The sequence below is a fragment of the Pseudomonas sp. FG43 genome (genome assembly GCF_057809175.1).
The window spans coordinates 1-114,468 of the sequence record NZ_JBMDJL010000012.1 but is presented as its reverse complement, the minus strand read 5'-3'; the positions used below and the strand labels follow the sequence as shown (position 1 = coordinate 114,468).

The window sequence follows — 114,468 nt, the reverse complement described above, 5'->3', positions numbered from 1 at the left end:
CTGGGCATCGCCCAGGATCAGTTCGCTTTCTTCAAGAAAGGTCAGGGTGGGATAAATCACGCCGGGGCTTGGGCTGTAGGCGCCATCGAACATGCCTTCGATCTGGCGGATCAGGTCATAACCATGGCAAGGCTGTTCGGCAATCAGGGCCAGCAGCAACAGCTTCAAGTCGCCCGGAGCGAATACCCGGGGGCCACGTCCGCCGCGTTCACGGCCGGGGCGTTTTTCAAAACCGTCGCGGCCATCGCCATATTCGCGCAGCAGTGGACGGTCATCGGGGCGGTGAGGGTCATCACGCATTGTCTTCATCTCTCGTTACGATTTAGATATACCTTAAGATATATCTTTAAGTCTTCGCAAAGAGATACAGACGAATGGTCTTACAGCCGTGTAGAGGGCGTGCTGCACATGGCCTGTCCACCATTTTCCAGATAGGGCGTGAGGATGGGAGCCATGCCCTTGAGTACCTGCACCGGTAGGGCCGAAGTAAATCTGAAGCCTTCGGCGGCGCGTCCGGGGACAAAGGCGGTCAGGGTGCCGAAGTGGTTTTCACCGATGTAGAACACAAAGGTTGCCGTGCGATTGATGGCCCTCGAACTGATAACCCGTCCACCCGCGCCAATGCTTTCGATGCGGTTGTCGCCTGTACCGGTCTTGCCGCCCATGGCCAGGATGCTGCCATCCTGCAATTTGAAAGTGCCTTGCACACGCTTGGCCGTACCGCCATCCACCACTTGCGACAGCGCTTCACGCATGGCTGCCGCGACCTCCGAAGGCAGAACGCGCTTGCCCAGTTCAGGGTTACTGGCCAGCACGGTTTCATAAGGTGTGCCGGCAGCAAAGTGCAGGCTGTCGATGCGCAGGGCGGGCAGGCGAATACCATCGTTCTGGATGATGCCGATCAACTCGGCCAGCGCCGCAGGCCGGTCGCCCGAGCTGCCTATGGCGGTTGCCAGTGAAGGCACCAGATGATCGAACGGGTAACCCACACGCTGCCAGCGTTGCTCGATATCCAGGAACGCCTCGACTTCCATCATCGTACGGATGCGGCTGTCCCGAGCACTCTTGTGTCGGCTCTTGAACAGCCAGCCATAGACTTCCTGGCGCTCATGACGGCTGGCTGCAACCGCATCCTTGAACTGGGCGTCGGGGTATTTCAACAGGTAACCGAGCAGCCACAGATCCAGAGGATGGACACGCGCGATATAACCCTGATCCGGCAAGTCGTAGGCGCCAGGCCCATAGTTTTTGTAAAGCTCTGTCAGGCGCTTTTCGGTGAGTTTCGGGCCGGTTCCGGTTTCGACCAGATGGGCGCGGACGAAGGCCTTGAACGTATCCTGATCGGCACCCGGCAACAGGTAGCGATGCACTGCCGCCAAACGGACAGCAGTGGGATTGATGCCATCGAGAAAGGTGTCCAGCCGTTCCTGGGTGGATTTGTCCTTGTAGCGCTTCCAGAACTTGAGCAGAAAAACCGTGCCTTCTCGGTCGGCAAACTGGCTCAGGTATTCCTGACGGCGCGGGTTGTCATCATCCTTGAGCAGCGCAGCGCTGTTGTTTGGAGCCTGATAAGTGCTGTAGCGCACCAGATCACGCATCAGTCGAATGAAGGGCAGGTTGATCGACTCGCGCAGGGACTCGCGCAACGTCGGAATCCGCTCATTGTCTTCGCGACGGAAATTGTTGAAGCGATGCAGGCCGCCACCGGTAAAAAAGCTTTCGCCAGGGCTGGCCGAATATTGTCGATCCAGGGCCGCAGAGAGCATTTTCGCCAGGTCCCGGTCCTTGTTCTGTATCAGGTAATCCAGAGCCCAGCGGGTCAGCCGGTCAGGCTCTTCGACCGGGGTCTTTCTCAACTCTGTAACACTCATGTCGGCGTAGCGTGCGTGCAGCTCGGCGATGATTTCCAGATAAGTGGTCAGCACCCGCATCTTGGCAGTGGAGCCCAGCTCCAGCTTGCTGCCTTCGTTGATGTCGAACGGCTGGTCGGTGCTGTCGGTTTGCACTCGTACCCGCGAACCGTCCGGGCCGCGCTCGAACAGGGTGAAGCTATAACGCACCTGAGCCGTGCTTGCCGGGGACAAGAGCCGTTCGCCGAACAGGCCGATTTTCTCGGCGAAGGCCGGGTTCGCCAGATCGCGCAGGTATTGGCTGACGCTGTTTTGCAGCTCGCCCTGCAACGTGCTGGTGGCCGACAGATCAAGCCGGTCCAGATCGTAGAGCGGGCGATTGAGCAGGTTGGACAGCCGGCTGCGGGCAACACTGATGCCCTTGTTGGTTTCAATGGGCTGAATTGTCGGTTGCTGTACCCAGTCCCGGTAAGTGACTGCGCTGGCCAGTGCTGCATTGGCCAGTGGTTGATCGATGACCTGTGCCTGTGCAAGCAAGCGAATATGGCTGTCAGTGAGATCCGCCAGTTCCAGTCGGCCTTTGGTCAGGTAATAGGACGGACGACGCTGGGCAATCACCAGCGATAACACCTCGCGCAGCGCCAGACCTTTTTCGGTCAGGCTTTTTGCGTCTTTCGGGTCTGAGGCGAGTACCTGGTTGGTCCTTGCAAAGTCGGCACCGAACCAGACTCGCAAGCCCTCAGCCATGCCATGAACTTCGCCATGCCCGGGCACCGCGGAAAGTGGCACGCTGTTCAGGTAGTCACGCACCACATGCTGACGCGCCTGCAAGGTCTGCTCGCCGGGCAGATAGGCCCGGACACTGGCAGAAATCATCTGACGTAGTTTCTCTGAACCCGATTGCGTCAATCCGTCCGGAGAGTGGCGATATTTCTCCAGTTGTGTCGCCAGGGTACTGCCGCCCGCTGACTGGCCTGGGATCGCAAATATCTTGGCCACCTGAGACAGTGCCGCCTTGGCGAAGCGCGGCCAGTCCACGGCCGGGTTGGCCAGTGGTTGCTGTTCATCCAGCAGATCTCGGTTCTCGATAAACAAAAGACTGTTCACCACCAAGGGCGGGATGGAGGCAAAGTCGGCGTAGAGTTGCTGCGGATAGCGAAACTCATAAAGCGGTTCACTGCGGCAGTCGGTGATCGACAGGCCCGCCTGGATTTTCTCCTCGTAAGGCACGAAAAAGCCGTGTTGGCTGTAGCGCAACAGCTCGGGTGAAAAGCGTGTCTGCCGGGTAATCAGGTAATCGCGTTTGAGCAGGCGCGACAGGAATTCATCCATCGACGAATAGCCCAGGCGTTTATCGAAAGGCCCCTCACCGGGATAAACCACTGCATCGCTCGGGCCGGGTTCGAGCGAATAGCTCAAGCTGGCGGCAAAGCGGCTGAACTCCTTTGCCTGAAGCCTTGAACTGCGGCTTTCGACGGCAATGGCTGCTCCCAATGCAATGCCGCCCATCGTCACCACGACCCAGAACACCCTCCACCCGTAACGCTTGCGGCGGGGTGGAGTGGACATGGGAGGGTCATCCTGACGCTCAGCAGAAATCACACCTTGCCTGGTATCGGAATGCCGTAATACGCCCATGATCGATTGGCCCGGTCACCCTGTTAGTCGCACTTGTCTCAAGCTTAGACGCTGGCCGGAGCTGCGGGAAAAATTGTCTTGTGACGTGGGATATTTCAGGCGGGCAGGGGCGTTGAGGCTACCAGGCGACTTCATTGTGCTGGTATTTATTAACAAGAGATATTGCCTGGAAAAACGTAAGGGGTTTCTGAAATTAAAACATGTAGGACATTTCCTTTTATTTTATTCGGGATTGAACCCGATAGGGCTTGGTGATTATGTCCGGCTTGTCAGTGGCAAGGGTGCCCTGCATAAAATCAATAATAAGGAAGTTATCATGAACAAGAGCAGGAACTGGTTTTACCCGGCGTTCTTATCCGGGGTTTTATGGGCGTTTTCATGTCACTCTTTGGCGCAGACGGAGGGAACTGTCGAACCTCCCGCTTCGACTGCCGGACAGGAGCAACAGGTACAAGACATCGAAGGCGAAGCCTTTACTGTATTGAGCGACCGCATTCATCAGATCGAGCAGACATTACAGAGCGACACTTCGGTGGACCGTTATAGTTTTACAGCCATTCGCGGGCAGGATGTATTACTCGCAACGCCGGGGCTCAGTGTATTGAATCGCGTATGGAAGGTTGAATATCAGGTCGATGGTGGAGAGTGGACGCTCAAGAAATACAACGGGCCTGAGGCTTTTCGTAGCCTGACACCGGGAGCGCGGATCAATATTCGGGTGCTGGCTTCTGACGGCGCCAGATTTGATAAAGCGGGTTACCGCATCGTGTTCGGCTCGTACCCCCATATGCGCTATGACCTTCATGATGAAGAGGGTTTTCTGAAAATACCCTATGGCTTGACCGATCCTCCTTTTCTGGCCACCCAGGCTTTTACGAAAGCATTGCTTGAGGGGACATTTACCGATAGCAAGGCTTATCCGTTGGAGGGTGGGGTGATGGGTTTCAGGTTGGAGCCTCATCACGGGTATAAGGAAATTGAGGAAGAGTTTACGTCTGACGCATCAGGGAAGATCTCAAAATTCATAGAGATTAGCCCTTGTGAGGGCGGAAAGTATGCAGATAATTTTGTACATAAACACAATGGCAGGAATACATGGAGCACTCTCTATAAGGATGGAAAGTACAGTGCGCGGAATTTGCTTTTGGGGAGTCTGGAAGATAAGCCACATGTGTACGCTTTTGGACATATCTGCAAGCGAACGCTGGTTAATTGGTCCAGAAACTAAGAAATAGTGTTTGACGTGTAGGGGGCTGCCTGATTGGGCAGCCCCCTTCGTTAGTCAAGCCTTGATATCGATCAGTGGAGATTCCCGCTTCTCTGCATTTTGTTCAATCTGCCGTATCCACTCTTCGCTCAGGTCATTTTTTCTGACGGCCACGATTTTTCCGTAATCAATGGTGTCTTGAAAATTCATGAGATTAATATTGTATTTTCCCCCAAATGTTTCTGTGTCGTGATCCACCAGAATCATCATGCTTTTAGCATGGAGTTGAACGCTTTCCTTGAAGTCTTCGATGTTGTTGAGTGTGTCTGTAAGCCACTTTATCTCATCCTCACTCAGGCTGTTTTCATACGAGATAACTTTTATTTGTGCGTCATCGCCAAGGGTATAGCTAAAGCCTTTTTTCGCTAGTTCCGGTTTCAACTCGATGAGTTCTTTTCTGAAATGATCGTAATAACACTGTTGAAGAGAAAGGTATGAGGCGGAACGCATTTCTTCAAAACCCAAAAATATTTCTTTGGTCATGGGAGTCCCGACTTCGTCAGGGTCTCCAGAGCCACTGTAGTAAAATTTGTTCTTCCATGGCTCTTCCTCCCGAGTATAAAACTCTTTCGCTCGTGCCTCCCTGGCACTTAGGGTGGGCTCTGCTTCTGGAACAGTCATTTTTGCGGGTATTGAAGTGCTGGCCTGAACAGAAGGTAGTTGAGGTTTTACTGCATTTGATACAACGCTGCTGATATTCATGTTTTGCTCCTTTATGGGTTGATTCCCTATCAGTAGCGGCCGCTGAAAGTAAAACTTGGCCTGATAACGTTGTGGGAAAGTTCCGAGAGGAGGCTTGTGTGAGACGCTGCTCTCAAATCTATTGCAGAGGGCTGATTGGTTTTGAGTTTTATATTTTGTAGGGATTTTCTTTTTTCATGTTGTCCAGGGTTGATCTTCATGATCCCTGATGATTATGTCCGGTTTGTCAGCGGCAAGAGAGCCCTGCATAAATAATGGAATATTGAGAGAGCTATCATGCATAAGAATAAAAGGTTTTTTTATCGTTTCCTGGTGTCTGGCGCTTTAGTGATGACATGCCAGTCCTTTGCGCACACTAAAGAGATCGCCGAGTCTCCCGGTTTACCAGCAGGGCAAGAACCGCAAGTGCAGGAAGTTTCAGGACAGGCCTCAACCTTTTTGGGTGACCGCCTTAACCAGGTCAATCAGACATTGCAAAGTGCAACATCGGTGCATCGCTATCGTTTTATATCGTTGCGCGGTCAGGATGTACTGTTGGCGACGCCTGGCTATGATGCATCGAGCGCTATGTGGAAGGTCGAGTATCAGGTCGATAATGGCGAATGGAAACTCAAGACGCCTACGGGGCCGCAAGCCATTCGAGACTTGAAACCAGGCTCGCGGGTCAATGTTCGAGTGAGGGCTGCTGAGGGGGCCAGCTTTGGGAAGGCTGACTACCGCATGGTTGTGGGGTCGTATCCCCATATGCAGTATGAGCTTCATGATGAGGGTGGTTTCCTGAAAATTCCTTATGGATTGACCAGGCCTTCCTTCCTCGCCACTCAGGCTTATACCAAGGTATTGCTTGAGGCCACCTTTACCGATAGCAAGGCTTACCCATTGGCGGGAGGGGTAATGGATTTCAGGCTGGAGCCTCATGAAGGTTATGCAGAGATCAATAAAGTGCTCACCTCTGACAGCCGTGGGCAGATCTCAATGTTTCTTGAGTTTGGACGTTGTGAAGGCGGGGATCTGGCAGGGGATTTTGTTCACAGGAGTACGGGTAACAATATATGGAGCACCCGTTATAAAGTCGGGAAATACAGCGCACATAATGTACTTCTTGAAAGCCTGGACGATAAGCAGCAGGCATACACTTTCGGGCATATCTGCAAGCGTTCGCTGGTTAACAGGTCTGGTAGTTAAACGACAGGAAAGTTTCGCTGCCTGATGGCTCAGGCAGCGAACAGTCTGTTTCAGACCTGGATATCGACCAGAAGCTTTTCGTTGTCCTCTCGCTTGGGTGCAAAGCGTTCAATCTGGTAGATGATGGTGTTCATGAAGTTGCCGATGGTATTGCGGCTGAATATCTGGCCATAATCAATGACCTTGCTGTAGGCCTCCAGATTGAGCCTGTGCTCGTTGCCGAACTTCTCGGTGTAGTGATCCGTCAATGTCATGACGCTTTTGGCATGGGTGAACAGATTCTTTTTGAGCCCACTGCGGTCATTGAGACTTTCCGTCAGGTAGCTGAGTTCGGCCGGTGTCAGCACGCCATCGGGGTCGGTCACTTTTATCTGCTGGTCCAGGCCGAGCGTGAAGCCGAAGTGTTTCTTTGACAGCGCCGTATTCAGAAAGGAGAGTTGCTGCTTGAAGTCGTGAAAATTGTCGAACATGGCATGTATGGACGTGTTGAAGGTCTTTAACTCTTTATCAAGATAGTTTTTTCTCATGTCTTCAGTGGTTTTGTCGGACAAATTTTTATAAGGCTCTAAAATCTCACCTTTTGATGTCTTGGGTAGCCAAGGCGATTCTTCCGATCGATAAAACGCTTCATTGGCATCATGCCCCCTCTTGATGGCTGCTGGCGGTGTGCTTGATATTTTGTCAGTAGAAACAGCTCTTGAGGCAGGCTCAATTGCTGGGGGTTGCCAGTTTTGCAAGGCAGGGGAAGGCGAATTGATGTTCATGGCACAGTCTCATGGTTTATACAGTCGACTGTTTAGCGGCGGAGTTTGAGGAAACTTGTCCTGATAAGTGTGTAGGAATAGTCCCAGAGACAAGTGCATTAAGGCGGCTTGTAAGAAGTTTCTCTTTTTTATAGTCGTTAAGTCCGTTTTGCAGGAGGCTTTTGTTGATGAAGCAGAGCATCATTGATCCACGGAACCTCGCAAATAAACGAGCTAGCAAAAGTCCATATTTGCCAGCCCGTTTACATTAAAACCTGCCTCAAGCCGTGACTACCCTCTGCGGGCTCCCCAGCCGCTTGTTCAGTTCCAACCCGTTGGCCATCAATACCATCAAACCCAGTCCGACCAGCGCGGTGGTGACTTGCATCGGCCAGGTATCGCCTGCCAGGGCGTTGGCCATATCCGCCAGTGGTGCAAGCAATACGCCCAGGCAGAAGACTTCAAGGGAGTAGCGCCCCATACGGCAGGTCTGTTGCGCGGGCCAGTTATCGAGCCAGGTGTGGCGGGTCGGCAGCAATTTGGCGACCACATAGACCAGAGCCAGGAAGTGTACGAGGCGGGCAGGTTCCAGGTCGGTCTTGCTGATGGGGTACAGGGCTTCCAGGCCCATGGTCGAGACCAGAGCCCCATGCAGTTCGGGCCACTTTTCGCTGAAGGTCAGTGCGCCGGCGATCAAGACATAGACGGTCGCCAGCAGAAACAACGGCTGCTGGTACAACGGACGATGCTCCGCGATGACCGGTTGCGTCGTCCGCAACGCACAGGCACCGCCCAGTACGAACAGCAGTTGCCAGGCCACCGGGTTGAAATACCAGAGCCCGCCGCCTTCGTAGGCGCGCAGGTTCCAGCCAAACAGCGGCACCATCATGTACAGCGCGATGGACAGGCCGACCGCCACTTCAACCTTGCGCAGCATCAAGGGCAGGATCAGCGGCAGAGCCAGTAGCAGCAGGATGTAGAGCGGTAACGGGTCGGTCAGGTTGGGCTTGAAGCGCAGCAACAGTTCGTCGGCCAGGGCTTGCTGTGGATTGCCGACAAAGTATTCGAGGCCCATCTGCTGGACCATATCGCGGGTTTCAACGTGGTTGTTGGCCACGAAGACAATGCCCATCAACAGGGTCAGCAGGAAAATGTGTACCACATACAAGACCCAGGTACGACGCAGGATGCGCACGCAGGCCACCATCATGCCGTCGCGCTGGGCAATGCGTCCGTAGGCCAGAATTGCAGCGTAGCCAGCCAGAAAGACAAATATCTCTGCTGCATCGCTGAAGCCGAAATTGCGCACGGTCAGTTGTGCCAATGGGTTGTCCGGCACGTGATCCCAGAAAATGAAGATCAGCGCCAAACCTCGAAAGAAGTCGATTCGATAATCGCGTCCGTTAGTCATAACGGTGGGCTCTTGAAAGTTTGTCGATTGAATAAGGATCAACCGCAGTGGGTTGAGGTTCCGCACCGCCAGTCAGTAGTGGGTCGGCGGCGCGGCAGGGTGGCGTTAATCGACGAGAAATGCAAAAGCCGGGCTATTACAGAATGTCTCCATACGGTCGGCTCAGGTGAGTTCAGCGGGCTCAAAGCTGTCCGAGCGTGCCATTTGCCACATGCGTGAATAGAAGCTGTCGTCCTGTATCCCGTTCAGCAACTGGCCGGGTTGCAAGAACACATGGGTCTGCGAGAACAGTTTGATTTCCGTTGCCGACATACGGCGCACCAGATGCCTGGCTTCCAGTTGTGAAGGCTGATCAAGCCCGGCCGCCGCAAGCATTTCGGCCAGAGCCTTGAGGGTGTTGCGGTGGAAGTTGAAGACTCGTTGAGCCTTGTCCGGTACCACCAGTGCGCGTTGCCGCAAGGTGTCCTGGGTCGCTACGCCGGTCGGGCATTTGTTGGTGTGACAACTTTGTGACTGGATACAACCGATGGCGAACATGAAGCCGCGTGCCGAGTTGGCCCAGTCGGCGCCGATGGCCAGTACGCTGGCGATGTCGAAGGCGCTGACAATCTTGCCGCTGGCACCCAGTTTGATCTTGTCCCGCAGGTTCAGGCCCACCAGAGTGTTGTGTACGAACAGCAGGCCTTCACGCATCGGTGAGCCGATATGGTCTGTGAACTCGACCGGCGCGGCCCCGGTGCCACCCTCGGCCCCGTCGATGACGATGAAGTCGGGGTAGATGCCGGTTTCAAGCATGGCCTTGGCGATCCCCATGAACTCCCACGGATGACCCAGGCAGAACTTGAAGCCCACCGGCTTGCCGCCAGACAGCTCGCGCAGTTGAGCGATGAACTGCATCAATTCATAAGGTGTCGAGAAAGCACTGTGCCGAGAGGGTGAGATGCAGTCCTCGCCCATCGGGATGCCGCGGGTATCGGCGATTTCCTGAGTGACCTTGTGTTTGGGCAGGATTCCGCCATGGCCCGGCTTGGCGCCCTGGCTCATCTTGATTTCAATCATGCGCACTTGCGGGTCACGGGCTTGTGCGGCGAAGCGCTCTGGATCGAAGCGACCATCTGCACCGCGACAGCCGAAGTAACCGCTGCCCAGCTCCCAGGTCAGATCACCGCCATGTTCCCGGTGATACGGGCTGATGCTGCCTTCGCCGGTGTCATGGGCGAAATTGCCCAGCTTGGCCCCCTGATTCAATGCCCGAATGGCATTGGCACTGAGCGAGCCAAAACTCATCGCCGAGATATTGAAGATCGAGGCCGAGTACGGCTGGGTGCATTGTGGGCCACCGATCAGCACGCGAAACGAGTTTGGATCGCTCAATGGCGCCGGGCGCATGGAGTGGCCGATGAACTCGAAGCCGGTTTCATAGACATCGATCAGCGTGCCGAACGGCCTGTCGGCTGTTTCGTTCTTGGCCCGTGAATACACCAGCGAGCGCTGGGCGCGGGAAAAGGGCAGGGCGTCGCTGTCGGATTCCAGCAGGTATTGGCGAATCTCCGGGCGGATGGCTTCCACGGCATACCGGATATTGCCCAGGATCGGGTAGTTGCGACGGACCGAATGCGGGGATTGCAGCAAGTCGATGATACCGACCACGCTCAATACCGCAGTCAGCAGGGTAAATGGCCAAAGCCACTCGTGATGCCAGAACGGCAGGCTGAACAGGGTGAACAGCACGCAACCAACGAAGACTGCATAACGACTGAGTAGCGATAGGCTCATATGACATCCTTGGGCTAATGACGACACGCCCTGTCTTTTTGCCGCATCGGGCCGCAGGGCTGCATAAACATCGATTGCTGGCTAACGAGCCGTTGCATGAGAAATGTAGCAGGCGAGTGATAAATGAATAAGGGCGAAGACCGCAATGTTGCCGTTCTTCGCCCTTGATCGAGGAGGTTGTCAGTTGGCAGGGTTGGTCGGCTGGTACTGAAAGGTCGGGCCTGTGAAGGTTTTCGGGGCCGGTATGCCGGACATCATTGCCTTGGCCTGGCCCTTGAGCGACATCATCAGGCCTAGTGCCGTATTCATCTGGTTCTGGCTCGAATCGCCGTTGAACAAGGCATGCAACGACTGGAGCAGGCTGGTGTAGGTGTAGTTGAAATTGTCGTTGGCAAAGGATTGCACCGTGCCCGGTGTATAAGGGCCGGGGTCGGTGGCGACGGGATAGACACCTGTGGTGTCCAGGGTTATCGGAGCCCCTGCATAGGCATACTTGTCCTCCGGCGTCGGGCCTCCATCGGGGGTTGGAATCAGTAGCTTCCCTTTCTGGATCTGCATGAAGCGATAGTAATGCGCATAGCCTTTGCCCACGACTTCGAGCGGTGAAAGCGAAGTGCCTTCGCCCTGATCGATGATGCTCTGGAGGGCTTGCCTGGCCGTGGCGACATTGCTGACCACAACCGACTCCCACATCAGGTCAGGTCCGACCTGATTGGGTGACGGATTGAGAAATACACCGTCGCCGAGCTGTTCTATGGCTTCGATGATGGCGGTATAGAACTGCCCGATGGTGAGGTCTTTTTGTGCGGCAAGCAGTTTGAAATCGAGGGCATGTTCAGGCTCTTCGATCTGCAGGAAGGTCTGCAGTTGTGTCATCGAGAAGGGAGCCAGATGCACGGTCAGGTCCGATTGCACGCCACCAGGCAGTGGGCCCGGGTAGTTGGGGATAAAACCTGGTGAGTCGATGACTGGTGAGCCGCCGAGGGCGTTCATCACATTGCTCGCCAGTGTCATGTGCAGCATTTCCTCTATGACCACCGAGGAAATGATGGCGGCGATTTCCGGATTCTTGCTGGCATCGATCGAATAGAGCGCATAGAGATAAAGCGGAATCGTCGAGTGCTCCAGCTCGACTGCCTGTTGAAGCGCGTCAAGCACCGCTTGCACTGTTACGGTCGGGCCTTGGAGGCCTGCGATGGTCGAAAGTTGAAGACGGATCATGGGCATTACCCCCTTTGGGATTGGTTGATCAGACGGCGAGCAACCGCTGCCGCTTTGCCACCTCGGGCGGCGTTTGCCAAGGCGGCCTCTTCCTGGGGCGTGTAAGAAGTCGCTTCACTGGTCTGGAGCGCTGCTTTTGGCGCCGTCCTGGTGCCTGGTAGGGGATTCTTGAGCCAGGCAAGAATGGCCTGGCGTTTGGCGGGAGACAGGTCCCGGGTCACCGGCATCGAGTTGGCGTCGTGAATATCCAGGCTGAACGCGAGGGTCAGCAATCCTGCGGTTTTCACCACAGAGTCGAAATCCGCCATGTTCAGGAAGCGCAGCATTACCGGGTAGAGATTGGCGTATTGCTGGAAGATCGGCTGGATATCATCCCAGGTGGGTGATGCAGGAATGCTGTAACCGCTCCAGAGTAGAAAACTGATGAAGTCCCACTGGTTGACGGGGCCGGCATTCATGCCCACTTCAGTGAATACCGGACGGATGCCATAGACCTGGCCATCGATTGAGGAACTGCTGTTTTTGAAACTGCGAGGTATTCCCGGATCGTTTGTGCTGAGTGACAAAACGGCTTTTCCGCTGGCGTCGGTTACTGCTGTTGCGGCGAAGTTCAGGGCGTTTTCTGGCGTCGCCACCGGCGGGGAAGCCATGACATAAGGAGGGGAGTCGGGTGTTGGTTGCAACTGCGAGGAGTCAAGAATGAATGACACCGAAATCCCTGGCAACGGCTGTCCATACTGCGTTGCGTAGACAGGAATATCGACTTTTTCGTCCGGGCTCAGGCGATAGACAAACTTGTCGGCACGTATGAACGCTGCATTGGTCCATTCATTGATGATGATGCCTTGGCTGCCCGACAGGAGTAGCACATTGGTCTGGGCAACCTGAAGCTGTTGCGCTGACAGCGGCAGTACTACGATGCCTGCCGTCTTTGCATACCAGTCGGGATTGCCGGAGTAGCCATCACCTCCCTGAGAGGCAATGGTTCCGAGAGGAATGATAGAGCACCTCGGACCTGTGGGTGTAAGGCTCGGCTCATAAGCTCCGAGCTGCAGATCTCCGAGATCGTTCAGGCCTGCGCCCGGAGCCGTTGTGGAGATGGCATTACCCAGATCGAGGTAAATGCAACTTGCTTCTGTATCGATGGCTGCTGCAAAGAAGTTGATACCGCCAATGGGAGTGAAGAAGTTTCCCTGAGGTGAAACCGCTGCCATGAAGTGGCGGCCAAGCACCAGATGTCGAGGCTCCTCTGCCAGGTAAGGCCCTATGGTGCCTACGATTCGACCGCACATGAAGTTCGGCGATGTATTGTCCATGTTCAGGCCGTCAACATTGAACTTGATTGACAACTGTCCTGTAGCTTGGGCGGCTTGTTTCAACTGGCTCAGAAATGCAGAGTGAGAAACATCGCCCCATTGCAGATTGTGCAATACCGATTGATACATCGCGCCTGCACCGATGTCTCCTGAACCCGAACCGGTTGCGCGATCCCATATGTCGATGAAGGCAGCAGGCAGGAATTGCCCGCTAAAAAGTGTGTCGCCATTGAGGTCCGCTATCCGCACCTCCAGGCCCCATATTTCCGATACCAGTTGTTGTTCGGGGTCGAGGTCGACCATCTTGGCCGGCACCCGGCCATTGGAATCGGCAATGATGTAACGCAGTACGGGATCTGACGGAGTCACTGCACCCGCCGGGGTCCAGGCTGAGTTGATGGTGCAGCCCAGCAAACGGAATGCCGCGTCACCTTGTGGATTGAACCACCCGTTAGGTGGCTTCATGTGCGGGCCTTCCAGTTTTTGATAGCTGGATTTGAACGCATCATTGTCATAGTGGCCGGCGTCATTATTGACCGTCGACACATTGGCCTGGAATTTCCCGGAAAAGTGAAGCCTGAGGGAGTTCAGATAACTCACGTCGAATACCTCCGTGTTGCGTCCATGTTGTGAAAGGTTGTGTCCGTGCTGCGTCCTGCTAAAAAGCGTATTCAGGTGTTGAAGGGTTCGATAAGGCCGACCGGATTGCCTTCCGGGTCCTTGAACATCGCGAAGCGGTAGCCATCGATTGCTGTAGGCGGCATCAGCGCCGATCCGCCTGCCGCCAATGCTGTTTCAAGCACCGGCTCCAGGGTGTCCACCAGCAGATAGAAGTTGTGTCCGGGCTCGAAGCCGGGAATGGAAGGATCGGCCTGGCCGATGCCACCCAGTAGCGGCGGAGTACCGGCCGGGAAGTGGATATAGGAGAAGCCGCCAGTCCCGGTCTGATACTGCCAGCCGAACACTTGCTGATAGAACGCCCTGGTCGTTGCGGAGTCCTTCGCGATGATTTCAAACATCACGGCCGGATGCCGGTTGCCGAGCTCTTCTGTCTCTTGAAGGTTGCGCCCGGAAAAACCGGCCAGTGTGTCGAGAAATTGCACTGTGGTGTATGGTTTGCCGTTAGCCGACACGAAGCAGTGGCCGTATTGCGCCACAAAGTTTGTGAAGAGCGGCCCGTTCACATGGGCGAGAAACGCATCGGGGCTTGCATAGGTCTCGAAGAACAACACCAGCAATGGATCAGGTGGCGGCAGCGATTGAAGCCGGGCATCGGCACCGAAAGGTGTGTTTACCAGATAGGTGAGCGTACCGGGTTCGTTGTTTTGTACATCGCGGGCAAGTTGTATCAGTGCCTGGCGTGCTTCTATTTCCTGGCCTGGCTGAATGAACCACTGCGACGTCAGGCTGATGGGCATGTTTCCTCCTTGAATATAGATAGGTAGAGCGCAGGCACAGCAATGCAGAGAGCATCACTCTCTTTATCTGTTGCGGGTAATTGAACAGTGTGTTGAAGGTTGACTTGCCCTGTAACAGTGCATGTCCGGCTCGCTGTACGGCACCTGTGCAGTGTGAGCGATCATGAATTGTCAAAAACACTCGTCAGGATAAAGGCAAAATGCCAACCAACTGTGCTGCCTATGAAAATGAGCCCGAGTCCACGGAGCGTGAAGGCAGTTTCAACATAGATGACTTCATGTTTAATTCCATGGGGATAATGAAAAATATATTTATCGGAAAAGGCTTTCCAATATAGAAATCATTATTTGCAACTTATGGAATGTTTCTCATTTTCAACGGGGCTTGTCATTCAGTCTTTCACGTTTCATGACGCACTTCGTTGTGGGTCTGCTTTTCTCTGTTCAACGGCATGATAAACATCAAGTTGTGGATTGAAACTTCAACTCTCCAGTATCCACGGTTTGATATGCCGAAGCCGTTCGGCCATGGCATAGATATCGTCACGTCCCTCCAGGCTGGTCCAGCGCAGATGCTGGATCAAGGCCTGCTCTTTCGGATTGAGTGCGACGAAGCCCAGTTCATCGGCCTTGCGCATGAACGTATCGCGTGGCTCGGTCGGGGTACTGGCGGCAATCACTTCCTGCAAGGCGTTTTGCAGCATCGAGACATAACCCACCAGCATCGAAGGGTTGCAGAGCACATCGGTCTTGTTGACATAACCATCGAGCAGACGCAGTGAGTCACGGGCTTCTATCAGTCGCTCGTAAGCGGATTGAGGAAGGTCATAGTGGGTGATATCAGGCATGAGAAATCCTACCGACTTGTTATTTCATCCGCAGTCCAGGGCCAATCGCTGGACGGACCCATACGGCTGTGAGTAGTAGGCGCTGGCGTGTTGTCCTGGCTACCAGTAAGCCGGGAGCCCCGTCCCGGGCCGCTGATTTGGCAGAGGCGGGGCGAACCATAGCTTCAAGCGCCAGCCCGATCAAGTTCAGGGCGGGAGCAGCAAACAGCATTGATTATCATTAATGTGAAGTATTATGTTATGGTATAACAATGCTCAAGCAACTCATCCGGAGGCCCCCATGAAACCTGATATCCATCCTGCTTACCGCACAGTGCTGTTCCACGACACGGCTGCCGACGTGTATTTCCTGATCGGCTCCACAGTCGATACCGATCGCACGCAACAGCATACGGACGGCAATACCTACCCTTACGTGGCGCTCGACGTGTCCAGTGCTTCGCACCCGATGTACACCGGCCAGCAACGCAAGACCACCACCGAAGGCCGTATCGCGGGCTTCAACAAGCGCTTCGCAACCTTCGGTTCCGGCAGCAAGGCAGGCACTCCCGCTGCTTGATCCGGCACCCGACTCCCCGATTCAAGGCGATCTGTGCAGGATTGCTCCGGACCGGGGATTTTTTTTGCCTGCTTTTCGGACATGCGACCACTGAGCCTCTGGACTAATGCCGGGCATTGCTTTTATCTTCGCGGCCTGAAAAACAGGAGTACCCGCGTTGAAAAAATCAGTCGCCATCGTTTTCGGTGGGCAATCCAGCGAGCATGAGGTTTCGTTGCAGTCAGCACGCAACGTGATCAATGCGATCGATCGCGAAAGCTACGAGCTGACCTTGATCGGTATCGACAAGCTGGGCCGTTGGCTGCGGTTCGATGAAAGCGATTACCTGCTCAATGCGAGCGACCCAGCAAAGATCAGGCTGAGCACTTCAGGCAAGCTGTTGGCCCTGTTGCCCGGCAGCACAGGCGGACAGTTCGTCGAAGTCGGGTCGGTCGAGCCGCTCAAGCGTATCGATGTCGTGTTCCCGCTGATTCACGGTGCCTACGGCGAAGATGGCTCCCTGCAAGGCCTGTTGCGCCTGCTGGCGATTCCGTTTGTAGGGCCGGATGTGTTGGGCTCTGCGGCCTGCATGGATAAAGACGTGACCAAGCGCCTGCTGCGCGATGCCGACATCAGCGTGGCACCGTTCGTGGTGCTGATGCGTGGCCAGACAGCTCAGTTCAGCGACGTGGCCGGGCAACTGGGGCTGCCGATGTTCGTCAAACCGGCGAGCCAGGGCTCTTCGGTGGGCGTCAGCAAGGTGACCGACGAAGCCGGGTTCGAAGCGGCCCTGGCGCTGGCCTTCGAGTTCGACCACAAGGTTCTGATCGAACAGGGCATTGTCGGCCGGGAAGTGGAATGTGCGGTGCTGGGCAACCGTGAGCCGCAGGTCAGTGTATGTGGCGAAGTCATCGCCAATGACGAGTTCTACGCCTACGACACCAAGTACCTCAACGGTGATCAGGCGCGTATCGCCATCCCCGCCGAACTTGCGCCAGAACTCAGCGAACAGGTGCGCGAAGTTGCATTGCAGGCCTATCGGGTTCTGGGCTGTGCCGGGCTGGCGCGTGTCGACTTCTTCGTCACCGAAGCGCGGGAGATCATCATCAACGAGATCAACACGATCCCCGGTTTCACCTCCATCAGCATGTACCCCAAGCTCTGGCAGGCCACTGGCTTGTCCTACGCCGGTCTGATTGATCGCTTGATCGTACTGGCACTGGAGCGCGATGATGAGGCTCGCTTGCTGAAGACGGACATCTTTGCATGAAGATCATCAATATTGCCGCAGCCTTGTTGATTGCCCCGGATGGCCAGACCTTGTTGGTACGCAAGCGCGGTACCGAGGCGTTCATGCAGCCGGGCGGCAAGATTGAAGCGCACGAGCCAGCGGTAAATGCGCTGGTTCGGGAGCTGGAAGAAGAACTGGGCCTGGTGATTGACCCGCAACAGGCCATTTTCCTTGGTGAATTCAGCGCTCCGGCGGCCAACGAGCCGGGCTTTGAAGTGCATTGCCAGTTGTTCGGGGTACGCACCGATGCCCAGGTCGTACCGGCGGCCGAGATCGAGGAAATCATCTGGATTGGGCCAGAGCAACACCCGGAACTGGTGCTGGCTCCTTTGACCCGCGACTTGATCCTGCCGCTGTATCGCGAGATGCGCGAAGAAACCTGATCACGGAGCGAATTCATTCGCGAAGGGCTTCTTCGCGAATGAATTCGCTCCTGCTGGGTTCAACGCACCGCACTCACTCCATCCAGCGTCGAGAACGACGTGTCCTTCGCCGTCAGCAGGAAATCCCGCATGTAAGGCGCGTCGAGCATATCGGCGCGAATACCTGCATAAAGCGTCGCGAACAACCCTTTTTCCCCCAGACGCTTGGCCTTTACGTAGCCACGCGAGCTGTATTCGTGCAGTGCCCAATGGGGCATGCCGCACACGCCGCGTCCGCTGGCCACCAGTTGCATCATCATGACCGTCAGTTCGGAAGTGCGGACCTGCGCAGGTTCAATGTCGGCTGGCTCCAGGAAGCGCGTGAAAATATCCAGTCGATCCCGCTCCACCGGATAAGTGATCAGCGTTTCAGTGACCAGATCCTCTGGCACGATGTAGGGCTTGTTCGCCAGTGCATGCTGGTTGGCCACGGCGAGCATTGCTTCGTAAGTGAACAGCGGCACATAGGTGATGCCGGGAATATCCAGCGGGTCTGAAGTGACCACCAGATCCAGATCACCGCGAGCCAGTGCCGGCAACGGAGCGAACGAAAAACCCGAAGACAGATCCAGTTCGACCTCCGGCCAGGAGTCACGGAACTGGTCGATGGTCGGCATCAGCCACTGAAAGCAGCTATGGCATTCGATAGCCATATGCAGACGCCCGGCCGTACCGCCCGCCAGTCGCGCAATGTCGCGCTCGGCACTGCGCAATTGGGGTAGCAATGAATCGGCCAGTTGCAACAGGCGCAGCCCCGCGCTGGTAAAGCGCACCGGTTTGGTCTTGCGCACGAACAACTGCATGCCCATGCGTTCCTCCAGTTCCTTGAACTGGTGGGAGAGGGCAGACTGGGTTAGGTGCAGGCGCTCGGCCGCTTCCACAAGGCTGTCGGCCTCGCGCAAGGCGTGCAGGGTTTTGAGGTGGCGTATTTCAAGCACCTTCAGCGCTCCATGAATAAAATTTGTGACCAGCGAGAAAACGATGAGTTTGTCTCATGATTATCTGGCTGTCGACAATAGCGCCATCTTTTATGGCGAACGCAGCATGGCTTTGGCACGCAGCCTTGGATTTGCGCGCATCCCCGACGATCGCCGGTAAGGGATTTTCAGCGGCCATTTTGCCGTTGATCCCGATTCATCAAACTGTCACGCAACTGTGGCAGCGCGCTTTGAAAAACATCATCAGACTTATTGCCTACTGGGGATCTGTTTTTTGGTGTTTTTCATGCGGGTTTTACTCTTTCTGGCCGCGCTCTTGTGCGGCTTGCCGTCTTTTGCGGCCTCTCGATGCGATGTCAGTGCTCCTGTACAGATTGCCGAACTCAAGGAAGTTCGTATTGCCTATCAAAGTATCGGCAATGAATCCGACCCTGCCTTGCTGCTGGTCATGGGCCTTGGCGGGCAACTGATTCACTGGCCTGACGAAGTGGTGGTTGCCCTTTGTCAGCAAGGCTATCGGGTGATTCGCTACGACAACCGCGATGTCGGCCTGTCGACCTGGGTCCAGCCTCCTGCGGATGCCAACCTCACTTATGAAGTGCTGCGCTATAAGCTGGGCTTGCCGGTGTCTGCGGTCTATTCCCTGACCGATATGGCCGATGATGCGCTGGGCTTGATGGATGCGCTGCACGTTGAACAGTTTCATGTGCTGGGGGCGAGCATGGGCGGCATGATTGCTCAGCATCTTGCCGACCTTGCCCCGCAACGAATCGAAAGCCTGACCCTGATCATGACCAGTTCCGGCGCTCAGGGCCTGCCGATGCCCAATGCTGCCTTGATGCAATTGCTGGCCCGTCGTGGCGCGCCCAATCGCGAGATTGCCATCGAGCAGCAGGCGGATCTGCTGGCCGCCCTGGGCAGCCCGCAGATCAAGGACGACCGGGAAATGCTTCTGCAACAGGCCGCAGCCTCTTATGACCGGGCCTTCAACCCCGAAGGCGTAAAACGTCAGATTACCGCGATTCTGGCCGAGCCCAGCCGTGTCGAACTGCTCAACCGCTTGCGTCTTCCGGTGCTGGTGGTCCATGGAACGGCCGATCCACTGCTGCCGGTCATGCATGGCGTGCATGTCGCTGCGCATATCCAGGGCAGTCAGTTACGCCTGATTCCCGGCCTGGCGCATCGCTTTCAGGAAGCGTTCAAGGCGCCGTTGCTGGCGGCAGTGTTGCCTTATCTCAAGGCGCAGCATGAAGACGGACGGCATGTGGCGCAGTTGTAAGCCAGACGTGTATCGTGACTGTTTTCTGCCAAGTGCGAGCGTCACGATGACCACTCCCCTGAAAATCGATTTCGTTTCCGACGTTTCCTGCCCGTGGTGCGCCATTGGCTTGCGTGCCCTGGAGCAGGCCCTTGAGGCGCTGGGTGATGAAGTGCAGGCGCAGCTTCATTTCCAGCCCTTCGAGCTGAACCCGAACATGGTTGCCGAAGGCCAGGACATCAAGGAACACCTGGCCGAGAAATACGGCTCCACGCCTGAGCAGATGAACGACATCCACGAGAACATCCGGGCGCGTGGCGCAGAGCTGGGGTTTGTCTTTACCCAGGGCGAGCGGCGCATCTACAACACGTTCGATGCCCATCGCCTGCTGCACTGGGCTGAACTGGAAGGCAAGCAACCGGCGTTGAAGCAAGCCCTGTTTACCGCCTATTTCACCGATCTCGCAGACCCGTCCAGCCACCAGACTCTGGCCACTGTGGCGCAAAAAGTGGGACTGGACCGCCTGCGTGCCGAGGCCATTCTTGCTTCTGGCGAATATGCCGCCGAAGTACGTGAGGCTGAACAACTCTGGACCTCACGCGGCGTCAGTTCGGTGCCGACCATCGTGTTCAACGACGAATACGCCGTGTCTGGCGGCCAGCCTGTCGATGTGTTTGTCGGCGCGATCCGGCAGATCATCAACAAGAGCGTGTAAGAACTGCGCTGGTGGCATCGTTTGTAGGACCGGCTTCAGCCGGGAAGAGGCCTGTGCAGGCGCTTCATCTTCATCGGCCTAAATACCGCCTTCCCGGATAAATCCGGTCCTACGGATTGTGAGCAGCGCCCCCGACACAGACCGCTTGCCGAGTTACAACTTGAAGGTATCGACAACACTCCTGAGCCGTCCGGCCTCAAAGTCCAGCTCACCGCAGGCTTTGAGGGTTGCATTCAGGTTGTCGGTGGCCTGGTGGTTCAACTGGCTGATCGCATGCACATCACGGGTCAGTTGATCGACGGCAGTGGTCTGTTCCTCGGTCGCCGCGGCGACTGTCAGGCACACGTCATCGATCTCGCTGATGCGTGACACGACGCTCAGCAGGCTTGCGCCAGCCTCGGTTGCCACCCTTACGCTCTGGCTGCCCATTTCATGGCTGAGGGACATGGTCTCGGCAGCCTGTGTGGCACCGTCCTGCAGCGCCTGGATCACTGCGCGGATTTCTTCGGTCGCATTCTGGGTGTGATGGGCCAGGCTTCGGACCTCGTCCGCCACCACCGCGAACCCTCGGCCTGCCTCACCCGCTCTGGCCGCTTCAATGGCTGCGTTCAAGGCCAGCAGGTTGGTCTTGCCGGATATCGTCGAAATGACTTCCAGCACCTTGCCGATATTGGCGCTTTTGGCGTTGAGGTCTTCGATCTGGGTGCGTGTCGTTTCGATGTTCTGTTGCAACTGACTCATCGTATCGACGGTTTTTTCCACCAGCGTGCTGGTCCAGTCGATCTGTGTCCTGGCGCTGGATGCACCTCTTGAGGCTGCCGAGGCACTTGAGGCTATTTCCTGTGCTGCCGCTCCCAGTTCTTCGATAGCTGCTGCAACGGTGGTGGTGTAGCCCGACTGGTGCTCCGACTTTTCCACCGAAGAGTTGGACGCCGACAGGACTCGGCGGGTGGCTTCGTTCAAGGCCTGTGTCGTGGATGAAACTTCGGTGATGGAGGCATGAATCCGGTCGCCGAATCGATTGAAGCTCTCGGCCAGGTGTCCGAACTCATCGTGGGAGACAATCGACAAGCGCCTTGTCAGGTCGCCATCGCCCTGGGCAATGTCTTCCATCGCATGGTTGATCAGGTGCAGGGGTTTCATCAGCACGCGCATCAGCAATCCGAGCAGCAGCAAGGTAATCAGGCCGGCAACGATTGTGGCGATGATTGCTGAGTTACGGAACGCCGAGATACTGGCCAGGGCCGCCTGCTTATCCAGCACGATGCCGATGTACCAGTCCTGCGAGGGCAGGCCTTTGACGGGGGTGAACAGGGTAAGTTTCGGGCCATCCACCGACGCAGCTTCGACCAGTCTGTCGCTCAGCGTCAGCGTCTCTGCGGGAAACAGGTCGGCCAGGGTCTTGCCGATAAGCGCCTTGTCCGGGTGAACCAGTATCTTGCCGGCCTTGCTCACCAGCAAGGCGTAACCGCCACCATCGAACACTTGGCTATTGATGGTCCGGGAAATGGTCTCGATGTTCAGGCTGGCACCCAGAACCCCCATGACGTGTCCGTTGGAGCGAATGGCGACCGCCTGAGTGATGATCCGGTAATCGATGCCAGCGCCGACGTAGGGTTCTGTCATCGCTGTGCCCTGATCGATGGCATCCTTGTACCACTGCCGTTCCCGGCTGTCGTATCCGGCAGGCATCTGTCGCGGTGGATAGATGTGGAAGCCGCCGTCACGGGTGCCGACATAGCCGGCAATGAACTGCTCCATCAGCACCTGGCCCTGCAACTTGCCGAGTATGTTTTCAGGCGAGGGCGCCTGGCCGATGGATTCGGCAACGTTCTTGATCAGAATCATCCGCCCGTCCAGCCAGCTCTGAATGTCATGGGCCATCGAGACCGAGAGTGCGCGGGTGCTTTGTTCGATTCTCTGTAGGTTGTCGTCACGCAAGCGAACGTCATTCAGCGCGGAAAACGCGCAAAACACTGTCATGATCACCAGCGCGGCGATCAGTAATATCTTCTGGTTGAACCTGAGATGTCTCATCACTGTTTCTCTGCGTACTGGATCGGTTGCACAACAGCCCGTCGGTTTTTGATTAACATTTAAAGCATCCCTGCTATCGATAACTTCCGGGCGAACGGGGCCGCACGTGTAGAGAACTACATGTGAAGTTTTCCGGTAAGTAACGTGGTTCTATATTTGAAAGCCTTTGAAGCGTGTCGGGTTTACCACAGGGCCACTGTGTAACTCAGAATCAGTCGGGTTTCATCCAGGTCATTGCCAAAGTTCGAGCGCACTGTGGCATTCCTGAGTTTGATACCGACATTCTTCAATGTGCCGCTCTGGATGACATAACCGATATCGGTATTGCGTTCCCACTCTTTACCCGTGTTATTGCCCGATACACGGACATTGTCACCGCTGACATACCGGCTCATGAAGGTCAGGCCGGGAATACCCAGTGCGGCGAAGTTGTAGTCATAGCGCAACTGCCACGAACGTTCTTCGATGTTGGCGAAGTCGTTGATCTGTACGAAGTTGACCAGGTAAGGGTCGGTATTGGCGATGTATGGAAACGGATCATCGCCGCTCATGCGCTGGTAAGCGGCACTGAACACGTTGGAGCCCAGGGTGTAGGAGACCATGCCGTTCGCGGCGCGGTTGTCGAGGTTGCGAAAGTTACCGTCCTCGGTGCTTTTCGAGTAGCGCAGGTCAAACTTCAGCGACTGCTGTGCAGCCAGTGGAATCTCGTAGACCACGCCACCAAAGAACTGCCGGTAGACGTTTTCCAGATTGCCGTAATACAGGCTGGTGCTGAGGGTCTTGCTGAAGTTGTAGGTGCCGCCGGCGAAGTTGAATTCATCACTGACGCCACCGATGCGGTTACCGGTGAAATCCTGATAGTTGGAGGAGCTGTTGAACTTGATCTGCTCCAGCTGGCCGCCTTGCAAGATCAGCTTGTCGATATCCTTTGAGGTCAGCATCGCGCCCTCGAAGGTCGATGGCAGCAGGCGGGTGTCATTGCTCGACACCACCGGGCTGCGGAAGGCAAGAGAGCCGACCTTGAGCACGGCCTCGGACACCTTCGCCTTGGCTGTCAGTTCCAGTTTGGAGTATTCGCTCTGTGAGCCGCGGCCGTTTCTTGAACTGAGGTCGGCTGGCAGCAAACCCGTGCCACCGGAGCCATCGCCGCCATCGAGCTTGAAGCCTGCCATGCCGAGGGCATCGATCCCCAGACCCACTGTTCCGGCGGTATAACCCGACTCGAACCTGAGCATTGCGCCCTGCGCCCATTCCTGTGCCGAGTCGCGCCGGGCAGTGGGTGGGCCGTTGCGAAAGTCACGGTTGAAGTAGAAGTTGCGCAGATCGACACTGGCCTTGCTATCGGCAATAAAGTCTGCCGAAGCGCTCATTGGAATAACCAGCGCGCAAGTACTGACAAGTGCAAAAGTCTTATTGATCGACATTTTCGTTATGCTCCGAGTTATGGCAGATTCAATCGGTACGGTTTGTTTTTATAAGGAGTGCAACGTTGCCTGGAACATTTCCTGTGGGCAGCACGCAGCAACCGGGGGAATACCCGGTTGTGCGTAACTTGCCAGCAGAAAAACTATTGAATCAGAGTGTTGTTTCTATACGCCCAATTCTGGACTTGGCTTCAAAGTAACTACCGGGCTGTTGGGTGATCTGCAATTGACCGGCACACGGCGCCAGAATCGAAGTTTCCATCTTCATCGCTTCCATCACCGCGATAACTTGCCCGGCCTGTACGGATTCGCCATCGGCGACGACCCAGGTATGCAGATTGCCTGCGACCGGAGTAACGACCGCTTGTGGGTCCTGTGCTTCGGCAGCCGCGACACTTTCTGTGCCGGGTGCTGCCGCGTTCAGGCTGACGCTACGCAGAAGTGCTGCTGGCAGGCCCAGTTCGTGACGCTTGCCGTCGATCTCGACGAAGGTGCGCAGCACGCCAGAGTCGGCCGGTGCGGCACTGCGCGGAGCGATGGTCACTTTTTCGGCGAAATCAGTCTCGATCCAGCGGGTATGCACAGCGAAAGTATCGGTGGCGGTGAAGTCGTCATGGTCCATCACGGCACGATGGAACGGCAGCACCGTCGCCACACCGTCCACGTTGAACTCGGCCAGGGCACGGCGGGCACGGCGAATGGCCTGCTCACGGGTGGCACCTGTGACGATCAGCTTGGCGATCATCGAGTCGAAGTTCGGTGACACTCGCGAGCCCTCGATCACGCCGGTGTCCAGCCTCACACCCGGACCGGACGGCGCCTGGAACCGTTCGATGAGACCGGGCGTCGGCAGGAAACCATTGCCAGCGTCTTCGGCGTTGATGCGGAATTCAAAGCTGTGACCGCGAGGCGTCGGCGTGCCCTCGAACGACAGCGGCAGGCCTTCGGCAACCCGTAACTGCTCGATGACCAGGTCGATACCGCTGGTTTCTTCGGTAACCGGATGCTCCACCTGCAAGCGGGTGTTGACCTCAAGGAACGACAAGGTGCCATCCGCGCTGAGCAGGAACTCCACCGTGCCTGCGCCGACATAACCGGCCTCGGCACAGATGTCCCGTGCCGAATCGTGAATACGCTGGCGCAAGGCATCGTCGAGATAAGGTGCCGGCGCTTCTTCGATCAGTTTCTGATTGCGGCGCTGCAGCGAGCAGTCGCGAGTCCCTGCCACCACGACCCGGCCATGGCGATCAGCAATGATCTGCGCCTCGATATGCCGAGGGCGATCCAGGAAGCGCTCGACAAAGCATTCGCCACGACCGAATGCCGTGACGGCTTCACGTACTGCCGACTCGTACAGCTCACTGACTTCTTCAAGCTTCCAGGCCACTTTCAGGCCACGACCGCCACCGCCGAACGCGGCCTTGATGGCAATCGGCAAACCATGTTGCTCGGCAAAGGCGACCACTTCGCTGGCGTCGTTCACCGGGTCTTCGGTACCGGCTACCAGTGGTGCGCCGACCTTCAAGGCGATTTTTCGGGCCTGGACCTTGTCGCCCAGGGCATCGATGGTGCTCGGGTCCGGGCCGATCCAGGTCAGGCCTGCATCGATCACTGCGCGGGCGAAGTCGGCACGTTCCGAAAGAAAGCCATAACCGGGGTGAACGGCGTCGGCACCGGCGCGAGCCGCGACCGCCAGCAGTTTCTCGATGTTCAGGTAGCTATCGGCAGGTCGCTCGCCGTTCAACGCATAGGCTTCGTCGGCCTGGCGCACATGCAACGCATCGATATCGGCATCGGCATACACCGCCACCGAAGCAATGCCATAGTCGCGGCAGGCACGGGCGATACGGACGGCAATCTCACCACGGTTGGCAATCAGAACCTTTTTCATTGCTTGTTTGTCTCGTCTGAAAGGGCAGGACGCACGGGCTCAAAGGCGCCCAGCGGTTTGAAGCGGATACGGGAATTGACCGGAATCTGACCGGCCAGGTCCAGGTGATAAGGCGCAACCACGCCGATAACCGGGTAGCCACCGGTCAGCGGGTGATCGGCCAGGAACAGCACCGGCTGGCCACTGGGCGGTACCTGAATGGCGCCGACGGTGGTGCCTTCGCTGGGCAACTCACCTTCGATGACACGTTCCAGTGCCTGATCGCCCGCCAGGCGAATGCCGATACGGTTCGACTGCGGCGTCACCTGCCAGGTCTGTTCAGCCAGCAAGGCCTGAGCTTCTGGCGTGAACCAGTCACTGCGCGGCCCCATGACCACATCCAGGGTGATGATCTGATCGGCGCGAGGCATGTCGAATGCCTGTTGCTCGGTCACCGATACCGCAGCCCCGCCCACTTTCTGCTGGAAGCCAAGACGGTCACCGGTCGCCAGCGGCGCAGGACCGACCTGAGCCAGGGTGTCGGTGGACAGGCTGCCCAGCACCGGCTCACGGGTGAAGCCGCCACGAATCGCCAGATAGTTGCGCAGCCCGGCAGTGGGTGCGTCGATGCTGACCCGATCACCGTCCTGCAAGGCGAAAGGCGTGTAGAGCGCCGGGCGCAGCAACTGGCCTTCAGCGGTACGCACTTCTATCGCGGCGGTGGCTCCTGTAATGGCGACCACGGACGGACCATGACTGATAAAGCTCAGGCCGCCCATGAGGATTTCCAGGCAGGCGCTTGCCGGATCGTTACCCACTGCACGGTTGGCGGCGCGCAACGATCCCCGGTCCATGGCGCCCGAGGCCGACACGCCTTGCCCGGCGCGGCCAGGACGGCCGAGATCCTGAAACAGGGTTTGCAGGCCGGGCGAAACGATTTCCAGAGCGCTCCCGGTGACGGGAGACGCTGCCGGACGGCTCGGCACAGACACCGAAACATTCTGGACGGGCAGGGGACCGGCATCGCGAAAACGCACGCGATAACCCGGTTGCAGCAATGCCGGTTCATCACGTTCCAGATCCCACATTTTCGACTCGGTCACGCCGATGATCTGCCAGCCGCCAGGGCTGGCCTGTGGATAGATCCCGCTGAAGCCGCCAGCCAGAGCCACGGCACCTGCTGGAATACGGGTGCGCGGCGTACTGCGACGCGGCACCACGAATTCGGCACCGCCGCTGAGGTAGGCAAAGCCCGGAGCAAAGCCGCAGAAGGCTACGTTGTAATCGCTGCCGGTATGGCGCCGGATCACTTCCTCGACACTGATATCCAGTTCACGGGCGACATCGGCCAGGTCTTCGCCGTTGTAATGCACGGCGATTTCGACCAGTTTGCCAGCTTCGCGAACCGAGCCGTGGACGTTGCGCGAAGCGATTCGCGCAGCCAGCGTCTCACGGCTGATGGCGCCGGGCCGAAAGTGTACGAGCACCGTACGTGCGGCAGGAATGATTTCCTGCACGCCGACGATAGGCTCCTGCTGTAGCGAGTCGAACAGGGCAAGTGTCTCGTCCAGATTCGCCAATTCAACCAGGAGCGCGTCCAGGCTGACCGGATAGAAACGCATGATCCACCTCAGGTAAATGTGCGGATGGTGACGCCTGCTTCAAGCAGGCTGTTTTTCAGGTTGCGGGCGATGGCGACCGCGTCCTGGTTGTCGCCGTGTACACAGATCGAATCTGCCTGCAGATTGATCAGGCTGCCGTTCTCGGTCTCGATGACGCCATCGCGTACCAGACGCAACATGCGCTGGGCGATCAGTTCGGGATCGTGCAGCACGGCACCCGGCTTCGAGCGTGACACCAGCGTGCCCTCGGCGGTATAGGCACGGTCGGCGAAGGCCTCGGCCACGCAGGACAAGCCGGCCTCCGTGGCCCAGCCGATCAGTGGCGAGTTGGCCAGGCACACCAGCTTCAACTGGGGATCGATGCGCAGCAATGCCTGGATGACCGCCGTCGCCTGACGCTGATTGCCGGCAATGGTGTTGTACAGCGCGCCATGGGGTTTGACGTAACTCACCCGAGTGCCGACGCTGCGGGCCAGGCCTTGCAGCGCGCCGATCTGATAGATCACATCGGCAGTCAACTGGTCGGAGGGGACGTCCATGTTGCGCCGCCCGAAGCCCACCAGGTCCGGGTAGGACACATGGGCTCCGATGGCAACGCCACGAGCGGCGGCAGCCTCCAGGGTCCGCAGAATCCCGGCCGGGTCACCGGCGTGAAAGCCGCAGGCGACGTTGGCGCTGCTGACGATTTCGAGAACCGCCTCATCGTCACCCATGCTCCATGCGCCGAAGCTTTCGCCCAGGTCGCTGTTCAGGTCAATTGCACGCATCTAAATTATCTCCTTTGAAATCAGGCCGCGCCGATGAACGCAAAGATGGCACCTGCCGACTTGTAGGCCATGAACCAGGACAGCAGACAGGTCAGCACGCCAAGCACCAGCAACCAGCGAGGGTAGTGATAGCCGTCCATCAGGTCGGAACGGCGCCAGCCCACGTACATGAAAATGCTCAGGCCCAGCGGCAGAATCAGGCCGTTGAAACCACCCGCGAATATCAGCAAGGCTGCTGGTGGTTTGCCCAACACCATATACACCGACAGCGTTATGACAATGAAACCGACGGTGGCCAGGTTGCGCACACGCTCGGTGATTCGTTTCGAGAACACGGTGGTGAAGGACATTGTCGTATAAGACGCACCAATCACACTGCTGATACCCGCGGCCCACAACACCAGACCGAACATCATCATGCCGATATCGCCTGCAGCAGCATGGAATGCCTGGGCAGCAGGGTTTGCGCCTTTGCCCGACACGTCGATCACGACACCGCTGGCGACGACGCCGAGGATAGCCAGAAACAGGATGTAACGGGCAACACCGGTGACCAGAATGCCAGTCAGTGCAGCCTTGGATACCGCTTCGATATTTTCCACACCCACAGTGCCGCGATCGAGCAGACGGTGAGCACCGGCATAAGTGATGTAACCCCCGACTGTGCCGCCGACGATGGTCGTGATGGAGGCGAAGTCGATCAGATCGGGCAATACCGTTTGACGCAGGGCTTCACCCAGCGGCGGATGGGTCGCAAAGGCGGCGAAAAGGATCAGGCCCACTTTCAGTAGCCCCAGCACGATCATGATGCGGTCCATGGCGACGCCCGCCCGATGGGACGAGAAGATCCCGATGGCGAGCAGCGCGCTCAACAAGCCTCCCCACTTGGGATCAAGGCCCGTCAAGGCGTTCAACCCAAGGCCCGCACCGGCAATGTTACCCAGCATGAACACCAGGCCGCCGCATATCACCAGTACCGACAGCAGATACCCGCTCCCTGGAATGGCCGCGTTGGCCAGATCGGCTGCGCGCATTTTGGTCAGTGTCACGATTCGCCAGACATTCAACTGAACGACAAAGTCGATCAGGATCGAGGCCAGGATGCCGAAGGCAAACGCAGCGCCCAGAGTTGCGGTGAACGTAGCCGTCTGGGTCAGGAAGCCTGGCCCGATAGCTGACGTGGCCATCATGAAAATGGCGGCGATCAAAGATGCGCGCCGCGCTTTTGTAAACTCTTTGGTGGTCTGTGTCACGGCATGATTCCTACAGTGAGTGGTACCTTGCTTGAGCAATGAGCGTGCCAAGCTTCATTCAATAGCTCTGCGATGTAGGTATATTAAGGATATATTGTTGAACAATCATATCTTCTTGAGTGAGCGATTTGCACCATATTGTTACCCTTTCACTCAAGTACGCTACTTAATGAAGCACGCGGCACGCTTATGCCTTGCCACGCACTAAGCTCTCAGGGAACATCTGCCGGTTTTTCTCATTCTGGATTTCTCATGAACGACGCTTCTCCCTCCCTTCCTCGCACGTTGGGAGAAACCATTACCCAGGAAATCCGCCGAATGCTGGTTGAAGGCGAGCTGGTGCCCGGCCAACGCCTGTCCGAAGCAGCACTGGCCGAGAGCTTGCAGATTTCCCGTAATACCTTGAGAGAAGCGTTCAGGGTCCTGACCCGCGAAGGATTGCTCAAGCACGAACCCAATCGTGGAGTGACCGTTGCAGAGCCCGATATGGCGTCGATCATCGACATCTATCGCGTGCGCCGTTTTATCGAATGCAAGGCCATCGCCCAGGGTTTTCCACTGCACCCCGGAGCATTGAAAATGCGTGAAGCGGTCGAGGCCGGGATGCGTGCCAGGGAAGCCAAGGACTGGGTGGCGGTCGGTACTGCCAACATGGTCTTCCACAGGGCCATTGTCGAGCTGGCCGACAGCCCGCGGCTGGTGGTGTTCTACGGACAGATATCGGCGGAACTGCGACTGGCCTTCGGCCTGCTCGACGATCCCGAATTCCTGCACTTGCCTTATCTGGACATGAACGCTGCGATCCTGCGCTGCGTCGAGGAGGGGCGTGTAGAAGACGCGACGGCAATGCTCGAAACCTATCTGGTGCAATCGGAGCGCACCGTTCTGGCAGCCTACGAGCGCAGCATGAAGCGGTAGGATTCATCCGGGAAGCGCTATGGCTGACGATGAAGATGCGGTTAGTGTGCAGGTTTCTTCCCGAATGAATTCGGTCCTACGGATTTGTGCGGGGCATCACCCGTGAAACCGCACCCATAACGTTACCAGCACGCTGGCGGCGACCAGCCAGGCCAGTGCGGCCATTGCCAGCGATACTTCCAGCCGCCAGCGGTCCACCATCAGGTACAGGGCCGCCAGGTAAACGAAGTAGGGAATGATCGACCACATGCCGAACAGAATGGTGGTTTTCAGGTCATCCAGCGAGCGGCCCTTGCCGACGATGTAGTGGGCAATCAGCGCAAAGGTCGGGAACAGCGGCACCAGGCCTGCAATGTAATAATTGCGGGTCTTGGCCAGTGCAGCCAGGATCACGACAACAGCTGCGCCCAGAAGGGCCTTGAGTAGCAGATCCACTATTTCTTCCCGTACGGTTTCAGGCTTGCAGCCCGTATTTCTTGACCTTGTCGAACAGCGTGGTCTTGGCCATGCTCAGTTCCTGACTGGCCTGGCTGAGGTTGCCGCCGCTGCGTTGCAGGGCTTCGCGCAGCAGGCTGCGCTCGAAGGCTTCCACCGCTTCGGCAAAACCCAGGCTCTGGCTTTCGGCGTGGTCGGATTTCTTGAACACCGGCAACCCCAGCGCGTAACGCTCGGCCACGTTACGCAGCTCGCGAACGTTACCCGGCCAGTCGTGGCTCATCAAGGCAGACGCCGTTTGCCGGTCCAGTTGTGGCGGTTCGCGGTCGAAGCGCAGTGAAGACAACTGCAGGAAATGCTCGAACAGTTGCAGGATGTCTTCGCGCCGTTCGCGCAGGGGCGGTAGCTCCAGGGTCACGACATTGAGACGGTAATACAGGTCGCTACGGAACTGGTTGGCCTTGCTCAGCTCATTGAGATCGGATTTGGTCGCCGCGATGACCCGGCAATCCACCTCGACGTTCTGGTTGGAGCCCAGCCGTTCCAGGGTCCGCTCCTGCAAGACCCGCAACAGCTTGATCTGCAGATTGATCGGCATGCTTTCCACTTCATCGAGGAACAGCGTGCCGTTGTGTGCGTGTTCGATCTTGCCGATCCGGCGCTTGCCCGCACCCGTGAAGGCATTGGCCTCATGACCGAAGATTTCCGACTCGAACAGGCTCTCTGCCAGCCCGCCGCAGTTCAAGGCTACGAACTGATTCTTGGTGCGACGACTGAAGTCATGCAGGCAACGAGCGACCAGTTCCTTGCCGGTGCCGGTCTCTCCTTCGATCAGCACATTGGCCGAGGTGTCGGCAATGTTGGCGATCAAGGCCCGCAGGTTCTGCATGGCCGGCGAGCGGCCGATGATCTTGCCTTCCAGCGAGTTGCGTTCGGCCAGTTGCTTGCGCAGTGCCCAGACTTCCCGGGCCAGCCCACGCTGCTCCAGAGCGCGACGGGCGACATCCACCAGCCGCTCCGGCGAGAATGGTTTTTCCATGAAGTCATAGGCGCCGTCGCGCATGGCATTGACCGCCATGGAGATATCGCCATGGCCGGTAATCAGCACCACGGGCAGGCTGCTGTCGCGGGCCTTGAGACGGGTCAGCAATTCCAGTCCGTCGATACCCGGCAGGCGGATGTCACTGATGACGATTCCGGCAAAGTTGTCGCCGATGCGCTCCAGTGCCTCTTCGGCACTGGATACGCCTTCGCTGGTAATGTCTTCCAGCGCCAGCGCCTGTTGGCAGCCGAGCAGTACATGCGGATCGTCTTCGACGATGAGTACAGTCAGGTCGGTGTTCATTTTAGGATTACTCATGGTGAACGCTCAGGTCCTTTGAGGTGTTCGCGAATACCCACATCTGTAGGAGCGAATTCATTCGCGAAAGGCGCTATGAAGGTCGAAAGGCATATGGAAGACCTCATGAATCCGCCTCCACGTCCTTGACCAGCGGCAGCCACAACACGAAGGTTGTGCCGCCTGCCGGATACTCGGCACTCAGACTGCCACCTGCTGCTGCCGCGAGGCTGGCGGAAAGGGTCAGGCCCAGGCCCAGGCCCTGTTCACCGGGTTTGGTGGTGAAAAACGGTTCGAACAGATGCTTGCGGGCTTCGTCGTCGATGCCATGGCCGTTGTCGCGTACGAGCAAGCGATAGCGATCCTCGACCACTTCACCTGCAAGCCACAATTCGGGTTGTGGTTGGGCATGCATCGCATCCAGGGCATTACCGATCAGGTTGACCAGAATCTGCTCCAGTCGCGTCTGATCTATTCGCAGTTCGGCATCGATGAAGTCCTGATGCAGGTTCAGGCCAAAGTTTTCAAGACGGACGCTCAATAACTGCAAGGCTGCGTCCACCGCCTTGCTCAACTGCGCCTGGCCCTGATCGTTGCCGCGCCGGGCAAAGGCCCGCAGGCTGGCGGTTATGCGCCCCATGCGGTCCACCAGATCGTTGATGGTGCGCAGGTTGGTGCTGGCGGTATCCAGAGCACCGCGTTCGAGGAAGCGAACGGTATTGCCGGACAAGGTGCGCAAGGCTGCCAGCGGCTGGTTCAGTTCATGGGCGATGCTGGTGGACATCTGACCGATGGCGGCAAGCTTGCCGGCCTGAACCAATTCATCCTGGGCCTTGCGCAGCGTGTCCTCGGCCTGTCGGCGCTCACGGATCTGCGCCTTGAGGCGTTCGTTGCTGGCGCGCAAGTGTTCGGTTCGTTCTGCGATCTTGCGTTCCAGTTCGTCGTTGGCGGCCTGCAGGGCCTCACGGGCCGCAAGCCGGGTGGAAATCACCTTGCGTCGCTCGTTCCAGGCAATCAGCAAAAAGGCCACCAGCGCACAGGCCACTGCGACCAGCATGCCCTGGCTGGCGGCTTCGCGGCGCAGGTCTTCGAGCGGGGTAAGCAGAGTCAGGTGCCAGGGCGTATCGCTCAGTTGCCGGGTCTGGGCCAGATAGCTGACTTGCGTGTGCTCCTTATCAACACTGACATTGGCGGGGAAGGTGAGCTTTTCAACACCTTCGGCCAGGGTTTCGCGTTCCAGTGGCACCAGTTCGTTCAGCGGCCACCAGTAATATTGCAGACTGCGCGCCAGACGTTCCTTGATGGTCGGGTTCAGTGGGCGCACCGACTTCAGACGTCGGGCCGGGTCGCTGGACAGGATGATGATGCCGTTTTCATCGCTGACAAAGGCCTCCATACGCGCCCGCTGCCAGCGTTCTTCCAACGCTTCCAGTCGAACCTTGATGACGGCGACGCCAATGATCCGGCCTCTTTCCTCCAGCCCGTGGGCCAGGTAATAACCGGATTCGCCCACGGTGGTGCCGATGCCGTAGAAGCGGCCGGGCAAGCCACGCACGGCATCCTGAAAATAGGCGCGGAACGACAGGTCTTCACCCTGATAGCTGTCAGCATCACGCCAGTTGCTGGTCGCCAGCACTCGTCCGGTGGTGTCCATGACGTAAATGGCACGGCTGCGACTGCGGCGGTTGAGGCCTTCAAGGTAACTGTTGACCTTGCCTTGCAGGTCGGGCGTCGGGTTTCTCAGCAGTTGTGAAACGCTGGACTCAAGCTCCAGGACGCTGGGCAGGTAGGTGTACTTGTTGATTTCACTTTCGACCGTACGGGCATGTAACTCCAGCTGGCGTTCGCCATTTTCGCTGAGGTTCTTGATGCCGTGGGTCTCGCTGAATAAATAAGCGATGTAGCCCAGGCCGATCATCAGCATGAGGATCAGCGGAGGCAGAAACAGTTGGCGTATCAGACGGGGTTTCACGGCGAGTGATGGCGGCGCAGCGCTATAGATATGAGGGTCGCATTTCATCACAGTCGTCCTGAGCCGAACAGCTACCCGTGCCCCGAGAAACGGAGCATGGGTAGCGAACGGTATTCCTTAGTGCTGGAGGATCTTGGCGAGGAATTGCTGAGCACGTTCGGAACGTGCGCTGACATCACCGAAAAACTCTTCCTTGGCGCAGTCTTCGACGATCTGCCCCTTGTCCATGAAGATCACGCGATTGGCCACTTTACGGGCGAAGCCCATTTCGTGGGTTACGCACATCATGGTCATGCCTTCGTGGGCCAGTTGAACCATCACGTCGAGCACTTCGTTGACCATTTCCGGGTCGAGGGCGGAGGTCGGTTCGTCGAACAGCATGACCACCGGGTCCATCGCCAGGGCGCGGGCAATCGCCACACGCTGCTGCTGACCACCGGAAAGCTGGCCCGGATGCTTGTGGGCGTGGGCGGAAAGGCCGACGCGATCCAGCAGCTTGAGACCTTTCTCGGTGGCTTCGGCCTTGCTGCGGCCCAGCACCTTGATCTGCGCGATGGTCAGGTTTTCCACGATGCTCAGGTGCGGGAACAGCTCGAAATGCTGGAACACCATGCCGACCCGCGAGCGGAGTTTCGGCAGGTCGGTTTTTGGATCGGAGATCGACGTGCCATCGACCACGATGTCGCCTTTCTGGAAAGGCTCCAGAGCGTTCACGCATTTGATCAGGGTCGATTTGCCGGAACCGGACGGACCGCAGACCACGACCACTTCACCCTTGCTGACCTCGGTGCTGCAATCGGTCAGTACCTGGAAGTCCCCATACCACTTGTTGACGTTCTTGATGGAAATCATATGGCAAACCTTTTTTGCAGACGCTTCACCAGCAACGAGGCGGCAAAGCTGATCGTGAAATACACCACACCGGCGATGATCAGGAACTCATTGGCGCGGCCGATAATGTCGCCACTGGCGCGCGAGGCATTGAGGAAATCCACCAGACCGACCGTGTAAACCAGAGACGTGTCCTGGAACAGAATGATGCTCTGTTGCAGCAACAGCGGAGTCATCTTGCGAAACGCCTGAGGCAGGATGATCAGGCGCATCATTTGCCCGTAGGTCATGCCCAGGGCCTTGGCGGCACCCATCTGACCCTTGGAGATGGACTGCACACCGGCACGCACGATTTCGCAGAAGTACGCGGCCTCGAACATCATGAACGCCACGACGCAAGAGGTGAATGCACCGATCGGCGTGTCTTCACCGGTGATCCAGCGCAGCACGAACGGCACCGCCAGGTAGAACCAGGTGATGACCAGCAGCAGCGGGATCGAACGGAAGTAGTTCACGTACGCACCGGCCACATTGGCCAGCAGCTTGTTCGATGACAGGCGCATCAAGGCCAGGATGGTACCGATGACGAGACCGCCGACGATGCCCAGGGCCATCAGTTGCAGGGTCATGACCATGCCGTTCCACAGGCCCGGAATGGCTGGAATGATTCCACTGAAGTCCATTATTTACCCCCCAGGGAAATCAGGCCCGGCACTGCGACTTTCTTCTCGATCAGACGCATCAGCAACATCAGGCTCATGTTCAGGGTGAAGTAGATCAGTGTCGCCAGAGTGAACGCTTCAAACAGGTTCGCGGAGAACTCGGCGGTCTGCTTGGTTTGTGCCAGCAGTTCCATCAGACCGATCAGCGACGCCACCGACGAGTTCTTGAACACGTTCAGGAATTCGGAGGTAAGTGGCGGAATGATGATCCGGTAAGCCTGTGGCAGCAGCACGTTCCAGTAGATCTGCGGCAGTTTGAAACCCATGGCGCGGGCCGCGGACTCCTGGCCTTTTGGCAGGGCCTCGATACCGGTACGCACTTGTTCACAAACCCGTGCAGCGGTGAACAGACCCAGGCAGACCACGACGCTCAGGAATGCTGAAGTAGTCGGGTTGAGGTCTTGCTTGTACCACTCCTGCAGGTTTTCAGGCAGCAGGTCGGGCACCAGGAAGTACCATATGAACAGCTGCACCAGCAGTGGCACATTACGGAAGATTTCCACGTAGATCGTGGCGATGCCAGCCACCAGACGGCTTGGCACAGTACGCATGACACCGAGTATGGAACCCAGTATCAAGGCGATGATCCAGGCGGCAACGGCAATGGCGATGGTCCAGCCCAGACCGGAAATGAACCAGTCCAGATAGGTTTCGCTGCCGACACCGGTGGACTTGAAGAATACGCCCCAGTCCCAGTTGTAATTCATCAGGGTCTCCCCCTCTTGTTGTCGAAATGCACGCACCCGTCTCGCATGAATCCGTTCGAGCCCTTATGCACACCAGACCCGCCTTCAGACTCCGTCCTGGCGTTTATTGTCTGGGTACAGTGAGTGATGAGCGGTTTTCCGAACGGGCCGCAGCCTGTTCGGAAAACCGTGAGTTCACGGTGTGTCGGTTACTCAGGCTTTCTTGGCTTCAGCAGCTTTGTCGTTCGGTTCGGCGATCAGCTTTTTCAGCTCCTCGCTCATCGGGAACTGCAGGTTCAGGCCTTTTGGCGGGATTGGCGACTGGAACCACTTGTTGTAGATGGTGTTGATTTCACCGGATTTGTAAGTGGCAACGATGGCGTCATCGACAGCTTTCTTGAACGGCGCGTCGCCTTTGCGAACCATGCAGCCGTAGATTTCATAGGATTGCGCGGTGCCCGTCACAGCCCAGTCGGTCGGCTTCTTGGCCTTGGCCATTTCGCCTGCCAGCAGTGCGTCGTCCATCATGAAAGCGACGGCACGGCCCGACTCCAGCATCTGGAAGGATTCACCGTGGTCCTTGGCGGAGATCACGTTCATGCCCATCTGCTTGTCAGCATTCATCGCTTTGAGGATGCGCTCGGACGTGGTGCCAGCGGTGGTCACGACGTTCTTGCCTTTCAGGTCGTCGAAGTCCTTGTAGGACGAGTCAACCTTGGACAGCAGGCGAGTACCGATCTCGAAGATGCCGACCGAGAAGTCCACTTGCTGCTGGCGCTCTACGTTGTTGGTGGTGGAGCCGCATTCCACGTCAACGGTGCCGTTCTGTACCAGCGGGATACGGGTCTGGGACGTGACCAGGTTGTACTTGACCTTCAGGTCCGGAATGTCGAGTTCTTTCTTGATCGCTTCAACGATTTTCAGCTGGATATCGTGGGAGTAGCCAACCGGGATGCCGGAAGCATCGGCAATGTAGGAAAACGGGATGGAGGCGTCACGGTGACCGAGGGTGATGGTGCCCGATTCTTTGATCTTCTTCAGTGTGCCGGTCAATTCTGCTGCGAAAACTGGAGTGCTGATCAGAGTGGCGGCGATTGCTGCGCCCAACAGTTGGGGAACGATACGCATCGATGAATCCTCGAATTCGTTTTTATTAAGAGGGCTGCCAGTAGCAGGCCCGATTTCTCAGTGAATGCTTCAACGGCGTCCGAGCCAGACACACGCGACAGTCGAAGCTATCGACAAAAAGTGTAGAGCATGAGTCGTGCCAAGGATCTTTCGTGTATCCAAATATTTGATTTTATTAGGTTTAATTGTATTTTTTGTTGCGCGGTCGAGCTGCGGGCGTCCGGGTTTCCGAACTGAGGGTGATGGCCTGTTCGGAAAACCGAATAGGACGGATGGACGTGTCAAAGCGCAGCAGAAATGAAAAACCGTTGCAGCGATGCAACGGTTTCAGGGGACGCAGACATTAACGTCTGCCGGAGCAGGAATCAGCGGCTGCTATCGGCTGTTTTCAGTGTGTTGCCCGCGGGTACAACGGCGACCTCGGAGCGGGGTGTGCCGTCCGGGACCCAGTTGTAATTGACGGGCAGGGCGCGGTAAACCCAATTGCTGATGGCGTCGCCTGACGGAGCCTTGCCGTTGTAGGGGCTGACATACTCCCAGACGATTTCTCCCTCGCGGGTTACCTGAAAGAAGCGACCGTTCATGCCTTCATCGATCAGGGTATTGCCATTGGGCAAGCGGCGGGCGCTGCTGATGAACGAGCTATAGAACGCCCAGCCAGGCTGTCTTGAGTTGGCGGCAGTGTATTGCCAGACCACTTGCCGGGTAATCGGATCGATTTCCAGAACGCGGGAGCCGCTGTTCAGCCCCAGAGGTGCCGAGGGGTAACCCGCACTGCCCTGATTATCGAAGACCAGCACGTTGCCTGCGCCGGGTAATCCGGCGGCGATGATGTGCGCGTCATGCTGACCGACAAACTGATCGACGGGGCGTGGCACTTGCAGTGCTGTCTTGCGATCGATGGCGGGCAGGTTGGGGCCAAGATGCCAGACAACCTTGCCGCTGGCCTTGTCGATGATTGCGATGAAGTTGGCGTTACGCGAATCCACCACCAGATTGTCCGGGTGGAAACGCTTATCGCCAGCGTCGAACCATTTGTTGGGGCCGACGACGCTCAGGTTGTTGATGTGCAGATAGTCAGGGTTGTCGGTGGCATGCACCAGCTTCAGTTGTTCGGCGGTAAAACCGAACTCTTTCAGATGCTCGCTCGCCAGCCATTGCCATTTCACTTCGCCAGCAGGCGAGACTTCATAGATGACGTCATCGATCACTTGCGGCACCTTGAAGCCTGCGACCTTGTGTACTTTGTTGGCCAGCACCAGCGTATTGCCATTGCTCAACCTGCGTTGGTCATGATGCTGTTGAGCGGCCCCGCCCGGTGCCTTGTCGCCCCATTGCCAGACGACCTGACCGTTCCAGTCCAGTTCGCCGATGCTTTGATTGCTCAGGCCATTGCCTGCCGCACCGAGCTTGCCCGGATCTTTCTCCGAGAGTTGCAGCAGCACGCGCCCACGTTCGCCACCGACCAGTTGCGGGTCGATGATTGCGGAGGGAAAGCCCTTGTGGGGCCAGCGTTTTACCTCATTGCCATTCATGTCGATCAAGTGGGTCTGCTTGTCGGCACCTGAAAAGACCACATACTGGTTGTACGCCTTGGCGGGATCGTAAAGGGTCACGCCCGTTAGGTAGACACTCGGGGCCGCCTGGACCGTGAGCGCGAATGCGGACACAGCCCCTGCCAGCCAGGCAGCTTTTGAAAAAGTCATGGTTTTACTCCAGTCAGTCCGGCCAGTCAGAAGTCGTAACGAGCAGTCATGCCCAGCGTGCGCGGTGTACCCAGCAAGCCGCCGTAGCCGCCGTTGGGTTCACTCCACAAGGTCGTGTAATAGGTCTTGTCGAAAGCGTTCTTCAGCCACAGCGAGACGTCCCACTGACCTTGGCCGAGATCTCCGCGCAAGCCGGTGCTGAGGTTGACGACGGCGTAGCTCGGGATCTGCGCGTAATCGGAGTCTTCAACAGTGCCCACGGCCTTGGAGCGGAATGCATAGCTGGCCGTGACGTACTCTTGCAGACCGTTATCCAGATCCCACTTGTACTCGCCATTGACGTTGGCGATGTATTTGGAGGCTCCGACCACCTGATGGCCGCTCAGGTCGCACGAAGCGGGCGCGCCGGCCTGCAGGCTGACTTCGGGTGGGCAAGGCGCATCTTTATAAGAGGTGTAACGCACGTCGTTGTAAGAGCCATTGACGTTCAGCGTCAGCCCGCGAATCGGCAGAATGGTGCTTTCCAGTTCCAGACCGCGAGAGCGCACGGTGCCGGCGTTGGTCAGGTATTGCACGCGGTTGGCGTTGTCATAGGCGTTGGTCTGGTAGCCGTTGACCTGGGTCCAGAACAGGTTGGCGTTGAGTTGCAGGCGACGATCCCAGAGCGTGCTTTTCAGGCCCAGCTCTGCGTTGTTGGCGCGCTCGGTGCCGATCAGCAGCGAGTCTGCACCGGCTGTTGGGGCCGTACCGACCGCCAGGTTGACCCCGCCGGATTTCTCACCGTGGGAGAGCGTGGCGTAGCCCAGCAGATCGTCGGTGAAGTGGTAACTCAGGTTGAGCATGCCCGAAGGGCTGGCGGTGTACTGGTTCAGGTCGCCCGACTCGTAGGCACCTGTGCGGGCATTGCGTGCGGTGAGGGCCGCGCCGGTAACAGTGGCACCGCCTTGCGGAGCATCGCGTTGCACCCAGGCATTCTTCTCTTCATAAGTGCCGCGAACACCGGCAGTGAAATCCAGTTTCGGCGTGAGGTGCCAGGTGCCCTGGGCGAAGAGGGCAAAGCTGTTGGTTTCGATATGGCCTTTGCCCAGGCTGTTGACGTCGGCCAGTGCGCCGGTGGCGGTGCCGTTCCATATATCGGCTTGCGGGCCATAGTTGGTGAACGACTTGTTATCCAGATCGGAGCCGAAGTAGTACGCACCGACTACGTAATCGAAAAAGCCGCCGCCAGGGGACGCCAGGCGAAATTCCTGGGACCACTGTTTATCTTCCACCGATACGCCGCCGTTGTAGGAGGCCGATGCATTGAGGCCGTCATCGTTGCGCGGCGTGAAATTCCACCAGCGATAGGAACTCACGGAGGTCAGGGTGAAATCGTTGGCCAGCTTCCAGTTGGCTTCCAGCGAGGTGCCCCCTTGATGCACGGTCACGCGCTGGTCGCTGTTGAGGTTGACCTTGCGGTGCGAGCCATCCACCAGCGTGGCACCCGCTGCGGCAGCGCGGCTTTCGTAGCGGTTGACGCCGTTGATGGTCGGTCCAGTGCTGAACAGCGCACGGGTTCCGGCGCTGGAGCTTTCCTCGTTGTAGTCGGCAATCCAGCGCAGGCTGAAGTCTTCGTTGGGCTTGAACAGCAGTTGTCCACGGAAGCCTTCGCGTGAGCCGCCACCGAGTTTGTTACCGTCGAAGACGTTATCCAGATCGCCGTCGCTGCGGCTGCGATAAGCGGAGAAGCGACCGGCCAACTGATCGTTGAGCGGGCCGGAAATCGTGCCCTTGGTCTGGAAGTAGCCACTCTCGCCAATGGACGTTTCGATGCTGCGTTCCGGGGTAAAACCGGGCGCACGGGTATTGATGTTCAGGACCCCGGCCGTGGTGTTCTTGCCGAACAGCGTCCCTTGCGGGCCGCGCAGCACTTCCAGTTGCTCGATGTCCATGAGGTCGAACACCGCCATGCCGGGCCGCCCGAGATAAACGTTGTCGATGTACAAGCCAACGCTGCCTTCCAGCCCGTCGCTGGCCGGGTTATTGCCAAGCCCGCGGATCGACACGCTCGACTGCCGGGCATGCATGTAGGCCACGTTCAGGCTCGGCACCAGTTGTTGCAGGTCCTGGATCTGATAGATCCGCTGGCTTTCCAGCGAGGCACCGTCCAGCACGCTGATCGGAGTGGGCACGTTCTGCGAACTTTCCTCGCGGCGGCGGGTGGTGACGGTTACGGTCTTGAGCCGTGTGTCATCCGCGGTAGCACCGCTGTCGGATCTGGCAGCGCTTGTTGTCGACGGGGTTTCAGCCGCGTGGGCAAGCGAAAAGCCTGCGCAGCCCGCCAGCAACAGGGCGAGCGGCAAACGCTTGAGTCGTCCGGCGGCGATTGGGGTGGCGGATTGTTGATCATTCATGTCGCGGCTCCTGTGATGCAATGCCAAGGTCGGTTATTCCTCTTGCACTACTAATATTCTTTTTAGTTATTTTAATATGTATTTATAAGGTTTTACTGAATAAGAGATTGCCTTTATAAGGAGTGCTACCGAGGCAGAGCAAATGCATTTGCCCGATACTTTTTATGTGAAAAATGCATATCGACCTTCGCCAACTCCGTCACCTGATTGCTCTGGCCGAGCATCGAAGCTTTGTCGCCGCTGCTGTGGCGGTGAACCTGTCGCAATCCGCTTTCAGTCGCAGCATCCAGGCGCTGGAGCACAGCGTCGGCTGCCAGTTGATTGATCGGGTCAGCAAGGACCTGACGCCGACCCAGCAAGGGCAGGTGGTGCTTGAGCACGCGCGGCGTCTGGTCAGTGGTGCCAGGCAACTGACCAGCGAGATCAGCCAGTTCAATGCGCTGGAAGCGGGCGAACTGCGTTTCGGTTGTGGGCCGGCGCCAGCGTCAGGTCTAGTGCCCCGTGCGATAGGCAGCTTCATCAGCCGCCTGCCCAAGGCACGGGTTCATTTTCAGGTGGACGACTGGCAGAGCCTGGGCAAGCGTTTGCTCAATGAAGAGTTCGAGTTCTTCGTGGCCGATACCCGGCAATTCGAGGCAGACCCTTCCTATGTCACGCACAAGCTGCGGCCGCGCAAATGGCATTTCTGCTGTCGCGCCGGGCATCCGCTGGCGCAGCGCGAGACGATTACCGCCAGCGAATTGCTGAGCTTCCCGCTGGCCGCGACCCTGCGGCCACCGAACCTGCGCAAGGTGATGGCCGACCTGAGCGGCCAACCGGACTTCGCGCCTAACGTCGAGTGCGAGAACACGTTCAGCCTGCTCGCCGTGGTGATGAGTTCTAACGCAATCGGTATCAGTGGCTCTTACAGCGATGCGCTGTACTACGCCCGGCAGGAGCTGGTGCGTTTGCGTATCGAAGGTCTGGATGACCAATGTGAAGAGTTGTTCACGCGCTATGGCATCGTCAGCCGGGCCGGTTATCGATTGTCGCCTCTGGCGCAGGAGATGATCGAAGAGATCAAGAAGGTCGATCAGGCAGAGGACGCGGCCCACGAATCGTTGCTGACCAATCTGGCGGTGTGATGCCGCCTTGGTATGCAGGCCTTGCATATGAACTATTCAACAAATGCACTTGCTGAATACCCGCCCGGATCGCGAAATAACCGCTATTAGCCTGCACATCAACGGACCGACCCCATGAGCAAATCCATACGACAACTTTTCAAGCCCCTGCTGGGAATGCTTCTCGCCGGCCTTATCGGCAATGCCCAGGCCAGCGATGAGGCAGTGACCATCCGCATCGGCTCACCGGATCAAGGCGCCGGGAGTTTGCCATTCGTGCAAGGTGTGGTGGGGCTTGCGCACATCCATCAGCAGCTTGAGCAGGAATTTGCAGCGTCCGGGGTGAAGGTGCAGTGGCATTTCTTCAAGGGGGCAGGGCCTGCGGTCAACGAAGCTTTTGCCAACCAGCAACTGGACTTCGCCTGGCTGGGCGATCTGGCTGCAATCATCGGTCGCTCCAGCGGTTTGCAGACTCGCCTGCTGCTGGGCGCACGTGGCGCCAACATGTATCTGGCGGTGACGCCGCAATCGGGTATTACCCGGCTGACCGACCTCAAGGGCAAGCGCGTGGCGGCCTATCGTGGCACGGCAGACCAGCTTTCATTTGCCAAGGCACTGGAAAGCGAGGGCCTGAAAGAGCGCGACCTGCAAATCATCAGCCTCGACTGGGCCGCCGCCCGCGCGGCACTGGCCAGCGGGCAGATCGATGCGACCTGGTCGGGCATGGGTGTCCTGGGGCTTGAGAGCAAGGGCATTCTGTTTCCGGTGAGCACCAAGCAGCTTTCCCGTCAGTCCACCACTCAGGCTGGGCTTGTCGGCAGCCAGGCCTTTATCGACAAGCATCCGGAATTGACCCAGCGCCTGATCAATGTGCTGGTCAAGAACGCCGTGTGGCTGAGTGATGTGCAGAACCTGCCGGCCTATAGCGCGTTGATGGGGGAAAGAAGTTCAACGCCAGCGGCCTTGTTCGAGCGGGAATTGAAAGGCGATGACCTGAAATTCCGCAACTCGCCGCGGCTGGACCCGTTCCTGAAAACCACCCTGCAAAACAGCGTCGAACAGGCCAAGACCCTTGGCCTGATCCGTCGCACTTTCGCGGTGGATGAATGGGCCGAGCCACGTTTCGTCGACAGTGCCCTGCAACAACAGAAACTGACAGATTTCTGGCCGGTATTCGATGCCGCTGGCAATGCACTCTGACCTGACAGGTAATCTCCCATGACTGCAATCAAGAACGTGCTGTACATCATGTGCGACCAACTGCGCCGTGATTATCTGTCGTGCTATGGCCACCCGCATCTGCACACCCCGAATATTGACCGTCTGGCACAAGCTGGCGTGCGCTTCGCCCGGGCTTACACCCAAGGCACCATTTGTGGACCTTCGCGAATGTCGGCCTACACGGGCCGTTACGTCAGCAGCCATCAGGTGGCCTGGAACTCCGTGCCCTTGCCTCTGGATGAACTCACCATCGGCGACTACCTGCGCCCGGCCGGGATTCGCACGGCGCTGGTGGGCAAGACCCACGCCACGCCCAATCTGGACGCCCAGCAACGCCTGGCTCTGGAACCTGACAGCGAGCAGGCCGAGAACCTCAACGAAGTAGGGTTTGAAGCTTTTTTCCGCCACGACGGCATCTACCCGGACGATCCGGTTTTTGCCGACAAGCGTGAAAGTGCGCCTTACACCCATTACCTGCGCAATCTGGGCTTTGATGGGGTCAATCCCTGGCATGACTGGGCCAACGCCGCTGAAGGCGAAAATGGCGAAATCCTCAGTGGCTGGAAAATGCGCCATTCGCACTTGCCGGCCCGTATCGAAGAGCAGCATTCGGAAACCGTTTACACCACTGACCGCGCCATCGACTTCATGGCGGAGCAGGGCGAGCAACCCTGGTGCCTGCATCTTTCATACATCAAGCCGCACTGGCCTTACATCGCCCCGGCGCCTTATCACGCGCTGTACGGCAAAGAGCATGTGATTGCGCCGATACGCGCCGAAGCGGGCAAGGAGAGCGACCACCCGGTTTACGCAGCATTTCGTGAGCACCAGGAAAGCCGCAATTTTTCCCGTGAAGAAGTGCGCCTGAATGTCATCCCGACCTACATGGGGTTGGTGAAGCAGGTGGACGATCAGCTCGGGCGGCTGTTCGATGTGATGCAGAGCAATGGGCGTTGGGACGACACGCTGATCGTCTTCACCAGCGACCATGGTGACTTTCTCGGCGATCACTATCTGGGCGAGAAAGAGTTTCTGCTTGAACCCGCCGTGGGCGTGCCGCTGATCGTGCGTGATCCGCGTCCGGCAGCCGACGTGACCCGTGGCAGCGTCGATGAGCGACTGGTGGAAACCATCGATGCCTTGCCGACCTTTCTGGAAGCCCTGGGCTTGCCCGGTGCCGGGCATCGTCTTGAAGGCCGGTCGCTGATTCCGCTGCTGCATGGCCAGCAACCGCAATGGCGCCAGTTCGCTATTTCCGAATACGACTATGCGTTCCAGGCACCTGCCCGTGAGCGTTTGGGACAACCTATTGATCGTTGCCGGATGTACATGGTGCGCAGCGAGCGCTTCAAGTACCTGGCCTATGACGGTTTCCGCGCTCAGTTGTTCGATCTGGAAAACGATCCTCAGGAACTGAACGATCTGGGTGCCGATCCGGCGTTCGCCCAGGTGCGCGAGCAACACCAGAGCTACCTGTTCGACTGGTTGCGGGGCTTGAAACGGCGCACGACGATCAGTAACGAGGAAATCGATCAGCGTGGGCAACGATTCCGTTATGGCGAGCTGGAAGATGACGCGATGGTGCAGATCGGCGTCTGGTGAAACATCGCGGGCGTGAGAGCGCCCGCGAACGTTTCAGGTCAGGCACCTTTGATGGTGACGCTTTTTTGCCCGGCGACACCCACCGGGACTTCGCCCTGCAAGGTCACGCGACGCACGATACGTTCCTGCTGGCCGTAGTCGTCCACGGCATAGTGCTGGGTGGAGCGGTTGTCCCAGATGGCAACATCTCCTGCCGTCCAGCGCCAGCGCACGGTGTTTTCCAGGCGAGTGACATGGCTCTGCAACAGACCGAAGAGATGGGCCGAGTCGCTTGCCGAATAGCCCTTGATGCGTTTGACGAAATGGCCGAGCAGCAGGCTTCTTTCACCACTCACTGGATGCACTCGCACCACCGGATGCTCGGTTTCATAGACGGTGGAAGCAAAGACCTTGCGGTAGTTATCAAGCTTTTCCGAGGTCACGCCGGGCCGGATGCCCGCGTAGTCATATTCGTTGCTGTGCAAGGCCCAGAGTTTGTCGGCCAGTTCGCGTATCTCCGGCGAAAGATCGTTATAGGCCGCAGCAGTATTGGCCCACACGGTATCGCCACCGGAAGCCGGTGCGATGACCGAGCGCAGGATCGAGGCCTTGGGGTAAGCGTCCACAAAAGTGACATCCGTGTGCCAGGAGTTGGCGCGCTGGCCATCGGCACCACTCAATTGCATCAGGTAGCGGGTCCCGTCACGCACCGGAACCGTCGGGTGAGCAATGGGTTCACCCAGCAGCTTGGCAAAGGCTTCCTGACTCTGATCGTCCAGGTGAGTCTGGCCGCGAAAGAACAGCACTTTGTATTGCACCAGTGCGGCCTGGATGGCGTCCACGGTGGCGGCATCCAGATCAGCGCTCAAGGCGACGCCATTGATCTGTGCGCCGATACGGCCTGCAATCGGTTGAATATCCAGCGTCAGGGGGGTGGGTTGGGTAGCAAGTGCTGCCTGGCTCATGGCAAATCCTCTTTATCTATGGTTAGAACCAAAAGGTCTATCCGGTATTTATTTTGTTCGTTGACGGCATAAGAGCTTGCATTTAAAACCTCAATCCATTCGTCAGGCCAATACCTTTGGCCTCATTTTCAAATGCCTGGAATGCATATGGATCTGCGTCAATTACGCTACTTCATCGCGCTGAACGAACACCGCAGTTTCGTGCGCGCAGCAGACGCCATGGGGATTACCCAACCGGCGTTCAGCCGCAGTATTCAAGGCCTGGAGCAAGAGTTCGGGTGTGTGCTGGTGGAGCGCGCCAACAAGGATCTGCGACCGACGCCTGAAGGCCATGTGGTGTTGCAACATGCGTTGCGACTGGTACAAGGCGCTGCATTGCTGAGCAGCGAAGTGGCGCAGATGACCAAGCTCGATGCCGGTGAAATACGCTTTGGCTCTGGGCCTGCGCCAGCCATGCGCCTGATTCCCGAAGCCATGTCTCGCTTCATCGAGGCCCACCCCAAAGTGCGGGCTTATCTGGAAGTGAACAACTGGGAAAAACTGGCCCGCAGCCTGGCTCGGGAAGAGATCGAATTCTTCGTGGCCGACACCCGCCAGTTCGAGTCGGACCCGAACTTCCAGACCCGGCCCCTGAAAGCGCGGCGCGGCATGTTCTTTTGCCGGGCAGGGCACCCGCTGCTGAGCAAGGAAAGCCTGTCCACCAATGACATGTTCGATTACCCGTTGGGCGCGACACTGATCCCGCCGGGCATCCGTAAAGGGCTCGCCAACCTCAGTGGCCGCTCCGACTTCACCCTGCATATCGAAACCGCCCATTTCCCGGCCCTGATGAAAATCGTGCAAAGCTCCAACGTCATCGGCATCGGTCCGCAAGAAGCACTGGAGCACGACATCGCCAACGGCACCCTGGCCCGCCTGCACTGGCGCAACCTGCCCGACGAACTCGACAGCCTGAGCGCCCGCTACGGCATCGTCAGCCGTGCAGGCTTCAGACTGTCACCGGCGGCGCGGGCGATGATCGAGGTGATTGTTGAGGTGGATGAAGACAATGAGTGACCCCATCTGTGTGGGAGCGAATTTATTCGCGAATATCGGCCTTCGCGAATGAATTCGCTCCTACTGTACCCACTCACTCACCTTGAATGGCTTGCGAATCAGGCGTTCTCTGGCGGCGATATCCACGGAGGATTGCAAGGCGGCGAGGAATTGCGGGTCGAGTTGTGAGGGGAAGATGTCAGCCATTTTTTCCGTGCGCAGGTCTTTTTCCAGTATGGCTGCCGGGTAGCTCGCATAGTTGGAAACCAGATCGATATAGGCCTGTTTGTTGCTCTCGTCGGTCAGCCAGCGGGTGGCCTGTTCCTGGGCCTTGAGCAGACGAGCCACGACTTCGGGGTGTGCGTCGACGAAGGCTCCGTCAGCGACCAGTACGCCCTGAATATTGCCCGCGCCGCCCAGGTCCCTGGAGCTGAGAGGCAGTTCTGCCAGGCCCTTGGCTTCCAGAGCGGTCAGGCCCGAGAGGGCCCAGGTGGCGTCGATCTGTTTGGCAGCGAGGGCTGCCAGTGCAGCATTGAAGTCCAGATTGATGACTTTCAGGTCTTTCTCGCTCAGGCCCTGGCTGGCCAGTGCGGTATCGAAGGACAACTGGCTGGCCGTGCCGCGAAATACAGAAACCCGTTTGCCCTTGAGATCCTGCAGGGTCTTGATGCCCGAGCCTGGCACCACCGCCAGATAATGCTTGATGCCGCGAGCGGCGGCGCTGAGCAGGCGGGTATCGAGCCCGTTGGATTTGCCGATGATGGCTGCCAGATCGCCCAGATAGGCCAGGTCCACTTGTTTGTTGGCAAAGGCTTCATTGATCACCGGGCCTGCCCCCTTGAAGAACACCCACTGAATCTTGATGCCTTCATCGGCAAAGGCCTTTTCGTAAATCTGCTGGCTGCGCAGCACATCGACTATGCCGCCTCCGCTGTTTCCGGCCCCGGCGCTGAGGTCCGGCACGGCGATGCGGATCTCCTTGAGATCGGTGGCATGGCTGGCGATGGAGGTCAGGGCAAGGGCGCACCCGAAGGCCAGGGATTTGAAAAGGTTTTTCATGGGCTGTCCTGAATAGATCTCGCAGAGCGCCTAATAGACACAGCTTTGGATCAGTCCAGAAATAATATTAATTCCACGTTTAATCACCCAATGGAATAAGCCGCATGTTCGGGGCGCGCTGCGGGACATGCATTGCATGCAATAAAAGTATTCTTTAAATGCATTGGATGTCTGGCTTGCATCCGCACTTAAATGGCGATACTTATCTCTATATGGAATTCCTGTCTGTTTTTATAGATTGGATAAGAATATGCAAATAGCCTTTATGCAGCAGCCGACAGCGGAGTTCTGATATGGCTCGTGACTCCCTTCTTTCTATTCCGCAGCCTGTTGCGTCTTCCCGGCGCCGGGCTGTGGCTCCGGTATTCAAACGGTATCTGTTGGCGTGGTATCTGCCCCTCGCACTGGCTGTGCTCTGGTGGGTGGCCAGCCGCAATCACTGGATGAGCGAGCAGATCCTGCCTGCGCCTTCGCTGGTCTGGCAGAGCGCTCTGGAGCTGGCAACCTCTGACCTTCCCGGTAATCTCTGGATCAGTTTGCAACGCCTGTTCTGGGGGTTGCTGGCGGGGATCTCGGCGGGTGCCGTGCTGGGTGCCTGGCTGGGTTTCAGCCGTCGGGCCGAAAGGCTGGTCTTGCCGACATTTACCTCGCTGGCGCAAGTGCCGACCCTGGCGTGGATTCCGCTGTTCATGGTCGTGTTCGGCATTGGTGAGATGCTCAAGCTGGTGGTGATGATCAAGGCGGTTATCGTTCCGGTAACCCTGCACACCCTGATCGGCGTTCGCGATGCCCAGCCTCGCTTGCGCGAAGCCGCTGCCGTTTTACGTCTGCCTCTGCATTTGCTGATCCGGCGTCTCATTCTTCCTGCGGCCTTGCCGTCTTTCATGGCCGGCGTGCGGCTGGCGCTGTCGTCTGGCTGGTCTTCGTTGCTGGCAGTCGAGTTGCTGGCTTCAAGCGAAGGGATTGGCTACCTGATGGTATGGGCTCGGCAATTGTTCATGCTCGACATTGTTTTTGTCTGTATTGCCGTGATCGGCGTGATTGGCGTGCTGATGGATCGCGGGATTGGCTTGGCGGATCGTAAATGGGTGTTCTGGCCCCATGCCGCGACCGCCGAGTTTCGTGGTCGCGCTCCAGCGCAAGGGCTTGATCGGATCGTCCCCTGGATTCTGCCCTTTGCCTTGCTGGCGCTGTGGCAAGCCGCCAGCCAGTGGGGCTGGGTCAATGCCAATATTCTGGTTTCACCGCTGCTGGTGATTGAAACCCTGTGGGCCGGTCTGCTGGATGGTTCGTTGCCGCAAGCGATGGGGCTGAGCCTGAGCCGTGCCTTGGGAGGTCTGTTTCTGGGCGGTACGCTGGGGTTTTCTTTGGGCTTGCTGCTTGGCTTGTCGCAACCCCTGGAGCGTTTTCTCGGGCCGACACTGGCTGCGTTCAGGCAAGTCGCCATTTTCGCCTGGGTGCCCCTGATCACAGCCTGGTTCGGGTTGGGAGAGCCGGCCAAGTGGGTATTCGTCGGGCTTGCGGCATTTTTCCCGCTGTTCATTGCGACCCAGCGCAGCGTCGCCAACCTGTCACCGCAACTGAGGGAGGCGGCCCAGGTATTGCGCCTGAACCTGTGGCAACGCTTGACTCGCATGGTGCTGCCGGGTGCGGCACCGGGGATTTTTGCCGGCCTGCGCCTGAGCCTGATCTATGCCTGGCTGGGCACCATCGGTGCCGAATATTTCATGCCATCCAATGGCGGCATCGGCAGCCTGATGATCGGTGCGCAGCAACTGCTGCGCATGGACGTCATCATGAGCGGCATGCTGTTGGTGGGCCTGACCGGCGCGGTACTCAACGAAATCGGACAACGCATTGAAGCGCGGGCAACGCGCTGGAGGCATGCATGACAGCCCAGACCCATTCCATCGTGAACTTCAACCATGTGGGCAAAGTGTTCCAGGCCGGTCATGGCGATGTGGAAGCGATTCGTGAGTTCAACCTGCAAGTCGAGGAGGGCGAATTCATTGCCATCGTAGGCTCCAGCGGTTGCGGCAAATCCACGCTATTGCGGCTATTGATCGGGCTGGACACCGAGTTTCGCGGTGAAATTCTGGTCGACGGCAAGCCGGTCAGCGGCATTGGCAGCGAGAGGGGGATCGTGTTTCAGGAGCATCGCCTGTTCCCGTGGCTGACAGTCGAGGAAAACATCGAGCTGGGCTTGGTCAACGAAGGGCTTGGGCAAAAGGAGATGAAGCAGAGGATCGCTGACTTCATTGATCTGGTTGGCCTCAAGGACTTTACCAAGGCCTATCCTCACCAGCTTTCAGGCGGTATGGCCCAGCGGGTTGCGATTGCCCGTGGGCTGGTGGCGAGTCCTCGCATCCTGTTGCTGGATGAACCGTTTGGCGCACTGGATGCGCTGACACGCCAGCAGATGCAGGAAGAGCTGCTGGCCATTCGTGAGCGGGCAAAAATCACTACGGTACTGGTGACGCATGATGTTGAGGAAGCCATCTTCCTCGCCGACCGGGTCGTGGTCATGGAGCCAAGGCCTGGCCGTATCAAGCGCATCGTGGATATAAAACTGCCGCATCCTCGTCAGCGCAGCAGCTTTGATTTTCATCAGTTGCGTGAAGAACTGCTGCATGAGCTGACCAGCGATGACCATTACGTCATTCGCGAACCTGAGCAGATACGCAATCTGCCTGCGGCGTTTATTGCCTGTTAGTTCTTCGCGAATGAATTCGCTCCTACGCGGTGTAGGAGCGAATTTATTCGCGAAATCGATCTTCAGGCTGCCGCGATAGCTGATTTATTCGGCACAACCTTTTCCAGATAACCCTGCACCCCGGCCTGTTCTTCAGGCGTGGTGAACAGCCCAAGCTTGGTGCGACGCCACAGGATGTCGTCAGCGTTGGTTGCCCACTCGTTGGCGCACAGGTAGTCGACTTCGCGGGTGTACAGACCTGCGCCCAGGTGTTCGCCCATGTCTTCCAGGCTGGTCACGCCGTCCATCAGGCGCCAGCTGCGGCTGCCGTAGGTGATGGACCAGCGTTGTGCGATGGAAACAGGTAGCCATGGGAAGCGTTTGCTCAGCTCGGTTGCCAGTACCTGCGGTGTAGTCATCTCTTCAGCGCCCGGCAAGGCTGCCTTGGCGGTCCAGGCTGGTTTCATCCGGGTGAAGAACGGAGCCAGTTGCGCCATCGCCGATTCGGCCAGTTTCCGATAGGTCGTCAGCTTGCCGCCGAATACCGAAAGAATCGGCGCTTCGTTTTCGCCGCCCGACAACGACAGGGTGTAGTCGCGGGTTATGGCCGAAGGATTATCGGATTCATCGTTGCACAGCGGGCGCACGCCCGAGTACGTGTGCAGCACGTCACTGCGGCTCAATTGCTTCTTGAAGTGGTCGTTGGCCACTTTCAGCATGTAATCCATTTCGCCATCGGTGATCTGTACCTTGGCCGGGTCGCCCTGATATTCACGGTCGGTCGTGCCGACGATGGTGAATTTGTCCAGGTACGGAATGGTGAACACGATGCGCTTGTCTTCATTCTGCAGGATGAAAGCGTGTTCGCCTTCGTACAGCCTTGGCACGATCAGGTGGCTGCCTTGAATCAGGCGAATGCCGTAAGGCGAATCCAGCTTCAGGTCTTCGCGAATGAACCTGGCAACCCAAGGGCCGGCTGCGTTGACCAGTGCCTTGGCCTGTACCGAGAACAGCGTGCCGTCGGCGCGCTCCATTTCCAGGTGCCACATGCCTTTGGTCCGACGGGCACTCAGGCAGCGGGTGCGTGTATGGATATGAGCGCCGTTTTCGCGTGCGGCCATGGCATTGAGAACCACCAGACGCGCGTCATCTACCCAGCAGTCGGAGTACTCAAAGCCGCGAGTGATGGAAGCGTTGAGCGGGCTGTCCGCCCCGAAACGCAGGCTGCGTGACGCAGGCAGTTTTTCGCGCTTGCCGAGGTTGTCATAAAGGAACATGCCGGCACGGATCATCCAGGCCGGACGCAGATGCGGGCGATGTGGCAGGACGAAGCGCATCGGCTTGACGATATGCGGCGCCTTGGCCAGCAATACTTCGCGCTCGGCCAGTGCCTCTCGCACCAGACGGAATTCGTAATGTTCCAGGTAGCGCAGCCCGCCGTGGATCAGCTTGCTGCTGGCCGACGAGGTGTGGCTGGCCAGGTCATCCTTTTCACACAGGAAAACCGACAGGCCACGGCCCGATGCATCCGCTGCAATACCGACACCGTTGATACCACCACCGATAACGGCAATGTCGTAGACCTCGGAAAGCGATGGTGCTGACGCAGTGGAGTGGGGCATTGGGTGGCCTCCTGGACAATTCTTGAATAACGCACGAAAGGCGAATTTGAACATTGATGTTCGTTTGTGAAAATCATAGCTCAAGAAACAAGGCGCTGCCAGTCGGTATTTATTGAAAATACTGATGAGGATGAGGAGAAAGGAATAAAAACGAACATCGTAGGACGATTTTCGCAAATGCTTGCCTGTGCAGCCATGCCCCGCAGGAGCGAATTCATTCGCGAAAAGGCCGCTGCATCTGTATGAGATTGCACGCGGCCTTCCCGGATAAGTCCGGTCCTACAGTTCGCAAAAAACGATGTGAATCAAACCACTTCGAGGCGAATCTTGTGCTGGGCAAGCAATTGCTGCAGTGCCGGAACAGGCGCCTGATCGGTTACCAGGCAATCGATCAGGGTGATAGGGCCAAGCCGCACCATGGCGTTACGCCCGAACTTGCTGGAGTCCGCAGCCAGCAGCACTTGTCTGGCATTGGCAATGATCGCCTGGGAAACCCGGACTTCCTGATAATCGAAATCCAGCAGGCTGCCGTCTTCGTCGATTCCGCTGATACCGACCAGAGCAAAGTCGACTTTGAACTGGGTGATGAAATCCACACTGGCCTGACCGACCACGCCACCGTCGCGGCGTACGTTGCCACCGGCCAGCAGGACCTCGAAATCATCCTTGCCGCTCAGGATCGAGGCCACGTGCAGGTTGTTCGTGATGATTTTCAGGTTGTTGTGGTTGAGCAGGGCGCGGGCGATGGATTCGGTGGTGGTACCGATATTGATGAACAGCGAGGCGTTGTCCGGGATCTGTGCGGCGATGGCTTCGGCGATCCGTTGTTTCTCGTCACGCATCTGGTCCGCACGCATGGCGTAGGCGGTGTTTTCGATGCTTGAGTCATAGGCCGCGCCACCGTGGTAGCGACGCAGCAGGTTCATTTCCGCAAGTTGATTGATATCCCGGCGGATGGTTTGTGGGGTCACGACGAACAGCGTCGCCATTTCCTCGATGCTCACATAGCCGCGTTCGCGAACCAGTTCGAGGATTTGTTGCTGGCGGGGAGGCAGGTTCATTGTTTTTCCTTAGGGCACCCTCTGCAAATGGCGCCCATGATGCCGCAGCCGGGCCTCGGCTGTCAGCTTCAATAATCCTGCTCCCCGTCCTGCTTACTCCTCGTTTTCGTGTGGTTCCCAGTCACGAGTGCGCTCGACGGCTTTCTTCCAGCCAGCGTAGAGCTTCTCTTTTTCTGCCTCGTCGCACTGAGGCTCGAACACACGCTCGATCACGGCCTTGTTGCGCAACTCGTCCAGACTGCTCCAGAAGCCAATTGCCAGACCAGCCAGGAACGCTGCGCCCAGAGCGGTGGTTTCGCGCATTTGCGGGCGCTCGACCTGAGTGCCGAGGATGTCGGCCTGGAATTGCATGAGGAAGTTGTTGGCGACCGCGCCGCCATCGACGCGCAGAGACTTGAGACGTTCGCCCGAATCCTGCTGCATGGCGTCCAGCACATCGCGAGTCTGATAGGCGATGGATTCCAGTGCGGCGCGGATGATGTGGTCGACTTTCACGCCGCGAGTCAGGCCGAACAATGCGCCACGGGCATAAGGGTCCCAGTAGGGCGCGCCCAGACCGGTAAAGGCCGGGACCAGATACACGCCGTTGCTGTTCTTGACCTTGTTGGCGAAGTACTCGGTGTCCAGCGCGTCGTTGACGATTTTCAGTTCGTCACGCAGCCACTGCACAGTAGAGCCGCCGTTGAACACCGCGCCTTCCAGTGCGTAAGCCACTTCGCCACGCGGGCCGCAGCCAATGGTGGTCAGCATGCCGTGGGCCGACTTGACGGCTTTCTTGCCGGTGTTCATCAGCAGGAAGCAGCCGGTGCCATAGGTGTTTTTCGCCTGACCCGGCTCCACGCACATTTGCCCGAACAGCGCGGCCTGCTGGTCGCCTGCGATACCGGCAATCGGAATCCCGCTTTTGCTGTGGCCATAGACTTCCGAGGATGCCTTGACCTCAGGCAGCATTTCGCGAGGGATATCCAGCACATCGAGCATGCGCTGATCCCATTCCAGGGTATGGATGTTGAACAGCATGGTGCGCGAGGCGTTGGTGTAGTCGGTGACGTGAATCTTGCCGCCGGTGAATTTCCAGATCAGCCAGCTATCGACGGTGCCAAACATCAGCTCGCCCTTGCGTGCGCGCTCGCGGCTGCCTTCGACGTTATCCAGAATCCACTTGAGCTTGGTACCGGAGAAGTACGGGTCGGTGACCAGGCCAGTGGTTTCCTTGATGTATTCTTCAAGGCCGTCGCGCTTGAGCTGCTGGCAGATCTCGGTGCTGCGGCGGCACTGCCAGACGATGGCGTTGTAGATCGGGCGGCCGGTGTCCTTTTCCCATACAACCGTGGTTTCACGCTGGTTGGTGATACCGATGGCCGCGATCTGATTGTGATGCAGGTCAGCCTGAGCCAGGGCCTTGGTCATGCAGGCGGTCTGGGTGGCGAAGATTTCCATCGGGTCATGCTCGACCCAGCCAGCCTGCGGGTAATGCTGGACGAACTCGCTTTGGGCGGTGCTCACCACGTTGGCGTTGCGGTCGAAAATGATCGCACGTGAACTGGTGGTGCCCTGGTCAAGGGCAATGATGTAGTTCTTGTTCTGAGAGTCTGTCATTTCGATTGCCTTGCGTTATTGGGGGTATTCAAGCGGAAGTCTGTGCTTTGCCGCGAATGGCTTCAGGAGCCTGTTCAACGGCGACGGCGCTGGGCAGATGACGGGCGATCAGCCCGCGATAGCCGGCAGCACCCAGGCAGGCACCCAGAATCGGTGCAAAGATCGGAACCAGGAAATACGGTATGTCGCGCCCACCGGTGAACGCTATCTCATCCCAGCCTGCAAGGAATGTCATCAGTTTAGGGCCGAAATCCCGTGCCGGGTTCATGGCGAAGCCGGTCAGCGGCCCCATGGATGCTCCGATCACGGCAACCAGCAAGCCGACCAGCAAAGGCGCCATCGCGCCGCGTGGCAGGCCGTTGCTGTCATCGCCCAGAGCCATGATGACGCCCATCAGCACGGCAGTGATCACCACCTCGACCAGAAACGCCTGACCCACCGAAATGGCCGGGTTCGGATAGGTTGAGAACACCGACGCCAATTCAAGGCTTTGCACGCTGCCACGAATCATGTTGTGGGCATGTTCGTAATCGAAGAACAGGCTGATGTAAAGCAGATAAACCAGCCCCGCACCACAGAAGGCACCGGCAATCTGTGCGCTTATATAGAAGGGCAGTTTTTTCTTTTCAAAGCCTGCAAAGAGGCTGAGCGCGATGCTGACGGCAGGGTTCAGGTGAGCGCCCGAAACACCGGCGCTTATGTAAATCGCCATGCTGACGGCCAGACCCCAGATGATGCAGATTTCCCACAAGCCAAATGAAGCACCTGCGACCTTGAGCGCTGCAACGCATCCTGTGCCGAAGAAGATCATCAGAGCGGTGCCAAGGAATTCAGCCAGGCACTGGCCTCTGAGCGTCGGTTGTTGCATTGATATGGTCATTTGAACCTCATTTTTTTGTTTTTTGCGGCTTCGTATGCAAAGCACCGATGCTCATCATCTGCCGTATCGGGAAAACCCCATTCCCGACCGGTTTTACGAATCTTGTTGAAAATTGAATTTCAAAAATATTCGTAAACGAAAAAATATAGACAAGAAACAATGCTGTCAAAGGTTGAAAGTGAACCGTTGACGATATTTTCTGACAGCGAAATTTGATTTTTCTCCATTTTGTGTAGGAATTATTTTTTTGATTTTAAAGGGCTATCACTGAGGTGTATGTATTGAGACAGGGCTTTTGCGCTGCATTTCGCCTAAAGTAATGGCCGCCTTGAGTTATCAGGAGTGTCGTATGACCCCCGCGCTGGATTTATTGAAAAAGGTTCGCGCCGAACATCGTATTCACAGTTACGAACATGATCCGAAAGCAGCGTCTTATGGGCTGGAAGCGGCCGAAAAGCTTGGCCTCGAAGCGGCGCGGGTGTTCAAGACCCTGCTTGCCAGCACTGAAAAGGGGGAATTGTTGGTGGCCGTGGTGCCGGTTGCCGGAACCCTGGATCTGAAAGCCCTGGCCAGTGCCGCTGCGGCGAAGAAAACCGAAATGGCCGACCCGGCTGCGGCCCAGCGGGCAACCGGTTATCTGTTGGGCGGGATCAGCCCCTTGGGGCAGAAGAAGCGTTTACGCACCTTCATCGACCAGAGCGCCCAGCCTTTTGAGACGATCTACGTCAGTGCAGGTCGGCGCGGGCTGGAGGTTGAGTTGTCGGCGGCGGTGCTGGCTGAACATACCAGGGCAGTTTTTGCAGCGATCGGGCGGGAATAGTTCGCTCCTGCTTCAAAGTCGGAGCGAATTCCTTCGTGAAAAGCGATCTACAGAACCGAATGCGCGGCAACACTCCCGGCAGCCGGAAACAGCACCAGATGCTCGGTGGTCACCCGGATGCCGACTTCTTCCCCTGTCATATGATCGGCATGGCCCGGGAAGATGGCTTCAAGCTGGCTGCCTGTCGGTAACTGCAAGCGATACAGGGTCGAAGCGCCCTGGAATGTTCTGCCAACGACCCGTGCCTTCAGGTCGCTGTCGGCGGCATAGACAATATCGTCCGGCCGCAGCAACACGTCGACGGCACTGCCGCTGACGCCCGGATAGGCGCGATTGCCACGCAGTACGCCGATTTCGGTCTGTACCGACTGTGGATCTACCAGTTGCCCGCGAATGAAATAGCCTTGCCCGATGAAACTGGCCACGAAAGGCGTCTGCGGTTCGTGATACAGGTTGTAGGGCGTATCCCATTGCTCAAGCCGACCTTCCTTGAAGACACCCACATGGTCGCTGACCGCGAAGGCTTCCTCCTGGTCATGGGTCACCAGAATCGCGCTGGTGCCACGAGCCTTGAGAATGTCGCGCACTTCATGGCTCAGGCGTCGGCGCAATTCACCGTCGAGGTTGGAAAACGGCTCATCCAGCAATAACAACTGCGGCTCCGGAGCCAGCGCTCGGGCCAGCGCGACACGCTGCTGTTGTCCGCCGGAAAGCTCATGGGGATAACGTTTGCCCAGCGAGCCCAGATTGACCAACTCCAGTAATTCGTCGATCACCTGATTCAGGCGCGGGTGTTTACGGATACCGAAGGCGATGTTCTGCGCCACGCTCAGATGTGGAAACAGCGCATAGTCCTGGAACACCATGCCGATCCGGCGTTTCTCCGGGGCGAGGGTCCAGCCGGGGCGTGAGATGACTTCGCCGGCCAGCGTGATCTCGCCGGCATGGATCGGTTCAAACCCGGCAATGGCGCGCAAGGTCGTGGTCTTGCCGCACCCTGACGATCCCAGCAGACAGCCGATATCCCCGGCGTTGAGGTGCAGGTTGAGGTCCTGCACCACACGTTGATCCTGATAGCCGCATGCCAGATTGCGCAGATTCAGCAGCAGGGTATGACTCATTTTGGCTGATAGGACGGCGCGACCAGAAACTCCAGCAGGGCTTTCTGGGCATGCAGGCGGTTTTCGGCCTGATCCCAGGCGACCGAGCGTTCATCATCCAGCAGGTCGACGCTGATTTCTTCCCCGCGATGCGCTGGCAGGCAATGCATGAACAGGACGTCTTCGGCAGCCAGGTCGAGCAAGGCCCGAGTGACCTGGAAAGGGGCGAACAGCGCGATGCGTTTGGCGGTTTCTTCTTCCTGGCCCATCGAGGTCCAGACATCGGTACTGACCAGATGCGCGCCGGCGACTGCTTCCTTCGGATCACGGGTGACGGTCACGCGATCACCGGCCAGTGCCAGGAACTCCGGGTTTGGCTCGTAGCCGGAAGGGCAGGCCACGCGCAACTGGAAGTCAAACTGTATGGCTGCTTCTATATAGCTGTTGCACATATTGTTGCCGTCGCCGATCCAGGCCACCGTCTTGCCCTTGATCGAGCCGCGATGCTCCAGGAAAGTCTGCATGTCGGCCAGCAACTGGCACGGATGCAGATCGTCGGACAGCCCGTTGATCACCGGGACGCGGGAATTGGCAGCGAATTCGGTCAGGTTGCTGTGGGCAAAAGTACGAATCATCACCGCATCGAGCATGCGTGACATGACCTTTGCACTGTCGGCAATCGGCTCGCCACGGCCCAGTTGGGTGTCGCGATGGGACAGAAAGATGGCCTGACCACCCATCTGGATCATGCCCGCTTCAAAGGAAAGACGGGTACGTGTCGAGGATTTCTCGAAGATCATCCCCAGCACTCGATTCTTGAGTGGTTCAAAAAGCACGCCGCGATTTCGCAGGTCTTTAAGCTCTACGCCACGACGGATCAGGCCCAGAAGCTCATCTGGGGTGTAATCCATCATCGAGAGAAAGTGCCTGGCGCTCATTATTAACTACCTTTTTTGCAACAGACCGCAGGTTCTGAAAGCCGGTTTTTATCGGGAAAACGGCATGACCTGAGGCGAAAGCCGCACGGGGGCGACGAATAAGGAAGGCGCGATAGTATAAAAAAATGTCGCGTCTTACCAATAGCATGCTTACTTCAGAGAGAACGAAGTCCGTAACCGCAAAGGCGCTGGTTGAAACAGCCCTGTGGCCGGTCCGCTGATTGCAGAAGGCAGCATTTGTACACTGACCAAACAGTGCTTGGCAATTGATGCCGATCCTGTAAAAGTCCGGTCTTGTGCCTCTACGCTTATGCGACGTGCTTCACGGCGTTGAAAGGTTGCCCGTTTCCTTAACTGCTTACGTGAGTTATAAAGAGTTACAAGTAACTGCTCAATATCAATCGAGGAGCCGGGAATGGACTCAAAGGAACGACAACTAACGGAGCTGCTTGGGTTGACCGCTCGTACCCTGACGCACCTCACCGCTTCGATGACGTCGATGTCTTTTGAGTTGTTGCGTAGCGAAGACGAAGTCACGCGGGCTGCCGGACGTCGCATGATCGACCGTATGGCGACCATCAGTTCAGGTCTTGATGACCACTGGCGTCTGATCGGCGAACTGACGGGCGTGCATGTCGCTCAGGAGCAGATCGAAACTGTCACTGAAATCCAGTTGCAGCGTAAGGTCGTGACCCCCATCGGCAACTGACCGACTGAGGCCATCCGCCCGCCTGATGGCCCGCGATTCACGAGACGAACGTCTCTGGCGCGCTCGGCAGTAACGTTCCATATTCTTGTCAATGCAATCAATCGTGACTGCCATGACAAGAATATGAGGCTGCGATGATCAGGACCGAGCACCACCGCGCTTGCCACCTGTGCGAGGCCATCTGCGGCCTCACCATCGAAACCAGTGCATCCCCGGATGCTGCCCCGATCATCACCTCGATCAAGGGCGACCCGCTCGATGGTTTCAGCCGTGGCCACATCTGTCCCAAGGCCGTGGCCCTGCAAGATATCCAGAATGATCCCGACCGCTTGCGCCAGCCCATGTTGCGTGTGGGGAGCCAATGGCAGCCGATCGAGTGGCAGGATGCTTTTGATCTCGTCGCCGAGCGCCTTTTTGCCATTCAGCAGCAGTATGGGCAAAACGCAGTCGCGGTCTATCAAGGCAATCCCAGCGTGCATAACTATGGGCTGACGACCCATAGCAACTATTTTCTCGGCTTGCTCAAGACCCGTAACCGTTACTCGGCCACTTCTGTCGATCAACTGCCGCATCACCTCACCAGTTTCCTGATGTATGGCCACGGTCTGTTACTGCCTGTGCCCGATATCGACCACACCGATTTCATGCTGATCCTGGGCGGCAACCCCCTGGCCTCCAATGGCAGCATCATGACGGTGCCTGATGTCGAGAAGCGCCTGAAAGCCATTCAGAAACGTGGCGGCAAAGTGGTTGTGGTCGATCCTCGGCGCAGCGAGACGGCTGCGATTGCGGATCAACATGTCTTTGTCCGGCCCGGTGGCGATGCCGCGCTGCTTTTCGGTCTGCTCAATACCTTGTTCGAGGAAGGCCTGACCCGCGAGAGTCATTTGCCCATCGATGGTCTGGAGCAGGTACGAGAGGCGATCAAGGCGCTGAGCGCCGAAGCCATGAGCCCGCGTTGTGGGATTCCTGCCGAGCAGATTCGCCAGTTAGCCCGTGATTTCGCTGCCGCTGACAAAGCTGTGTGTTACGGGCGCATGGGAATTTCCACCCAGGCTTTTGGAACGCTATGCCATTGGCTGGTGCAATTGATCAACCTGGTGACCGGCAACCTTGATCGGGTCGGCGGAACCCTGTGTACCGAACCTGCCGTGGATCTGGTCAGTTCGACTTCAGGCGGGCATTTCAATCTCTGGCAGAGCAGGGTTTCCGGTTTGCCCGAGTATGGCGGCGAGTTGCCGGTTTCGGCGCTGGCAGAAGAGATTCTGACCGAAGGGGAAGGGCAGATACGTGCCTTGGTCACGGTTGCCGGCAACCCGGTACTGTCCACGCCCAACGGGCGCCAGTTGGAAGAGGCTCTGGACGGGCTGGATTTCATGCTCAGTATCGATCTGTACATCAATGAAACCACTCGTTATGCCGATCTGATCCTGCCTTCAACCTCGGCGCTGGAAAACGATCATTACGACACGACTTTCAACCTTCTGGCGGTGCGTAACGTCACCCGCTTCAATCGTGCGATCTTTGCCAAGCCTGAAGGCGCATTGCATGACTGGGAAATCTTCGTCGGGCTGGCCAGGGCTTTTGCGGCCAAGGCCCAAAAGGAACTGAAACCGACGATGCCTCCTGCGGCAATCATCGATCATGGCCTGCGCAAGGGCTTTTATGGTGAGGCATCGGCTCACGCTTTGTCAGTCGAGGCCCTGGGCAATTACCCGCACGGGCTGGATCTGGGGCCATTGAAACCCAATCTGTCACCTCGCCTGAAAACCGCCAATGGACGTCTCCAGGCGGCTCCTGAAGTGATCATGGCTGATCTGTCCCGGTTCATTGAATCACCAGCGCCGCAAGCAGGGGAGTTGTTGTTGATCGGTCGACGGCATGTGCGCAGCAACAACTCATGGATGCATAACTATCACCGTCTGGTGAAGGGCAAACCTCGTCATCAATTGCTGATGCATCCCGATGATCTGGCCAGTCGAGGTCTGAGCGACGGGCAACAGGTGAAGGTCAACTCGCGGGTCGGGATGATCGAAGTGCAGGTGTTGGGCAGTGCCGAGATGATGCCCGGAGTGGTCAGCTTGCCCCATGGCTGGGGGCATTCGCGTGCCGGGGTGCGTATGGCGATCGCCCAGGGGCAGCCAGGCGTCAGTGCCAATGACCTGACTGACGAGCGACAGCTCGATGTCTTGTCCGGCAATGCCGTGTTGAATGGCGTGCCTGTGCAGGTGACTTCCTGCTGAGTTCAAGACTTCCTGCTGAGTTCAAGACTGAGCGTCTGGCACGGGATTCCGTTACAATGCGCCACCGTGCCGACAACTGAGTCGGAAAGTTCAGCCGAGGTGCTCCATGGATATCATCGAAACGATCAAAGAGCAGATTGCCAACAACACCATTCTGCTTTACATGAAAGGCGCTCCGAATGCCCCGCAGTGCGGTTTTTCGGCCAAAGCCTCCCAGGCCTTGATGGCATGTGGCGAAAAATTCGCTTATGTCGACATTCTGCAGAACCCGGAAATCCGCGCCAACCTGCCTAAATACGCCAACTGGCCGACCTTCCCGCAACTGTGGGTTGCCGGTGAGCTGGTTGGCGGCAGCGACATCATCACCGAAATGTTCCAGAACGGTGAGTTGCAGCCTCTGCTCAAGCAAGCGGCTGAAAGCGCGAAGTCCTAATTGCAGGCCGTAGGAGCGAATTCATTCGCGAATGAATTCGCTCCTACCGGGACTGCGATAAAAAAGCCCCGCTCTCGTCAGAGGCGGGGCTTTTTGTCGGTCGCTGAAAAGGCTTAATCGCCCATCTGCGACTGCAGGTAATTTTCGATACCCACTTTTTCGATCAGGCCCAGTTGGGTTTCCAGCCAGTCGATGTGCTCTTCCTCGGATTCGAGGATGTCTTCCAGCAGTTCGCGGCTGCCAAAGTCGCCAACGGTTTCAAAGTGCGCAATCGCAGCCTTGAGGTCTGCCAGGCCTTTCTTTTCGATCTTCAGGTCGCACTCAAGCATTTCCTTGGTGTGCTCGCCGATCAGGATCTTGCCCAGCTCTTGCAGGTTAGGCAGGCCTTCGAGGAACAGGATGCGCTTGATGAGCTTGTCGGCGTGCTTCATCTCGTCGATGGACTCGCGATACTCATGAGCGCCCAGTTTTTTCAGACCCCAATCTTCATACATGCGGGCATGCAGGAAGTACTGATTGATCGCGACCAGCTCGTTTCCGAGGATCTTGTTGAGATGCTGGATGACTGTAATGTCGCCTTTCATGTTCGAGGTCCTGCCGATGGCTTGTGTATATAAAGCGCGAGTTTGAGCTGCACTTAAAAGCCTGTCAAACCTAAGTTATTGAATAATAAGTGAAATTAAATAAGAATAAGAATGTTTGAGTTCCGCATCTTGACGCTAAGCGCTTGAATTACAGGCATAAAAAAACCGGACACAGGGTCCGGTTCTTTGAAATAGGGGAATTCAGGCAGCTGAAAATTCTGCTGGATAAGCCAGCGAAACCTGGCTGCTTTGCAGTTCTGTCAGGGTTTCACGCACCACTTCCTTGGCAAGGCAGGCGCATTTTCCGCATTTGCTGGCAACACCCAACGTCTGACGCACTTCGCGATAACTACAGCAGCCCTCAAGGATTGCATCCCGGATCTGGCCGTCAGTGACACCTTGGCAGAGGCAAACATACATAAGTCGGTAACCGTCGCTGGTTATTGCTTTGTGCCGAGGAGGTTAATCTTAATGAGAATGCTTGTCAAAACTGTTTTGGATACGCTTTGCCAACTCCGATGGACGGTCATGAGCAATTTTCAATTCTGCCCGGTAATGCGTCGTTAACTGCCGTGGGAAATATAAATAAAAAACCGGCGCAAGGCCGGTTCATTCATGAGGCATGGGCCTCAGTCGTCGTAGTCTTCCCAGCCGCCCATTTCCTTCCAGCGGTTGACGATGCCACAGAACAGCTCGGCGGTTTTTTCGGTGTCGTAGCGAGCCGAGTGGGCCTCGCGTCCATCGAAGTCCATTCCGGCTGCCTGGCACGCCTTGGCCAGTACTGTCTGACCATAGGCCAGGCCAGCGAGGGTTGCGGTGTCGAAGCTGGAGAACGGATGAAACGGATTGCGTTTCATGTCCAGGCGAGCGACGGCAGCGTTCAGGAAGCCCAGATCGAAGCTGGCGTTGTGGCCGACCAGCACGGCGCGTTTGCAGCCATTGGCCTTCAGCGCCTTGCGCACGCCGCGAAAGATATCGGTCAGTGCGGTTTCTTCGCTCACTGCCATGCGCAGCGGGTGATCGAGCTTGATACCGGTGAACTCAAGCGCAGCCGCTTCGATATTGGCGCCCTCGAACGGTTCCACACGGAAGAAATAGGTGTGCTCCGGGAACACAAAACCTTTTTCGTCCATGCCGATCGTTACAGCGGCGATTTCCAGCAGGGCATCGGTTGCCGCATTGAAACCACCGGTTTCCACGTCGATGACTACAGGCAGGTAGCCACGAAAACGTGCTGCCATCGGGTGGCGCGAGCCGCCGCCACCGTGACCGTCCTGTTCGTCGTCGTAATGATCTTCACTCACGCATTTTCCTCCAGCAGGCGCCAGCGCAGTTTTTCTCCGGCGCGCAGCGGGATTACGCTCAACTCGCCAAATGGCAGGCTGGCAGGGGCTGTCCACTCGTCACGAACCAGCGTGATGGTGTCCTGGTTGGCAGGCAGGCCGTAGAACTCCGGGCCGTGGAGGCTGGCGAAGCCTTCCAGTTTGTCCAGCGCGTTACGTTGCTCGAAAGCCTCGGCATACATTTCGATAGCGGCATACGCCGTGTAGCAGCCAGCGCAACCGCAGGCGGCTTCCTTGGCATGCTGGGCATGAGGTGCCGAGTCGGTGCCCAGGAAGAACTTGCCGTTGCCACTGGTTGCGGCATCGAGCAGCGCTGTCTGGTGCGTATTGCGCTTGAGGATCGGCAGGCAATAGAAATGTGGCCGAATACCGCCGACCAGCATGTGGTTGCGGTTATAGAGCAAGTGATGCGCGGTGATGGTCGCTGCAACGTTGGCCGGGGCCGCATTGACGAATTGCACGGCGTCACCGGTCGTGATGTGTTCAAACACCACTTTCAACGTCGGGAAGCGCTCCACCACACGGCGCAGATGCTCGTCGATGAAGATCTTCTCGCGGTCGAAGACGTCAATGTCGCCGCGGGTGACTTCGCCATGGACCAGCAGCAGCATGCCGACTTCGGCCATGGCTTCCAGAACATGGAAAATCTTGTCGATGCTGGTGACGCCAGAGTCGGAGTTGGTGGTCGCACCGGCCGGATACAGTTTGGCCGCATGGACGAAACCGCTGGCCTTGGCCGTGCGAATGTCCTCGGGCGTGGTCTGGTCGGTCAGATAAAGCACCATCAGCGGCTCGAAACGGCTGCCGGCCGGGCGTGCATCCAGGATGCGCTGGCGATAGGCATCGGCTTGCTGTGCATTGCGTACTGGGGGCACAAGGTTGGGCATGATGATTGCGCGGCCAAAAGTGCGCGCAACGTCAGCAACGGTGTGTGGCAAAACAGCTCCGTCACGGAGGTGGATGTGCCAGTCGTCGGGACGCAGAAGGGTCAGGCGGTCAGACATTGGGGATTCCAGGCGGGTCAAACTGCTGGGAATCCTACCGGAAAAGACTCTCTCAGGCACTCGCTATCAAGTTTTGTAGGAAGTTACCGATAGCCCGACGTAAGAAGCAGTTTTTTGTTTCGTGTCATTTTTATAAGTGGAGCCTCCCGTGCGCCAGCTATATCTCGCCTTGCTCAGCGTATTTGCCAGCCTCCCGGCCATGGCAGTCAGTTTCCAGACACGTCTGGAGAGTATCGAGTGGAAGGTCGAAGGGGATCAGTTCGAGTGTCGCCTGAGTCAGCCGATTACCGATTTCGGTGTAGGTGAATTCGTGCGCCGCGCCGGTGAGCAGGCTACATTCCGTCTCAAGCCGTCTTACAACATGCTGGGTAATGGTTCGGCCACTCTGCTGGCTGCGGCAGCACCCTGGCAGCCGGGACGGGGTGATATCAACCTCGGCTCGGTCCGTGTCAGCAATGGCGAGATTCCTTTCAATAGCTCCGAGGCACAGGCCGGACGCCTGATCAGCGGTTTGATGGAAGGGCGCAGCCCGCTCATCCGTCATAGCACCCGCGATGGCGGTGGCCCGATGGAAATACGGCTATTGCCCGTCAGGTTCAGCAAGGCGTTCAGCGACTATCAGTTGTGTACGACCAAACTGCTGCCGATGAATTTCGATCAGATCAAGCAGGCCGAAGTTGGCTTCCCCGGCGGCGGCATCGAGCTGGACGCCAAGGCCAAGGCCCGTCTGGACAATATGATTGCGTATCTGCGTGCCGATCCAACGGTCAACCATATCGAGCTGGACGGCCATTCGGATAACAGCGGCAATCGCCTGACCAACCGCGACCTGTCCCGGCGTCGGGCGCTGGCGGTGATGGACTATATGAAGGCTCAGGGGATTCCCGAGCAACAGATCACCTTGCGCTTTCATGGCGAGCGTTATCCGCTGGCTCCCAACACCAACGATGCCAACCGCGCGCGCAACCGCCGTGTAAATGTGCATCTGGAGCGTGTCGCTCCCGAAGAAAAGCCGGTTCCAGTCGCTTCTGCCGCCAGCGCTGCACGCACTTCGTAACCCGCCTGTCTCCTCGCGAGGCTGACATAACCTGTCGCCTCGTCGTCACAAGCTGTCGCGCCCCTGTAAATTTGCTGGTTTGAACGGTAGAATCAACGGTTTTCCGTACAACCCGGTGGAGTGATGGCATGGCGGACGTAAACAAGGTAGTTCTCGCGTATTCCGGTGGCCTGGATACTTCGGTCATTCTGAAGTGGCTGCAAGATACGTATAACTGCGAAGTGGTGACCTTTACAGCTGACCTGGGTCAGGGGGAAGAGGTCGAGCCGGCACGTGCCAAGGCTCAGGCCATGGGCGTTAAAGAAATCTACATCGACGACCTGCGTGAAGAGTTCGTACGTGATTTCGTGTTCCCGATGTTCCGTGCCAACACCGTCTACGAAGGCGAGTACCTGCTGGGTACTTCCATCGCTCGTCCACTGATCGCCAAACGCCTGATCGAAATCGCCAACGAAACCGGCGCTGACGCCATTTCCCATGGTGCTACCGGTAAAGGTAACGATCAGGTTCGTTTCGAGCTGGGCGCCTACGCCCTCAAGCCAGGCGTCAAAGTGATTGCCCCATGGCGTGAGTGGGATCTGCTTTCGCGTGAAAAGCTGATGGATTATGCCGAGAAGCATGCAATCCCGATCGAGCGTCATGGCAAGAAAAAATCCCCGTACTCGATGGATGCCAACCTGCTGCACATCTCCTATGAAGGCGGCGTGCTGGAAGATACCTGGACCGAGCACGAAGAGGACATGTGGCGCTGGACCAAGTCTCCGGAAGACGCGCCGAACGTTCCAACCTATCTTGAGCTGACCTATCGCAATGGCGATATCGTCGCTCTGGACGGCGTTGAAATGTCGCCTGCTACCGTACTGGCTACCTTGAACCGCATCGGTGGCGAGAACGGCATCGGCCGTCTGGACATCGTGGAAAACCGTTATGTGGGCATGAAGTCCCGCGGCTGCTATGAAACCCCAGGCGGCACCATCATGCTGCGCGCTCACCGCGCCATCGAGTCGATCACTCTGGATCGTGAAGTCGCTCACCTCAAGGATGAGTTGATGGCCAAGTACGCCAGCCTGATCTACACCGGCTACTGGTGGAGCCCTGAGCGTCTGATGCTGCAACAGATGATCGATGCGTCTCAGGTCCATGTGAACGGTATCGTTCGCCTGAAACTGTATAAAGGTAATGTGATCGTTACTGGTCGCAAGTCCGAAGAGTCGCTGTTCGATGCAAACATTGCCACCTTTGAAGAGGATGGCGGTGCTTACAATCAGGCGGACGCTGCTGGCTTCATCAAGCTCAATGCCCTGCGCATGCGCATTGCAGCGAACAAGGGCCGCAAGTTCTTCTGAACCCGGTCTGATGTTTGAGAATGCAGCCCTTCGGGGCTGCATTTTAAATCGGCGGTGTGCAATGCACTGTCACGTTTTTCCCGACCTTTCCCATGCTGATATTCCCCGTTTGCGTTCTTGATGCCGGGTGCTGCGGGCATTCTTGTGTGTGCGAGAGATAAAGAAGAAGTGGGTCGCAGGAAGGCGTTTCAAATGCTCGTGTCGTGCAGTGTCGCGGGCGTGTGTGGCGATGCGGGCCGGGGGGGGGGGCGGTATCGACACGAAGTCCAGTCGATACCGCGTCGGGTTATCTGTTTATATCAAGTATGTTCAGGGCGTTTCACTGTCCCTCTTTTGTTTGAATTCAAAACGATAGGCTTTACCGATATTCCAGACCTGTCGCACACTCAGATCAAGTAGTTGTGCAATTTCCGGCGCGGTATAGCCGAGGCTGGAATAATGCATGGCATGACCGGCAACGACATCGTCAATATCGGAGGTGTCATAGTGGGGGTCTTTATTGGCTTCTCTTATAGGGCGGCTGAACTTGATCTTTACATCGTTTTCCAGCGCCAGTTGTCGAATTTCCTTCTTGTTCATCCTCAATGAATATTGCAGGGCGGAAACCCCTGCGCCTTTGGCAACCAGATTCCTGAGCAACTCCAGTTTGGCACTTTTTTCAAGCTCCGGATAAAGGGCAGGTGCTTCTTCCGCAACCGCTAGAACCGGTGATTCTGCTGTTTCGCCATCGGGTATAACTGCAATGACACCTCCTTGTGCCACAAACTGTTCAACAGCGGCGGTTAAATCAAGAGGGGTTATATTTTTTGAGGTCGAGTGAGAGGTTTTGTTGTTCATGGTATATCCCTTTTTGAACATGGTTATACACATGGCCAATTCAAAAGAATTGTCAGGCCCGGTTCGGGCTTGTCAAAGGGAGGGTGTTCCTGATCGGCCATGTTCATGTTGCCCGAATCCTTTCGACTCTCTTGATAAGCAGAGTCCATATAAAGCTGTGCTATTCATGGCGTCATTAAAATGACGTCGTTTGTTGGGTCGCTCTAATCTAACTGCACATAGTTGTTGGCAGAAAGTAATGAGTTCGTTGTTAAAAAAGTAACGACTGGTAATAGAATTTGCAAGTGAAAAAACGGCGCACTACATGAATTGACTTGTTGGATTTGAAGAGGTCTTACATGCTGCTATCTACCGTCTGCTAGTTGTGTAGTACGTTTCCTCTTTGGCGTGGCAGGTATGGAAGCCAAATGAAATATAGTATTAGCTACTTGTCGAATGAGCCATTCGCAGAATTGAACTGTGTACGGTGTGCGACAGAAAGGTATGAAACTTTTCTGTAGAGAGTATTTATGTATCACTTTTATCGTGGTGATAGCGTAAAGTCAGCATCTTGAATGCTTCTGCAGTGAGTAACTGATAGTTGAGGAGTCCTGGTTCCGTGCGATGTAGGAAAAATCTGAACGTTGCGTGGTCTTGGTCTTTTTGCTTGGGTTTGTATAAGAAAGGTATATTTATATGTGTATTTTTTCTACGTAGTGCTGATATATGGTTTTGAAGGTAAATTTCTGAAGCAAGTAATTCAATATGATTCTCGCCTGTTTTACGTACGCCCGATTGGCTCACAGGTGCTCGGAGCGAGCATGCTGTAGCTGCCTGGAACATGATGCCTGATGTCTCTGTGCCCCTATTCAGGCCGGTTCTCGGTAGCGCTGTTCGTTTGCGCGTTTTCAGTTTTAGAGTGGTGGCAAGAGGCTATATAAATGACGTCTATCCAGGTTTTTGACAGTTGCCAAGGGTGAATAACCATCGGGGCGATTGCATGTTCATCGGCTATTGACTGATCAGGCTTGAGAAGTAAAAGACTAATGCTTGACCTCGCGGCAATAATTGTTTTATCTGAGTTACGATGCTCTATCTCAGCACTCCAGACGGTAGTAATTTCATCGAATTCCGAAGGGGAGGCTCTATGAAAAATATAAAAAATAGTTCGTTAGTAGCGAAATTTGTAGGAGTTTTCTGTTGTATGTGTAGGAACGGTCTTTGGCTGTTACTCCTCGAGGGTGAGCGTCATGCAAAGCACTAAACGACTAAGCTATTGTGCTGACTCTGAAAATTCGAATAGCGAAAATTGGACTGCCCATGAATAAAGTGCTGATCGTGGATGATCATCCTGTCATTCGCCTTGCTGTACGCATGCTGATGGAGCGCCACGGCTATGAGGTCATTGCGGAGACGGACAATGGAGTGGATGCGTTGCAACTGGCTCGCGAACATTTGCCCGATATCGTCATTCTGGATATAGGCATTCCCAAGCTCGATGGCCTGGAAGTAATTGCCCGTCTGTCTGCCATGACATTGCCATTCAAGGTGCTGATTCTTACCTCGCAGGCACCTGGCCATTTTTCCATGCGCTGCATGCAGGCCGGTGCTGCCGGATATGTCTGCAAGCAACAGGATCTGACCGAATTGCTGAGCGCCATCAAGGCGGTGTTATCGGGGTACAGCTACTTTCCCAACCAGGCCTTGCATACCGTGCGCTCAAGCATGGGGAATGCCAGTGAAGCCGATATGGTGGATCGTCTCTCGGGGCGCGAGATGATGGTGTTGCAGCAATTGGCCAGGGGGAAAACGAACAAGGAAATCGCAGATGGCATGTTCCTGAGCAATAAAACCGTCAGCACCTACAAGACGCGCCTGCTGCTCAAGCTCAATGCGCACTCACTGGTCGATCTGATCGAGCTTGCCCAGCGTAACGGGCTGGTCTGATGCTCACGCCCAAAAGGCTTCCTGTGGGTCTGCGCGGTATCGATCAGGCAAGCCCATGCGAAAGCCTCTCCTGATGAGAGGCTTTGAATCAGGTTTTTGCAAGGGGGCGCTTAAAGGTCGAAGTCGTAATCGGCCAGTTGCTTCTGCAGGCGCCGCTCTTCAAGCATGTTATCGATGGTGCGTCGCTTGCTCAGGTTGGTCTTGGCGGGTTCGACGGGTGCTTGTTCGATGTCGTCCGAATCGACAGCGATGAAATCGTCTTCTACGTCCAATTGCTCTTTGCCGGTACTCATGAAAGTTGACTCCAGGCTTTGGCTGTCATTGGCGCACCTTATATCGATAATCCCGATGCTGGTAAAAAAGATTTTTTCAATCGATCAAGCCATAGAGCCTCTATTGCTCAATCGTCCGAGGTCTTTTCCTTGTAATCGCAGAGGTCCTCGATTCGGCAGCTTCCGCAGCGGGGCTTGCGTGCCTGGCACACATAGCGTCCGTGGAGGATCAGCCAGTGATGGGCATCCAGCAGGTAGTTTTTGGGCACAAACTTCATCAACTGTTTTTCCACTTCCACCACGTTTTTGCCGGGTGCGATGCCGGTGCGGTTGCTGACACGGAAAATGTGCGTGTCGACAGCCATCGCTATCTGGCGAAAAGCAGTGTTGAGCACGACATTGGCCGTTTTGCGGCCCACGCCGGGTAATGCCTCCAGAGCTTCGCGAGTTTGTGGCACTTCACCGTTGTGCAGCTCCATAAGCAGCCGACAGGTTTCAATAACGTTCCTGGCCTTGCTGTTGTAGAGCCCGATGGTCTTGATGTACTCGGACAATCCTTCGACGCCCAGCGCGTGAATGGCCTGTGGCGTATTGGCTACCGGATAAAGCCTGGCTGTGGCCTTGTTGACGCTGACATCAGTCGCCTGTGCTGACAGGATCACCGATATCAACAACTCGAACGGTGTGGTGTAGGCCAGCTCGGTTTTTGGATCGGGATTGTCTTCGTGGAGCCTGCGGAAGATTTCCTGACGTTTTGCGGCATTCATGCAGAAGGTATTTCCCTGGAAGGTGTCGGTCTGGTCAAGGCATTGTATGCGGCAAGCAGAAGGCCCAGAAGCATGAAGCCACCGGGAGCCAGAATGGCCATGTGCAAGGTTGGGCCGGGAAGGCTAATTTGCCACTGGATTGCAGAATTGCCAAACAACCAATGGGCATTGCTCAGGATCGTCGCGTTGCCCAACAACTCGCGCATGAACCCCAGCACCAGCATCAACGTGGTGTATCCGCCCAGAATGTATTTGCTGATGGGCGCAGCCTGGATCTGAAGGCAATGGATGGCGATCAAGGGCAGATAAATGCCCAGAGCCTTATGCAGTTCGGGAGCCTGAAGTTGCAGGCCTGTTTCTGCACAGGTGACCAGCGTGGCGGCAATCAGGGTGCTGGCAAGCCATTTCTGGAGTGCATCCAGCAATGGCGTCAGCGCCCGTAACAAGGCTGTGTGCAAGCCGGCGACCACAGTGAATGCCAGCAAGAAAGCGAGCGCCTTGATCAGCGAATCTGTAGCGCCAATCAGCGGGACGAGAAGGAGCAGGCAGGGCGTATGCAGCTTCACGGTCTTGTACTCAGAAGGCGGACCTTGTGATCGTCGAAGTAGCGCAAGGTGTCCTGAATGGCTCCGACAACCGCTCTGGAGGTGATGGTTGCACCGGCGATCTGGTCGAATGCTCCGTCGTTCAGCGTTTTGCCTGAGAAGCCCTTCAGCCATTGAGGCTCGCTCACGATACGGGCGCCCATGCCCGGTGTCTCGTGTTGCTCAAGCACCTTGATCCCCAACAACCTGCCTTCAATCGATACGCCCACAAGCAATTCCACGGGGCCAGCATAACCCTGGCCGTGGCTATGAAAGATCACTGCATATGGCTGGCCCTCGCGGGTGGCGAGAAAGGCACCCAGCACTGATGAATGGCTCACGGGCAACGGCAATGGATGGCGCAATGGCTGATTGTCGTAGGTGCCGTCGGGCAAGACACTCGACCATTCCTGGTTGCGTGCTTCTTCACGAGCAGCCTGAATGCGCGGCGCGGCAGAGTGTTGCACACTCATGCTGATGCCAGTGCCCAGTCCCGCGATGGCGATCATGATGATCACACCAAGCGGCTTCATGATGCCGACTCCGCAGATGAGCGTGCGGTCAGCCGTTCCAGAGCCGGTACCGCCAGATTCATCAGCAGTACCGCGAAGGCCACGCCATCCGGGTAGCCGCCCCAAGTGCGTATCACATAAGTCATCAGGCCGATGCCGATCCCGAACAGCAGGCGTGCGCGTGGGCTGGCAGGCCCGGATACCGGCTCGGTTGCGATAAAGAAAGCACCCAGCATCGTGGCGCCAGTCAGCAGGTGAAAGGTGGGTGAGCCGTTGGAGTCCGATCCCGAACCGTTCCAGCACAACAGGCTGATCACGAACAGGCTGGCAAGCATGCCGACCGGAGCATGCCAGCTGATGATCCGCTGTCGCAGCAGCCATGCACCGCCTGCGAGAAACGCCAGATTGACCCATTCCGTGCCACGACCACCCATTGCGCCGAAAGCCGGATGGCTGGTGAATAGTTCATCAATGGTCAGGTTGGTGTTGATGCGCAGAACATCCAGTGCCGTGGCCTGTGACCACGCATCCGCTTGAGGGCCATCGCTGAAACCGAAGATCTGTTGCAGGCCGCCCATCAGATTCAGGCCATGGCTGGCAGGCCAGTGATTCATCTGCTGGGTAAAGCTCACCAATACAAAGGCATAACCGAGCATTGCCGGATTGAAAGGATTTTTGCCGACGCCGCCATACAGGTGTTTGCCAAAAATCATTGCGAAGCCACTGGCCAGACATGTCAGCCACCAGGGGGAATAGGGCGGCAGAGCGAGCGCGAGGAGGGTGGCGCTGACCAGTGCGCTGCCGTCCATAAGGCTTGAATGTGCAGGCCGGCCCTTTAACCGCAGGCCGGTGAACTCGACGAGCAGAGCGGTGCCCGATGCAAGCAGCCATGTGATCAACACTCCCCAGCCATACAGCCACAGCAGCGTCAGCGCGCCGGGCAGGACTGCGAGCAGAACCATGCCCATGGACTTTTGCAGACGCTCAGGCGCTTGCATCGATCAAGGCCGCTTCGGCAGCACTCAGCGCTGTTTCGGCGTGTTGCAATTCTGTGCTCAATGCGGCGAGTCGTTCTGCCGGAGCTTGTGTGGCTTCGGCTTTCTTCAGGGCAGCACGGGCCATAGCCAACTGGATCTTGGCGCGTTTTACCCCGCTATTGTCGAGCCTTGCCACAGGCTGTACGGGTTGCACGGATGCAGCAGAAAGCAGTTTTTCCAGAGCCTGTTCGGCGTCCTCGAATTCCCGTTGCAGTTCCACCAGCCGTGCAGCCTGTTCAGCGATAGGCGGATGCCCGAAAGCTTTGAGGGATTTGTTCAACTGCGCACGACTCATGGCGACGGTAATACGGGCTTTTTTCAGCGCTTCGTCTTCCACTGCGGCCTTGTCGCTACGAACCCGCTCGATGACTGACGTGCTGACCGGTAACGGCTTTTGCGCTCTTGCCTGACGCTCTGCTGCACGTTGCTCCAGCTCGCGACGCAGCCGTGCATTGCGCGACTCGAAGCGACGACGGGCGTGGTTACGCTTCTGGGCACGGGCCTGCAGTTGTTCGGTGCTTGAAGCCAGGCCACCGACAATCGGTGTGACGCTTGCCAGCGGCAACGGGCGCATTTCGATACAGTCCACCGGGCAGGGCGCCACACACAGGTCGCAGCCTGTGCATTCGTCGATGATGACTGTATGCATCTGCTTTGCGGCACCGACAATGGCATCGACCGGGCAGGCCTGAATGCACTTTGTACAGCCGATGCATTCTGCTTCTCGAATGAAGGCGACCTGTGCCGGTGCCACGCCGCGTTCGGTATCCAGGGGCAGAGCGGGGATGCGCAGCAGTTGCGCCAGTTGCGCAATGGTTTCCTCACCGCCGGGCGGGCATTTGTTGATGGCTTCGCCACCGGCAATACCTTCGGCGTAAGGCTTGCAGCCGGGATGCCCGCATTTGCCGCATTGGGTCTGTGGCAGCAGGGCGTCGATGCGTTGTATCAGGTTCATGACTTTATCAGTCCGTTGAAGCCCATGAAGGCCAGCCCCATGAGCCCGATGCTGATCAAGCGGATCGGCATGCCGCGAAACGGTTGTGCAATATCTTCAGAGCGGACCCTTTGCCCAAGATCATCCAGCAGGCTCAATACCAGCCAGAAACCCAGACCTGCACCTAGGCTCAGGGCCAGCAGATGCCCAAGGCCCTGATCAGGTTCGATGCCGAGCAGCAAAACGCCCGCCATGCCCGCGTTCCCCAGCAGCAACGGCCACAGGCCGTCGAAGTCCAGCCGTGGAAGCAGTCTTTTCAGCCCCTTCAGGCTGGGCGTCAGCAAAAGCACCATCACTGGCAAGACGACGAACAGCCGCAAGCCTCCCTGATTCAAGGGCGCCAGCACGTAATGGAGGATCAGGTAACTGACGATGCTGCTTGCCAGCATCAGCCAGCAGGTAGCGATGCCCAGTGCATGCAGGCGATGTCGTGGCTGAGGTGACAAGGGATCGGCGCCCAGCGGTTGCTGCAACACGAAGTTGTTGATCAGGGCGGCGCTCAAGAGTGTGTAGATGAAATCGGTCATGATCTTGCCGGGTGGCGAACAGGCTGGTGAGCCTCTTTAAAAGTAGACAGTATCCGGCAAGGAAGCGGCGTGATAGTCAAAGGCCCGATAGCGGAGCTATCGGGCCTGGGGTGCATTACTTGATGCGTTGACCTGGCTTGGCGCCACTGTCCGGGCTCAGCAGGTAAATTTCTTCACCGCCGGGGCCGGCCGCCATCACCATGCCTTCGGAAATGCCAAAACGCATTTTCCGTGGCTTGAGGTTGGCGATCATCATGGTCAGGCGACCTTCCAGCTTGCTCGGCTCCGGGTAAGCGCTCTTGATCCCGGAGAACACGTTGCGCTGCTCGTCACCGATATCCAGAGTCAGGCGCAGCAGCTTGTCTGCACCCTCCACATGCTCGGCTTTGACGATCAGCGCAACGCGCAGGTCGACAGCGGCAAAGGTGTCGAAGTCGATTTCCGCCGACAGCGGGTCCTTGGTCAGCTCGCCGTTGCCTGTTGGGGCTGCATCGGTGGAGCTGGCAGCCAGATCTTCCTTGGAAGCGGCGGTCATGGCTTCCACCTTGGCCGGATCGATGCGGGTCATCAGCGCCGAGAACGTATTGAGCTGGTGATTGCCCAGCAGTGTCTTGTGATCGTCCCAGGTCAGCGGCGCGACATTGAGGAATTTCTCGGCGTCGGCGGCCAGTGCTGGCAGGACCGGCTTGAGGAAGATCACCAGTTGGCGGAACAGGTTGATGCCCAGAGCACATACGGCCTGGACTTCATCCTGCTTGCCTTCCTGCTTGGCCAGTGACCAGGGAGCCTTGTCGGCGATGTAGGCGTTGGCGCGGTCGGCCAGGGCCATGGTTTCACGCATGGCGCGAGCGAAGTCACGGGCTTCGTAGGCTTCGGCGATGCCAGGTGCGGCAGCCAGGAAAGCGTCGGTCAGTTCCGGCGCGGCATTGCCCTCGACCAGAACGCCTGCGTTGCCTTTGTGGATGAAACCTGCACAACGGCTGGCGATATTGACCACCTTGCCGATCAGGTCGGAGTTGACCTTTTGCACGAAGTCTTCAAGGTTCAGGTCCAGGTCGTCAACGCCCCGGCCCAGCTTCGCCGCGTAGTAGTAACGCAGGTACTCGGGTGAGAGGTGTTCCAGATAGGTGCGCGCCTTGATGAAGGTGCCACGCGATTTCGACATTTTCTGCCCGTTCACGGTCAGGTAGCCGTGGACGTTGATCCCGGTTGGCTTGCGCAGGCCTGCGCCTTCGAGCATTGCAGGCCAGAACAGGGCGTGGAAGTTGACGATGTCCTTGCCGATGAAGTGGTACAGCTCGGTGGTGGAGTCCTTGGCCCAGAAGGCATCGAAGTCCAGGTCCGGGCGACGTGCGCACAGGTTCTTGAAGCTGGCGATGTAGCCGATAGGCGCATCCAACCAGACATAGAAGTATTTGCCCGGCTCGTCAGGGATCTCGAAGCCGAAATACGGCGCATCGCGGGAGATATCCCACTGTTGAAGGCCGCTATCGAGCCATTCGGCGATCTTGTTGGCGACAGCGTCCTGCAGGGTACCGCTGCGGGTCCAGCTCTTGAGCATGTCCTCGAAGGCGGGCAGGTCGAAGAAGAAGTGTTTGGAATCCTTCAGTACGGGCGTTGCGCCGGAAATCGCCGATTTCGGGTCTTTCAGGTCAGTCGGTGCGTAGGTCGCGCCGCATTTTTCGCAGTTGTCGCCGTACTGATCCTCGGTACCGCATTTCGGACAGGTGCCCTTGATAAAGCGGTCGGCCAGGAACATCTTCTTTTCCGGGTCGAAATATTGCGTGATCGAGCGCGTGGCAATATGCCCGGCATCGCGCAGCCGGGTGTAGATCATGCTCGACAGCTCGCGGTTTTCTTCGGCGTGCGTCGAGTGGAAGTTGTCGAAGTCCACCAGGAAGTCGGCAAAGTCGGCGCTGTGTTCGGCCTTGACGTTGTCGATCAGCTGTTCCGGGGTGATGCCTTCCTTTTCTGCGCGCAGCATGATTGCCGAGCCATGGGCATCGTCTGCGCAGACATAAGTGCACTGGTTGCCGCGATGCTTCTGGAAACGCACCCACATGTCGGTCTGGATGTATTCGAGCATGTGGCCAAGGTGAATGGAACCATTGGCATAGGGCAGGGCGCTGGTAACGAGAATCTTGCGTGGCTCGGACATGGGGCTCGGCTACTTGAACTGGAACGGAGGTCGGCCACTATAAAGGTCCGGGAAATATATTTCACCTTGTACAGACTTTCTATATGTAGGATAGCCGCCTGTTTTAGTCAGTCTCTTTTCGGAGTAAGCCCATGAGCGCAGTCAATCGCGCAGCGGTGGAGACGATTCTTCGCCAGTACACCGACCCTTACATGAACCTGGATCCGGTCAGCGCCGGTTGTGTTCGATCCATCGATATTCAGGATGCACAAGTCAGCGTGCAGCTTGAGTTGGGTTATGCCGCCGATCTGTTCCGAAAAGGCTGGGCGCAGGTGCTGCAAACGGCAATCGAAGGCCTGGATGGCGTCGCCTCGGCCAAGGTCGATATCCGCACCGTCATCAACCCTCACAAGGCTCAGGCGCAGGTTCCCGGGCTGGCCAATGTGAAGAACATTGTTGCCGTGGCTTCGGGCAAGGGCGGAGTCGGGAAATCCACGACGGCTGCCAACCTGGCGCTGGCCTTGTCTCGCGAAGGCGCACGGGTCGGCATCCTCGATGCGGATATCTATGGCCCGAGCCAGGGCGTGATGTTCGGTATTCCCGAAGGCACGCGGCCGCGGATCAAGGACCAGAAGTGGTTCGTGCCCATCGAGGCGCATGGTGTTGAAGTCATGTCCATGGCTTTTCTGACCGATGACAACACGCCGATGGTCTGGCGCGGGCCGATGGTGTCCGGCGCGTTGCTGCAACTGGTCACCCAGACGGCCTGGAATGATCTGGATTATCTGGTCATCGACATGCCGCCGGGCACTGGAGATATCCAGCTGACCCTGGCGCAGAAGGTTCCGGTTGCCGGCTCCGTGATCGTCACGACGCCTCAGGACCTGGCCTTGCTGGATGCGAAGAAAGGCGTCGAGATGTTCCGCAAGGTCAATATTCCGGTATTGGGCGTCGTGGAAAACATGGCGGTGCATATCTGCTCGAACTGCGGGCATGCCGAGCATCTGTTCGGTGAGGGCGGCGGTGAGAAGCTGGCTTCGCAATATGACGTCGAGCTGCTGGCTTCGCTGCCATTGTCGATGCTGATTCGCGAACAGGCTGATGGCGGCAAGCCGACGGCGATTGCCGAGCCGGAAAGCCAGATTGCGATGGTGTATCAGGAACTGGCGCGGCACGTGGGCGCCCGGATTGTGTTGCAGGAAGCTGCAAGCCCGGCGATGCCGACCATCTCAATCAGCGACGATTGAGCCGGGGCAGCGGCAAGCTTTGAGCTGCAAGCTTCAAGTCAAAAGCTTGTAGCTTGTAGCCACAAACCACACGCGCACAAAAAACCCCGCTTTTAAGGGCGGGGTTTTTAAGCGAATCAGTACAAGTTAGATAACTTGAACTTCTTCAGCTTGCATGCCTTTCTGACCGCGGGTAGCGATGAAAGAAACCTGTTGGCCTTCTTTCAGGCTTTTGAAGCCGTCGGATTGGATAGCTTTGAAGTGCACGAACAGGTCGTCACCGGATTGTGGAGTGATGAAGCCGAAGCCTTTTTCATCGTTGAACCACTTAACGGTACCAGTTTGGCGATTGGACATAATATATCTCCTTGGACAAAGTTAACTGCGACTCAGGAAGAGCCCTGGCCGAGACTGAGTGCAAAGAGCTGGAAAATTCATGGAGATGGTTGGATCGAAATTCAACATCGTGTAGAGATTCTCAGTGACACAAGCAACACAGTGGCAACACCTTAACCCTTTTTAAGGGACGTGCCAATGGTCTTATGAGGATTATTTCTATTCGCGCTCAATGTGGGTGTGAGTCCCGTAAACTCTGGATCTGTTGGCTTTGAACCGGACGCCTCGGCCCGGTAAGATGCCGGACATCTTTTTTCACCTCGCTATTCAGGACATCGCCATGAGCATCAAATCGGACAAGTGGATTCGCCGCATGGCGCAAGAGCACGGCATGATCGAGCCCTTCGTCGAGCGCCAGATGCGTGGCGAGGGCGCCGACCGTCTGATTTCCTTCGGAGTATCCAGCTACGGTTACGACGTGCGTTGTGCAGATGAATTCAAGGTTTTCACCAACATCAACTCGGCGACCGTCGATCCGAAAAACTTCGATGAGAAAAGCTTCGTCGATATCAAGAGCGACGTCTGCATCATCCCGCCGAACTCTTTTGCGCTGGCGCGTACCGTCGAATACTTCCGTATCCCGCGCAATGTCCTGACCATCTGTCTGGGCAAGAGCACCTATGCGCGTTGCGGCATCATCGTCAACGTCACGCCGCTTGAGCCGGAATGGGAAGGTCACGTGACCCTGGAGTTCTCGAACACCACGACCCTGCCAGCCAAGATCTACGCCAACGAAGGCGTTGCGCAGATGCTGTTCCTGGAGTCCGATGAGGAATGTGAAGTGTCCTATAAGGACCGCGGCGGCAAGTATCAGGGCCAGCGTGGCGTGACCCTGCCGCGTACATGATTTTTGGGGTGCGGCATTCGGTCAATTGAATTAAAGCCCGTTTGCGCACTCTATTTCCTGACATGATCCTCCTCATACGCAGCGTGTGGGGAGGCCGATGATCGGGAGTGCCCTATGACGACAGATTTCAAACCCTCTGACCGGGAAAAGCCTCCTCAGCTCAATGAGATAGGGCTTCTTGCCTGGTCATTAATGGCTGATTTGCAATTCAATATGGTGGGCGGTGGCATTCCGGGCGATCCGGGGCCGGACACGCCGTTTCCGCCCGGACCACCGGATGAGCCCGGTGAGCCGACATTGCCGGACGAGCCTCCGCCTGTTCCTGTTGCATGAGTGCCCTGCTCTGGAGCGGCTTCAGTGCCCTGACGCCTACTTCAGGTTGCCGCTCAGGAACTGCTGCAAGCGCTCGCTCCTGGGGTTGTTGAGGACTTCGTCCGGATGACCTGATTCTTCGATCTGGCCCTTGTGCAGAAACACCACCTGAGTGGCGACCTTGCGGGCGAAGCCCATTTCATGGGTGACCAGGATCATGGTCCGGCCTTCCTCTGCCAGGCCTTGAATCACCTTGAGCACTTCACCGACCAGTTCCGGGTCGAGCGCCGAGGTAGGCTCGTCGAACAGCATGATTTCCGGCTCCATCGCCAGAGCACGGGCTATTGCCACGCGCTGCTGCTGCCCGCCGGACAGAAACGCCGGGTATTGATCGGCGACACGTTCAGGCAGCCCGACCTTGTCCAGATATTTGCGGGCGCGCTGTTCAGCTTCGGCCTTTGACACGCCCAGCACCCGGCGCGGAGCCATGGTGATGTTCTCCAGCACGGTCATGTGTGCCCACAGATTGAAATGCTGGAACACCATCGCCAGTCGTGTGCGGATGCGTTGCAGTTCGTCGGCGTCGGCGACCCGCATGCCGTCCTTGTCACTGACCATGCGGATCTGCTGGCCATCCAGGCTCATGGCGCCGTCGTTTGGCTGTTCCAGAAAGTTGATGCAGCGCAGGAAGGTGCTCTTGCCCGAGCCGCTGGCGCCGATCAGGCAGATCACGTCACCGCTTTGAGCCTTGAGCGATACGCCTTTGAGTACCTCGTTGTCGCCATAGCTTTTATGCAGGCCATCGATGGTCAGTTTGTACATGTCAGGTCCTCAAGGAGAAAGTAGATAGCCGCTGCGATAGGCCTGAGTGCCAGCGACATGAGCGATGACCATGCCTGCCGTTGCCATGCGTCGTAGTGAGCGGGCATAGAGCAGACCAGCGTTTTGTGCGTGAATGGAGGCGACTGCGTCGCTGATCGGGTCGATGATTTCGGCGATCAGTTGCCCGGCCTCGATGTATTCGCCGGGCTGGGCGCAGAACACCAGCAGGCCGCCAGTCGGGGTAAGGACTGGTTCGACCGCTGCCAGCGGAGTGGCCGGGTAGAGCAATTCAGGTTGCTCGGGGGCTTCGCCTTCGATGGCGCCAAAGTCGATCAGGTAGTTGATGATCGCCTGGCAGTCGCGGCTGCCCAGCGCGTGATTGACGTCACCCTGGCCTCGCAACTCCAGCGTCACCGAAAAGCTGCCCATCGGGATCGGGAAGCGCTCGCCAAAGCGTTGCTGCAATTGCCACCAGACCAGCGTGAAGCATTCATCGAACGATTGACCGCCCGAATCGGTGGCCAGCAGGCTTGCCTGCGCACCCAGATAGCGCGACAGCGGCTCGACTTTCGGCCATGCCTCGGGCGTGGTGTAAAGGTGTTCCACCGACTCGAAGTCGCAATGCAGGTCCAGCACCATGTCGGCATTGCAGGCCAGCTTTTGCAGGGTCAGTCGCAGTGACTGCAACTGCGTCGTGGCGATCTGGGCATCCAGCGCCAGACGCAGGTTTTCGCGGATCAGCGTCGTGTTGTGCTGCGCATCGTCATTGAGCCGGCTTTCGATTTCATCGCCGACCTGTTCGCCAAGGTCGGTAAACCAGCGATTGAAGTTTTGCCCGCTTTCCAGCTCGTAACGCCCCAGCGGGGTGTCCATCAGGATCTGTTCCAGGCCAATCGGGTTGGCAACCGGGACGACAATGATTTCTCCTCGCAGCCGCCCGGCATTTTCCAGTTCTGCAAGGCGCTGTTTCAGATACCAGGCCACCAGCATGCCTGGCAGTTCGTCGGCATGCAGCGACGCCTGGATGTAGATCTTGCAGGTGCCGTCTTGCGGGCCGTAATGAAAACTGTGGACTTGCCGCGCAGTGCCGGGCACCGGCGACAGCAAGTCGTGGGTCTGATGATGCATGGGCAGGTGTCCTGTCTAGTGAGCCGGGCCGAGGAAGGCCAGCCAGCGACGTTCGGCAAGACGGAACAGTCCGACCAGGATAAAGGTGACGGTCAGGTACATGGCTGCTGCAATCCCGAAAGACTGGAACGTCATGAAGGTTGCCGAGTTGGCATCGCGCGCCACCTTGAGAATGTCCGGCACCGTGGCCGTGAAGGCTACCGTGGTCGAGTGCAGCATCAGGATCACTTCGTTGCTGTAGTAGGGCAGCGAGCGACGTAGCGCCGAGGGCATGATCACATAGGCATAGAGCTTCCAGCCTGTCAGGCCGTAGGCCTTGGCGGCTTCGACTTCACCGTGGGCCATGCTGCGTATCGCACCCGCGAAGATCTCGGTGGTATAGGCGCAGGTATTGAGGGTAAAAGCCAGAATGGTGCAGTTCATCGCATCGCGAAAGAATGCGTCCAGAACAGGCTGTTCACGCACGGCCGCGATGCTGTAGATGCCGGTATAGCAGATCAGCAACTGGATATAGAGAGGCGTGCCGCGAAACAGATAGGTGTAGAACTGCACCGGCCAGCGTACCCAGCGCTTTTCCGAGACACGGGCAATGGACAGCGGAATGGACAGGCAGAAACCGATGGCAATGGAAGCGCTGAGCAACCACATGGTCATCGCCAGACCGGTAACGTTGACGCCGTCTGTATAAAGGAAGGCTTTCCAGTATTCCTGAAGCAGCTCGATCATCGCTTGGCCTCCCGGCTGCCTGCGGCGTAATGCCGTTCGGCCCAGCGCAATGCAAAGTTCGATGCACTGGTGATGACCAGATAGATCAATGCCGCCAGGACCAGAAAATAGAACAGTTGATAGGTGCTTTTACCGGCATCCTGAGACGCCTTGACCAGATCGGCCAGACCGATGATCGACACCAGTGCGGTGGCCTTGAGCAGCACTTGCCAGTTATTGCCGATGCCCGGCAATGCGTAACGCATCATCTGCGGGAACACGACATAGCGAAAGCGCTGGCCGCGTTTCAGACCGTAGGCGATGGCTGCTTCAACCTGACCGCGTGGCACCGACAGAATGGCGCCGCGGAAGGTTTCCGTGAAATAGGCGCCATAGATGAAACCGAGGGTGATGACCCCGGCGCCGAAAGGATTGATTTCGATGTATTCCCATTCCATGGCGTCAGTGAGGCTGGTGAGCCAGGTTTGCAGGCTGTAGAAAATCAGCAGCATCAGCACCAGATCCGGAACGCCACGGATCAGGGTGGTGTAGATCTGTGCCGGCACGCGCAGCAGCGCCGAGCTGGACAGCTTGGCACTGGCGCCGATCAGGCCGAGCACGATGCTCAGCAGCAGCGACAGTACCGATAATTTGATGGTCATCCAGGTGCCCTGAAGCAGCAGCGGGCCGAAGCCTTTCAAGCTGAATGCCGAGAGTCCCAGGTTTTGCATTAATGCATCGAGCATGGATAAAGCCTTGAGCGGGCAACAAACAGAAACGCCCATCGAGAGCGGCGGCGAATGATCGCCGAATCGATGGGCGTTGGGGGTGTTATTTACCGCTATACAGATTCAGGTCGCCAAAGTGTTTCTTCTGGATTTCGGCGTAGGTGCCGTCATCGTGTAACGCTTTGATACCTTTATCCAGGAGAGCCTTGAGCTCTTTGTTACCTTTTGCGATACCGATCGCAGTCTTGGCGGGCAGCAGCGGGCTGTCGACTGGCTCGCTGACTTCATAACCGGCGCCGGCCGGGGATTTCAGGAAGCCCAGTTCGGCTTGCAGCATGTCCTGGATGGAAGCATCCAGACGGCCGGAAGTCAGGTCCGCATAAACCTGATCCTGGTTGGCGTAGGCTTTGGTGCTTACACCGGCCTTGTCCAGAACGGCCTTGGCATAGGCTTCCTGGATGGTGCCTTGCTCGTAGCCTACGGTTTTACCTTTCAGGCTGGCCGGGTCAGCGGTGAAGCCTGCACCTTTTTTGAACACCAGCGAGGTCGGGCCGGAGAACAGTTCGTTGGAGAAGTCGATGACTTTCTCGCGGGCTGGAGTAACGGTCATCGACGAGATGACACCGTCGAATTTCTTGGCTTTCAGGCCTGGAATCATGCCGTCGAAATCGCTTTCGACCCATTTGCAGGTCACGTTCAGTTCTTTGCAGATTGCATTGCCCAGGTCGATATCGAAGCCCTGGAGGCTGCCGTCTGCGGCTTTCGACTCAAAAGGAGCATAAGAAGGATCGACGCCAAAACGCAGCTCCTTGTATTCCTTGGCCACGGAGGTACCAGCGGCCAGGCACAGAGCCAGTGCGGAAAGGGTCAGCCATGCTTTTTTCATTGTTCAGTCCTTAACCAAATTGAGCGTAGAGAACACGCCAGGCTTGCTACCGGCGGATGCCAGACTGGCAAGAAGTAGCAATTTCCGAACCAAAGAGACGAACGTGCGTTTTAAATATAAGCAGTTGTCGCAATGATGAACTAGCTTGCCATCATGCGCATTTCTGCTTCCGAACGCAGAACCTGCTCACTTGGGCGCGTTGTTTAGTGTCTGGGATGCAGGAGCGATTGTTGCTCAAGAGGGGTGTCCAAAACAGGGCATGACTAGAATCTCGCCCTGTTTTGGTGCTTTCTGATCTCTACTTTCCGGGCGTCAGGGTCAGGCGCTGTTTGCCATAACCTCTTTCATAGTTCTGCTGTTGCAGCGGAATCGTCTGGTATTGCGCCTTGAGCCACGGTTCGATGCTGTTGGCGTAGTGCGGGCTGGCCGGGTTGTCCGACTGGCCGGTGCTGACCAGACCCATCATTGGTTCCACCTGGCTGAAGTCGACGATCATGCGCAAGGCTGGCGCCGTGTGTGCTTCCAGATTCTTGCCCCACTCATAGCCCGAGACATTGATGGTGCTGTGATCGCCACCGGCTGCGCTCTGGCTGCGGTTGAAGTGGTTGCCGCCCAATGCCTTGGCCAGCGGGCTAGCCGGTGCGGCCCAGTTTTCGCGATGCAGCTTGCCCCATTGCCAGGCCTTGTGATCACTGCCCAACAGGCTGTCGCCTGCGGTGATGGCGGCCGCCAGACTGCGGGCCAGGATTGCAGGCTTGTCTTCTTTTTGTGGGGTCTTGATGTCATCCCAGTAAGGGCTGTCTTCACGGCCCAGCAAATGATCGGCCTGTGGCGAGTATGACGAGCTGGCGTTGGCGCTCAAGGCTTGCCAGGCCAGACTGCTTTCCGGACCCAGCTCATCGAGGAAGGTCAGTTTGGCGCTTTCCTGCAGGAACAGCTCATACATCGCTGCATCGGCGGAGCCAGCGGTGAGCTTGCCGTCGAATGCCATCAGGCGCGTGTAGGCTTCCCGAGCCTTGGCGCGCTCGGCCTCGGGCAGCGCGTCGATGGCCTGCTTGAGCGGCTTGGTCATGCCCGGCGCTTCAAACATGTTCTTGAGCTTGGCGGCAAACGTCGTGGTCTGGTCGTACTGCATGGCAATGGTGCTGCGGGTGTCCTGCTTGCCACTGTTGGCCAGTTCGCCAATGCGCTCGGCCCGCTCCGGGTAGCCCCAGGAGTTGGACAGTTGCATGCCATAGCCTTTGGGCACCGTGCGCTGATTGGCGGTAGCGATCCAGCCCTGGCGCGGGTCTTGATCGTAAGGGTGCAGCATCGAGTCGGCAAAGCCGTCCCAGTCGAACTTGCCGTCCCAGCCCGGTGAAGGCAGCAGGCCCTGGCCTTCACGGCGGTTCGGGTAGCGTCCGGTCACTTGCCAGCCGATGTTCGAGGCATCCGCGAACACCATGTTCAGCGTAATCGCACGAATCTCGCGGCTGGTGTCGAAGGCTTTCTCCACGTTGGGCGCGCGGGACAGGTCGAAGAAAGCATCCAGGCTCTTGTCGTCCTTGAAGTCCGGCGTTTGCAGTGCCAGGCCAAAGCCGTTGCCCAACGGATTTGCGCTGGTGTTGAGCAGGGCGCCGTGACGGGTGGCGTACACGGTTTCACGAATCGGACGGCCGCCTTTGACCAGGAAGGTTTCTTCATGGGCGATGGCGGGCAACCATTTGCCGTCAGCCATGTAGAACAGGCGATTGTTTTCGCGCTTGAGCTTTTCCAGGAACAGATCCTGATTGTCGCCTTTGACGTTGCTCAGGCTCCAGGCCAGCTTGCCGTTGAAACCGCTCAGGATCAGAGGCAGCCCGGCAATCGACGCGCCCGACGCCTGATATTTCGGCGCACGCAACTGCACGAAACTCCAGGCCGAGGTGATCCCGGCAGGCAGTTGCATTTCACTGGCCAGCAGGCTTTTGCCATTACGGCTGCGTTGCGGTGCGATGGCCCAGTTACTGGAAGCGGCTACACCGAGCATGTTCAGCTCGGAAAGTTGCAGCGTGACCTTGGTCAGGTCGTTCAGCTCTTGTGTCTGGCTGTTCAGGCTCAGCCCCTTGAGCTTGTCGGCTTCGGAGAAGGGCAGTGCTTCGTCAGGATAGGTCGGCAGCAGCCAGGCCAGCTTGTCGCTGCCGACTTTCTGGGCCAGCACCAGTGCCGAGAGTTCTTCCTGCAGGTTCACCGACAGGTTGAAACTCAGCAGGCTGAAGATCAGCGCCGAGTCTTCGGGCTGCCAGTATTCCGGGCGATAGCCGGAACTGGCCAGGTCCTCTGGCAGCTTGTCGCGATAGCGGAACAGGTAAGCGTTGACGCCGCGGGCATAGACCTCGAAAAAGCGTTTGAGGCGTGGCGATGAAGCGTTGTAAAGCTCGCTGGCGCGCTGCTTGAGGTTGGCCGAGCGCATCAGGCGGTCGACTTCCAGAGCATCGGCTCCGGCCATTTCCGCCAGGCGTCCCTGTGCCAGCAGGCGCATGCCGACCATCTGGGTGATGCGGTCGCCAGCATGCATGTAGCCGAGCGTGAACAGCGCGTCGTGGTAAGTGCTGCTTTCTATCAGCGGCATGCCCAGGTTATTGCGGCGTACCGATACGTTCTGTGCCAGCCCCTTGACCGGAAAAACCCCGGAATTGGGCAGCAATGTCTCGTTGTCACCACCGCCCAACTGGCAGCCCGCAAGGCTCAGGAAACTTGCCGCAATGGCGGCAGCACTGAATCGGCTCAGGAAAAATGAAGGGGCTGGCGAGGCCATGGCGAAACTCCCGCAGGGGTGGCATATGTAAAGGTCGCTACGTTAGAGAGCAGACAGGCGCCACGCAAGACGGGAAGGGGAGTTTATTTCAGGATTTTACAAAGGGGTGGGTTGGTTCGCGGATAAATCCGCTCTCCTACAGGCTAATGCCGATCAGTTAAGGTGCAAACAAAACTTGTGGAAGACAGCTTGCTGGCGAAAAGGCCTGAAAACCGGCAGATATTCTGCGTCTGTACGCTGAATTTGCCAGCAAGCGCCTCCCACGAAGTGATTTATGACCTTAACTGATCGGCATTACTCCTACAGGCAAGCTCGCAGGAGCCAATTCATTCGCGAAGAAGATCATCAAGCCTTCGGCGGATTGATCTGCTCGACCAGCGCATAAGCCCTTTGGGTCGCCTCACGCCCGGCAATGGTCTCGAACCAGCGCTTGAGGTGAGGGAAGTCGTCCAGGTTCTGCTGTTGAAAGGTATGCGGCACGATCCACGGGTAAATCGCCATGTCCGCAATGCTGTACTCGCTGCCTGCCACGAAGTCACGGTCGGCCAGACGCTTGTTCAACACGCCGTACAGACGGGCGGTTTCATCCACGTAGCGCTTGATCGCATAAGGAATCTTTTCCTTGGCGAAGCGGTTGAAGTGGTGATTCTGGCCGGCCATCGGCCCAAGGCCGCCCATCTGCCAGAACAGCCATTGCAGCGTTTCCTGACGGCCACGGAAATCCTGAGAGATGAATTTGCCGGTCTTGTCCGCCAGATACAGCAGGATTGCGCCGGACTCGAACAGGCTCAGAGGCTCACCGCCATCGGTTGGTTCGTGATCGACAATGGCCGGGATACGATTGTTGGGTGCGATTTTCAGGAAGCCGGGCTCGAACTGTTCGTCCTTGCCAATGTTCACCGGGAAGATCTTGTAAGGCAGGCCCGTTTCTTCAAGGAACAGGGTGATCTTGTGTCCATTGGGAGTGGTCCAGTAATGAAGGTCGATCATTGAAGGCTCCATGTGATTGATCAAGACCGACTGTTTTACTCTCCCTTGAACTCTCCATACAAATGAAAACGGCCTGCAAGGCAGGCCGTTGGCAAAATGCTCAGCGCTTCACGCGCCGTGGCACTTCTTGAATTTCTTGTCGCTGCCACATGGGCAAGGATCGTTGCGGCCAACGTCCTTCAGGGCGTTGCGCACCGGCTCCTGGTGAGCGTGACCGCAGTTCGGGCCGTGGACATGGCCGTGCTGGTGGTCGTGATGATCATGGTCATGATCGTGATTGCAATCAGGGCCATGCACATGGGCTTGCTGGTTCATCGGGGGTACTCCGCAATTAAATCGGCGCGCATTATCTCGCAAATGTGCGCACAGCAATACCTTTAGCGATTCTTGAGCAGCAGCTCACGGGGTTTTACCGTCTCACTGCGCTCGATAGTGGTGCTGTGCCGGAAAATGATCCCCGTCTTGATCCTGCCTTCGAGTCGGTAGCGAACCTCTTCGTCAGGGTCTTTCATCAGTTCGGCGATGTATTTCACGTGTCGCCATAGGTTGGTCCTGACTGGCACCACAAAGGTTTTCTGGCTGTGAGCTGCGACGAAAAACCAGTCATTGGACCTTTCGTCTGCCAGCAGTACATCGTTGAGCATGAGCTTGTAGCGAAAGCCACGCACCAGCAGACGTGAGTCGTTGGGGTTGTCGACAAGAAAGTGCAGATTGAAGTCCTGCTGCGTCAGCCTGGCCTTGACGACCTGGACTTTCAGCAGATGAACGTCCGGGTCCTGGAAGGACGTGATGCTGCTCCATGTCGAGCAGCCGGTCAGCCCCAGTAATAGCAATGCAAGGCTTATCGTTCTTGTAATTGGCGCCTGGATTGACATTGTTTTGCTCCGTTGGAGAGCTGAGTTTAGCAACTGGCTGGCTTGTTGGGGCTGTCGACGCTACGCCATACTCCCGTCATACGCAGTATGAGTGCCCTTGCATGAATCTCTATGAAATCGTCTTTTGCGGCAAGTTGGTTCCCGGCGCCCAGCTTGAGCGGGTAAAAGCCAACCTGGGCAAACTGTTTCAGGCCGATGAGCAGCGTCTGGCGCTGCTGTTTTCGGGGCGAAGCCTGGTGCTCAAGAGCAATCTCGATGCCGATGCCGCCGAGAAATACCGTTCGACCCTGGAGCGTGCCGGTGCTCTGGTCGAAGTGCTGGACATGAAACTGCCGGTCGAAGAAGTGGAACTGGCACCGCCGCCTGCAGAGCCGGGCACGGCCCGTTTGCAGATCAAGCCTCGGGATGTGTACATGGCGGCTTTTGTTGATGTCGATGCGCCGGATTTTTCTGTCGCCGAAGTCGGCAGCGACATGCAGGACCCCAGGCCCGAACAGTCGACACCGGCGCTGGACCTTTCAGCCTTGAGCCTGGCCCCGGCCGGTAGTGATATGGGGCAGGCAAAACCTGTCGCGAAAGCGCTCAATCCCGATATTTCACACCTGAAGCTCGTGCCATAAAGGCTTCATGGCCTCTTCGCAAATGAATTCGCTCCTACCGGTGTGGGAGCGAATTCATTCGCGAAAACAGTATTCCAGGTTTATCCAATGTAACTCGCACAACACTTCTTGAATTTCTGTTCGCTCCCGCAGGGGCAGGCGTCGTTGCGGCCAGCCTTGAGGGGTGCCGTGGGATCAATGAAGTACCAGCGGCCCTGATTCTGTACAAATGAAGAGCGTTCCCGATGGCTGTGCTCACCACTGCCGTCATGCCAGCGGGCCGTGAACGTGACGAAGGCATGTTCGGGCTTGCCACCGAAAACCTCCGAGCTTTCTACCTCAAGGCCCAGCCAGGTGCTTTGCGCACTCCACTGGGCAATGGATTCGCGGTCCAGCCCCTGTTTCTGCGCGGGCAGCGTGGTATCGACCAGATAATCGATCAATCCCAATACATAGGCGCTGTAGCGCGAACGCATCAGCTTCTCGGCGCAAGGCGCGGGTTGTCCCGCATGAAAATGCCCGCAGCAGGCTAACAACAGATCCCCGCTACCGCAGGGGCAAATAGCACTACTCATGACTCACCACCAGTATTTGCCGAAGTTTTCCGGGTTCGCCCAGAATTTCGAGTTCAGCCAGTCGGGTACTTGCTTGTATTCGCGCAAGTCGTAGGTGAACAGTGTCAGGATCTGCTCGTCGCGCTCAAAGCGTTCGCTCGCTTGCAGGGCCAGTGAAAAGAAATCGGTTTCCTGCCAGCCACAGGCCTGCAGGTCTGCCAGTACTGCGATGCGACTGGCATTGAGATTGCGGATACCGCCCAGCAGTTCCAGGCCGGTGCGCTTGGGGATGTGCTCCAGGCAATCGACCACCAGCGCCAGGTCAAAGCGCTGTGCAGCCAGTTCCGCTGGCAGGTTGCCGGGAGCCGCGAGTGCTACCTCGGTCTGTGGGTGTGCTTCCCGGAAAGCGTGCAGTGCAGGAAATTCCTGTGCTCCGACCAGCAGGAGGCGCTCGGGAGCATAACGGTCGAGCAGGGCGGCCAGTGCTTGTTGCGGGGTGCGGGTGGAATAGCCGACGGTCATCGAAAGTCCTCTGGTTGACCTGTAAGACTAGCCTGCCGGGCGGACTCTGGAAAGCGGCGACGCCCCTCGCTTTTATTCAATGCGCCGATCGGGCAACCAAACACTTTGTCTGTTGCATAGAACATAAAGTTGCTTGCAGACGTTTATCGAGCGCATTAGGATGTTGAGCAAAATTGGATCCAATGGAATGTTGTGCATGGAAGCTAAAAACGGAAAACATCGACCTGAACCTTGCGTGTGGCGATGTTGGCAATATTCCGCTTCCCCTTGAGCGTTGTTCTGTACGCATATCTTTTGGTGATATAGCCATGGGTCAGTGCGTCGGAAACTGCATCTTTTAATTCATTTGCAAGACCGCTGCTTCAGCGATGTCTTTGTAGATGCTTGCTGCCCGAAGAATATATACATGTGAGGGCGAGCCATTGAAGGGCTTGCCGTACGCTCGGTATAAGCATATCGACGCTATAGCGTAAAAGTTAATTCGATTCAGGTCTTGAAATTGAAATATACAGCGCTAATACTGCCGCTGCCCCGAAAAGGGCTTATTGAATGATGGCTTTGTAGTATCAACTCTGTCTGATCTTTTGTCAGATGAGGCATATGCTGTTTTTGCCGGTCGTTCTTGAAATGAGTTATTTCTTTTGCTGTAGCAGTACGTGACAGGGATCAGCGTCTCGCTGAAATAAAATAGTCATTGATTTCAGATGACCATAATGGAGAGGTATAACCGATGATTTCCACTGATGTGATATTGAAAACGCTTGAGTCCACCGTTGATGCCTGCCTGGATGCAGAATTCAAGAAAGACAACATCATGGGCGAGTTCCACCAAGGAGACTGGTTCAATGAGCATTACTACAAGCGCCACATCCTGGAATGCGTAATCCGCATTCACATGAACAATGAACTGGACGCACGTGCCGTTCAGGTGGCGGCCATCGATAATATCTCCGCCGCCAAGCAACTCTCTTACTATCTGTATGATGAGTTTGGCCATGACGAAATGTTTGGGCAGGATCTCATCACTTACGGTTATTCCAAGTCCGACGTTCAGGCAGAGTTTGCCTTCCCGGAAACCTGGAAACTGATGGGCTACCTGAATCTGTGCGTCAGCAAGTTCGGCCCGCTGCCTGCGATCACCTGGGACTGGTTCCTGGAGTACTACGGCGATAAATACAGCTCGTTCATCACCCAGAAAGCCAGCGCCAGCATGGGCCAGCCTGCGGTGAGCGGCGCGGCCTCCCATGTCGCGTTCGACGAAGCGGAAGACCACAGCGGCATGATGAACAACATGCTGGCCTCGGTCATCAAGGATGAAAAGGACCTGGACAAAGCCGTTGTCCATATCAAGGCTTTCATCCCGATGGTGGGCGAATACTTCCAGGCCCTGCGTGCTTCAACGCTTTAATACACATCACTGAAGGCCGGTGTAATGGCAACTTATAGTGTCCGCGTTGGAGAGCAGACCTACACCGCCGACAGCAGGCAGCCTCTTATTGATGCAATCCCCTCCGGAGCGCTCGTAAAAGGCTGCCTTAAAGGTGTGTGCAGAGTGTGTCGATGCCGATTGGTGTCAGGCCGCGTTCTGGAAGACGGTGTGGAAGTTACAGTACAAAGCGAGTTTCTGCCCTGTATAAGCAGGGCAGAAACGGATATTGATATTGTCCCCGCTATCAGCAGCTTTCATGCCGCCAGGCTCAAAAGTAAAACGTATTTGTCCGAACAGGTCATGGAAGTCGTCCTGGAGGTCAAGCGGGTTTTTTATAACGCCAAATCTGTCGTGACGTTGAAGCATCCCGAGCTTTCAGCGGTGCGCAGTTACTCCGTGGTCACGTTGGGCAAAAAAGCGTACGACAGCATCACGTTTCATGTGAAGTTACGCCCCGGTGGGCTGTTCTCAAGTCTGTTTGCAACGTTGTCCGTTGACGACCGACTGGAGTATTACATCGTGAGTCCTTCATTGCCTCACTATGAAAGCGCCATGAACCGTCTGAATATAGTCAGTGGCGGCAGCGGAATGGGGGCGGCATTGAGTCGTGCGCAGGAGTTGGTGGTAAAACACAATATCGGTGAAGTTGAGGTGTATGCCGTCAACCGTACCACTCTTTCCACCTACCACTCGGGCTGTATTGAACGATTTCGCAGTTCCGTTGAATGCAAGGTCAATGTCGTCAACATTCCTTATCGTGACTGGACCTGTGCGGATTTCGATATTGGCGAACACTTGGTAGTGGATGCACTTACGGTAGGTGTGGGGTCGGATCTGGTAATCGACAAGCTGAAAAACCTTCCTTTATGTGAACTCGAAAGTTTTGGATAGTCGGAGACTGAACAATGTCCGTAGTTGTCATCGATCCTGTTTCATCCGGCATAAACTATCTCAATGCAGCGCAGCAACTGGGCGTTGATTTATATGTCTTTTCCGTCGACGGGGGCGAGCAGGAGCTTGACCCGCAACTGCGTGCCAAGGCGCGTCAGGTCATCAAGATCGACACCGCTGATTTCGACGCACAGATGGCGGCGCTCAATGAGTTGGGAACCGTCAGTGCCATTCTTCCCGGCGTGGAGTATGCCGTCCCGATGGCTGCAAGCCTGGGCGCTGCGCAAGGTAAAACGCATCTTGGCGACAACGCCGTGCAACGGGTGCGCAACAAGTTCAACTTCCGCAGTCGTCTGACCGAGACGGGGCTCAGCGATATCGGATTTTTTCTGCTCAGCACCGACGAGCCGGTGGTCGTGCCCGCAGGCTTCAGCTTCCCGGCGGTGGTCAAGCCGGTCGATATGGCCGGGAGTATCGGCGTTCGCAAGCTTTATAACCATGAAGAGCTGGTCGAGGCCGTCAGCGCCTTTCGTCAGTCGTTGCCCAATGACATTGGCTTTACCGCCAGCGGACGCCTGATCGTCGAAGAGTACATTCCCGGCAACGAATACAGTATCGAAGGTGTGGTGCGTAGGGATGGCAGCGTCACCATCGCGTCCATCACCGAGAAACTGCTCGGCTCGGAGCCTTACTTCATCGAGATCGGCCATATCGTCGGCCAGGGCTACGATGAGGCGTTTCGCACCACTCTGAACGACTACACGCTGGCGGTGCTGGATGCCATCAGCCTGAACGTCGGCCCTTTCCATCTGGAGCTTCGGGTTACGCCCCAGGGCCAGCCCGTAGCGGTCGAACTGGCAGCCCGTCTTCCCGGCGACGGTATCGTCGAGCTGATCAAACGGGCCAGTGGAATCGATCTGGCCCTTGAAACGCTCTGTGAATACCTGAGCATCGATACGCCTGCCGCCCCCCAGGCGAGTGGTGTCAGTGCCATCGCCTTCATTCCCCGTGGCGAGAAAAGCGAATTTACCCGCCTGCACGGTCTCGGTGAGCTTATCGACAGTCCGTACTACCTCTCGCACCAGATTTACTTTCGTACCGGCGATGCGCTGGGCTCGGATCAGGACTGGACCTCACGGGTTGGCTACGTGATGTTCGGCGGCGTTGATGAGGCCGCAGTCAGAAGCCTGGTCGGGCGGGTACACAACGAGGTTGCAATCGTATGAAGCACGTTCTGATCATTAACCGCTACGACGACGAACTTTCCGATTACCGCAAATATATCGATCACACTCAGGTCGACGTTTCCTATATTTCCCTGGCGGGGCGTGCAGGGCTGATTGATCAGCAGCTCAGCTTCAAAGTGGTGGAGCTTGGCGTACTGGATGCAGGCCTGATACTGCAGGAAGCGCAGGCCATTCATCGTCAGCACCCCATCGACTTTGTCATCGCCTTCTCGGAATACGATCTGGATGCCGCTGCACTGGTCCGCACCGAGCTGAATATCAGCGGTGCGAAAATCGCCGACAACCTGCTGTGCCGTAACAAGGCCAGTATGAAAGAAGCACTACAGGGCTCGACCGTCCGCTACCCGCAGTACCGAAACGTGTTGTCGCGTCTGGACGTGGAAGAGTTCTGCCATGCGCACGGCTACCCGGTGATCCTGAAACCTCAGGTTGGCGCGGCTTCGGACGGTGTCGTGAAGATTGACCGTCTGAGCGATATCCCCGACCTGCTGGATTTCACCGGCTATGAAGTGGAAGAGTACATAGAAGGCGATATCTATCACGTCGACGCCATACTGGCGGGCGACAGCACTCCGTATTTCAAGGTGTCGAAATACCTGAACACCTGCCTGGATTTTCGCAATGGCCAGCCGCTTGGCTCGGTGGCTGTCGATAATTCTCGGTTCATCGAGGCGGTGCAGGCTTTTACCAGAGAAGTCTGTGTTCGGCTGAACCTCAAGGATCAGGCCATTCATCTGGAGCTTATCGAGCGGCGCGGCGAACTGGTTTTTCTGGAAATCGGCGGTCGGGTCGGCGGTGGCGAGATTCCGTTTGTCGCCATGCGCAGCGAGGGAATCGATCTGTATGAGCTGTGGACCCGTGCTGCGCTCAAGGACCATGTCCCGCCTGTCAAAACCCGGATCACCGGTTTTCTGATGATGCCCAACCCCTTCACCACTGGCTTTGCCTTCGACCCGAAGATGCAATTGTCCCACCCGCTGCTGGCCTATAGCAGCGTTCAGCGGCAAGGCGAATCCAGCGAGTTCAGCTACGAAGAAATCCCCGCACGGCTGCATTTTGTGGGCGAAACCCAGGCTGAGGTGGAAGACGCCATCCTGTATTGCATGGACGTCCTGCAGACCTCCATTCGTGCCGACTCAGTGCGGGAGGCGAGCTGATGAAAGTGCTTGTGCAACTTCCCTCCATCGTACAGCCTGTGGCCATGTCGGTATTCATGGAGGCGCAGCAGCCTTACTCGCTGCGTCAGGCCGATGCCGATGTGCTGGCCCTGGCCGCATCGTTCAATGCCGCAGGTATCCCGACGGCTTTTCTGTCCGACGCGCTGTTCAATGAAGACGGGCCGCACGTCCCGCTGGAAGATATGCGGCAACTGGCCGGGAATGCGCTGCGCTTTGCCGACGATATTCCACAGGAGCGCCAGCGTCTTGCCCACGAACAACTGACGCGCAGCAGTCGCCGGGAACTGGCGGAAATCATCATCAACCAGCCGAAACTCCGGCTGTATTACGATGATGAACTGGGCCGCATCAGCCCTGACGCCACTTATGAAACGTATGAAATTCATCCGTTGTACGGGCTGCTGTTCCCGCGAGACCATTTCATGAACGTGGGCGGCCAGCCGGTTTTCGGCCGCTTGAAACGCCAGGACCGGGCGCGGGAAGTTGAAGTGGTGAAAAAGGTAGTCGCCGCCCATGGCTATCCCCTTGTGGAACTCGACCATGTGCTTGAAGGCGGTGACTATCAGGAAAACGAGCGCGTATCGATCATCAACACCGGCTTTCGGACCCAGGTCGAGACGCTGCACTTCTTGCTGGGGGCCAGCCTGCTCAAGAGCGATGTCGTGCTGGCCGTCGAGGATGGGTGGCACAACCCTGAACAGTTCCACCTCGACCACTATGTATCCCTGCTGCGCGGCGACTTGCTGATCGATGCGAAACGAGCCGACGCCATCGACCGCTCACGGGTGAGCCTCTATCACCGTACACCTTCGGGCTGGCAGCTCTCGCAAGAACACCTGACGTTGCGCCAGGCCGCAGAGGCTGTGGATCTTGAACCGGTGTTGCTGGACGAATCGATGATGTCAGCCTGGTGCGCCAATGCGTTCTCACTGGGCAAGCATGTCTGGATCGATCACAACGCACCCACGGGCTTGCTGGATCGGCTGTCGGCGCGTGGCTATGACATTCATCGGGTCTCTTTCGCCGAACACCAGAAGCAATTTGGCGGCATTCATTGCGCCACCCAACTCATATAACTTCTTATATAACTTCGAGGACCCGTCATGACGGTGGGTAATAAGTCTGTTCTGCCCGTTCTGGCACTGATCATCAGCACCATTGGTGTGGCGTCGGCGATTGCGTTCGTCAAGCTCAGCGAGGTGGATGCCACTTCAACGCTGATGCTGCGCATGTTCATCGCTGGCGGCATGGCCTATGCGTTTACCGCCTTGCCGCCGGGCAAGAACAAGGATGTGGAAACCATCACTCCAGGTCGCAGCCGCAGTGTCATGTTGGCCCTGTTGCTGCTGTCGGGTGTGGTGTCGTGCATCGATCTGCTGTCCAACCACTGGGCGGTGAAGCTGACCAGCATGGCCAACACCTCGATCCTGATGAACCTGTCGCCGGTCTTCGTGGCGATTTTGTCCTTTCTGTTTCTCAAGGAAAAAATCGGCATCTCTCAGGTATTGGCGCTGGCCCTGAGTATCGCGGGAGCCTGCCTGCTGGTGTTTGATGGCAGCGCGAGCCTGACATTCTCCAGCCAGAGCGTGACTGGCGATCTGCTGGCGCTCAACTCGGCGCTGTTCTATGCGATCTATCTGATCCTGATCAAGTCGCTGCGTGACTGCTTCTCGTCCCGCAAGATAATCATCTGGAACAGCTTCACCTGTGCCTTGCTGCTGTTACCGGTGGCCCTTGTCACCAGTCAGCAGATTTTGCCGGACACCCTTTATGGCTGGCTGGTGATTGCTCTGTTGGCGTTGATCAGCCAACTGCTGGGGCATGGGTTGATGGCCTATGCGCTGCGTCATGTCGACGTGGTGCTGGCCTCTGTCTCGGCGCTGGCTCGTCCGGTGGTCGCGATTCTGATCGGCTTCTTCTTTTTCGACGAGAAGCTGGCCGCGCTGCAATGGGTAGGCGTCGCCGCCGTGCTGCTGGGCGTCTGGTGGTACAAGCGCCCGGCACCGGTGGTTCAGCCTGTCATTGAGGGCAAGGCCAGTAGCCAGGCCTGAAAACCGAAAGCCCCAGCCTCGATGCCGCCGTCAGTCCGGTCTTTTTTCACTCCACCGCTGGCATATTTGGTGTACAGGACGTCTACTGTGCGGCAACGAAAAAGCGTGCGAAGAATTCGCTTTCGTAAACGCATCATGACCATGGGGGGCAGGCGATGAAGCTGTTTTGGGGGCTGGGCAAGGTATTGACGCTGGGGTTCTGGCTGGTGGTGATGGTCAATTCGGTCATCGAGGCTCCCAGTCCGTTCGGCATCATGATCGATATGGCAGGCAGCCTGGTGCTGTTGACTCATTTGCTTGAGTTGATCCTGTTCAACGGCAGCCTGCGCGGTCGCCGGCATCCGTGGCGTGATCGGGGGAAAATCCTCATTTTCGGTATCTTCCATGTCCAGGCCATAGGTCGTCGTCCAGCGGAGTCCACTCATGCGTAACCTTTTTCTGTTGGCAGCCCTGTTCAGCCCGCTGGCCTTGGCGCAGACGATCAATGTCGATGCGCACTCCCTGATGCGTCTGCCGGGTAACAGCAGCGTTCTGCAGGTCGAGCGTCTGGAGGTGGCGGATTACGGCACCTTGCTGATCCCGGCAAATATTACCGAGGTCAAGGTCGGTGAGCTGGTGCTGGGGCATGAGGCACGTATCGCCATCGTGCCGGGCTCGCAGACTTTCAGCCTCGTCGTCAGTCATGGCGAATTGGCCTCTGGCAGCCAGATCATGGCGCGTGGCGCACCGGGGACCTTTGAAAAAGCGGCCTTGCCGGGACGCAATCTGATCCTGCGCTTGCAGAGCCTGAACGCCGAGCAACTGTCGATCGATGCCCGTGGCGGTGCCGGTGCGCGAGGTTATGCAGGGCTTGATGGTGGCAATGGTCAGGCGCCGGGTTGCACCTGGGGGCAGGCGGGTCGCGGTTATGACGGTGACAATGGCGGTAACGGCCATGACGGTGCGGCAGGTGCTCAGGTTCGTCTGGAGCTGCCACAGAGTTTTGCTGCCGAGCGTATCAAGGTCAACGTCGAGGGCGGTGCCCCTGGGCCGGGTGGCGAGGGCGGCAAACCGGGCAAGGGTGGCGAATCCAAAGGCTGTATCGTCTATCGGGCCGATGGCGGCAAGCCGGGGAAACCCGGGCAAGTAGGGCAGCCAGGTGCCGCAGGACCTGCCGGTGCATTGAGCCTACAGCGTCTGTAACGCCGTTTCGTCAGGCCCGGAGCATGCTTGTGCCGGGCCTGGCTTATATTCAAGACAGATTTTTCCTTTCAGAAAGTCGGCCGGGCCGCCGCAATTGCAACTACAGTCAGGCCAACGATCAGATTGATCCCCACCAGACGCCTGATCCTGCCCAATGCAGCGGCACCTTCGGCCCACTGTCCGGCCTCCACTGCGCGTTGCAACTCCGGGAGCTGTAACGACTGGATACGCAAGAACAGTGCAACCATCACTACATACAGCCCCATCATGACCTGCACATAACGTGGTGCTGTCTCGAAGCTGGTGAAGTTCAACTGGATCATGCCGACGCCGGTAATGGGCAAGACCACGATAGCTGCCCAGACCCAGACGAAGAACCGTGGAAACACCTGAAGCCACAGTTTCAGACGCAGCGGACCTTCCAGTGCCGCGCCGATAGCCGGACGAAGGACCATCCAGGCGAAAAACATTCCGCCAACCCAGACCAGGGCAGCCAGAACATGCAGTGTGTAGACAGGGGCGAAAGCAGTCATCAGGTACTCCGTTCTGCGCGGATGGATTTAGCGCGGTATGATAGCGCCCACTTGGAACCACTGAAAATTTATCCAGCCTTTTTTGCCGTGCCGCCGAACCCGAGCCAATGATCAGTACCGAATTAAAATCCCAGATACAGGGCGCTTACTCGCGTTTCCTCGAAGCCAAGAGCCTCAAGCCTCGCTATGGCCAGCGTTTGATGATCGCAGAGGTCGCCAAGGTGCTGGGCGATGTCGAGACCGATGAGGAGGGACGGCGTTCTGGCGACCCGGCAGTGGTTGCGGTGGAGGCGGGCACCGGTACGGGGAAGACCGTAGCCTATGCCATCGCCTCTATCCCCGCGGCCAAGGCTGCGGGCAAGCGGCTGGTCATCGCCACGGCAACCGTCGCCCTGCAAGAGCAGATCGTCTACAAGGATCTGCCCGACCTCATGCGCAATAGCGGCCTGAACTTCAGTTTTGCTCTGGCCAAGGGGCGCGGGCGCTATATGTGCCTGTCCAAACTCGACATGTTGTTGCAGGAAGGCGATGCGACCAACGCCACTGCGCAGTTGTTCGAGGAAGAGGGCTTCAAGATCGAGGTCGATGAAGCCAGCCAGAAGCTTTTCACCAGCATGCTCCAGAAGCTGGCCGGCAATAAATGGGATGGTGACCGTGATAGCTGGCCTCAGGAACTGGCCGATCAGGACTGGGCCCGTCTGACCACCGACCACAGCCAGTGTACCAACCGTCATTGCCCGAACTTCCAGCAGTGTGCGTTCTACAAGGCCCGCGAAGGTATGGGCAAGGTGGACGTGATTGTCACCAACCACGACATGGTGCTGGCGGATCTGGCGCTGGGTGGCGGTGCCGTGCTGCCCGACCCACGCGACACCATGTATGTGTTCGACGAGGCTCACCACCTTCCGGACAAGGCCATCGGCCATTTTGCCCACTACACCCGGTTGCGCTCCACGGCCGACTGGCTGGAGCAGACAGCCAAGAACCTTGCCAAGCTGCTTGCCCAGCACCCGCTGCCCGGCGATCTGGGCAAGCTGATCGAACAGGTTCCCGAACTGGCGCGTGAGATCAAGGGACATCAGCAATTCATGTTCGGTGCCTGCGAGCAACTGGCCGATTTCCGCGCCGGTGAAGACATGCAGGGGCGTGAGCGCCCGCGCCATCGTTTTGTCGGCGGTGTCATTCCCGAGCATATTCGCGAGATGGGGATTGAGCTGAAGAAGGGCTTTGCGCGGCTGGACGATCTGTTCACGCGCCTGACCGAACTGCTCAAGGACGGCATGGATGGCGAGGTGAATATCGGCATTGCCAGTCATCAGGCCGAAGAGTGGTATCCGCTGTTCGGCAGCCTGCTGGCCCGTGCCCATGGCAACTGGGAGCTGTGGACCGCCTTTACCGCCGAAGACCCGGAAGACAGCCCGCCGATGGCGCGCTGGCTGACCCTGGCCGACAGCGGCGCGCAGTTCGATATCGAGGTCAATGCCAGCCCGATCCTGGCGGCTGAAATGTTGCGACGCAATCTCTGGAACATTGCCTATGGCGCTCTGGTCACCTCGGCGACCCTGACCGCGCTGGGCAAGTTCGACCGCTATCGCATGCGTGCCGGTTTGCCCAAGGGGGCAGTGACGGCGATTGTACCCAGCCCGTTCCATCATGCCGACGCTGGCGTACTGCGGGTGCCTGACCTCAAGGCCGACCCCCGCGATGCGGTGGCACACACGGCGGCAATCATTCGCGAACTGCCGGATCTGGTGGAAGGTTCACGGGGCACGCTGGTACTGTTTTCATCCCGCAAACAGATGCAGGATGTCTTTGATGGCCTGGACCGCGACTGGCGCAAGCAGGTCTTCATTCAGGGCAACCTGTCCAAGCAGGAAACCCTCAACAAGCACAAGGCGCGGGTCGATGGCGGCGATTCCAGCGTGTTGTTCGGGCTGGCCAGTTTTGCCGAGGGTGTGGATTTGCCCGGTGCATACTGCGAGCACGTGGTCATCGCCAAGATTCCGTTCGCGGTGCCGGATGACCCTGTGGAGGCCGCGCTGGCGGAATGGATCGAAGCCCGAGGCGGCAACCCGTTCATGGAAATCGCCGTGCCCGATGCCTCTTTGCGTCTGATCCAGGCCTGTGGCCGGTTGCTGCGCACCGAAGCGGATCGCGGCACCATTACGTTGCTGGATCGGCGCGTGGTGACGCAGCGTTACGGCAAGGCCATTCTCAATGCGCTGCCGCCGTTTCATCGGGAAATTTCCTGAAGCATCTGCTGGGTGGCGGCAGTTCCCAAAGTCGCCAATCGCTGAAACAATGCACGCCTTTTCAGGCAACAGTCTTGCGGGAGCCAGCGGGTGCAGATTCAGGGCTATTTCGAGCTTAAATTTGAAGCAGTGCGTGAAGCTTTCGCCGCGCTTTTCGACGACCCGCAGGAGCGTGGCGCGGCGTTGTGCATTCAGGTCGGTGGCGAAACTGTCATAGACCTCTGGGCGGGGACCGCCGACAAGGACGGCACCCAGGCCTGGCACAGCGATACCATCGCCAACCTGTTTTCCTGCACCAAGACTTTTGCTGCCGTTGCCGCCTTGCAACTGGTCGATGAAGGCAAGCTGAAACTCGATGAACCCGTCGCCCGGCTCTGGCCCGAATTTGCAGCCGCAGGCAAGGGCTCGATCACCTTGCGCCAGTTGCTGTGCCATCAGGCTGGTCTGCCGGCACTGCGCGAGCAACTGCCCGCAACCGCCCTTTATGAGTGGGACACCATGACCGCAGCCCTGGCGGCCGAACAGCCTTGGTGGGTTCCTGGCCAAGGGCATGGTTATGCGGCGATCACTTATGGCTGGCTGGTGGGCGAGATGTTGCGTCGCGCCGATGGTCGTGGGCCGGGTGAATCCATCGTGTCCCGAATCGCACGGCCTCTCGGGCTCGATTTTCATATCGGGCTGGCCGACGAGGAATTCGACCGGGTGGCGCATATCGCTCGCAGCAAGGGGAATATGGGGGACGACGCTGCCCAGCGCCTGCTGCAAGCACTCATGCGCGAGCCTGACGCCATCGCCACCAAGGCTTTCACCAATCCGCCGTCGATCATGACCAGTACCAACAAGCCCGAATGGCGCCGCATGCAGCAACCGGCTGCCAATGGTCATGGCAATGCGCGCAGCCTTGCCGGCTTCTATAGTGGCCTGCTCGATGGCAGCCTGCTTGAAGCTGAACTGCTCAATGAGCTGACCCGCGAGCACAGCGTCGGTCAGGACAAGACCCTGATGACTTCCACGCGCTTTGGCCTGGGTTGCATGCTCGACCAGCCCAATGTGCCCAACGCCACTTACGGCCTGGGGCCGAAAGCATTCGGGCATCCGGGAGCGGGTGGTTCAGTGGGCTTTGCCGATCCCGATTACGAGGTCGCTTTCGGCTTTGTCACTCACACGCTGGGGCCTTATGTGCTGATGGACCCCCGTGCACAAAAACTGGTCAGGACACTGCGTGAGTGTTTGCAGTAACTATCACTCATAAGTGCTTGTTTCATACCGACTGTCAGTTAATGAGGTGTAAGAGGAACCGTACGACGGTTTCTTTTTCCAACTGAGTCTTTATGCGTGTTATACGGACGTAGCCAAGTTCATACGTCCCTTGTTATCAATACTGCTGTGGGTCATCCATGTTATCCAATAAAAGTCTCGTTCTCGCCCTGTGTATTGCCGTCACTGGCTGTGCTCAAACCCCTAAAACCGATTCTGCCGATGTTGCCGATACGGGCAGCCATTGGTGGCAGTTTGGTTTTGGCAAGGATGCTCCAGCGGATGATGTAGCAAAAGCTCCTGCTCCGGCGTCTGCCCCGGCTCCTCAAAAGGCGGCTGTGGTTGATTCCCTCGCCAAGACTGAAAAGAGCAACCCGTGGTACTGGCCGTTCGGTAGCAGCGAGAGCAAGAAGGACGAGCCTAAAGCCGTTCCCATGCCCGATCCGAAAGTCACCCAGGCCTGGCTCGACGAGTACGAGCCGCGCCTGCGTGCGGCGATCAAGGACAGCCCGTTCGAGCTTGAGCGACGTGAAGACCTGCTGGCCATTACCGCGCCGGTCGATACCTCGTTCAACCCTGACCGTCCTGCCATGTTGCTGCCAGTGACCCTCGGCCCTATCACTCGTCTGGCCAAGCTCGTCGAAGGTGATCCCAAGACTGCCGTACTGGTTCTTGGTCATGCCGACACTTCGGGTGTCATGGCTGCCAACCAGAAAATCAGCCAGGAGCGGGCGCAATCCGTTGCTGCGATCTTCCGCCTCAGTGGTCTGGAGCGTAATCGCCTGAGCCTGCGCGGCATGGGGGCCGTGATGCCGCGTGCTGCCAACGACAGCGCTCAGGGGCGCTCGCTCAACCGTCGGGTGGAAATCCTGCTGACGCCGCAGGACACCATGGTTGCGCTGATGAGCAAGTATGTCGTGCCACCGACTGCGCCCACCATGGTCGCTACTCAGGACGTCAAGCCTGTTGTCCCGCCAGCACCCGCCAAGAAAGCGGCTCCTGCCAAGAAAGATACGGCCAAGAAGGCTGCACCTGCGAAGGCTGCCACCGCCAAGAAAGCTGCGCCCGCCAAAGCCACGGCGCCAGCCAAGAAAGCTACTGCGGCCAAGGATGCTCCTGCCAAGACCGCAGCCAAGAAAACCGGCGATCAGGCCAGCAACTGATCGTCTGGCTGACCCGTATCATTCCCGAAGGGGAGTGAGCGGGTCAGACTTCGCATTATTTCGGTGAAGGAACCCTGTCATGACCCAAGCCCTGGCCGATATGCGCCGTGATTATGCTCGCGATGGTTTGACCGAAGCGCAGGCTCCCGATGAACCCTTTGCCCTGTTCCACAAATGGTTCGACGAAGCGGTCAAGACCGAGCAGGCACCTGTAGAAGCCAATGCCATGACGCTGGCGACAGTCGACGAGGAGGGGCGCCCGCATTGCCGGGTTCTGCTGCTCAAGGGGCTGGATACTCTGGGCTTCACGTTCTTCACCAACTACGACAGCGCCAAGGGGCAGCAACTGGCTGCTCGCCCATTTGCAGCCATGACCTTCTTCTGGCCGACCCTGGAGCGTCAGGTGCGTATTGAAGGGCGCGTGGTCAAGGTCAGTGCGCAAGAGTCAGACGCGTATTTCCAGGTTCGTCCACTGGGCAGTCGTCTGGGCGCCTGGGCATCGCCGCAAAGTCGGGTGATTGCCGATCGTGCGCAGCTTGAAGGCATGATCAAACAGACGGAGCAGCGTTTTCTCGATACACAGCCGCATTGCCCGGATCACTGGGGCGGCTATCGTCTTTTACCTGAGCGGATCGAATTCTGGCAGGGACGTCCAAGCCGTTTGCATGATCGTTTGAACTATCGTTTGATAGACGATCAATGGATACGTGAGCGTTTGGCGCCCTGAGCTTTTATTTAAAGGTTAAGGCGGGAATTATCCTGTTACCAGATCATCATAGCGTTACATGGCACGTCGCTGTATGACGCCTGAATGAACTTAAATTGCAGGAGCAGGGCAGTGACAGCGCCGATGGCGCGGAGTCTAATGGCCACTTGTTCCTTTGGAGATGCCTTTATGCGCAAGTCTGCTTTTCTGGTCGCCTCGTTCACAGCGATGGCACTGACACTGGGCGGCTGTACCTCGAATCTCACCGGTGATTCCTACTCCCGTGACGAAGCCAGGACTGTACAGACCGTTCGCCTGGGTACTGTCGAATCTCTGCGACCTGTCAAAATCGAAGGCACCAAGACGCCAATCGGCGCAGGTGCCGGTGCAATTGTCGGCGGTGTGGGCGGTAGCGCCATCGGCGGCGGGCGCGGTAGCGTGGTTGCTGCGGTAGTCGGTGCGGTTGCTGGTGGTTTGCTCGGTTCCATGACTGAAGAAGGTCTGACCCGTACTCAGGGTGTCGAAATCACCGTGCGTGAAGACGACGGCAGCATGCGTGCCTATGTACAGCAGGTTCAGGAAAACGAGATTTTCCGTGTGGGCGAGCGTGTTCGCATCATGACCGTCAATGGCACGAGCCGTGTGACGCACTGATCTGTTTTTCATGCTGTGAAAGAAAACCCGAGCCTGGCTCGGGTTTTCTCGTTATGGCGGTTATTGCCTGGGTTGCCTGCTAGACATCAGCATGACGCCATAACCGATCAATGCCGAAAGTATGGAGCCGGTCAGAATGCCCATGCGGTCCACACCCGCGTAATCACTCGTGCCGGACTCGAAAGCCAGTGAGCCGACGAACAGGCTCATGGTGAAGCCGATACCGCACAGGATCGAAACGCCCAGTACCTGCCCCCAGTTCGCCTCGTTCGGCAGTTTCGCCATACCGGTCTGTATCGCCAGCCAGGTCAGCCCGAATACCCCCAGCGTCTTGCCCAGTAGCAGGCCTGCTGCAATCCCCATCGGTACTGGATGCGTGAAGCTGTCCAGAGTGACACCAGTCAGCGAAACACCGGCATTGGCAAAGGCGAAGAGCGGCAGGATTCCATAGGCGACCCACGGGTGCAGCCCATGTTCCAGGCTCAGTAGCGGTGAAGCCTTTACCTCCTTGATGCGCAGCGGTATGCAGAATGCCAGCACCACGCCTGCCAGAGTCGCATGCACGCCGCTTTTGAGTACGCACACCCAGAGCACCAGACCGACCAGCAGATAAGGCCCCAGCTTTGCCACGCCGAGCCTGTTCATCACGATCAGGGCCAGGATGGCGGCACCGGCTAATATCAGCGACAGGTTCGACAGCTCTCCCGAATAAAACAATGCAATGACGATGATCGCGCCGAGGTCGTCGATGATGGCGAGGGTCATGAGAAACAGTTTGAGCGATACCGGCACGCGCTTGCCGAGCAGCGCGAGAACACCCAGGGCAAAAGCGATATCGGTGGCCATGGGAATGGCCCAGCCGCCCAAGGCTGTCGGGTCGTCCTTGTTGAGTGCGTAATAGATAAGTGCCGGAACGACCATGCCGCCAATGGCTGCTGCGCCGGGCAGCACTATCTGTGAGGGGCGGGACAGATGCCCCTCAAGTACTTCGCGTTTGACTTCAAGCCCGATGACCAGAAAGAACAGGGCCATCAAGCCGTCGTTGATCCACAGCAACAACGGCTTGGCGATTTTTATCGCGCCTATCTGTGCCACTACCGGAATATTGAGGAATTCGTTGTACAGCCACGACAACGGGGAGTTGTTGATAATCAGTGCCAGCGCAGCAGCAGCGATCAGCAGCAAACCGCCTGCTGCCTCAAGTTGAAAGAAACGTATGATCGTATTTCGCATCGGTGCGGTTATGCTCCATGGTCTTCAAGGAAAAGCCCGCTACCCTACCGTTTACCTGCAAGGGTTAAAACAAAAGTTATATTCGTTTTGGTTCTAAAGGTAACGGCCCGTTTGCAGCCTTTGAAGTCTAACAATTATGTAACTTATTAATTCCTAACTGTGCCTGTTTTGGTTGTAGGGTATTTCCTAAAATCGCGTTCTCATTATCTTTATGTAACTTCCGGATATTTTGGAAAGAGAAGTCAGTAAATGATCGATAACCGCCCCTGGTCCCGTGAAGCCATTCGCATCATCGAAGCCGACTTCCAGCGCAGCGCCGATACTCACCTGATTCCCTTGCCACTGCCCGGGCTACCCGGCGTGGAGCTTTATTTCAAGGACGAGTCCAGTCACCCCACCGGCAGTCTCAAGCATCGTCTGGCGCGTTCGTTGTTTCTGTATGCGCTGTGCAACGGCTGGCTCAAGGCCGGAGCGCCGGTTATCGAAGCGTCCAGCGGCTCCACGGCGATTTCCGAGGCTTACTTCGCCCGTTTGCTGGGCTTGCCGTTCGTGGCGGTCATGCCGGCGAGTACTTCCCAGGCCAAGATCGATCAGATTGCCTTCTATGGCGGCAAGAGCCATCTGGTCCAGGACCCGACGCAAATCTATGCCGAGTCCGAAAGACTGGCGCGGGAAACCGGCGGGCATTTCATGGATCAGTTCACCTATGCCGAGCGGGCTACTGACTGGCGGGCGAACAACAACATTGCCGAGTCGATCTTTCAGCAACTGCGTTTTGAAAAGCATCCAGAACCGAGCTGGCTGATCTCTAGCCCAGGCACGGGCGGCACGACCGCAACCCTGGGGCGCTACGTTCGTTATCGCCAGCACCCTACACGTGTTCTGTGTGCCGATGCCGAGCGCTCGGTATTTTTCGATTATTACCGCAGTGGCGATGCCAGCTTGCGTCTGGAGTGCGGGTCACGCATCGAAGGTATCGGCAGGCCGCGTGTCGAGGCCTCGTTCCTGCCCAATGTCATCGATGCCATGGTCAAGGTGCCGGACGCCTTGTCGCTGGCGGCCATGCATTACCTGGCCCGGCGACTGGGGCGCAAGGTCGGCGGGTCCAGCGGCACCAACCTGATCGGCGCGCTGCTGGCGGCCCGGCAGATGGTCGAAGCGGGAGAGAAGGGCTCGATTGTGGCGATTTTGTGCGATGGCGGCGAGCGCTATGCCAGCACGTATTACGATGAGGCCTGGCTCAAGGCTCAGGGGTATGAACTGGCGGGACTGATCGAGGGTATTGCAGCCTGTGCCGAGCAAGGCAAGGCCTTGCCCGAGGGTGTGCTGCGAGCAGGCTTGTAGGATCGAATTCATTCGCGAAGAGTTTGCGAATGAATTCGATCCTGCAGCGGATGGATTTTATTCAATCCCCAACATGTTGCGTGCCAGCCCTTCGGCAATCCGGATACCGTCCACGCCTGCCGACAGGATGCCGCCGGCATAACCGGCACCTTCACCTGCCGGGTACAGGCCTTTGACGTTCAGGCTCTGCATGTCTGCACCGCGGGTGATGCGCAGTGGGGCGGAGGTGCGGGTTTCGATGCCGGTCAGGATCGCATCATGCTGGGCAAAGCCTTTGATCTGCTTGTCGAACGCAGGCAATGCTTCGCGAATGGCTTCGATGGCGTAAGCGGGCAGGGCGTCAGCCAGGTCCATCAGTTTTACGCCTGGCTTGTAGGACGGCTCGACGCTGCCCAGCTCGGTGGAAGCCTTGCCTGCAATGAAGTCGCCGACCAGTTGCGCAGGCGCTTCGTAGGTGCTGCCACCCATCAGGAAGGCGTGGGATTCCAGGCGTTCCTGTAGCTCGATCCCGGCCAGCGGGCTGCCCGGATAGTCTTCCGGGGTAATGCCGACCACGATGCCCGAGTTGGCGTTGCGCTCGTTACGCGAGTATTGGCTCATGCCGTTGGTGACCACCCGGTTTGGCTCGGAGGTCGCCGCCACAACAGTACCGCCAGGGCACATGCAGAAGCTGTACACCGAACGACCGTTGCTGGCGTGGTGCACCAGCTTGTAATCGGCAGCGCCCAGTTTCGGGTGACCGGCATACTTGCCCAAGCGGGCACGGTCGATCAGGGATTGCGGGTGCTCGATACGGAAACCCACCGAAAACGGCTTGGCTTCCATGTACACGCCACGGCTGTACAGCATGCGGAACGTATCGCGGGCGCTGTGACCCAGTGCCAGAATTACATGGCGCGACTCGATGCGTTCGCCGCTGTCCAGTTCTACGCCGTGCAACTGGCCGTCTTCGATCAGCAGGTCGGTGACACGCTGTTGAAAACGTACTTCGCCGCCCAGGGCTTCGATCTGCTGACGCATGTTTTCAACGACGCCCGTCAGACGGAAGGTGCCGATGTGCGGCTTGCTGACGTAGAGGATTTCTTCCGGTGCGCCTGCTTTCACGAATTCGTGCAGAACCTTGCGACCGTGGAATTTGGGGTCCTTGATCTGGCTGTAGAGCTTACCGTCGGAAAAGGTCCCGGCGCCGCCTTCGCCAAACTGCACGTTGGATTCCGGGTTGAGGATCTTCTTGCGCCACAGGCCCCAGGTGTCCTTGGTGCGCTGGCGTACTTCCTTGCCGCGCTCAAGAATGATCGGCTTGAAGCCCATCTGTGCCAGCAGCAGGCCCGCGAAAATCCCGCAGGGGCCAAAGCCGACCACGATCGGGCGCTCTTTCAGATCCGCAGGAGCATGGCCCACGACTTTGTAGCTGACGTCCGGCGCCGGGCCGACATGGCGGTCATTGGCCAGTTTGCGCAGCAGGGCTTCTTCGTCGCGCACCTGGAAATCGATGGTGTAGATGAAGAACAGCTCGGAGGACTTCTTGCGCGCATCGTAGCTGCGCTTGAACAGGGTGAAGTCCAGCAGTTCGCTGCTGTCGATACCCAGGTGCTGCAACAGGGCAGCGCGCAGGTCTTCGTCCGGGTGATCGATCGGCAGCTTGAGTTCGGTGATTCGTAACATTAAGGGGTCCAGTTTTCGGGCCGCAGGTTCAGCCCGACAGCACTACAAGAACCGGCGATTATAAGCGCTGAACCCCTGTCACGGCGAGTCGGCTGGCCCGATGCCGCATCAATCGTTACGCGAACCACCGTAATACCCGCAGCCACGCTGGGTCTGACCGTTGACGCGCAGTTCGGCCGACAGGTGCTGCACCGATCCATTGACGCTGTCGACGCAACGTTGAGGTGTCACCCAGAGTTCGATGCGTTGATTGTTGGCTTCGGTACTGACGCTGAAGCTGCCATCGGGCAGTTGTTCTTCAAGATAGGGGAAGGCCAGCGCTTCCTGACCCTCACGTTCCAGAACCATGCCCTTGCCGCCGACATTGACGTTCCAGGCGGGCTTGTTGCCGCTGGCGTGCAAGGTCAGGCGCTTGAAGTTGAGGTCTTCGCAGGACTGGTCGGTACGTTCGACGCGATAGAACTGATACAGATCGAGTTGCCCGTCACTGTTGACGGCCTTGCTGGCAACGAAGTTGCCACGCAGATCGGCAAACACCTGGCCCTTGCTGTCGGCCAGCGAGGCGGCTTCCTGAAGGATACCGGTGTTGCCGCGATCCTTGACCACGTAGCGACGTTGTTCATGGCAGGGTTTGAACAGCAGTTGTCCGTTTTCACCGGTCAGGTCGCCCTGCATGCGGATCATGCCAGCGGTAGACACCTTGGGCGCATCCTGCGACTTGCCCAGTGGAAGCCCGAGCATCTGGCACCCGGCGAACAGCGGCAAGAGAGCGAATACAAAGGCGGAACGAACAGCGGACATGAGGAGGCCTCCAGATAAGAGCCGCCACGTTACTCAGCCTGCCGCCTCATCACAAGGGCTGTGAGGGTGGGAGCGAATTTATTCGCGAAGCTTCACGGATAAATCCGCTCCCACACCCAAAGATCAACCGCCCAGGTAGGCATCCCGGACTTTCGGGTCCACCAGCAGCTCTTCCCCGGAACCCTGCATCACCACGCGACCGTTCTCCAGAACGTAGGCGCGGTCGGCGATTTTCAGGGCCTGGTTGGCGTTCTGCTCCACCAGGAACACGGTCACGCCATCACGGCGCAGTTGTTCGACGATCTCGAAAATCTGCTGAATGATGATCGGTGCCAGGCCCAGCGACGGCTCGTCCAGCAACAACAGCTTGGGCTTGCTCATCAGCGCACGGCCGATGGCAAGCATCTGCTGTTCGCCACCGGACATGGTGCCGCCGCGCTGGGTGAAGCGCTCCTTGAGACGAGGGAACAGGTGCAGGACCTTGTCCATCTGCTCCTGATAATCGCCCTTTTCGGTGAAGAAACCGCCCATGGCCAGGTTTTCTTCGACCGTCAGGCGTGCGAACACGCGACGGCCTTCCGGCACGACCGCGATGCTCTTGCGCATGATGATCGAGGATTCCAGCCCCACCAGTTCCTCGCCCATGTAGCGAATGCTGCCGCTGTGGGCGCGAGGTGATCCGCACAGGGTCATCAACAGCGTGGACTTGCCCGCGCCGTTGGCCCCGATCAGGGTGACGATCTCGCCTTTGCGTACTTCGACGTTGACGTTGTGCAGCGCCTGGATCTTGCCGTAGAAGGTGGAAACGTTTTCAAACTGCAGCATTTACGCTTCCCCCAGGTAGGCTTTGATCACTTCAGGATTATCGCGGATCTCTTGTGGTGTGCCGTCGGCCAGAGGCGTGCCCTGGTTGATCACCACGATATGGTCGGAAATGCTCATGACCAGTTTCATGTCGTGCTCGATCAGCAATACCGTGGCGTTGTGATCGTTGCGCAGCACGCCGATCAGTGCCTTGAGGTCTTCGGTTTCCTTGGGGTTCAGGCCGGCTGCCGGCTCGTCGAGCATCAGGATGCGCGGACGGGTCATCATGCAGCGGGCGATTTCCAGACGACGTTGCTGACCATAAGCCAGAGTGCCAGCTGGCCGGTTGGCAAACTCCTTGAGGTTCACTGCTTCCAGCCAGTGTTCGGCATAGTCCATGGCCTCGCGTTCGCTTCTGCGGAACGCCGGGGTCTTGAACAGGCCGGACAGGAAGTTGGTGTTCAGGTGGCGATGCTGGGCGACCAGCAGGTTTTCCACGGCGGTCATGTCCTTGAACAGACGCACGTTCTGGAAGGTACGGACCACGCCTTTGCGAGCGATCTCGTGGCCGGCAAGGCCCTGGATCGGCTCGCCATCGAGCAGGATGGTGCCCGCGGTCGGCTTGTAGAACCCGGTCAGGCAGTTGAAGACCGTGGTCTTGCCGGCACCGTTGGGGCCGATCATCGACACGACTTGCTTTTCATTGACGGTCAGGCCAACGCCGTTGACGGCCAGCAGGCCACCAAAGCGCATGCTCAGACCCGAGGCTTGCAGTAATGGACGGCTCATTTACGCAGCTCCATGTGAGGGCGCTGCATAGGCAGGAAACCTTGAGGACGCCAGATCATCATCAGCACCATCATGGCGCCGAACATCAACATGCGGTATTCGCTGAATTCACGCATCAACTCGGGCAGCAGGATCATCACGATGGCAGCGAGGATGACACCAAGCTGCGAGCCCATGCCGCCAAGGACGACGATGGCCAGAATGATTGCCGACTCGATGAAGGTGAAGGACTCCGGCGTCACCAGACCCTGACGGGCGGCGAAGAAGCTACCGGCGAAACCTGCGAACGCAGCACCCAGGGTGAAGGCCGACAACTTGATGACCGTCGGATTCAGTCCCAGAGCCCGGCAGGCGATTTCGTCTTCACGCAACGCTTCCCAGGCACGGCCGATAGGCATGCGCAGCAGGCGGTTGATGACGAACAGCGCGGCCAGAGCCAGCAGCAGGGCAACCAGATAGAGGAAGATCACCTTGTTGATCGAGTTGTAGGTCAGGCCGAAGAACTCGTGGAAGGTCTGCATGCCTTCAGCCGCCTTGCGCTCGAACGTCAGGCCGAAAAACGTTGGTTTTTCAATGTTGCTGATGCCGTTCGGGCCGCCGGTGAATTCGGTCATGTTGCGCAGCAGCAGACGAATGATTTCACCGAAGCCCAGAGTCACGATGGCCAGATAGTCACCGCGCAGGCGCAATACCGGGAAGCCCAGCAGGAAACCGAACAGCGCAGCCATCAGCCCGGCAATCGGCAGGCAGATCCAGAAACCCAGGCCGAAGTAGTGAGAGAGCAGGGCGTAGCTGTAGGCACCGACGGCATAGAAGCCGACATAACCCAGGTCCAGCAGACCGGCCAGACCGACCACGATGTTCAGGCCCAGGCCCAGCATCACGTAGATCAGGATCAGTGTCGCAATATCCACCGCGCCACGGGAGCCGAAGAACGGCCAGACCAGCGCGACCATCACCAGAGCCAGAATGATCCAGCGCTGTGTGCTCGGCAGAGTCAGGAAGTTACTGGCCTTGGACGGTACGCTCGGCAGACTTGGCGACGAGCGCCAGGCGGCTGATATCTGCTCATGGAACAGCACGCGCACGAACATGAGTGCGGCACAGGCCAGGATGATTGTCACGGTTGTGGTACTGGCACCAATGACCGTCAGGTTTACCCCGACGATTTCCAGTTTCAGTCCCAGCACCGGATAGGCGACAGCCAGCACCAGCAAGGCGCTGAAAAACGCCGACTTGAGATTCTTGGTCATACTTTTTCAACCTCCGGACGGCCAAGCAGGCCGGTCGGCCGGAACAACAGCACCAATACGAGAAGACTGAACGCAACGACATCCTTGTACTGATCGCCGAAAACGTCAGCGCCGAATGCCTCGGCTATGCCCAGTACCAGACCACCCAGCATGGCGCCGGGAATGCTGCCGATACCGCCCAGTACCGCAGCGGTGAACGCCTTGATACCGACCAGGAAGCCGGCGTTGGGGTTGATCACGCCGTATTGCATGCTCAGCAGCACGGCAGCAATGGCCGCCAGGGCTGCACCGATGACGAAGGTCAGGGCAATGATGTTGTTGGTGTTGATACCCAGCAGGTTGGCCATCTTGATGTCTTCGGCGCAGGCGCGGCATGCACGACCCAGACGAGAGCGGGAGATGAACCAGGTCAGGCCGAGCATCGCGACCACGGTCACGATGAAAATCAGCACCTGCATGTACGAGATCACGACTTCATGGGTGCTGGCAGAGCCGAACACGAAGTTGCCGGGAATCAGGTTGGGAATCGACTTGTCCTTGGAGTCCTGCGAAAGCAATACGGTGTTTTGCAGGAAAAGGGACATGCCGATGGCAGAAATAAGAGGGATCAACCGGTTACTGCCACGCAATGGCCGATAGGCCACACGCTCGATGGCATAACCATAGGCACTGGTTACGACAATACTCGCGGCGAAGGCAGCGGTGATCAGCAGCGGCAAGCTGCCAAGGCCCATCATCGTCAGGCCCGCGATGGCGATGAACGCCACGTAGGAACCGATCATGTACACCTCGCCGTGGGCGAAGTTGATCATGCCGATGATGCCGTAAACCATGGTGTAACCGATGGCGATCAAGGCATAAGTGCTGCCAATGGTCATGCCATTAACCAGCTGTTGGAAAAAGTGATAGATGTCTATCTCGGGCATTACAGCGCTCCTAAAAACCTGCTCTGTGTTTCACTGGTGAAGTCTTTACCGGCTGCACGTCGTGCTCTGGGTCCACGTTTGTTACAGCTGGGTCTGTTGCCGTTTCAGCACGAGCC

106 protein-coding genes (1 of these 106 only partly in view) are annotated in these 114,468 nt (G+C 57.5%); 39 read left to right on the top strand and 67 right to left on the bottom strand.

The window, feature by feature from the left end:
* A protein-coding gene (locus ACODS3_RS15825; protein WP_201017389.1) for a PadR family transcriptional regulator crosses the window boundary here: on the bottom strand, nt 1-309 show its 5' portion. It extends 288 nt beyond the left edge of the window; the window shows 309 of its 597 coding nt (coding positions 1-309); its start codon is at nt 307-309; the stop codon falls past the left edge of the window.
* Between the two features lie 71 nt (nt 310-380).
* Entirely contained in the window at nt 381-3,488 is a 3,108-nt protein-coding gene (locus tag ACODS3_RS15820; RefSeq protein ID WP_201017388.1) for a biosynthetic peptidoglycan transglycosylase, read from the bottom strand.
* Between the two features lie 316 nt (nt 3,489-3,804).
* On the opposite strand from ACODS3_RS15820, the gene ACODS3_RS15815 reads away from it, so the two are divergent.
* Complete coding sequence (locus tag ACODS3_RS15815; protein WP_489035223.1) at nt 3,805-4,716, top strand: hypothetical protein; 912 nt, start codon at nt 3,805-3,807, stop codon at nt 4,714-4,716.
* Between the two features lie 54 nt (nt 4,717-4,770).
* On the opposite strand, the gene ACODS3_RS15810 is transcribed toward ACODS3_RS15815, so the two are convergent.
* On the bottom strand, nt 4,771-5,457 hold the full coding sequence (locus ACODS3_RS15810; RefSeq protein WP_489035166.1) for a hypothetical protein: 687 nt from the start codon (nt 5,455-5,457) through the stop codon (nt 4,771-4,773).
* A 276-nt stretch (nt 5,458-5,733) separates the two neighbouring features.
* Here ACODS3_RS15810 and ACODS3_RS15805 point away from each other — a divergent pair, with 276 nt between their 5' ends.
* Nucleotides 5,734-6,642 carry a hypothetical protein gene (locus ACODS3_RS15805; protein ID WP_304574923.1) on the top strand — a complete coding sequence of 303 codons (909 nt, stop codon included), beginning with the start codon at nt 5,734-5,736 and terminating at the stop codon, nt 6,640-6,642.
* A 50-nt stretch (nt 6,643-6,692) separates the two neighbouring features.
* Here ACODS3_RS15805 and ACODS3_RS15800 read toward each other — a convergent pair whose 3' ends face one another.
* The 7 genes from ACODS3_RS15800 to ACODS3_RS15770 all read right to left on the bottom strand — a co-directional run bounded on the left by ACODS3_RS15800 (nt 6,693) and on the right by ACODS3_RS15770 (nt 15,375).
* The gene (locus tag ACODS3_RS15800) at nt 6,693-7,406 is read right to left on the bottom strand and encodes a hypothetical protein (RefSeq protein WP_489035164.1); all 714 of its coding nucleotides are present in this window, start codon (nt 7,404-7,406) and stop codon (nt 6,693-6,695) included.
* 259 nt (nt 7,407-7,665) lie between these two features.
* Complete coding sequence (locus ACODS3_RS15795; RefSeq protein ID WP_304574925.1) at nt 7,666-8,796, bottom strand: OpgC domain-containing protein; 1,131 nt, start codon at nt 8,794-8,796, stop codon at nt 7,666-7,668.
* A gap of 162 nt (nt 8,797-8,958) precedes the next feature.
* Complete coding sequence (locus ACODS3_RS15790) at nt 8,959-10,572, bottom strand: FMN-binding glutamate synthase family protein (protein WP_201000151.1); 1,614 nt, start codon at nt 10,570-10,572, stop codon at nt 8,959-8,961.
* Between the two features lie 180 nt (nt 10,573-10,752).
* Entirely contained in the window at nt 10,753-11,793 is a 1,041-nt protein-coding gene (locus tag ACODS3_RS15785; protein WP_489035162.1) for a ferritin-like domain-containing protein, read from the bottom strand.
* A gap of 5 nt (nt 11,794-11,798) precedes the next feature.
* Nucleotides 11,799-13,709: a hypothetical protein gene (locus tag ACODS3_RS15780; protein WP_489035160.1), complete on the bottom strand. Its 1,911-nt coding sequence runs from the start codon at nt 13,707-13,709 to the stop codon at nt 11,799-11,801.
* A 71-nt stretch (nt 13,710-13,780) separates the two neighbouring features.
* The gene (locus tag ACODS3_RS15775; RefSeq protein WP_489035158.1) at nt 13,781-14,527 is read right to left on the bottom strand and encodes a VOC family protein; all 747 of its coding nucleotides are present in this window, start codon (nt 14,525-14,527) and stop codon (nt 13,781-13,783) included.
* 482 nt (nt 14,528-15,009) lie between these two features.
* Nucleotides 15,010-15,375: a hypothetical protein gene (locus tag ACODS3_RS15770; RefSeq protein WP_201017380.1), complete on the bottom strand. Its 366-nt coding sequence runs from the start codon at nt 15,373-15,375 to the stop codon at nt 15,010-15,012.
* 280 nt (nt 15,376-15,655) lie between these two features.
* On the opposite strand from ACODS3_RS15770, the gene ACODS3_RS15765 reads away from it, so the two are divergent.
* The 3 genes from ACODS3_RS15765 to ACODS3_RS15755 all read left to right on the top strand — a co-directional run bounded on the left by ACODS3_RS15765 (nt 15,656) and on the right by ACODS3_RS15755 (nt 17,587).
* Nucleotides 15,656-15,934, top strand: coding sequence for a type B 50S ribosomal protein L31 (locus ACODS3_RS15765; RefSeq protein WP_201000146.1), 279 nt, complete (start codon nt 15,656-15,658; stop codon nt 15,932-15,934).
* A 157-nt stretch (nt 15,935-16,091) separates the two neighbouring features.
* Nucleotides 16,092-17,183 carry a D-alanine--D-alanine ligase gene (gene ddlA / locus ACODS3_RS15760; protein WP_489035155.1) on the top strand — a complete coding sequence of 364 codons (1,092 nt, stop codon included), beginning with the start codon at nt 16,092-16,094 and terminating at the stop codon, nt 17,181-17,183.
* Entirely contained in the window at nt 17,180-17,587 is a 408-nt protein-coding gene (locus tag ACODS3_RS15755; protein ID WP_489035153.1) for an NUDIX hydrolase, read from the top strand. The genes ddlA and ACODS3_RS15755 overlap by 4 nt, the downstream gene beginning before the upstream one ends.
* Before the next feature lie 59 nt (nt 17,588-17,646).
* On the opposite strand, the gene metR is transcribed toward ACODS3_RS15755, so the two are convergent.
* The gene (metR, locus tag ACODS3_RS15750) at nt 17,647-18,564 is read right to left on the bottom strand and encodes a transcriptional regulator MetR (RefSeq protein WP_201017377.1); all 918 of its coding nucleotides are present in this window, start codon (nt 18,562-18,564) and stop codon (nt 17,647-17,649) included.
* Between the two features lie 286 nt (nt 18,565-18,850).
* Between metR and ACODS3_RS15745 the strand changes: the two genes are divergently transcribed.
* Both ACODS3_RS15745 and ACODS3_RS15740 read left to right on the top strand, forming a co-directional pair.
* A complete protein-coding gene (locus ACODS3_RS15745) occupies nt 18,851-19,843 on the top strand; it encodes an alpha/beta fold hydrolase (RefSeq protein ID WP_201017375.1) in 993 nt (330 codons plus the stop codon).
* A 46-nt stretch (nt 19,844-19,889) separates the two neighbouring features.
* Nucleotides 19,890-20,537, top strand: coding sequence for a DsbA family oxidoreductase (locus ACODS3_RS15740; RefSeq protein WP_201017374.1), 648 nt, complete (start codon nt 19,890-19,892; stop codon nt 20,535-20,537).
* Between the two features lie 153 nt (nt 20,538-20,690).
* Here the strand turns inward: ACODS3_RS15740 and ACODS3_RS15735 are convergent, their stop codons facing one another.
* The 6 genes from ACODS3_RS15735 to ACODS3_RS15710 all read right to left on the bottom strand — a co-directional run bounded on the left by ACODS3_RS15735 (nt 20,691) and on the right by ACODS3_RS15710 (nt 29,510).
* Nucleotides 20,691-22,574, bottom strand: coding sequence for a methyl-accepting chemotaxis protein (locus tag ACODS3_RS15735; protein WP_489035150.1), 1,884 nt, complete (start codon nt 22,572-22,574; stop codon nt 20,691-20,693).
* 182 nt (nt 22,575-22,756) lie between these two features.
* Nucleotides 22,757-23,998, bottom strand: coding sequence for an OprD family porin (locus ACODS3_RS15730; protein ID WP_489035148.1), 1,242 nt, complete (start codon nt 23,996-23,998; stop codon nt 22,757-22,759).
* 151 nt (nt 23,999-24,149) lie between these two features.
* Nucleotides 24,150-25,889 (bottom strand): acetyl/propionyl/methylcrotonyl-CoA carboxylase subunit alpha, encoded by a 1,740-nt coding sequence (locus tag ACODS3_RS15725; RefSeq protein ID WP_489035146.1) that lies wholly within the window; start codon nt 25,887-25,889, stop codon nt 24,150-24,152.
* Nucleotides 25,886-27,490 carry a 5-oxoprolinase subunit B/C family protein gene (locus ACODS3_RS15720; RefSeq protein ID WP_201017371.1) on the bottom strand — a complete coding sequence of 535 codons (1,605 nt, stop codon included), beginning with the start codon at nt 27,488-27,490 and terminating at the stop codon, nt 25,886-25,888. Before ACODS3_RS15720 ends, ACODS3_RS15725 begins: the two co-directional genes overlap by 4 nt.
* An 8-nt stretch (nt 27,491-27,498) precedes the next feature.
* Complete coding sequence (locus ACODS3_RS15715) at nt 27,499-28,257, bottom strand: LamB/YcsF family protein (protein ID WP_304574932.1); 759 nt, start codon at nt 28,255-28,257, stop codon at nt 27,499-27,501.
* A gap of 20 nt (nt 28,258-28,277) precedes the next feature.
* Nucleotides 28,278-29,510, bottom strand: coding sequence for an NRAMP family divalent metal transporter (locus tag ACODS3_RS15710; RefSeq protein ID WP_201000135.1), 1,233 nt, complete (start codon nt 29,508-29,510; stop codon nt 28,278-28,280).
* A 252-nt stretch (nt 29,511-29,762) separates the two neighbouring features.
* Between ACODS3_RS15710 and ACODS3_RS15705 the strand changes: the two genes are divergently transcribed.
* Nucleotides 29,763-30,428, top strand: a complete 666-nt coding sequence (locus ACODS3_RS15705) for a GntR family transcriptional regulator (protein ID WP_074568805.1) — start codon at nt 29,763-29,765, stop codon at nt 30,426-30,428.
* A 96-nt stretch (nt 30,429-30,524) separates the two neighbouring features.
* On the opposite strand, the gene ACODS3_RS15700 is transcribed toward ACODS3_RS15705, so the two are convergent.
* The 9 genes from ACODS3_RS15700 to ACODS3_RS15660 all read right to left on the bottom strand — a co-directional run bounded on the left by ACODS3_RS15700 (nt 30,525) and on the right by ACODS3_RS15660 (nt 41,640).
* Complete coding sequence (locus ACODS3_RS15700; protein ID WP_025261523.1) at nt 30,525-30,863, bottom strand: GlpM family protein; 339 nt, start codon at nt 30,861-30,863, stop codon at nt 30,525-30,527.
* 19 nt (nt 30,864-30,882) lie between these two features.
* Nucleotides 30,883-32,208 carry a two-component response regulator AauR gene (gene aauR / locus ACODS3_RS15695; protein WP_201017524.1) on the bottom strand — a complete coding sequence of 442 codons (1,326 nt, stop codon included), beginning with the start codon at nt 32,206-32,208 and terminating at the stop codon, nt 30,883-30,885.
* A gap of 118 nt (nt 32,209-32,326) precedes the next feature.
* Entirely contained in the window at nt 32,327-34,222 is a 1,896-nt protein-coding gene (gene aauS, locus ACODS3_RS15690; protein ID WP_201017369.1) for a two-component sensor histidine kinase AauS, read from the bottom strand.
* A gap of 69 nt (nt 34,223-34,291) precedes the next feature.
* Entirely contained in the window at nt 34,292-35,026 is a 735-nt protein-coding gene (locus ACODS3_RS15685; RefSeq protein WP_025261520.1) for an amino acid ABC transporter ATP-binding protein, read from the bottom strand.
* The gene (locus ACODS3_RS15680) at nt 35,023-35,691 is read right to left on the bottom strand and encodes an amino acid ABC transporter permease (RefSeq protein WP_201017523.1); all 669 of its coding nucleotides are present in this window, start codon (nt 35,689-35,691) and stop codon (nt 35,023-35,025) included. The genes ACODS3_RS15685 and ACODS3_RS15680 overlap by 4 nt, the downstream gene beginning before the upstream one ends.
* A complete protein-coding gene (locus tag ACODS3_RS15675; RefSeq protein ID WP_025261518.1) occupies nt 35,688-36,434 on the bottom strand; it encodes an amino acid ABC transporter permease in 747 nt (248 codons plus the stop codon). Before ACODS3_RS15675 ends, ACODS3_RS15680 begins: the two co-directional genes overlap by 4 nt.
* 192 nt (nt 36,435-36,626) lie before the next feature.
* Nucleotides 36,627-37,541 (bottom strand): glutamate/aspartate ABC transporter substrate-binding protein, encoded by a 915-nt coding sequence (locus ACODS3_RS15670; protein ID WP_201017368.1) that lies wholly within the window; start codon nt 37,539-37,541, stop codon nt 36,627-36,629.
* A 365-nt stretch (nt 37,542-37,906) separates the two neighbouring features.
* Nucleotides 37,907-39,247: an aryl-sulfate sulfotransferase gene (locus tag ACODS3_RS15665; RefSeq protein WP_489035141.1), complete on the bottom strand. Its 1,341-nt coding sequence runs from the start codon at nt 39,245-39,247 to the stop codon at nt 37,907-37,909.
* Nucleotides 39,248-39,273: 26 nt separating this feature from the next.
* Nucleotides 39,274-41,640, bottom strand: a complete 2,367-nt coding sequence (locus ACODS3_RS15660; RefSeq protein ID WP_201000128.1) for a TonB-dependent receptor — start codon at nt 41,638-41,640, stop codon at nt 39,274-39,276.
* Between the two features lie 173 nt (nt 41,641-41,813).
* Here ACODS3_RS15660 and ACODS3_RS15655 point away from each other — a divergent pair, with 173 nt between their 5' ends.
* The 3 genes from ACODS3_RS15655 (at nt 41,814) to ACODS3_RS15645 (ending at nt 45,566) form a co-directional block, all read left to right on the top strand.
* A complete protein-coding gene (locus ACODS3_RS15655; protein WP_201000127.1) occupies nt 41,814-42,764 on the top strand; it encodes a LysR family transcriptional regulator in 951 nt (316 codons plus the stop codon).
* Between the two features lie 114 nt (nt 42,765-42,878).
* Nucleotides 42,879-43,943, top strand: coding sequence for an ABC transporter substrate-binding protein (locus tag ACODS3_RS15650; protein ID WP_489035138.1), 1,065 nt, complete (start codon nt 42,879-42,881; stop codon nt 43,941-43,943).
* 18 nt (nt 43,944-43,961) lie between these two features.
* Nucleotides 43,962-45,566, top strand: coding sequence for an alkaline phosphatase family protein (locus ACODS3_RS15645; RefSeq protein ID WP_489035136.1), 1,605 nt, complete (start codon nt 43,962-43,964; stop codon nt 45,564-45,566).
* 38 nt (nt 45,567-45,604) lie between these two features.
* Here the strand turns inward: ACODS3_RS15645 and ACODS3_RS15640 are convergent, their stop codons facing one another.
* Nucleotides 45,605-46,510, bottom strand: a complete 906-nt coding sequence (locus ACODS3_RS15640) for a TauD/TfdA dioxygenase family protein (RefSeq protein WP_489035134.1) — start codon at nt 46,508-46,510, stop codon at nt 45,605-45,607.
* 147 nt (nt 46,511-46,657) lie between these two features.
* On the opposite strand from ACODS3_RS15640, the gene ACODS3_RS15635 reads away from it, so the two are divergent.
* Entirely contained in the window at nt 46,658-47,566 is a 909-nt protein-coding gene (locus ACODS3_RS15635) for a LysR family transcriptional regulator (protein ID WP_201017362.1), read from the top strand.
* A gap of 60 nt (nt 47,567-47,626) precedes the next feature.
* Here ACODS3_RS15635 and ACODS3_RS15630 read toward each other — a convergent pair whose 3' ends face one another.
* Nucleotides 47,627-48,604 carry an ABC transporter substrate-binding protein gene (locus ACODS3_RS15630; RefSeq protein WP_489035132.1) on the bottom strand — a complete coding sequence of 326 codons (978 nt, stop codon included), beginning with the start codon at nt 48,602-48,604 and terminating at the stop codon, nt 47,627-47,629.
* Nucleotides 48,605-48,897: 293 nt separating this feature from the next.
* On the opposite strand from ACODS3_RS15630, the gene ACODS3_RS15625 reads away from it, so the two are divergent.
* Together ACODS3_RS15625 and ACODS3_RS15620 are read left to right on the top strand one after the other, a co-directional pair.
* On the top strand, nt 48,898-50,496 hold the full coding sequence (locus tag ACODS3_RS15625) for an ABC transporter permease (protein ID WP_201017361.1): 1,599 nt from the start codon (nt 48,898-48,900) through the stop codon (nt 50,494-50,496).
* Nucleotides 50,493-51,317: an ABC transporter ATP-binding protein gene (locus ACODS3_RS15620; protein WP_201000118.1), complete on the top strand. Its 825-nt coding sequence runs from the start codon at nt 50,493-50,495 to the stop codon at nt 51,315-51,317. Before ACODS3_RS15625 ends, ACODS3_RS15620 begins: the two co-directional genes overlap by 4 nt.
* Before the next feature lie 62 nt (nt 51,318-51,379).
* Here the strand turns inward: ACODS3_RS15620 and glpD are convergent, their stop codons facing one another.
* The 4 genes from glpD to ACODS3_RS15600 all read right to left on the bottom strand — a co-directional run bounded on the left by glpD (nt 51,380) and on the right by ACODS3_RS15600 (nt 56,458).
* The gene (gene glpD / locus ACODS3_RS15615) at nt 51,380-52,918 is read right to left on the bottom strand and encodes a glycerol-3-phosphate dehydrogenase (RefSeq protein ID WP_201000117.1); all 1,539 of its coding nucleotides are present in this window, start codon (nt 52,916-52,918) and stop codon (nt 51,380-51,382) included.
* 305 nt (nt 52,919-53,223) lie between these two features.
* Nucleotides 53,224-53,979: a DeoR/GlpR family transcriptional regulator gene (locus ACODS3_RS15610; protein ID WP_025261506.1), complete on the bottom strand. Its 756-nt coding sequence runs from the start codon at nt 53,977-53,979 to the stop codon at nt 53,224-53,226.
* 93 nt (nt 53,980-54,072) lie between these two features.
* Entirely contained in the window at nt 54,073-55,578 is a 1,506-nt protein-coding gene (gene glpK, locus ACODS3_RS15605) for a glycerol kinase GlpK (RefSeq protein WP_201017359.1), read from the bottom strand.
* Nucleotides 55,579-55,606: 28 nt separating this feature from the next.
* On the bottom strand, nt 55,607-56,458 hold the full coding sequence (locus tag ACODS3_RS15600) for an MIP/aquaporin family protein (protein ID WP_201000115.1): 852 nt from the start codon (nt 56,456-56,458) through the stop codon (nt 55,607-55,609).
* 349 nt (nt 56,459-56,807) lie between these two features.
* On the opposite strand from ACODS3_RS15600, the gene ybaK reads away from it, so the two are divergent.
* Nucleotides 56,808-57,278 (top strand): Cys-tRNA(Pro) deacylase, encoded by a 471-nt coding sequence (gene ybaK, locus ACODS3_RS15595; protein WP_489035128.1) that lies wholly within the window; start codon nt 56,808-56,810, stop codon nt 57,276-57,278.
* 47 nt (nt 57,279-57,325) lie between these two features.
* Here the strand turns inward: ybaK and ACODS3_RS15590 are convergent, their stop codons facing one another.
* Nucleotides 57,326-58,399 (bottom strand): ABC transporter ATP-binding protein, encoded by a 1,074-nt coding sequence (locus ACODS3_RS15590; RefSeq protein WP_201017357.1) that lies wholly within the window; start codon nt 58,397-58,399, stop codon nt 57,326-57,328.
* Nucleotides 58,396-59,316, bottom strand: coding sequence for an ornithine carbamoyltransferase (gene argF / locus ACODS3_RS15585; protein WP_201000112.1), 921 nt, complete (start codon nt 59,314-59,316; stop codon nt 58,396-58,398). Before argF ends, ACODS3_RS15590 begins: the two co-directional genes overlap by 4 nt.
* A gap of 415 nt (nt 59,317-59,731) precedes the next feature.
* Between argF and ACODS3_RS15580 the strand changes: the two genes are divergently transcribed.
* The 3 genes from ACODS3_RS15580 (at nt 59,732) to grxD (ending at nt 62,701) form a co-directional block, all read left to right on the top strand.
* Nucleotides 59,732-60,025: a hypothetical protein gene (locus tag ACODS3_RS15580; protein ID WP_025261500.1), complete on the top strand. Its 294-nt coding sequence runs from the start codon at nt 59,732-59,734 to the stop codon at nt 60,023-60,025.
* Between the two features lie 134 nt (nt 60,026-60,159).
* On the top strand, nt 60,160-62,268 hold the full coding sequence (locus ACODS3_RS15575) for a molybdopterin oxidoreductase family protein (RefSeq protein WP_489035125.1): 2,109 nt from the start codon (nt 60,160-60,162) through the stop codon (nt 62,266-62,268).
* A 106-nt stretch (nt 62,269-62,374) separates the two neighbouring features.
* A complete protein-coding gene (gene grxD, locus ACODS3_RS15570; RefSeq protein WP_201000110.1) occupies nt 62,375-62,701 on the top strand; it encodes a Grx4 family monothiol glutaredoxin in 327 nt (108 codons plus the stop codon).
* A gap of 113 nt (nt 62,702-62,814) precedes the next feature.
* Here the strand turns inward: grxD and bfr are convergent, their stop codons facing one another.
* The 4 genes from bfr to pyrC all read right to left on the bottom strand — a co-directional run bounded on the left by bfr (nt 62,815) and on the right by pyrC (nt 65,632).
* Nucleotides 62,815-63,285, bottom strand: coding sequence for a bacterioferritin (bfr, locus tag ACODS3_RS15565; protein ID WP_025261497.1), 471 nt, complete (start codon nt 63,283-63,285; stop codon nt 62,815-62,817).
* A gap of 201 nt (nt 63,286-63,486) precedes the next feature.
* On the bottom strand, nt 63,487-63,705 hold the full coding sequence (locus tag ACODS3_RS15560) for a bacterioferritin-associated ferredoxin (RefSeq protein WP_117166038.1): 219 nt from the start codon (nt 63,703-63,705) through the stop codon (nt 63,487-63,489).
* 209 nt (nt 63,706-63,914) lie between these two features.
* Complete coding sequence (gene rnt, locus ACODS3_RS15555) at nt 63,915-64,589, bottom strand: ribonuclease T (protein ID WP_201017354.1); 675 nt, start codon at nt 64,587-64,589, stop codon at nt 63,915-63,917.
* Nucleotides 64,586-65,632 (bottom strand): dihydroorotase, encoded by a 1,047-nt coding sequence (gene pyrC / locus ACODS3_RS15550; protein ID WP_489035122.1) that lies wholly within the window; start codon nt 65,630-65,632, stop codon nt 64,586-64,588. Before pyrC ends, rnt begins: the two co-directional genes overlap by 4 nt.
* 148 nt (nt 65,633-65,780) lie before the next feature.
* Here pyrC and ACODS3_RS15545 point away from each other — a divergent pair, with 148 nt between their 5' ends.
* Complete coding sequence (locus ACODS3_RS15545) at nt 65,781-66,689, top strand: flagellar protein MotY (protein WP_201017352.1); 909 nt, start codon at nt 65,781-65,783, stop codon at nt 66,687-66,689.
* Between the two features lie 128 nt (nt 66,690-66,817).
* A complete protein-coding gene (locus tag ACODS3_RS15540; protein ID WP_201000106.1) occupies nt 66,818-68,035 on the top strand; it encodes an argininosuccinate synthase in 1,218 nt (405 codons plus the stop codon).
* A gap of 309 nt (nt 68,036-68,344) precedes the next feature.
* On the opposite strand, the gene ACODS3_RS15535 is transcribed toward ACODS3_RS15540, so the two are convergent.
* A complete protein-coding gene (locus tag ACODS3_RS15535; RefSeq protein ID WP_489035120.1) occupies nt 68,345-68,872 on the bottom strand; it encodes a hypothetical protein in 528 nt (175 codons plus the stop codon).
* Between the two features lie 1,299 nt (nt 68,873-70,171).
* Here ACODS3_RS15535 and ACODS3_RS15530 point away from each other — a divergent pair.
* On the top strand, nt 70,172-70,798 hold the full coding sequence (locus ACODS3_RS15530; protein WP_025261490.1) for a response regulator transcription factor: 627 nt from the start codon (nt 70,172-70,174) through the stop codon (nt 70,796-70,798).
* A 110-nt stretch (nt 70,799-70,908) separates the two neighbouring features.
* On the opposite strand, the gene ACODS3_RS15525 is transcribed toward ACODS3_RS15530, so the two are convergent.
* The 8 genes from ACODS3_RS15525 to metG form a co-directional block, all read right to left on the bottom strand.
* Nucleotides 70,909-71,091: a PA3496 family putative envelope integrity protein gene (locus tag ACODS3_RS15525; RefSeq protein WP_201017350.1), complete on the bottom strand. Its 183-nt coding sequence runs from the start codon at nt 71,089-71,091 to the stop codon at nt 70,909-70,911.
* Nucleotides 71,092-71,198: 107 nt separating this feature from the next.
* Nucleotides 71,199-71,837: an endonuclease III gene (nth, locus tag ACODS3_RS15520; RefSeq protein WP_201000103.1), complete on the bottom strand. Its 639-nt coding sequence runs from the start codon at nt 71,835-71,837 to the stop codon at nt 71,199-71,201.
* Nucleotides 71,834-72,403 carry an Rnf-Nqr domain containing protein gene (locus ACODS3_RS15515; protein ID WP_489035117.1) on the bottom strand — a complete coding sequence of 190 codons (570 nt, stop codon included), beginning with the start codon at nt 72,401-72,403 and terminating at the stop codon, nt 71,834-71,836. The genes nth and ACODS3_RS15515 overlap by 4 nt, the downstream gene beginning before the upstream one ends.
* Nucleotides 72,400-72,954: an RnfABCDGE type electron transport complex subunit G gene (locus ACODS3_RS15510; protein ID WP_304574946.1), complete on the bottom strand. Its 555-nt coding sequence runs from the start codon at nt 72,952-72,954 to the stop codon at nt 72,400-72,402. Before ACODS3_RS15510 ends, ACODS3_RS15515 begins: the two co-directional genes overlap by 4 nt.
* Nucleotides 72,951-73,931, bottom strand: coding sequence for an RnfABCDGE type electron transport complex subunit D (locus ACODS3_RS15505; protein ID WP_489035116.1), 981 nt, complete (start codon nt 73,929-73,931; stop codon nt 72,951-72,953). The genes ACODS3_RS15510 and ACODS3_RS15505 overlap by 4 nt, the downstream gene beginning before the upstream one ends.
* On the bottom strand, nt 73,918-74,925 hold the full coding sequence (rsxB, locus tag ACODS3_RS15500) for an electron transport complex subunit RsxB (protein WP_304574948.1): 1,008 nt from the start codon (nt 74,923-74,925) through the stop codon (nt 73,918-73,920). Before rsxB ends, ACODS3_RS15505 begins: the two co-directional genes overlap by 14 nt.
* Entirely contained in the window at nt 74,922-75,491 is a 570-nt protein-coding gene (locus tag ACODS3_RS15495) for an Rnf-Nqr domain containing protein (protein ID WP_201000098.1), read from the bottom strand. Before ACODS3_RS15495 ends, rsxB begins: the two co-directional genes overlap by 4 nt.
* Nucleotides 75,492-75,606: 115 nt before the next feature.
* Nucleotides 75,607-77,649 (bottom strand): methionine--tRNA ligase, encoded by a 2,043-nt coding sequence (gene metG, locus ACODS3_RS15490; RefSeq protein WP_489035115.1) that lies wholly within the window; start codon nt 77,647-77,649, stop codon nt 75,607-75,609.
* 131 nt (nt 77,650-77,780) lie between these two features.
* On the opposite strand from metG, the gene apbC reads away from it, so the two are divergent.
* Nucleotides 77,781-78,875, top strand: a complete 1,095-nt coding sequence (gene apbC, locus ACODS3_RS15485) for an iron-sulfur cluster carrier protein ApbC (RefSeq protein ID WP_201000096.1) — start codon at nt 77,781-77,783, stop codon at nt 78,873-78,875.
* Nucleotides 78,876-79,001: 126 nt separating this feature from the next.
* Here the strand turns inward: apbC and ACODS3_RS15480 are convergent, their stop codons facing one another.
* Nucleotides 79,002-79,211, bottom strand: a complete 210-nt coding sequence (locus tag ACODS3_RS15480) for a cold-shock protein (protein WP_002554837.1) — start codon at nt 79,209-79,211, stop codon at nt 79,002-79,004.
* A gap of 319 nt (nt 79,212-79,530) precedes the next feature.
* Between ACODS3_RS15480 and dcd the strand changes: the two genes are divergently transcribed.
* Both dcd and ACODS3_RS15470 read left to right on the top strand, forming a co-directional pair.
* A complete protein-coding gene (gene dcd, locus ACODS3_RS15475) occupies nt 79,531-80,097 on the top strand; it encodes a dCTP deaminase (protein WP_017126297.1) in 567 nt (188 codons plus the stop codon).
* Between the two features lie 114 nt (nt 80,098-80,211).
* Nucleotides 80,212-80,430 (top strand): hypothetical protein, encoded by a 219-nt coding sequence (locus ACODS3_RS15470; protein WP_201000095.1) that lies wholly within the window; start codon nt 80,212-80,214, stop codon nt 80,428-80,430.
* Nucleotides 80,431-80,466: 36 nt separating this feature from the next.
* On the opposite strand, the gene ACODS3_RS15465 is transcribed toward ACODS3_RS15470, so the two are convergent.
* From ACODS3_RS15465 to ACODS3_RS15425, 9 genes are all read right to left on the bottom strand, one after another.
* Nucleotides 80,467-81,231: an ABC transporter ATP-binding protein gene (locus ACODS3_RS15465; RefSeq protein ID WP_489035092.1), complete on the bottom strand. Its 765-nt coding sequence runs from the start codon at nt 81,229-81,231 to the stop codon at nt 80,467-80,469.
* A 9-nt stretch (nt 81,232-81,240) separates the two neighbouring features.
* Nucleotides 81,241-82,359, bottom strand: a complete 1,119-nt coding sequence (locus ACODS3_RS15460; RefSeq protein ID WP_201017343.1) for a succinylglutamate desuccinylase/aspartoacylase family protein — start codon at nt 82,357-82,359, stop codon at nt 81,241-81,243.
* Between the two features lie 15 nt (nt 82,360-82,374).
* Nucleotides 82,375-83,085, bottom strand: a complete 711-nt coding sequence (locus ACODS3_RS15455; protein WP_201017342.1) for an ABC transporter permease — start codon at nt 83,083-83,085, stop codon at nt 82,375-82,377.
* Entirely contained in the window at nt 83,082-83,810 is a 729-nt protein-coding gene (locus ACODS3_RS15450; protein WP_201000091.1) for an ABC transporter permease, read from the bottom strand. The genes ACODS3_RS15455 and ACODS3_RS15450 overlap by 4 nt, the downstream gene beginning before the upstream one ends.
* 85 nt (nt 83,811-83,895) lie before the next feature.
* Nucleotides 83,896-84,678, bottom strand: a complete 783-nt coding sequence (locus ACODS3_RS15445) for a transporter substrate-binding domain-containing protein (protein WP_201000090.1) — start codon at nt 84,676-84,678, stop codon at nt 83,896-83,898.
* Between the two features lie 298 nt (nt 84,679-84,976).
* A complete protein-coding gene (locus ACODS3_RS15440; RefSeq protein ID WP_489035089.1) occupies nt 84,977-87,454 on the bottom strand; it encodes a penicillin acylase family protein in 2,478 nt (825 codons plus the stop codon).
* Nucleotides 87,455-87,799: 345 nt separating this feature from the next.
* Complete coding sequence (locus ACODS3_RS15435; RefSeq protein ID WP_201017340.1) at nt 87,800-88,444, bottom strand: glutathione binding-like protein; 645 nt, start codon at nt 88,442-88,444, stop codon at nt 87,800-87,802.
* Nucleotides 88,445-88,552: 108 nt separating this feature from the next.
* Entirely contained in the window at nt 88,553-88,759 is a 207-nt protein-coding gene (locus ACODS3_RS15430) for an SEC-C metal-binding domain-containing protein (RefSeq protein WP_111757795.1), read from the bottom strand.
* 62 nt (nt 88,760-88,821) lie between these two features.
* Complete coding sequence (locus ACODS3_RS15425) at nt 88,822-89,319, bottom strand: LEA/WHy family protein (protein WP_201017339.1); 498 nt, start codon at nt 89,317-89,319, stop codon at nt 88,822-88,824.
* A gap of 101 nt (nt 89,320-89,420) precedes the next feature.
* Between ACODS3_RS15425 and ACODS3_RS15420 the strand changes: the two genes are divergently transcribed.
* Nucleotides 89,421-89,939 (top strand): hypothetical protein, encoded by a 519-nt coding sequence (locus ACODS3_RS15420; RefSeq protein WP_489035086.1) that lies wholly within the window; start codon nt 89,421-89,423, stop codon nt 89,937-89,939.
* 80 nt (nt 89,940-90,019) lie between these two features.
* Here ACODS3_RS15420 and ACODS3_RS15415 read toward each other — a convergent pair whose 3' ends face one another.
* The gene (locus tag ACODS3_RS15415) at nt 90,020-90,493 is read right to left on the bottom strand and encodes a YchJ family protein (protein ID WP_201000085.1); all 474 of its coding nucleotides are present in this window, start codon (nt 90,491-90,493) and stop codon (nt 90,020-90,022) included.
* 3 nt (nt 90,494-90,496) lie between these two features.
* Nucleotides 90,497-90,994 carry a DUF6231 family protein gene (locus ACODS3_RS15410; RefSeq protein WP_201017337.1) on the bottom strand — a complete coding sequence of 166 codons (498 nt, stop codon included), beginning with the start codon at nt 90,992-90,994 and terminating at the stop codon, nt 90,497-90,499.
* A 730-nt stretch (nt 90,995-91,724) separates the two neighbouring features.
* Between ACODS3_RS15410 and ACODS3_RS15405 the strand changes: the two genes are divergently transcribed.
* The 8 genes from ACODS3_RS15405 to ACODS3_RS15370 all read left to right on the top strand — a co-directional run bounded on the left by ACODS3_RS15405 (nt 91,725) and on the right by ACODS3_RS15370 (nt 98,972).
* On the top strand, nt 91,725-92,402 hold the full coding sequence (locus tag ACODS3_RS15405; protein WP_201017336.1) for a hypothetical protein: 678 nt from the start codon (nt 91,725-91,727) through the stop codon (nt 92,400-92,402).
* Nucleotides 92,403-92,426: 24 nt separating this feature from the next.
* Nucleotides 92,427-93,314, top strand: a complete 888-nt coding sequence (locus ACODS3_RS15400; RefSeq protein WP_201017335.1) for a 2Fe-2S iron-sulfur cluster-binding protein — start codon at nt 92,427-92,429, stop codon at nt 93,312-93,314.
* 14 nt (nt 93,315-93,328) lie between these two features.
* Nucleotides 93,329-94,540 (top strand): ATP-grasp domain-containing protein, encoded by a 1,212-nt coding sequence (locus ACODS3_RS15395; protein WP_201017334.1) that lies wholly within the window; start codon nt 93,329-93,331, stop codon nt 94,538-94,540.
* Nucleotides 94,537-95,718, top strand: coding sequence for an ATP-grasp domain-containing protein (locus tag ACODS3_RS15390; protein ID WP_201017333.1), 1,182 nt, complete (start codon nt 94,537-94,539; stop codon nt 95,716-95,718). The genes ACODS3_RS15395 and ACODS3_RS15390 overlap by 4 nt, the downstream gene beginning before the upstream one ends.
* Nucleotides 95,718-96,815, top strand: a complete 1,098-nt coding sequence (locus tag ACODS3_RS15385; protein ID WP_201017332.1) for an arginine deiminase family protein — start codon at nt 95,718-95,720, stop codon at nt 96,813-96,815. The genes ACODS3_RS15390 and ACODS3_RS15385 overlap by 1 nt, the downstream gene beginning before the upstream one ends.
* 27 nt (nt 96,816-96,842) lie before the next feature.
* Nucleotides 96,843-97,790 carry a DMT family transporter gene (locus ACODS3_RS15380; protein ID WP_489035082.1) on the top strand — a complete coding sequence of 316 codons (948 nt, stop codon included), beginning with the start codon at nt 96,843-96,845 and terminating at the stop codon, nt 97,788-97,790.
* 155 nt (nt 97,791-97,945) lie between these two features.
* Nucleotides 97,946-98,221, top strand: a complete 276-nt coding sequence (locus ACODS3_RS15375) for a DUF1145 domain-containing protein (protein WP_201017330.1) — start codon at nt 97,946-97,948, stop codon at nt 98,219-98,221.
* Nucleotides 98,214-98,972 carry a collagen-like protein gene (locus ACODS3_RS15370; RefSeq protein ID WP_201017329.1) on the top strand — a complete coding sequence of 253 codons (759 nt, stop codon included), beginning with the start codon at nt 98,214-98,216 and terminating at the stop codon, nt 98,970-98,972. Before ACODS3_RS15375 ends, ACODS3_RS15370 begins: the two co-directional genes overlap by 8 nt.
* A 68-nt stretch (nt 98,973-99,040) precedes the next feature.
* Here the strand turns inward: ACODS3_RS15370 and ACODS3_RS15365 are convergent, their stop codons facing one another.
* On the bottom strand, nt 99,041-99,505 hold the full coding sequence (locus ACODS3_RS15365) for a CopD family protein (RefSeq protein WP_489035080.1): 465 nt from the start codon (nt 99,503-99,505) through the stop codon (nt 99,041-99,043).
* 107 nt (nt 99,506-99,612) lie between these two features.
* On the opposite strand from ACODS3_RS15365, the gene dinG reads away from it, so the two are divergent.
* From dinG to ACODS3_RS15340, 5 genes are all read left to right on the top strand, one after another.
* Complete coding sequence (gene dinG / locus ACODS3_RS15360) at nt 99,613-101,757, top strand: ATP-dependent DNA helicase DinG (RefSeq protein ID WP_201017327.1); 2,145 nt, start codon at nt 99,613-99,615, stop codon at nt 101,755-101,757.
* A gap of 90 nt (nt 101,758-101,847) precedes the next feature.
* Nucleotides 101,848-102,996, top strand: a complete 1,149-nt coding sequence (locus ACODS3_RS15355) for a serine hydrolase domain-containing protein (protein WP_201017326.1) — start codon at nt 101,848-101,850, stop codon at nt 102,994-102,996.
* Between the two features lie 158 nt (nt 102,997-103,154).
* Nucleotides 103,155-104,177, top strand: a complete 1,023-nt coding sequence (locus ACODS3_RS15350; protein ID WP_489035077.1) for an OmpA family protein — start codon at nt 103,155-103,157, stop codon at nt 104,175-104,177.
* A 79-nt stretch (nt 104,178-104,256) separates the two neighbouring features.
* On the top strand, nt 104,257-104,904 hold the full coding sequence (gene pdxH, locus ACODS3_RS15345; RefSeq protein WP_201017324.1) for a pyridoxamine 5'-phosphate oxidase: 648 nt from the start codon (nt 104,257-104,259) through the stop codon (nt 104,902-104,904).
* 168 nt (nt 104,905-105,072) lie between these two features.
* Nucleotides 105,073-105,537 carry an outer membrane lipoprotein gene (locus ACODS3_RS15340; protein ID WP_201000075.1) on the top strand — a complete coding sequence of 155 codons (465 nt, stop codon included), beginning with the start codon at nt 105,073-105,075 and terminating at the stop codon, nt 105,535-105,537.
* Between the two features lie 60 nt (nt 105,538-105,597).
* Here ACODS3_RS15340 and nhaA read toward each other — a convergent pair whose 3' ends face one another.
* Nucleotides 105,598-106,770, bottom strand: a complete 1,173-nt coding sequence (nhaA, locus tag ACODS3_RS15335; RefSeq protein WP_304574954.1) for a Na+/H+ antiporter NhaA — start codon at nt 106,768-106,770, stop codon at nt 105,598-105,600.
* Between the two features lie 249 nt (nt 106,771-107,019).
* On the opposite strand from nhaA, the gene ACODS3_RS15330 reads away from it, so the two are divergent.
* The gene (locus ACODS3_RS15330) at nt 107,020-108,114 is read left to right on the top strand and encodes a PLP-dependent cysteine synthase family protein (RefSeq protein ID WP_201017322.1); all 1,095 of its coding nucleotides are present in this window, start codon (nt 107,020-107,022) and stop codon (nt 108,112-108,114) included.
* Between the two features lie 57 nt (nt 108,115-108,171).
* Here the strand turns inward: ACODS3_RS15330 and ACODS3_RS15325 are convergent, their stop codons facing one another.
* From ACODS3_RS15325 to livH, 6 genes are all read right to left on the bottom strand, one after another.
* Nucleotides 108,172-109,779 (bottom strand): NAD(P)/FAD-dependent oxidoreductase, encoded by a 1,608-nt coding sequence (locus ACODS3_RS15325; protein ID WP_489035074.1) that lies wholly within the window; start codon nt 109,777-109,779, stop codon nt 108,172-108,174.
* Between the two features lie 108 nt (nt 109,780-109,887).
* Nucleotides 109,888-110,580 (bottom strand): COG3650 family protein, encoded by a 693-nt coding sequence (locus ACODS3_RS15320; RefSeq protein WP_489035072.1) that lies wholly within the window; start codon nt 110,578-110,580, stop codon nt 109,888-109,890.
* A gap of 123 nt (nt 110,581-110,703) precedes the next feature.
* Entirely contained in the window at nt 110,704-111,405 is a 702-nt protein-coding gene (locus ACODS3_RS15315; protein WP_489035070.1) for an ABC transporter ATP-binding protein, read from the bottom strand.
* Nucleotides 111,406-112,173, bottom strand: a complete 768-nt coding sequence (livG, locus tag ACODS3_RS15310) for a high-affinity branched-chain amino acid ABC transporter ATP-binding protein LivG (protein ID WP_201000069.1) — start codon at nt 112,171-112,173, stop codon at nt 111,406-111,408.
* Entirely contained in the window at nt 112,170-113,426 is a 1,257-nt protein-coding gene (locus tag ACODS3_RS15305) for a high-affinity branched-chain amino acid ABC transporter permease LivM (protein WP_201000068.1), read from the bottom strand. Before ACODS3_RS15305 ends, livG begins: the two co-directional genes overlap by 4 nt.
* On the bottom strand, nt 113,423-114,352 hold the full coding sequence (gene livH, locus ACODS3_RS15300; RefSeq protein ID WP_025261446.1) for a high-affinity branched-chain amino acid ABC transporter permease LivH: 930 nt from the start codon (nt 114,350-114,352) through the stop codon (nt 113,423-113,425). Before livH ends, ACODS3_RS15305 begins: the two co-directional genes overlap by 4 nt.
* Nucleotides 114,353-114,468 lie beyond the last annotated feature (116 nt).

Bases quoted from the DNA above. Each gene is read 5' to 3' on its own strand.
- ACODS3_RS15820 (WP_201017388.1), bottom strand. From the start codon at position 3,488: ATGGGCGTATTACGGCATTCCGATACCAGGCAAGGTGTGATTTCTGCT.
- ACODS3_RS15815 (WP_489035223.1), top strand. From the start codon at position 3,805: ATGAACAAGAGCAGGAACTGGTTTTACCCGGCGTTCTTATCCGGGGTT.
- ACODS3_RS15810 (WP_489035166.1), bottom strand. From the start codon at position 5,457: ATGAATATCAGCAGCGTTGTATCAAATGCAGTAAAACCTCAACTACCT.
- ACODS3_RS15805 (WP_304574923.1), top strand. From the start codon at position 5,734: ATGCATAAGAATAAAAGGTTTTTTTATCGTTTCCTGGTGTCTGGCGCT.
- ACODS3_RS15800 (WP_489035164.1), bottom strand. From the start codon at position 7,406: ATGAACATCAATTCGCCTTCCCCTGCCTTGCAAAACTGGCAACCCCCA.
- ACODS3_RS15795 (WP_304574925.1), bottom strand. From the start codon at position 8,796: ATGACTAACGGACGCGATTATCGAATCGACTTCTTTCGAGGTTTGGCG.
- ACODS3_RS15790 (WP_201000151.1), bottom strand. From the start codon at position 10,572: ATGAGCCTATCGCTACTCAGTCGTTATGCAGTCTTCGTTGGTTGCGTG.
- ACODS3_RS15785 (WP_489035162.1), bottom strand. From the start codon at position 11,793: ATGATCCGTCTTCAACTTTCGACCATCGCAGGCCTCCAAGGCCCGACC.
- ACODS3_RS15775 (WP_489035158.1), bottom strand. From the start codon at position 14,527: ATGCCCATCAGCCTGACGTCGCAGTGGTTCATTCAGCCAGGCCAGGAA.
- ACODS3_RS15770 (WP_201017380.1), bottom strand. From the start codon at position 15,375: ATGCCTGATATCACCCACTATGACCTTCCTCAATCCGCTTACGAGCGA.
- ACODS3_RS15765 (WP_201000146.1), top strand. From the start codon at position 15,656: ATGAAACCTGATATCCATCCTGCTTACCGCACAGTGCTGTTCCACGAC.
- ACODS3_RS15755 (WP_489035153.1), top strand. From the start codon at position 17,180: ATGAAGATCATCAATATTGCCGCAGCCTTGTTGATTGCCCCGGATGGC.
- ACODS3_RS15745 (WP_201017375.1), top strand. From the start codon at position 18,851: ATGCGGGTTTTACTCTTTCTGGCCGCGCTCTTGTGCGGCTTGCCGTCT.
- ACODS3_RS15740 (WP_201017374.1), top strand. From the start codon at position 19,890: ATGACCACTCCCCTGAAAATCGATTTCGTTTCCGACGTTTCCTGCCCG.
- ACODS3_RS15735 (WP_489035150.1), bottom strand. From the start codon at position 22,574: ATGAGACATCTCAGGTTCAACCAGAAGATATTACTGATCGCCGCGCTG.
- ACODS3_RS15730 (WP_489035148.1), bottom strand. From the start codon at position 23,998: ATGTCGATCAATAAGACTTTTGCACTTGTCAGTACTTGCGCGCTGGTT.
- ACODS3_RS15725 (WP_489035146.1), bottom strand. From the start codon at position 25,889: ATGAAAAAGGTTCTGATTGCCAACCGTGGTGAGATTGCCGTCCGTATC.
- ACODS3_RS15720 (WP_201017371.1), bottom strand. From the start codon at position 27,490: ATGCGTTTCTATCCGGTCAGCCTGGACGCGCTCCTGGTTGAATTGGCG.
- ACODS3_RS15715 (WP_304574932.1), bottom strand. From the start codon at position 28,257: ATGCGTGCAATTGACCTGAACAGCGACCTGGGCGAAAGCTTCGGCGCA.
- ACODS3_RS15705 (WP_074568805.1), top strand. From the start codon at position 29,763: ATGAACGACGCTTCTCCCTCCCTTCCTCGCACGTTGGGAGAAACCATT.
- aauR (WP_201017524.1), bottom strand. From the start codon at position 32,208: ATGAACACCGACCTGACTGTACTCATCGTCGAAGACGATCCGCATGTA.
- aauS (WP_201017369.1), bottom strand. From the start codon at position 34,222: ATGAAATGCGACCCTCATATCTATAGCGCTGCGCCGCCATCACTCGCC.
- ACODS3_RS15685 (WP_025261520.1), bottom strand. From the start codon at position 35,026: ATGATTTCCATCAAGAACGTCAACAAGTGGTATGGGGACTTCCAGGTA.
- ACODS3_RS15675 (WP_025261518.1), bottom strand. From the start codon at position 36,434: ATGAATTACAACTGGGACTGGGGCGTATTCTTCAAGTCCACCGGTGTC.
- ACODS3_RS15670 (WP_201017368.1), bottom strand. From the start codon at position 37,541: ATGCGTATCGTTCCCCAACTGTTGGGCGCAGCAATCGCCGCCACTCTG.
- ACODS3_RS15665 (WP_489035141.1), bottom strand. From the start codon at position 39,247: ATGACTTTTTCAAAAGCTGCCTGGCTGGCAGGGGCTGTGTCCGCATTC.
- ACODS3_RS15660 (WP_201000128.1), bottom strand. From the start codon at position 41,640: ATGAATGATCAACAATCCGCCACCCCAATCGCCGCCGGACGACTCAAG.
- ACODS3_RS15655 (WP_201000127.1), top strand. From the start codon at position 41,814: ATGCATATCGACCTTCGCCAACTCCGTCACCTGATTGCTCTGGCCGAG.
- ACODS3_RS15650 (WP_489035138.1), top strand. From the start codon at position 42,879: ATGAGCAAATCCATACGACAACTTTTCAAGCCCCTGCTGGGAATGCTT.
- ACODS3_RS15645 (WP_489035136.1), top strand. From the start codon at position 43,962: ATGACTGCAATCAAGAACGTGCTGTACATCATGTGCGACCAACTGCGC.
- ACODS3_RS15640 (WP_489035134.1), bottom strand. From the start codon at position 46,510: ATGAGCCAGGCAGCACTTGCTACCCAACCCACCCCCCTGACGCTGGAT.
- ACODS3_RS15635 (WP_201017362.1), top strand. From the start codon at position 46,658: ATGGATCTGCGTCAATTACGCTACTTCATCGCGCTGAACGAACACCGC.
- ACODS3_RS15630 (WP_489035132.1), bottom strand. From the start codon at position 48,604: ATGAAAAACCTTTTCAAATCCCTGGCCTTCGGGTGCGCCCTTGCCCTG.
- ACODS3_RS15625 (WP_201017361.1), top strand. From the start codon at position 48,898: ATGGCTCGTGACTCCCTTCTTTCTATTCCGCAGCCTGTTGCGTCTTCC.
- ACODS3_RS15620 (WP_201000118.1), top strand. From the start codon at position 50,493: ATGACAGCCCAGACCCATTCCATCGTGAACTTCAACCATGTGGGCAAA.
- glpD (WP_201000117.1), bottom strand. From the start codon at position 52,918: ATGCCCCACTCCACTGCGTCAGCACCATCGCTTTCCGAGGTCTACGAC.
- ACODS3_RS15610 (WP_025261506.1), bottom strand. From the start codon at position 53,979: ATGAACCTGCCTCCCCGCCAGCAACAAATCCTCGAACTGGTTCGCGAA.
- glpK (WP_201017359.1), bottom strand. From the start codon at position 55,578: ATGACAGACTCTCAGAACAAGAACTACATCATTGCCCTTGACCAGGGC.
- ACODS3_RS15600 (WP_201000115.1), bottom strand. From the start codon at position 56,458: ATGACCATATCAATGCAACAACCGACGCTCAGAGGCCAGTGCCTGGCT.
- ybaK (WP_489035128.1), top strand. From the start codon at position 56,808: ATGACCCCCGCGCTGGATTTATTGAAAAAGGTTCGCGCCGAACATCGT.
- ACODS3_RS15590 (WP_201017357.1), bottom strand. From the start codon at position 58,399: ATGAGTCATACCCTGCTGCTGAATCTGCGCAATCTGGCATGCGGCTAT.
- argF (WP_201000112.1), bottom strand. From the start codon at position 59,316: ATGAGCGCCAGGCACTTTCTCTCGATGATGGATTACACCCCAGATGAG.
- ACODS3_RS15580 (WP_025261500.1), top strand. From the start codon at position 59,732: ATGGACTCAAAGGAACGACAACTAACGGAGCTGCTTGGGTTGACCGCT.
- ACODS3_RS15575 (WP_489035125.1), top strand. From the start codon at position 60,160: ATGATCAGGACCGAGCACCACCGCGCTTGCCACCTGTGCGAGGCCATC.
- grxD (WP_201000110.1), top strand. From the start codon at position 62,375: ATGGATATCATCGAAACGATCAAAGAGCAGATTGCCAACAACACCATT.
- bfr (WP_025261497.1), bottom strand. From the start codon at position 63,285: ATGAAAGGCGACATTACAGTCATCCAGCATCTCAACAAGATCCTCGGA.
- ACODS3_RS15560 (WP_117166038.1), bottom strand. From the start codon at position 63,705: ATGTATGTTTGCCTCTGCCAAGGTGTCACTGACGGCCAGATCCGGGAT.
- pyrC (WP_489035122.1), bottom strand. From the start codon at position 65,632: ATGTCTGACCGCCTGACCCTTCTGCGTCCCGACGACTGGCACATCCAC.
- ACODS3_RS15540 (WP_201000106.1), top strand. From the start codon at position 66,818: ATGGCGGACGTAAACAAGGTAGTTCTCGCGTATTCCGGTGGCCTGGAT.
- ACODS3_RS15535 (WP_489035120.1), bottom strand. From the start codon at position 68,872: ATGAACAACAAAACCTCTCACTCGACCTCAAAAAATATAACCCCTCTT.
- ACODS3_RS15530 (WP_025261490.1), top strand. From the start codon at position 70,172: ATGAATAAAGTGCTGATCGTGGATGATCATCCTGTCATTCGCCTTGCT.
- ACODS3_RS15525 (WP_201017350.1), bottom strand. From the start codon at position 71,091: ATGAGTACCGGCAAAGAGCAATTGGACGTAGAAGACGATTTCATCGCT.
- nth (WP_201000103.1), bottom strand. From the start codon at position 71,837: ATGAATGCCGCAAAACGTCAGGAAATCTTCCGCAGGCTCCACGAAGAC.
- ACODS3_RS15510 (WP_304574946.1), bottom strand. From the start codon at position 72,954: ATGAAGCCGCTTGGTGTGATCATCATGATCGCCATCGCGGGACTGGGC.
- ACODS3_RS15505 (WP_489035116.1), bottom strand. From the start codon at position 73,931: ATGCAAGCGCCTGAGCGTCTGCAAAAGTCCATGGGCATGGTTCTGCTC.
- rsxB (WP_304574948.1), bottom strand. From the start codon at position 74,925: ATGAACCTGATACAACGCATCGACGCCCTGCTGCCACAGACCCAATGC.
- ACODS3_RS15495 (WP_201000098.1), bottom strand. From the start codon at position 75,491: ATGACCGATTTCATCTACACACTCTTGAGCGCCGCCCTGATCAACAAC.
- metG (WP_489035115.1), bottom strand. From the start codon at position 77,649: ATGTCCGAGCCACGCAAGATTCTCGTTACCAGCGCCCTGCCCTATGCC.
- apbC (WP_201000096.1), top strand. From the start codon at position 77,781: ATGAGCGCAGTCAATCGCGCAGCGGTGGAGACGATTCTTCGCCAGTAC.
- ACODS3_RS15480 (WP_002554837.1), bottom strand. From the start codon at position 79,211: ATGTCCAATCGCCAAACTGGTACCGTTAAGTGGTTCAACGATGAAAAA.
- dcd (WP_017126297.1), top strand. From the start codon at position 79,531: ATGAGCATCAAATCGGACAAGTGGATTCGCCGCATGGCGCAAGAGCAC.
- ACODS3_RS15470 (WP_201000095.1), top strand. From the start codon at position 80,212: ATGACGACAGATTTCAAACCCTCTGACCGGGAAAAGCCTCCTCAGCTC.
- ACODS3_RS15465 (WP_489035092.1), bottom strand. From the start codon at position 81,231: ATGTACAAACTGACCATCGATGGCCTGCATAAAAGCTATGGCGACAAC.
- ACODS3_RS15460 (WP_201017343.1), bottom strand. From the start codon at position 82,359: ATGCATCATCAGACCCACGACTTGCTGTCGCCGGTGCCCGGCACTGCG.
- ACODS3_RS15455 (WP_201017342.1), bottom strand. From the start codon at position 83,085: ATGATCGAGCTGCTTCAGGAATACTGGAAAGCCTTCCTTTATACAGAC.
- ACODS3_RS15450 (WP_201000091.1), bottom strand. From the start codon at position 83,810: ATGCTCGATGCATTAATGCAAAACCTGGGACTCTCGGCATTCAGCTTG.
- ACODS3_RS15445 (WP_201000090.1), bottom strand. From the start codon at position 84,678: ATGAAAAAAGCATGGCTGACCCTTTCCGCACTGGCTCTGTGCCTGGCC.
- ACODS3_RS15440 (WP_489035089.1), bottom strand. From the start codon at position 87,454: ATGGCCTCGCCAGCCCCTTCATTTTTCCTGAGCCGATTCAGTGCTGCC.
- ACODS3_RS15435 (WP_201017340.1), bottom strand. From the start codon at position 88,444: ATGATCGACCTTCATTACTGGACCACTCCCAATGGACACAAGATCACC.
- ACODS3_RS15430 (WP_111757795.1), bottom strand. From the start codon at position 88,759: ATGAACCAGCAAGCCCATGTGCATGGCCCTGATTGCAATCACGATCAT.
- ACODS3_RS15425 (WP_201017339.1), bottom strand. From the start codon at position 89,319: ATGTCAATCCAGGCGCCAATTACAAGAACGATAAGCCTTGCATTGCTA.
- ACODS3_RS15420 (WP_489035086.1), top strand. From the start codon at position 89,421: ATGAATCTCTATGAAATCGTCTTTTGCGGCAAGTTGGTTCCCGGCGCC.
- ACODS3_RS15415 (WP_201000085.1), bottom strand. From the start codon at position 90,493: ATGAGTAGTGCTATTTGCCCCTGCGGTAGCGGGGATCTGTTGTTAGCC.
- ACODS3_RS15410 (WP_201017337.1), bottom strand. From the start codon at position 90,994: ATGACCGTCGGCTATTCCACCCGCACCCCGCAACAAGCACTGGCCGCC.
- ACODS3_RS15405 (WP_201017336.1), top strand. From the start codon at position 91,725: ATGATTTCCACTGATGTGATATTGAAAACGCTTGAGTCCACCGTTGAT.
- ACODS3_RS15400 (WP_201017335.1), top strand. From the start codon at position 92,427: ATGGCAACTTATAGTGTCCGCGTTGGAGAGCAGACCTACACCGCCGAC.
- ACODS3_RS15395 (WP_201017334.1), top strand. From the start codon at position 93,329: ATGTCCGTAGTTGTCATCGATCCTGTTTCATCCGGCATAAACTATCTC.
- ACODS3_RS15390 (WP_201017333.1), top strand. From the start codon at position 94,537: ATGAAGCACGTTCTGATCATTAACCGCTACGACGACGAACTTTCCGAT.
- ACODS3_RS15385 (WP_201017332.1), top strand. From the start codon at position 95,718: ATGAAAGTGCTTGTGCAACTTCCCTCCATCGTACAGCCTGTGGCCATG.
- ACODS3_RS15380 (WP_489035082.1), top strand. From the start codon at position 96,843: ATGACGGTGGGTAATAAGTCTGTTCTGCCCGTTCTGGCACTGATCATC.
- ACODS3_RS15375 (WP_201017330.1), top strand. From the start codon at position 97,946: ATGAAGCTGTTTTGGGGGCTGGGCAAGGTATTGACGCTGGGGTTCTGG.
- ACODS3_RS15370 (WP_201017329.1), top strand. From the start codon at position 98,214: ATGCGTAACCTTTTTCTGTTGGCAGCCCTGTTCAGCCCGCTGGCCTTG.
- ACODS3_RS15365 (WP_489035080.1), bottom strand. From the start codon at position 99,505: ATGACTGCTTTCGCCCCTGTCTACACACTGCATGTTCTGGCTGCCCTG.
- dinG (WP_201017327.1), top strand. From the start codon at position 99,613: ATGATCAGTACCGAATTAAAATCCCAGATACAGGGCGCTTACTCGCGT.
- ACODS3_RS15350 (WP_489035077.1), top strand. From the start codon at position 103,155: ATGTTATCCAATAAAAGTCTCGTTCTCGCCCTGTGTATTGCCGTCACT.
- pdxH (WP_201017324.1), top strand. From the start codon at position 104,257: ATGACCCAAGCCCTGGCCGATATGCGCCGTGATTATGCTCGCGATGGT.
- ACODS3_RS15340 (WP_201000075.1), top strand. From the start codon at position 105,073: ATGCGCAAGTCTGCTTTTCTGGTCGCCTCGTTCACAGCGATGGCACTG.
- nhaA (WP_304574954.1), bottom strand. From the start codon at position 106,770: ATGCGAAATACGATCATACGTTTCTTTCAACTTGAGGCAGCAGGCGGT.
- ACODS3_RS15330 (WP_201017322.1), top strand. From the start codon at position 107,020: ATGATCGATAACCGCCCCTGGTCCCGTGAAGCCATTCGCATCATCGAA.
- ACODS3_RS15325 (WP_489035074.1), bottom strand. From the start codon at position 109,779: ATGTTACGAATCACCGAACTCAAGCTGCCGATCGATCACCCGGACGAA.
- ACODS3_RS15320 (WP_489035072.1), bottom strand. From the start codon at position 110,580: ATGTCCGCTGTTCGTTCCGCCTTTGTATTCGCTCTCTTGCCGCTGTTC.
- ACODS3_RS15315 (WP_489035070.1), bottom strand. From the start codon at position 111,405: ATGCTGCAGTTTGAAAACGTTTCCACCTTCTACGGCAAGATCCAGGCG.
- livG (WP_201000069.1), bottom strand. From the start codon at position 112,173: ATGAGCCGTCCATTACTGCAAGCCTCGGGTCTGAGCATGCGCTTTGGT.
- ACODS3_RS15305 (WP_201000068.1), bottom strand. From the start codon at position 113,426: ATGACCAAGAATCTCAAGTCGGCGTTTTTCAGCGCCTTGCTGGTGCTG.
- livH (WP_025261446.1), bottom strand. From the start codon at position 114,352: ATGCCCGAGATAGACATCTATCACTTTTTCCAACAGCTGGTTAATGGC.